The organism is Variovorax rhizosphaerae, assembly GCF_037889975.1.
Classification (GTDB): Bacteria; Pseudomonadota; Gammaproteobacteria; order Burkholderiales; family Burkholderiaceae_C; genus Variovorax; species Variovorax rhizosphaerae.
The window spans coordinates 223,801-339,143 of record NZ_JBBKZT010000007.1 but is presented as its reverse complement, the minus strand read 5'-3'; the positions used below and the strand labels follow the sequence as shown (position 1 = coordinate 339,143).

85 protein-coding genes and 1 pseudogene (2 of these 86 only partly in view) are annotated in these 115,343 nt (G+C 66.9%); 39 read left to right on the top strand and 47 right to left on the bottom strand.

The window, feature by feature from the left end; genetic code table 11:
* The 5 genes from def to smc form a co-directional block, all read right to left on the bottom strand.
* Positions 1-129, bottom strand: partial view of a peptide deformylase gene (gene def / locus WKW82_RS17125; RefSeq protein WP_340343512.1) — the 5' portion only. 411 nt of this gene lie to the left of the window's left edge; the window shows 129 of its 540 coding nt (coding positions 1-129); the start codon lies at positions 127-129; its stop codon lies beyond the left edge, outside the window.
* Between the two features lie 34 nt (positions 130-163).
* On the bottom strand, positions 164-658 hold the full coding sequence (locus WKW82_RS17120) for a hypothetical protein (RefSeq protein ID WP_340343511.1): 495 nt from the start codon (positions 656-658) through the stop codon (positions 164-166).
* A gap of 90 nt (positions 659-748) precedes the next feature.
* Entirely contained in the window at positions 749-2,833 is a 2,085-nt protein-coding gene (ligA, locus tag WKW82_RS17115) for an NAD-dependent DNA ligase LigA (protein WP_340343510.1), read from the bottom strand.
* Positions 2,834-2,930: 97 nt separating this feature from the next.
* On the bottom strand, positions 2,931-4,028 hold the full coding sequence (locus WKW82_RS17110) for a cell division protein ZipA C-terminal FtsZ-binding domain-containing protein (RefSeq protein WP_340343509.1): 1,098 nt from the start codon (positions 4,026-4,028) through the stop codon (positions 2,931-2,933).
* 82 nt (positions 4,029-4,110) lie between these two features.
* Entirely contained in the window at positions 4,111-7,626 is a 3,516-nt protein-coding gene (gene smc / locus WKW82_RS17105) for a chromosome segregation protein SMC (protein WP_340343508.1), read from the bottom strand.
* A 227-nt stretch (positions 7,627-7,853) separates the two neighbouring features.
* On the opposite strand from smc, the gene WKW82_RS17100 reads away from it, so the two are divergent.
* The 4 genes from WKW82_RS17100 (at position 7,854) to WKW82_RS17085 (ending at position 10,376) form a co-directional block, all read left to right on the top strand.
* A complete protein-coding gene (locus WKW82_RS17100) occupies positions 7,854-8,522 on the top strand; it encodes a hypothetical protein (protein WP_340343507.1) in 669 nt (222 codons plus the stop codon).
* Between the two features lie 299 nt (positions 8,523-8,821).
* Positions 8,822-9,514 (top strand): P-loop NTPase family protein, encoded by a 693-nt coding sequence (locus tag WKW82_RS17095; RefSeq protein WP_340343506.1) that lies wholly within the window; start codon positions 8,822-8,824, stop codon positions 9,512-9,514.
* 154 nt (positions 9,515-9,668) lie between these two features.
* The gene (locus WKW82_RS17090) at positions 9,669-9,941 is read left to right on the top strand and encodes an MFS transporter (protein ID WP_340343505.1); all 273 of its coding nucleotides are present in this window, start codon (positions 9,669-9,671) and stop codon (positions 9,939-9,941) included.
* Between the two features lie 24 nt (positions 9,942-9,965).
* Positions 9,966-10,376 (top strand): hypothetical protein, encoded by a 411-nt coding sequence (locus tag WKW82_RS17085; protein WP_340343504.1) that lies wholly within the window; start codon positions 9,966-9,968, stop codon positions 10,374-10,376.
* Here WKW82_RS17085 and WKW82_RS17080 read toward each other — a convergent pair.
* The 7 genes from WKW82_RS17080 to WKW82_RS17050 all read right to left on the bottom strand — a co-directional run bounded on the left by WKW82_RS17080 (position 10,361) and on the right by WKW82_RS17050 (position 16,595).
* Positions 10,361-10,885 carry a disulfide bond formation protein B gene (locus tag WKW82_RS17080; RefSeq protein WP_340343503.1) on the bottom strand — a complete coding sequence of 175 codons (525 nt, stop codon included), beginning with the start codon at positions 10,883-10,885 and terminating at the stop codon, positions 10,361-10,363. The genes WKW82_RS17085 and WKW82_RS17080 overlap by 16 nt on opposite strands.
* Positions 10,882-11,976, bottom strand: coding sequence for a sulfate/molybdate ABC transporter ATP-binding protein (locus WKW82_RS17075; protein ID WP_340343502.1), 1,095 nt, complete (start codon positions 11,974-11,976; stop codon positions 10,882-10,884). The genes WKW82_RS17080 and WKW82_RS17075 overlap by 4 nt, the downstream gene beginning before the upstream one ends.
* Positions 11,977-12,036: 60 nt before the next feature.
* Positions 12,037-12,930 (bottom strand): sulfate ABC transporter permease subunit CysW, encoded by an 894-nt coding sequence (gene cysW, locus WKW82_RS17070; protein ID WP_340343501.1) that lies wholly within the window; start codon positions 12,928-12,930, stop codon positions 12,037-12,039.
* A complete protein-coding gene (cysT, locus tag WKW82_RS17065) occupies positions 12,927-13,823 on the bottom strand; it encodes a sulfate ABC transporter permease subunit CysT (RefSeq protein ID WP_340343500.1) in 897 nt (298 codons plus the stop codon). Before cysT ends, cysW begins: the two co-directional genes overlap by 4 nt.
* An 88-nt stretch (positions 13,824-13,911) precedes the next feature.
* On the bottom strand, positions 13,912-14,925 hold the full coding sequence (locus WKW82_RS17060) for a sulfate ABC transporter substrate-binding protein (protein WP_340343499.1): 1,014 nt from the start codon (positions 14,923-14,925) through the stop codon (positions 13,912-13,914).
* Positions 14,922-15,497 (bottom strand): RBBP9/YdeN family alpha/beta hydrolase, encoded by a 576-nt coding sequence (locus WKW82_RS17055; RefSeq protein ID WP_340343498.1) that lies wholly within the window; start codon positions 15,495-15,497, stop codon positions 14,922-14,924. The genes WKW82_RS17060 and WKW82_RS17055 overlap by 4 nt, the downstream gene beginning before the upstream one ends.
* 177 nt (positions 15,498-15,674) lie before the next feature.
* Complete coding sequence (locus WKW82_RS17050) at positions 15,675-16,595, bottom strand: LysR family transcriptional regulator (RefSeq protein ID WP_340343497.1); 921 nt, start codon at positions 16,593-16,595, stop codon at positions 15,675-15,677.
* Positions 16,596-16,723: 128 nt separating this feature from the next.
* On the opposite strand from WKW82_RS17050, the gene WKW82_RS17045 reads away from it, so the two are divergent.
* From WKW82_RS17045 to WKW82_RS17010, 8 genes are all read left to right on the top strand, one after another.
* A complete protein-coding gene (locus WKW82_RS17045) occupies positions 16,724-17,371 on the top strand; it encodes an FMN-dependent NADH-azoreductase (protein ID WP_340343496.1) in 648 nt (215 codons plus the stop codon).
* A 166-nt stretch (positions 17,372-17,537) separates the two neighbouring features.
* Complete coding sequence (panE, locus tag WKW82_RS17040) at positions 17,538-18,479, top strand: 2-dehydropantoate 2-reductase (RefSeq protein ID WP_340343495.1); 942 nt, start codon at positions 17,538-17,540, stop codon at positions 18,477-18,479.
* 126 nt (positions 18,480-18,605) lie between these two features.
* The gene (locus WKW82_RS17035; RefSeq protein WP_340343494.1) at positions 18,606-18,920 is read left to right on the top strand and encodes a hypothetical protein; all 315 of its coding nucleotides are present in this window, start codon (positions 18,606-18,608) and stop codon (positions 18,918-18,920) included.
* 41 nt (positions 18,921-18,961) lie between these two features.
* A complete protein-coding gene (locus WKW82_RS17030) occupies positions 18,962-20,305 on the top strand; it encodes an MFS transporter (RefSeq protein ID WP_340343493.1) in 1,344 nt (447 codons plus the stop codon).
* Positions 20,306-20,561: 256 nt separating this feature from the next.
* On the top strand, positions 20,562-21,137 hold the full coding sequence (locus tag WKW82_RS17025; protein ID WP_340343492.1) for a VOC family protein: 576 nt from the start codon (positions 20,562-20,564) through the stop codon (positions 21,135-21,137).
* A complete protein-coding gene (locus WKW82_RS17020; protein ID WP_340343491.1) occupies positions 21,134-22,585 on the top strand; it encodes a flavin-containing monooxygenase in 1,452 nt (483 codons plus the stop codon). Before WKW82_RS17025 ends, WKW82_RS17020 begins: the two co-directional genes overlap by 4 nt.
* An 83-nt stretch (positions 22,586-22,668) precedes the next feature.
* On the top strand, positions 22,669-23,040 hold the full coding sequence (locus WKW82_RS17015) for a hypothetical protein (RefSeq protein ID WP_340343490.1): 372 nt from the start codon (positions 22,669-22,671) through the stop codon (positions 23,038-23,040).
* A 24-nt stretch (positions 23,041-23,064) separates the two neighbouring features.
* Positions 23,065-23,766 carry an SDR family oxidoreductase gene (locus WKW82_RS17010; RefSeq protein WP_340343489.1) on the top strand — a complete coding sequence of 234 codons (702 nt, stop codon included), beginning with the start codon at positions 23,065-23,067 and terminating at the stop codon, positions 23,764-23,766.
* A gap of 67 nt (positions 23,767-23,833) precedes the next feature.
* Here WKW82_RS17010 and WKW82_RS17005 read toward each other — a convergent pair whose 3' ends face one another.
* The 11 genes from WKW82_RS17005 to epsC all read right to left on the bottom strand — a co-directional run bounded on the left by WKW82_RS17005 (position 23,834) and on the right by epsC (position 34,711).
* Positions 23,834-24,646: a class I SAM-dependent methyltransferase gene (locus tag WKW82_RS17005; RefSeq protein ID WP_340343488.1), complete on the bottom strand. Its 813-nt coding sequence runs from the start codon at positions 24,644-24,646 to the stop codon at positions 23,834-23,836.
* A gap of 109 nt (positions 24,647-24,755) precedes the next feature.
* Entirely contained in the window at positions 24,756-25,745 is a 990-nt protein-coding gene (locus WKW82_RS17000; RefSeq protein ID WP_340343487.1) for a Bug family tripartite tricarboxylate transporter substrate binding protein, read from the bottom strand.
* A gap of 30 nt (positions 25,746-25,775) precedes the next feature.
* Complete coding sequence (locus WKW82_RS16995; protein ID WP_340343486.1) at positions 25,776-26,765, bottom strand: hydroxymethylglutaryl-CoA lyase; 990 nt, start codon at positions 26,763-26,765, stop codon at positions 25,776-25,778.
* On the bottom strand, positions 26,762-27,982 hold the full coding sequence (locus tag WKW82_RS16990; protein ID WP_340343485.1) for a CaiB/BaiF CoA transferase family protein: 1,221 nt from the start codon (positions 27,980-27,982) through the stop codon (positions 26,762-26,764). The genes WKW82_RS16995 and WKW82_RS16990 overlap by 4 nt, the downstream gene beginning before the upstream one ends.
* A gap of 106 nt (positions 27,983-28,088) precedes the next feature.
* Positions 28,089-29,291 (bottom strand): CaiB/BaiF CoA transferase family protein, encoded by a 1,203-nt coding sequence (locus tag WKW82_RS16985; RefSeq protein ID WP_340343484.1) that lies wholly within the window; start codon positions 29,289-29,291, stop codon positions 28,089-28,091.
* A gap of 27 nt (positions 29,292-29,318) precedes the next feature.
* Positions 29,319-30,689, bottom strand: a complete 1,371-nt coding sequence (locus tag WKW82_RS16980; RefSeq protein WP_340343483.1) for an MFS transporter — start codon at positions 30,687-30,689, stop codon at positions 29,319-29,321.
* A gap of 105 nt (positions 30,690-30,794) precedes the next feature.
* Positions 30,795-31,694, bottom strand: a complete 900-nt coding sequence (locus WKW82_RS16975) for a LysR family transcriptional regulator (RefSeq protein ID WP_340343482.1) — start codon at positions 31,692-31,694, stop codon at positions 30,795-30,797.
* Positions 31,695-31,845: 151 nt separating this feature from the next.
* Entirely contained in the window at positions 31,846-32,541 is a 696-nt protein-coding gene (locus WKW82_RS16970) for a nuclease-related domain-containing protein (RefSeq protein WP_340343481.1), read from the bottom strand.
* 37 nt (positions 32,542-32,578) lie between these two features.
* The gene (locus WKW82_RS16965) at positions 32,579-33,133 is read right to left on the bottom strand and encodes an NADPH-dependent FMN reductase (protein WP_340343480.1); all 555 of its coding nucleotides are present in this window, start codon (positions 33,131-33,133) and stop codon (positions 32,579-32,581) included.
* Positions 33,134-33,167: 34 nt separating this feature from the next.
* On the bottom strand, positions 33,168-33,719 hold the full coding sequence (locus WKW82_RS16960; protein WP_340343479.1) for a DsbA family protein: 552 nt from the start codon (positions 33,717-33,719) through the stop codon (positions 33,168-33,170).
* Positions 33,720-33,772: 53 nt separating this feature from the next.
* On the bottom strand, positions 33,773-34,711 hold the full coding sequence (gene epsC / locus WKW82_RS16955) for a serine O-acetyltransferase EpsC (RefSeq protein WP_340343478.1): 939 nt from the start codon (positions 34,709-34,711) through the stop codon (positions 33,773-33,775).
* A 263-nt stretch (positions 34,712-34,974) separates the two neighbouring features.
* Between epsC and WKW82_RS16950 the strand changes: the two genes are divergently transcribed.
* The 8 genes and pseudogenes from WKW82_RS16950 (at position 34,975) to WKW82_RS16915 (ending at position 57,943) form a co-directional block, all read left to right on the top strand.
* Positions 34,975-35,595, top strand: a complete 621-nt coding sequence (locus WKW82_RS16950) for a hypothetical protein (protein WP_340343477.1) — start codon at positions 34,975-34,977, stop codon at positions 35,593-35,595.
* A gap of 103 nt (positions 35,596-35,698) precedes the next feature.
* A complete protein-coding gene (locus WKW82_RS16945) occupies positions 35,699-45,544 on the top strand; it encodes a DUF6603 domain-containing protein (RefSeq protein ID WP_340343476.1) in 9,846 nt (3,281 codons plus the stop codon).
* On the top strand, positions 45,544-47,706 hold the full coding sequence (locus WKW82_RS16940) for a hypothetical protein (RefSeq protein ID WP_340343475.1): 2,163 nt from the start codon (positions 45,544-45,546) through the stop codon (positions 47,704-47,706). The genes WKW82_RS16945 and WKW82_RS16940 overlap by 1 nt, the downstream gene beginning before the upstream one ends.
* Positions 47,703-48,731 carry a hypothetical protein gene (locus WKW82_RS16935; RefSeq protein WP_340343474.1) on the top strand — a complete coding sequence of 343 codons (1,029 nt, stop codon included), beginning with the start codon at positions 47,703-47,705 and terminating at the stop codon, positions 48,729-48,731. The genes WKW82_RS16940 and WKW82_RS16935 overlap by 4 nt, the downstream gene beginning before the upstream one ends.
* On the top strand, positions 48,731-52,780 hold the full coding sequence (locus WKW82_RS16930; protein ID WP_340343473.1) for a hypothetical protein: 4,050 nt from the start codon (positions 48,731-48,733) through the stop codon (positions 52,778-52,780). Before WKW82_RS16935 ends, WKW82_RS16930 begins: the two co-directional genes overlap by 1 nt.
* Before the next feature lie 55 nt (positions 52,781-52,835).
* Positions 52,836-57,242, top strand: a complete 4,407-nt coding sequence (locus tag WKW82_RS16925; RefSeq protein WP_340343472.1) for a M12 family metallopeptidase — start codon at positions 52,836-52,838, stop codon at positions 57,240-57,242.
* A gap of 172 nt (positions 57,243-57,414) precedes the next feature.
* Positions 57,415-57,603, top strand: a pseudogene (locus WKW82_RS16920) (phage tail protein); the annotation flags it as partial.
* 124 nt (positions 57,604-57,727) lie between these two features.
* Positions 57,728-57,943 (top strand): hypothetical protein, encoded by a 216-nt coding sequence (locus WKW82_RS16915; protein ID WP_340343471.1) that lies wholly within the window; start codon positions 57,728-57,730, stop codon positions 57,941-57,943.
* Positions 57,944-58,102: 159 nt separating this feature from the next.
* Here the strand turns inward: WKW82_RS16915 and WKW82_RS16910 are convergent, their stop codons facing one another.
* From WKW82_RS16910 to WKW82_RS16900, 3 genes are all read right to left on the bottom strand, one after another.
* Positions 58,103-58,894, bottom strand: a complete 792-nt coding sequence (locus tag WKW82_RS16910) for a hydroxyacylglutathione hydrolase (RefSeq protein ID WP_340343470.1) — start codon at positions 58,892-58,894, stop codon at positions 58,103-58,105.
* Between the two features lie 62 nt (positions 58,895-58,956).
* Positions 58,957-59,448: a VOC family protein gene (locus tag WKW82_RS16905; protein WP_340343469.1), complete on the bottom strand. Its 492-nt coding sequence runs from the start codon at positions 59,446-59,448 to the stop codon at positions 58,957-58,959.
* Positions 59,449-59,476: 28 nt separating this feature from the next.
* On the bottom strand, positions 59,477-60,151 hold the full coding sequence (locus tag WKW82_RS16900) for a glutathione S-transferase family protein (protein ID WP_340343468.1): 675 nt from the start codon (positions 60,149-60,151) through the stop codon (positions 59,477-59,479).
* A 220-nt stretch (positions 60,152-60,371) separates the two neighbouring features.
* On the opposite strand from WKW82_RS16900, the gene WKW82_RS16895 reads away from it, so the two are divergent.
* Both WKW82_RS16895 and WKW82_RS16890 read left to right on the top strand, forming a co-directional pair.
* Positions 60,372-60,983 carry a LysE family translocator gene (locus WKW82_RS16895; protein ID WP_340343467.1) on the top strand — a complete coding sequence of 204 codons (612 nt, stop codon included), beginning with the start codon at positions 60,372-60,374 and terminating at the stop codon, positions 60,981-60,983.
* 110 nt (positions 60,984-61,093) lie between these two features.
* Positions 61,094-61,666: a YbhB/YbcL family Raf kinase inhibitor-like protein gene (locus WKW82_RS16890; protein WP_340343466.1), complete on the top strand. Its 573-nt coding sequence runs from the start codon at positions 61,094-61,096 to the stop codon at positions 61,664-61,666.
* Between the two features lie 76 nt (positions 61,667-61,742).
* Here the strand turns inward: WKW82_RS16890 and WKW82_RS16885 are convergent, their stop codons facing one another.
* On the bottom strand, positions 61,743-69,398 hold the full coding sequence (locus WKW82_RS16885; protein ID WP_340343465.1) for a hypothetical protein: 7,656 nt from the start codon (positions 69,396-69,398) through the stop codon (positions 61,743-61,745).
* A gap of 55 nt (positions 69,399-69,453) precedes the next feature.
* The gene (locus WKW82_RS16880) at positions 69,454-70,563 is read right to left on the bottom strand and encodes a hypothetical protein (RefSeq protein ID WP_340343464.1); all 1,110 of its coding nucleotides are present in this window, start codon (positions 70,561-70,563) and stop codon (positions 69,454-69,456) included.
* A gap of 325 nt (positions 70,564-70,888) precedes the next feature.
* Here WKW82_RS16880 and WKW82_RS16875 point away from each other — a divergent pair, with 325 nt between their 5' ends.
* Both WKW82_RS16875 and WKW82_RS16870 read left to right on the top strand, forming a co-directional pair.
* Positions 70,889-72,370 (top strand): DUF1254 domain-containing protein, encoded by a 1,482-nt coding sequence (locus WKW82_RS16875; protein WP_340343463.1) that lies wholly within the window; start codon positions 70,889-70,891, stop codon positions 72,368-72,370.
* 25 nt (positions 72,371-72,395) lie between these two features.
* Positions 72,396-73,649, top strand: a complete 1,254-nt coding sequence (locus WKW82_RS16870; RefSeq protein ID WP_340343462.1) for a DUF1214 domain-containing protein — start codon at positions 72,396-72,398, stop codon at positions 73,647-73,649.
* Between the two features lie 12 nt (positions 73,650-73,661).
* Here WKW82_RS16870 and WKW82_RS16865 read toward each other — a convergent pair whose 3' ends face one another.
* The 5 genes from WKW82_RS16865 to WKW82_RS16845 are packed head-to-tail and all read right to left on the bottom strand — an operon-like array spanning position 73,662 to position 79,909.
* Positions 73,662-74,522: an isocitrate lyase/PEP mutase family protein gene (locus WKW82_RS16865; RefSeq protein WP_340343461.1), complete on the bottom strand. Its 861-nt coding sequence runs from the start codon at positions 74,520-74,522 to the stop codon at positions 73,662-73,664.
* 12 nt (positions 74,523-74,534) lie between these two features.
* A complete protein-coding gene (gene prpF, locus WKW82_RS16860; RefSeq protein WP_340343460.1) occupies positions 74,535-75,731 on the bottom strand; it encodes a 2-methylaconitate cis-trans isomerase PrpF in 1,197 nt (398 codons plus the stop codon).
* Complete coding sequence (acnD, locus tag WKW82_RS16855) at positions 75,731-78,328, bottom strand: Fe/S-dependent 2-methylisocitrate dehydratase AcnD (RefSeq protein WP_340343459.1); 2,598 nt, start codon at positions 78,326-78,328, stop codon at positions 75,731-75,733. The genes prpF and acnD overlap by 1 nt, the downstream gene beginning before the upstream one ends.
* 25 nt (positions 78,329-78,353) lie before the next feature.
* Entirely contained in the window at positions 78,354-79,511 is a 1,158-nt protein-coding gene (prpC, locus tag WKW82_RS16850) for a bifunctional 2-methylcitrate synthase/citrate synthase (protein ID WP_340343458.1), read from the bottom strand.
* A complete protein-coding gene (locus WKW82_RS16845; protein WP_340343457.1) occupies positions 79,508-79,909 on the bottom strand; it encodes an acyl-CoA thioesterase in 402 nt (133 codons plus the stop codon). Before WKW82_RS16845 ends, prpC begins: the two co-directional genes overlap by 4 nt.
* Before the next feature lie 114 nt (positions 79,910-80,023).
* On the opposite strand from WKW82_RS16845, the gene WKW82_RS16840 reads away from it, so the two are divergent.
* Complete coding sequence (locus WKW82_RS16840; protein WP_340343456.1) at positions 80,024-81,487, top strand: short-chain fatty acyl-CoA regulator family protein; 1,464 nt, start codon at positions 80,024-80,026, stop codon at positions 81,485-81,487.
* Here the strand turns inward: WKW82_RS16840 and metE are convergent, their stop codons facing one another.
* Positions 81,488-83,803, bottom strand: coding sequence for a 5-methyltetrahydropteroyltriglutamate--homocysteine S-methyltransferase (gene metE, locus WKW82_RS16835; RefSeq protein WP_340343455.1), 2,316 nt, complete (start codon positions 83,801-83,803; stop codon positions 81,488-81,490).
* A gap of 73 nt (positions 83,804-83,876) precedes the next feature.
* Between metE and WKW82_RS16830 the strand changes: the two genes are divergently transcribed.
* The 3 genes from WKW82_RS16830 (at position 83,877) to WKW82_RS16820 (ending at position 86,052) form a co-directional block, all read left to right on the top strand.
* The gene (locus tag WKW82_RS16830) at positions 83,877-84,803 is read left to right on the top strand and encodes a LysR family transcriptional regulator (RefSeq protein ID WP_340343454.1); all 927 of its coding nucleotides are present in this window, start codon (positions 83,877-83,879) and stop codon (positions 84,801-84,803) included.
* Positions 84,804-84,943: 140 nt separating this feature from the next.
* On the top strand, positions 84,944-85,441 hold the full coding sequence (locus WKW82_RS16825; RefSeq protein ID WP_340343453.1) for an HXXEE domain-containing protein: 498 nt from the start codon (positions 84,944-84,946) through the stop codon (positions 85,439-85,441).
* Positions 85,438-86,052 carry a TetR/AcrR family transcriptional regulator gene (locus WKW82_RS16820; RefSeq protein ID WP_340343452.1) on the top strand — a complete coding sequence of 205 codons (615 nt, stop codon included), beginning with the start codon at positions 85,438-85,440 and terminating at the stop codon, positions 86,050-86,052. The genes WKW82_RS16825 and WKW82_RS16820 overlap by 4 nt, the downstream gene beginning before the upstream one ends.
* Before the next feature lie 42 nt (positions 86,053-86,094).
* Here WKW82_RS16820 and WKW82_RS16815 read toward each other — a convergent pair whose 3' ends face one another.
* From WKW82_RS16815 to WKW82_RS16795, 5 genes are all read right to left on the bottom strand, one after another.
* Positions 86,095-88,416, bottom strand: coding sequence for an arylsulfatase (locus tag WKW82_RS16815; RefSeq protein WP_340343451.1), 2,322 nt, complete (start codon positions 88,414-88,416; stop codon positions 86,095-86,097).
* A 14-nt stretch (positions 88,417-88,430) separates the two neighbouring features.
* Positions 88,431-89,480 carry an ABC transporter substrate-binding protein gene (locus WKW82_RS16810; RefSeq protein WP_340343450.1) on the bottom strand — a complete coding sequence of 350 codons (1,050 nt, stop codon included), beginning with the start codon at positions 89,478-89,480 and terminating at the stop codon, positions 88,431-88,433.
* Between the two features lie 30 nt (positions 89,481-89,510).
* A complete protein-coding gene (locus WKW82_RS16805; RefSeq protein WP_340343449.1) occupies positions 89,511-90,314 on the bottom strand; it encodes an ABC transporter permease in 804 nt (267 codons plus the stop codon).
* Positions 90,315-90,373: 59 nt separating this feature from the next.
* On the bottom strand, positions 90,374-91,072 hold the full coding sequence (locus WKW82_RS16800; RefSeq protein WP_340343448.1) for an ABC transporter ATP-binding protein: 699 nt from the start codon (positions 91,070-91,072) through the stop codon (positions 90,374-90,376).
* Between the two features lie 296 nt (positions 91,073-91,368).
* Positions 91,369-92,322 carry a dihydrodipicolinate synthase family protein gene (locus tag WKW82_RS16795; protein ID WP_340343447.1) on the bottom strand — a complete coding sequence of 318 codons (954 nt, stop codon included), beginning with the start codon at positions 92,320-92,322 and terminating at the stop codon, positions 91,369-91,371.
* A 144-nt stretch (positions 92,323-92,466) separates the two neighbouring features.
* Between WKW82_RS16795 and WKW82_RS16790 the strand changes: the two genes are divergently transcribed.
* On the top strand, positions 92,467-93,381 hold the full coding sequence (locus WKW82_RS16790; protein ID WP_340343446.1) for a LysR substrate-binding domain-containing protein: 915 nt from the start codon (positions 92,467-92,469) through the stop codon (positions 93,379-93,381).
* 130 nt (positions 93,382-93,511) lie between these two features.
* Here WKW82_RS16790 and WKW82_RS16785 read toward each other — a convergent pair whose 3' ends face one another.
* Genes WKW82_RS16785 through xapA form a run of 5 tightly spaced genes read right to left on the bottom strand, consistent with a single transcriptional unit; the run spans position 93,512 to position 100,054 of the window.
* Complete coding sequence (locus tag WKW82_RS16785) at positions 93,512-94,588, bottom strand: porin (protein WP_340343445.1); 1,077 nt, start codon at positions 94,586-94,588, stop codon at positions 93,512-93,514.
* A gap of 44 nt (positions 94,589-94,632) precedes the next feature.
* The gene (locus tag WKW82_RS16780; protein WP_340343444.1) at positions 94,633-97,002 is read right to left on the bottom strand and encodes an aldehyde dehydrogenase family protein; all 2,370 of its coding nucleotides are present in this window, start codon (positions 97,000-97,002) and stop codon (positions 94,633-94,635) included.
* A gap of 17 nt (positions 97,003-97,019) precedes the next feature.
* The gene (gene deoC / locus WKW82_RS16775; protein ID WP_340343443.1) at positions 97,020-97,976 is read right to left on the bottom strand and encodes a deoxyribose-phosphate aldolase; all 957 of its coding nucleotides are present in this window, start codon (positions 97,974-97,976) and stop codon (positions 97,020-97,022) included.
* Positions 97,973-99,175: a phosphopentomutase gene (locus WKW82_RS16770; RefSeq protein ID WP_340343442.1), complete on the bottom strand. Its 1,203-nt coding sequence runs from the start codon at positions 99,173-99,175 to the stop codon at positions 97,973-97,975. Before WKW82_RS16770 ends, deoC begins: the two co-directional genes overlap by 4 nt.
* A gap of 6 nt (positions 99,176-99,181) precedes the next feature.
* The gene (xapA, locus tag WKW82_RS16765; RefSeq protein WP_340343441.1) at positions 99,182-100,054 is read right to left on the bottom strand and encodes a xanthosine phosphorylase; all 873 of its coding nucleotides are present in this window, start codon (positions 100,052-100,054) and stop codon (positions 99,182-99,184) included.
* A 394-nt stretch (positions 100,055-100,448) separates the two neighbouring features.
* On the opposite strand from xapA, the gene WKW82_RS16760 reads away from it, so the two are divergent.
* The 8 genes from WKW82_RS16760 to WKW82_RS16725 are packed head-to-tail and all read left to right on the top strand — an operon-like array spanning position 100,449 to position 108,719.
* Complete coding sequence (locus WKW82_RS16760) at positions 100,449-101,339, top strand: nitrilase family protein (protein WP_422823503.1); 891 nt, start codon at positions 100,449-100,451, stop codon at positions 101,337-101,339.
* A 58-nt stretch (positions 101,340-101,397) separates the two neighbouring features.
* Positions 101,398-102,561, top strand: coding sequence for a substrate-binding protein (locus WKW82_RS16755; protein ID WP_340343439.1), 1,164 nt, complete (start codon positions 101,398-101,400; stop codon positions 102,559-102,561).
* Positions 102,562-102,596: 35 nt separating this feature from the next.
* Complete coding sequence (locus tag WKW82_RS16750) at positions 102,597-103,430, top strand: branched-chain amino acid ABC transporter permease (protein ID WP_340343438.1); 834 nt, start codon at positions 102,597-102,599, stop codon at positions 103,428-103,430.
* On the top strand, positions 103,423-105,234 hold the full coding sequence (locus WKW82_RS16745) for a branched-chain amino acid ABC transporter ATP-binding protein/permease (protein WP_340343437.1): 1,812 nt from the start codon (positions 103,423-103,425) through the stop codon (positions 105,232-105,234). The genes WKW82_RS16750 and WKW82_RS16745 overlap by 8 nt, the downstream gene beginning before the upstream one ends.
* Positions 105,231-105,938 carry a branched-chain amino acid ABC transporter ATP-binding protein gene (locus tag WKW82_RS16740; protein ID WP_340343436.1) on the top strand — a complete coding sequence of 236 codons (708 nt, stop codon included), beginning with the start codon at positions 105,231-105,233 and terminating at the stop codon, positions 105,936-105,938. The genes WKW82_RS16745 and WKW82_RS16740 overlap by 4 nt, the downstream gene beginning before the upstream one ends.
* A gap of 4 nt (positions 105,939-105,942) precedes the next feature.
* A complete protein-coding gene (locus WKW82_RS16735) occupies positions 105,943-106,941 on the top strand; it encodes an asparaginase (RefSeq protein WP_340343435.1) in 999 nt (332 codons plus the stop codon).
* Between the two features lie 11 nt (positions 106,942-106,952).
* Positions 106,953-108,095, top strand: coding sequence for a transporter substrate-binding domain-containing protein (locus WKW82_RS16730; RefSeq protein ID WP_340343434.1), 1,143 nt, complete (start codon positions 106,953-106,955; stop codon positions 108,093-108,095).
* A gap of 3 nt (positions 108,096-108,098) precedes the next feature.
* Positions 108,099-108,719: an ANTAR domain-containing response regulator gene (locus WKW82_RS16725; protein ID WP_340343433.1), complete on the top strand. Its 621-nt coding sequence runs from the start codon at positions 108,099-108,101 to the stop codon at positions 108,717-108,719.
* Between the two features lie 72 nt (positions 108,720-108,791).
* On the opposite strand, the gene WKW82_RS16720 is transcribed toward WKW82_RS16725, so the two are convergent.
* The 3 genes from WKW82_RS16720 to WKW82_RS16710 form a co-directional block, all read right to left on the bottom strand.
* Positions 108,792-109,742, bottom strand: coding sequence for a hypothetical protein (locus WKW82_RS16720; RefSeq protein WP_340343432.1), 951 nt, complete (start codon positions 109,740-109,742; stop codon positions 108,792-108,794).
* Between the two features lie 74 nt (positions 109,743-109,816).
* Positions 109,817-111,106: a tetratricopeptide repeat protein gene (locus WKW82_RS16715; RefSeq protein WP_340343431.1), complete on the bottom strand. Its 1,290-nt coding sequence runs from the start codon at positions 111,104-111,106 to the stop codon at positions 109,817-109,819.
* A gap of 58 nt (positions 111,107-111,164) precedes the next feature.
* A complete protein-coding gene (locus WKW82_RS16710; protein WP_340343430.1) occupies positions 111,165-112,613 on the bottom strand; it encodes an FAD-binding oxidoreductase in 1,449 nt (482 codons plus the stop codon).
* A gap of 207 nt (positions 112,614-112,820) precedes the next feature.
* Here WKW82_RS16710 and WKW82_RS16705 point away from each other — a divergent pair, with 207 nt between their 5' ends.
* Both WKW82_RS16705 and WKW82_RS16700 read left to right on the top strand, forming a co-directional pair.
* A complete protein-coding gene (locus WKW82_RS16705) occupies positions 112,821-113,831 on the top strand; it encodes an AraC family transcriptional regulator (protein WP_340343429.1) in 1,011 nt (336 codons plus the stop codon).
* A 146-nt stretch (positions 113,832-113,977) separates the two neighbouring features.
* On the top strand, positions 113,978-115,343 hold the 5' portion of the coding sequence (locus tag WKW82_RS16700) for a DUF294 nucleotidyltransferase-like domain-containing protein (protein ID WP_340343603.1). 452 nt of this gene lie beyond the right edge of the window; 1,366 of the gene's 1,818 nt are visible here — the first part of the coding sequence; it begins with the start codon at positions 113,978-113,980; the stop codon falls past the right edge of the window.

Here is a 115,343-nt window from a genome sequence, read left to right as displayed (position 1 = left end):
CACCGAATGCATGGTTTCGAACATGTCGCGCACGAGCATGTGCAATTCGTCCGTGTCGAATGCTGGAACGGGTTGGGCAACACGCAGCAAGCGCGGGTCGCCCATCTTCAGGATCTCGCGAATAGTCATCAGGCAATTATCGCGAGCGCCAGGTGCGCAGGCATCAGGGGCCGGTTGACCTTGTTTCACCCTCCGGGCCGTGAATGACCCGCTCGCCGCCTGTTTGCCAGCCCGGCTGCCGCGGGCCGCCTGGCCTGGGCCCACCCGGCCCGGCACCGGGAACAGGTCGCGCAAAACCGGGAACCATGCCCGGGTGCGGTCCGCCGCCCGGAGCGTAGCCGGGACGCGGCCCTCCGGGTCCGGGCCCATGCGGGCCGGGTCGGTCGTAGCCGGGCCGGTAGTAACCGCCAGGGGGGTAGTAGCCAGGAGCAGGTCGGCCGTAGTAGCCACCTCCGCCGCCCCAATAGCCACCCACCCCGACGCCGACCGTCACTGGCGGCGCCACGACCACCGGGCCGGGGTCGGCGTAGTAGGGTTGCGCGTAGCCCGGCTGTGCATAGCCCTGGTCGCCGTAGTAATAGCCCGGTGCAACGCAACCGGTCAACACGGCCATGGCGCCCATCGCAGCCCACAACCCAAGCAATCGAATTCTGTTCATGGCAAATGCCTCCTGGTCAACCTGTTCAACGGCCCGGCGCGATCAGTGTTGACTGCGCCGCGGTGGCGCGAGGTAAACCCGAGGTAAACCTCAGTCCGGCTTTGCCAACAATTCAAGCATCCGTGCCTCATCGATCACTTCGACCCCGAGTTCGCGGGCCTTGTCGAGCTTGCTGCCCGCCTCGGCACCTGCCACGACATAAGTTGTCTTCTTGCTGACCGAGCCGGAAACCTTGGCACCGGCTGATTCCAACTTGTCCTTGGCCTCATCACGGCCCAGCGTAGGAAGAGTGCCGGTGATCACGAAGGTCTTGCCCGCGAGCGGCTTGGGCGCGCGCGCCGCAGGCTCGCCCTCCTCCCAATGGAGGCCGCAAGCACGGAGTTGCTCGACCACTTCGCGGTTGTGGGCTTGGTCGAAGAAGGTGCGCAGGCTTTGCGCAACGACCGGGCCGACGTCGTTGACTTCGAGCAGTTGCTCTTCGCTGGCATCCATGATCGCGTCGAGCTTGCCGAAATGCTTGGCCAGGTCCTTGGCCGTGCTTTCGCCGACATGCCGGATGCCGAGGCCGAAGAGGAAGCGATTCAGTGTCGTCTTCTTCGATTTCTCCAGCGCCTGGACGATGTTCTTTGCCGACTTCTCGGCCATGCGGTCGAGCCCGACCAGCGTGGTGAAGCCGAGCTTGTAGAGGTCCGGCAGGGTGCGGATCAGGTGGGCGTCGACCAGTTGCTCGACCAGCTTGTCGCCGAGCCCCTCGACCTCCACCGCGCGGCGCGCCGCGAAATGCAGGATGGCCTCCTTGCGCTGCGCGCCGCAGAACAAGCCACCGGTGCAGCGGTAGTCGACCTCGCCCTCCTCGCGCACCGCGTCGGAGTCGCAGACCGGGCACTTGTGCGGCATCGTGAAGATGGCGCCGCGTTGGTCGGCCGGCTTGGCGAGGCTCTCGGGCACCACGCCGACCACCTCTGGAATCACGTCGCCAGCGCGCCGAACGATGACCGTGTCGCCCACGCGCACGTCCTTGCGGCGTGCCTCGTCCTCGTTGTGGAGTGTGGCATTGGTGACCGTGACGCCGCCGACGAACACCGGCGCGAGCTTGGCCACCGGGGTCAACTTGCCGGTGCGGCCAACCTGGATGTCGATGGCCAGCACCTCGGTGAGTTGCTCCTGCGCGGGGTACTTGTGCGCCACTGCCCAACGCGGCTCGCGCGAGACGAAGCCGAGTTGCCGCTGCAACGCCAGGCTGTCGACCTTGTAGACCACGCCGTCGATGTCATAGGGCAAGGCATCGCGCGCGCGGCCCATCGCCTCGTGGAACGAAACCAAGGCTGCGGCGCCGAGCGCGCGCTGCGTTTGAGTCGCTACCGGGAATCCCCATGCCGCGAACTGCTGCAGCCAGTCGAACTGCGTCGCGCAATCCGGGCCGCCTTGCTCGGGCAGCGTGACTTCGCCGAGGCCGTAGGCGAAGAAGCTCAAAGGGCGCGCTGCGGCAATCGCCGGATCGAGTTGGCGCACGGCACCGGCGGCCGCGTTGCGCGGATTGACGAACACCTTCTCGTTCTTCTGCCCGCCGGCGATCTTCTCGCGCTGGCGCTCGTTCAGCGCCTCGAACTGGTCGCGGCGCATGTAGACCTCACCACGCACCTCCACCACGGGCGGCGCATCGCCCTGCAGGCGCAGCGGGATCTGCTGGATGGTTCGGATGTTCTGCGTGACATCCTCGCCTACCTCTCCGTCGCCGCGCGTGGCGGCCTGCACCAGCACGCCGTTCTCGTAACGCAGGTTCATCGCCAGGCCGTCGAACTTGAGCTCGCAGATGTACTCGATCGGCGGCGCATCCTCGGGGAGACCGAGTTCACGGCGCACGCGAGCGTCGAAGGCGCTGGCGCCGTCGGCGGTGATGTCGGTCTCGGTGCGGATCGACAGCATCGGCACCTGATGGCGCACCTTGACGAAGCCGTCGAGTACCTTGCCACCCACGCGCAGCGTCGGCGAATCGGGCGTGCGCAACTCGGGATGCTCGGCTTCGATGGCTTGCAGGCGCTGGAACAGCTTGTCGTACTCCGCGTCTGGAAGCTCGGGCGCGTCGAGCACGTAGTAGAGATGCGCGTGGTGGCGCAGCTCGGAGCGCAGGCTCTCGGCCTCGTCGGTCACCGACTGCTTGATGGGTGGGGTCATGTCGGAATCGTCTGCAAGATTTCTCGGGGATCCAGGGCGTGGCCGCGGTGCTGCGGCATGACGACGTCGAAGCCGGCCGCCACCCGCTCGCGACGGCCTAACTGAAAAGCCGCCGCGCCAGTGCCGAACCGGCGGAGAGCTCGCGCGAATCGAGCATGTCGTAGAGCTGCTCGAGATCCGTGCCGATCACGTCCATGATCTCGTCACGCAGCAACTGGCCGTCACCGTCCGTCACCACGCCGTCCATCTCGCGCGCCAATGCCGCGGCCACTTCACGCATGCGTTCGAAGGGGCGCTCGTTGCGGTCGACCTGGGGCACGTCGAGGCTCAGCGTGAGCTCCCGGATGGCGGACTGCGCGGGGTCGTCGGCGAGCGCGGCCTGGGTGTCGAACGAGAGGCCGAGGATCGGCGGCAAGCCCGGTTCGCTCGTGGGCAGGACCATGCGGCCCGGAATCATGCCGGCGACAAAGCCGTGCCGCGCCGCGCTTTGCTGCACATATCCCGGGCTCCAGGCGGCATGCAAGGCGCGCAACACGAAGCCGAGCTGGGCATCGTGCGCACTGGCGAACTGGTCGAGTTCGCGGCCACGCGCGACCTCGTCGAGCATTTCGGGGAACTCGGGCGCGCCATTGACCATGTCGGCGAAGGCCTGGGCCTTGACGACGAATTCGGAGTACTCGATTTCGTTGAGCGCGCCGGTGCGGTTGGCCAACTGCACGCCGACCTGGAACGCGCCATAGCGCTGGCCGGGCACGGGTTGCTCCCAGTTCGCCGTGTATTCGTTGAGTCCTTCGACGGCCACCGGCTTGCTGCCTGCGCGACGTGTCGTCGGCATGGCTGCCAATGCCGCATCCCCCGAGGCCAGGCCGTCGAGCGACACCGGCGCAATCACGTCGATCAACGGATCGAGGCCGCCGCGCTTGTCGGCCGTGGAGGAAGTCAGGCCACTGGGCGGCGGTAGATCGGGATCGAACAGGGGTTCATGCCGATCACTGCCAGGGACGTGATGGGGGTCGAGATGCAGCACCGGTTCGGTGCCAAGGTTCGACTGCGGCGCGCCTTCCAACGGTGCCGGCTGTGTCGCCGCGTCGGGCTGCTTCGGTGCATTGCGGCGCGACATCCATGCGTTGTAGCCAATCACCGCGGCGAGCACCAAGCCGCCCAGGATGGCAAGAGCAACTGTGAGGTTGCTCATTGGTGCCCCCAATCTCGGCACTTCGTGTCCTCGCTGCCCCCCGAGGGGGTGCGAGCTTGCTTGGGGCGGCCCGGCGCCGCGCTCATGCCGCTTCAGCCATCGACTTCGCGGCCTCCATGTCCACCGCGACGATGCGCGATACGCCCTGCTCCTGCATCGTCACGCCGATGAGTTGTTCGGCCATTTCCATGGCGATCTTGTTGTGGCTGATGAAGAGGAATTGGGTTTCGCGACTCATGGCGGTAACTAGTTTGGCATAGCGCTCGGTGTTGGCGTCGTCCAAGGGCGCGTCAACTTCGTCGAGCAGACAGAAAGGTGCGGGGTTGAGCTGGAAGATTGCGAATACCAGCGCGATGGCGGTGAGCGCCTTCTCGCCGCCCGAGAGCAAGTGGATGGTCTGGTTCTTCTTGCCGGGCGGCTGGGCCATGACCTGCACGCCGGAGTCGAGGATCTCGTCCCCAGTCATCATGAGGCGTGCCGTCCCGCCGCCGAACAGTTCGGGGAACATGCGGCTGAAGTGCTCGTTGACGATCTTGAAGGTGCCGCCGAGCAGCTCGCGCGTCTCGCCGTCGATCTTGCGGATCGCGTCTTCCAGCGTGCCGATGGCCTCGTTCAGGTCGGCGGACTGTGCGTCGAGGAAGGTCTTGCGTTCGCTGGCGATGGCGAGTTCGTCGAGTGCCGCGAGGTTCACGGCGCCAAGTGCCGCGACTTCGCGATGCAGCCGGTCGATTTCGCCCTGCAGGCCGGTGAGGCGCACCTTCTCGGTCTCGATCGACAGCGCGACGGCTTCGATGTCGGCTTGGGCGTCGATGAGCAGTTGCGCGTACTGCTCGAAGCCGAGGCGCGCGGCCTGCTCCTTGAGCTGGAATTCGGTGATGCGGCTGCGCAGGGGCTCCAGTTCGCGCTCGAGCTTGAGGCGGCGTTCGTCGCTGGCGCGCAGCTTGATCGTGAGGTCGTCGTACTGGCTGCGCAGGGCGCCCAGTGCGGACTCGCGTTCGAGCTTGAGGGCCAGCGCGTCTTGCAGGCCGGCTTGCGCCGCCGCGTCGGAGAGGCGGGTCAGTTCGCCCTGGGCGCGCTCCTGCTCCTGTGCCAGCGCAACCGATTGCTGGGTGGCGGTCTCGATGGCGCGGCTCAACTCGCCGCGACGCGCTTCCAGCGTGCGCTGGGAGAACGTCGCTTCCTGGGCCTGACGCTCCAGGCTGCGGTGTTGCTCGCGGCTGGCGGTCAACCGGCGTGCGGCCTCGATCACGCGCTCGTCCAGCTGGGCGTGGCGCTCCTGGCTCTCCGCCAGTTGCAAGTCCAGTTCCTCGAATCGCGCTTCGGCAGCAATGCGGCGTTCCTGCAGTTCTTCGAGCTGCGCATCGACTTCGCCCAGGTCGCTGGCGAGTTGCTGGCTGCGGGCGCGGGCCTGCTCGGCCAGTTGGGTCAGGCGCAGGGTTTCGACCTGGAGTTCATGCGCGCGCGACCGGGTTTCGGCGGCTTCGCGGCGGGCCGTGACCAGGCGCGATGCGGCATCGCCGTACGCGGCCTCGGCACGCACCAGGGCGGTACGGGCTTCGTCGGCAATCAGGGTCTGGGCGCGGATCTGGCGCTCCAGGTTTTCCATCTCCTGCTGGCGCGCCAACAGGCCGGCCTGCTCGGAATCCTGCGCGTAGAAGCTGACGCCGTGTGCGGACACCGCATGGCCGCTCTTCACGTAGATGACCTCGCCGGACTTGAGGCGGCTGCGCTGCGCAAGAGCGTCGTCGAGGTTCCCGGCGGTGAAGCAGTCGTGCAGCCAGTCGACCAGCAAAGCCTGCAGGCCAGCGTCGTTCAGGCGCAGCAGGTCGGACAAGCGCGGCAATTCCGACGGAGCGACCGGGACGCCTGCGCTTGGCGGGCTATAGAAAGCCAGCTTGGCCGGCGGCGCATCGTTGCCGAAGGCGCGCACCATGTCGAGGCGACTGACTTCGAGCGCGCCCATGCGTTCACGCAGCGCCGATTCAAGCGCGTTCTCCCAGCCCTGCTCGATGTGGATGCGGCTCCACAGGCCCTGCAATCGGTCGAGACCGTGCTTCGCGAGCCACGGCGCGAGCTTGCCGTCTGTCTTCACTTTCTCCTGCAGCGCCTTGAGCGCTTCGAGGCGGGCGGAGAACTCGGTCAGGCGGCCGCCTTCGGTGTTGACGGCCTGCTGGCGCGTGCGGCGGTCGTCGTCGAGTTGTGGCACCTGCTCCTGCAGGTCGTGCAACCGCCCTTCGGCTTCGCTGGCGGCTTCCTGGCCGGCTTCGAACTGCTCCTGCAAGTCCGCGAGCCGGGCTTCATCGGGCGCGTTGAGCGACCGCTGGTCGTTGCGCAGGCGCTCGCTGCGTTGCTGCAACTGCCGGGACTGCTCTTCGATGTTACGTTGGTCGGCGGCCAGCACCTGGATCTGTTGCTGCACCTGCACCACACTGCTGCGCTGGGCGTTGGCCTCGTCCTGCGCGCGTTGCTGCGCTTCTTCCAGCTCCGGCAAGCGCGCGTCATGTTCCTCGAGTTGCGCGGCCAGCAGGATGGCCTGCTCTTCGGCATCGACGCCTTGGCCGGCCAGCGTCTCGATCTCGGCCGCGGCGTCTTCCCGGCGCGTGCCCCATTGCCCGATCTGCTCGCGCAACTGCACCAGGCGCTGCTCGACGCGGGCACGGCCTTCGACCACGAAGCGGATCTCGCCTTCGAGCCGACCCACTTCGGCACTGGCCTCGTAGAGCTTGCCCTGGGCCTGGTTGACGTGGTCGCCTGCGGCGTAGTGGGCCTGGCGCACGGTCTCCAGTTCAGCCTCGACATGGCGCAGGTCGGCGGTGCGGCTTTCGAGGTCGTTGATGGCCCGCTCGGCCTCGGCCTTGACCTTGGCCTGGTCGGCCTCGCTTTCGGTGCGCTTGAGCAGCCAGAGTTGGTGCTGCTTGCGCGTGGCGTCGCCATTCAGCGCGTTGTAGCGCGCAGCCACCTCGGCCTGCTTTTCGAGGCGCTCGAGGTTGGCGTTGAGTTCGCGCAGGATATCTTCGACGCGCGTGAGGTTTTCTCGCGTGTCGCCGAGCCGGTTCTCGGTCTCGCGACGGCGCTCCTTGTACTTCGAGACGCCGGCGGCTTCTTCGAGAAAGAGACGCAGTTCCTCGGGCTTCGATTCGATGATCCGGCTGATCGTGCCCTGGCCGATGATGGCGTAGGCGCGCGGGCCGAGGCCGGTGCCGAGGAACACGTCCTGCACGTCGCGCCGGCGCACCGGCTGGTTGTTGATGTAGTAGCTGGAGGTGCCGTCGCGCGTCAACACGCGCTTGACCGCGATTTCGGTGAACTGCGCCCATTGGCCGCCGGCGCGGTGGTCGGCGTTGTCGAACACCAATTCCACGCTGGAACGGCTGGCCTGTTTGCGGGTGGTCGTGCCGTTGAAGATGACGTCCTGCATCGACTCGCCGCGCAGCTCCGAGGCGCGGGATTCGCCGAGCACCCAACGCACGGCGTCCATGATGTTTGACTTGCCGCAGCCATTGGGGCCCACGACGCCGACCAGTTGGCCGGGCAGCATGAAGTTAGTGGGTTCGGCGAACGACTTGAAGCCTGAAAGTTTGATGGAATTGAGGCGCACGACGAGTCAGAAGGTGTGAATGGATCCGGCGTGCCGGAGCAGGCCGTCAAGACGCGTTCGATCAAGCGCAAAGCACAGCCATGGCGGCTGCCTCGCAAGGCGACGATGATAACGTGCGAGCGATGCGTGATATGCCTTGTTCGCCGGCCGGATCTGTCCCCTTCCCTCGCTGGGTCGCGCTGTGGGGCCTCGCGGCCGCGTCGTTGGGCCTGGCGGGCTGCCACAGCATGATCAATTCGACCGAGCGGGCCCAGCCGTACGCCAACAACGAGTTGATCCAATCGAGCGCCAATCGCATCGCCAACCTGGCGTTGCGCGACAACCTGCAGTCGATCCAGCGGGTGCAGTTGTCGCTCTACCGGCGCAATCCGCGCGAGTGGCGCAAGTGGGCCAAGGGTCCGGAGGATGCGATCAATCGCACCTGGGACACGATCATGCAGGGCACGACGTTGCCCGAGTTGCGCGGCGCCCTGGGCATCGACGCCATCCGCATGGCCTTCGAGACCGGCCCGCAGGGCTACCAGGGCGACCGCGTGGCCGCCTTGGCGGTCGGCTGGGCCAGCATGCTCAAGGAGGCGAACGGCAACACCTGGGACCAGACGATGATCGACGGCGTCAATGCCGAGAACAGCTATCGCGCGGCGCGCAATGTCGAGATCTCGCTGTGGCTGATCACGTCCAAGACCGGGCCGGACGGCCAGCCGCTGCTGCTGGCCACAGAGATCAGCGACCGGGGCCGCAACCTGCTGCCCGACCGCGAGTTGTCGAAGGTGGTCGCACGCTTGGACCTGATGGCCGCGCAAGCCGACGAGAAGTACCGCCGCGCGGCGCTGGATTTCGGGCAGAACTTCGTGCTCGGCAGCCTGACGCCGTTCCTCGCGATGGTCAAACCCTGAGAAGACGCGGATCTTCCTGCTGCGGCCGCCGATCTCGGGCCTGCGCTGTTGGCTCCGGCGTAACAAGCGCTTCGCGCAATTGTTGGCCTCTGCCGCAACTTCGTTGTCGCCGCACGCGAGCGCGGCTCCGCTGCGCGAACCGGCTTCCTGGCTGGCGCCCTCGCTACGCAATCTTCATATCTATTCGCAACGTTTCCCAGGCACCTCAGGCACGATGGATGCTTGCCCTTTGCACGCCCTAGAATGCCCCGCGACTTTCCTCCCCCTCCACACACACCAATCTTCCTGGGCACCACTACATGAGCTCCATCAATTTCATCGGCGGCGAAAAAGGCGGCGTCGGCAAGTCGGTCACGGCACGGGTGCTCGCGCAGTACTTCATCGATCGCAGCCGGCCTTTCGTCGGCTTCGACACCGACCGCTCGCACGGCTCCTTCACGCGTTTCTATGAAGGCTTTGCCTCGCCGGTGGTGGTCGACAGCTTCGAAGGCCTCGACACCATCGTGAATGGCTTCGAGGCCAATCCGCAGCAGAGTGTGATCGTCGACCTGGCTGCGCAGACGCTGGCGCCGCTGTCGAACTGGATCAAGGAATCCGACCTGTTCGACGTGTTCAAGGAACTCGGCGTGGCGGTCAACTTCTGGCACGTGCTGGACGACGGCCGCGATTCGACCGACCTGCTCGGCACGCTGATCGACACCTTCGGCACACAGCCCAACTACATCGTGGTGCAGAACTACGGCCGCGGCAGCGACTTCGGCATGCTGCTCGGCTCGCAATCACTGTCGAAGGCGACGGCAGCCGGCGCGCAGGTCATCGCGCTGCCGCGCCTGCACGAAACCAGCATGCGCAAGATCGACGCGCAGAACACCAGCTTCTGGAAGGCCGTGAACGACAAGACCGGGCCGGCCGCGCTGGGCTTGCTGGAACGCCAGCGCGTCAAGACCTGGCTGGCGACGGCCTACGCGGCTTTCGATACGTTGCCGTTGTAAGCGCTGCGACTGCGACCGGTCCTCATGTCGGACCGGTAGCCCACACTTCGCCCCGCATCGAAGTGTGAAGCGCGTGCCGTCACTGGCATGGCGGCTCCGCGGTTGATTCCGCGCGACGCCAGCCGACTTCATGCATTCGTCTCCGGGGACATCCGTGCCCGATTTCTTCGGCCCGACTGTCGTGCGCACGGCGTCCGTGGTGGCTGTGCTGGGCTGGGGCATCGGCTTCTACGGGCCACAGATCTTTCTGCACGCGGTCGTCTCGCGAACGGGGTGGTCGCTGTCGCTGGTGTCGGCGGCGGTCACATTGCGTTTCCTCTTTGGTGCCTGCGTTGTCGCGGGGCTGCCGCGCATTCATCGTCGGCTGGGTATCCCGGTGGCCACGTCCGCCGGCGCCATCGTGCTGGCAGTCGGCGTCATGGGCTGAGCCGCAGCGACGCAGCCGTGGGAGTTGTTCATCGCCGCACTGCTCACCGGGGCCGGCTGGGCGCCGCTCGGCGCGGCCGGGATCTACGCGACTCATGGCCGCGCCGCAGCAGCTGCTGTTGATCGTGATGGGCGCAGCGCTCTTTGGCTTGGGCATCGGCAATGCCACATCGCTTCCGCCGCTGATCGCGCAGGCGGAGTTTCCGACGTCCGAAGTGGCACGCGTCGTGGCCCGATGCGCGCTTTTTCACAGGCGATGCACGCCTTTGCGCCGGCTGCATTCGCCTTCTTGCTGGACCGCGGCGCGGAGGATGCGCACTCCCTCGGACCGGGCGCGCACGCCTATTTCTCGGCGGTGCTGCTGGTCCAGGGGCTGACCATCTCGTGCATGCTGGCTGGAAGAAGGCCAGCCAACTGCGCTCAGGCCGCGGCGTAGGTCGAGGAAGAGCGGCCCAGGCTGCGCGCGATCAGCACGATCAGCAGCAAGCCGAACACCACGAAGGAGATGAAGGACCAGTTGGCGATCGACAGCCCCAGGAAGGTCCAGTCGACCTTCGAGCAATCGCCGCTGCCCTTGAAGATCATGGGCAAGGCACGTTGCAGCGGGAAGCTCTCGATCATCCCGTAGATATCCCGACCGCAGCTCACGAACTCCGGCGGATGCCATTGCAGCCAGGTCTGGCGCGCGGCGGTGAAGGCACCGCCGATGGCCGACAGCAAGGCCAGCAACGCGAACGGCACCTGCACGCCCCTGCGATTGCTCAGCGCTGCAATCGCCGCAAACAAACCGACCCCCATCAACGCGTAGCGCTGCACCACGCACATCGGGCAAGGCTCGAGGCCCACCACGTGTTGCAGGTACATGCCGAAAGCCAGCATGCCGACGCAGGCGATGCAGACGAGTGCGTAAGCGCGGCGCGGTGCGCCAAAAAACCAATCGATCAAGGAGAAACCCAGTCTTCTACGAACACCCTGGCCTTGCGCGGCTGGGCGACCACGGTGTCGCCCTCCTTCAAGCCCAGGTCCCGGAACTGTTGCGCAGGGAGTTGCGCTTCGATGATGGTTCCGGTGCCCGGATTATCGGGATTCGATTCGGTGGGCTCAAGTTCCAGCCGCGCGATCGGGCCGACGACGATGGCGCGCGTCAGCGTCGCCATGATGCCGCTGGCGCCGGGGGTGTGGCGCGTGATCTCGAGGTCGTGCGGGCGCACATAGGCGAGCGCCTTGCTGTCCTGGACCGTGCTGTGCTCTGGCGCGTGCAGGCGGATGCCTTCGACCTGCACCTCGCCCTCGTGCGCGCGGCCGTGGAACAGGTTCACGTCGCCGAGGAAGCCGTAGACGAAGGGGCTGGCCGGATGGTCCCAGACCTCCTGCGGCGAGCCGACCTGCTCGATCTGCCCCTTGTTGATGACGACCACGCGGTCGGCGACTTCGAGCGCCTCTTCCTGGTCGTGCGTGACGAAGATCGAGGTGACGTGCAGTTCGTCGTGCAGGCGGCGCAGCCAGCGGCGCAGTTCCTTGCGCACCTTGGCATCGAGCGCGCCGAAGGGCTCGTCGAGCAACAGCACCTTGGGCTCCACCGCCAGCGCGCGCGCCAGGGCAATGCGCTGGCGCTGGCCGCCGGACAGCTGTGACGGATAGCGGTCTGCCAGCCAATCGAGTTGCACCAGCTTCAACAGGTCCATCACCTTCTTCTTGATGGCGGCCTCGCCGGGACGCTGGCTGCGCGGCTTGACACGCAGGCCGAAAGCCACATTCTCGAACACCGTCATGTGGCGGAACAGCGCGTAGTGCTGGAACACGAAGCCCACGTTGCGCTCGCGCACGTGCACGTCGGTCGTGTCCTCGCCGGAGAACAGGATGTTGCCCGCGTCGGCCGTTTCCAGCCCCGCGATGATGCGCAGCAGCGTGGTCTTGCCGCAGCCCGACGGGCCCAGCAGCGCGACCAGTTCGCCCGACTCGATGTCGAGGTTGACGTCGCGCAGCGCCTGGAAATCGCCGAAGCGCTTGCTGACGTTTCGAATTTCAATGCTCATGGTGTTTCTCTCTGTCTTCCTCCCGTTTCCTCGGAGAGAGGGTCGGGATGAGGGCTGCATTCAGGCAGCGGTCGGTCTCTCCGGCGGCAGTTCCGCAATCGCCTTCATCTCCCGCTCATGCCGCCACTCGATCACCGACTTGATGACCAGCGTGACCAGCGCCAGGATCGCCAGCAGCGATGCGCAGGCAAACGCCGCTACCGACTGGTATTCGTTGTAGAGCACCTCGACGTGCAGCGGAATCGTGTTGGTCTGCCCGCGGATGTGCCCCGACACCACCGACACCGCGCCGAATTCGCCCATCGCCCGCGCATTGCAGAGGATGACGCCGTACAGCAGGCCCCACTTGATGTTCGGCAGCGTCACGCGCCAGAAGGTCTGCCAGCCGGTTGCGCCGAGCACGATGGCGGCCTGTTCCTCGTCGCTGCCCTGTGCCTGCATCAGCGGGATCAGTTCGCGTGCGATGAAGGGGAAGGTCACGAACACGGTCGCGAGCACGATGCCCGGCACGGCGAAGATGATCTTGATGTTGTGCTCCGACAGCCAGGGCCCGAGCCAACCCTGCGCGCCGAACACCAGCACGTAGATCAGGCCCGCAACCACCGGCGACACGGCGAAAGGCAGGTCCACCAGCGTCGTCAGGAAGGCCTTGCCCTTGAACTCGTACTTGGCAATGGCCCAGGCCGCTGCAACGCCGAACACGAGGTTCATCGGCACCGCGATCGCTGCCGTGATCAACGTGAGTTCGATGGCGCTCCAGGCATCGGGCTCGCGCAGTGCTTCGAGGTACGCACCGACCCCCTTGCGCAGTGCTTCCGCAGCCACAGCCGCCAGCGGCAGCACGAGGAACAGCAGCATGAAGGCAAGCGCGATGGTGATCAGCGTCCAGCGCACCCATGCCGACTCTGTCGTCCCGGCGTTGGCCCGGCGAATCACTTTGGCCGGCGCGCTCATGCCATGGCCCCTGTCGAGCGCCGACGCTGCCAGGCCTGCAACCCATTGATCACCAGCAACAGCACGAACGAGAACAAGAGCATCATCAATGCGACTGCCGTAGCACCCGCGTAGTCGTACTGCTCCAGCTTGCCGATGATGATGAGCGGCGTGATCTCGGAGACCATCGGCATGTTGCCGGCGATGAAGATCACCGAGCCGTATTCACCGATCGCGCGGGCGAAGGCCATCGCGAAGCCGGTCAACAACGCCGGCGTGATGGACGGCAGGATCACCCGGGTAAACGTCTGGAAGCGCGTCGCGCCGAGCGAGGTCGCGGCTTCCTCAAGTTCCTTCTCCGTGTCTTCCAGCACCGGCTGCACCGTGCGCACCACGAACGGCAAACCGATGAAGATCAACGCGATCACGATGCCCGCCGGCGTGAACGCCAGCTTGATGCCGTGCGGCTCCAGGTACTGGCCGACCCAGCCATTGCCCGCCAGCAACGCCGTCAGCGAGATGCCGGCGACGGCGGTCGGCAAGGCAAAGGGCAAGTCGACCAGTGCATCGACGATCCGCTTGCCCGGAAACTTGTAGCGCACCAGCACCCAGGCCACGAGCAGCCCGAACACCAGGTTGACCAGCGCCGCGATCAGCGACGCGCCGAAGGTCAGCTTGTACGAGTGCACCACGCGCGGCGCGCTCACCGCTGCCCAGAACTGCTCCCAGGTCAGCGTGAAGGTCTTGAACACCAACGCCGACAGCGGCAGCAACACGATCAGGCTCAGGTACAGCACCGTGTAGCCCAGCGTGAGATTGAAGCCGGGCAGCACGCGGCGCGACGCCCGTGGAGCGCCGGCAAGCGAAAGCGGCGCTACCGCAGAAGGGAGCGCCGTGGAAGCAGCAGCGCTCACTACATGACCCCCACGCTCGGCGCTGCGCGTCCTCGCTGCCCCCCGAGGGGGCCGTTCGCTTGCTTGAAGCGGTTCGGCGCGGCGCTCATTACTTCGCGCCCGGCACGTAGAGCTTGTCGAACTGCCCGCCATCGTTGAAGTGCACCTTCTGCGCTTCACCCAGGCTGCCGAAGAGTTCCTGCACGGTGAACAACTGCACCGGCTTGAAGGTCGCTGCGTACTTCTTCAGGACGGCTTGGGAGCGCGGGCGCAGCGCATGCTTTGCCGCGATCTCCTGCGCCTCGTCGGAGTACAGGTAGTCCAGATAGGCCTTGGCCAGTTCGCCGGTGCCCTTCTTGGCGGTGGTGCGCTCGACCACGGCGACCGGGTTCTCGGCCAGCACGCTGATCGACGGATACACCGCATCGACCTTGCCGGCGCCGAATTCGCGGTCGATCGAGACGACTTCGGATTCGAACGTGATCAGCGCATCGCCGATGTTGCGTTGCAGGAAGGCGGTGGTGGCGTCACGGCCGCCGCGCGCGAGGATCGGCACGTTCTTGAACAGCTTGCCGACGAACTCGGCAGCCTGCGCGTCGGTGCCGCCCTTTTTCTTCACGTAGCCCCAGGCAGCGAGGTAGGCGTAGCGGCCATTGCCACCGGTCTTGGGGTTGACGATCACGACCTGCACGCCGGGCTTGACCAGGTCATCCCAGTCCTTGATGCCCTTGGGATTGCCGTTGCGCACCAGCATCAGCATGGTGGAGGTGGTCGGCGATGCGTTGTCGGGGAATTTCTTGGCCCAGTCCTTCGCGACGACGCCCTTTTCGGCGAGGAATTCGACGTCGGTCGAGGTGTTCATGGTCACGACGTCGGCATCGAGGCCGTCGGCCACGGCGCGCGCCTGGGCGCTGGAGCCACCGTGCGACTGGTCGATCTTCACGTCCTTGCCGGTGGTCTTCTTGTAGTGGGCGACGAAGGCGGTGTTGTAGTCCTTGTAGAACTCGCGGGCCACGTCATACGACGCGTTGAGCAGCGTATTGCTCTGGGCGTAGCTGGCGACGCTGGCGAACAGCGCGAGGCTGGCGAGCAGGAACTTGGAGGACTTGATCGGAGAGGTCATGGAGAGGTCGAGGTTGCAATGGAGTCCCGCAGCGCCGGACGTTGGCCCGGCGTGTCGGTCAGCGACTGGAGCAAGGCAAGGCCCAGGGGCCAGTCGCCATGTCCGGAGTCGATGTTGATGTGGCCCGCATTCTGCATGCGGACGAATTCGCTGCCCCAGGCACGGGCATAGGCGCCGGCCAGGCGGACCGGGCAGAAAGGATCGTTGCTGCTGGCGACGACGATGCTGCGGTAGGGCAGCGGCGCGTAAGGCACCGGGGCAAAGTCGTGGAGAACCGAGCGACGTTCGGGGTCTGCGGGCGCAACCAGCAAAGCACCGGCAATGCGCTCGGAGGCTTCGTGACCCAGGTGCGACACGGCGATGCAACCGAGGCTGTGCGCCGCGATCACCACCGGTTCCGGCCGGGAAAGGATGAGCTTCTCGAGGTTGCCGACCCATGCGGCGCGCGTGGGCGCCACCCAGTCGTCCTGCGTCACGCGCTCGGCGCCCTGCAATTGCTCCGCCCACAGGCTCTGCCAGTGGCCGGGGCCGGAATCGCGCCAGCCGGGGACGATGATGAGTCTCGTCGTCACGGGGCAGCAGTCGGGAAATCGGCGGAGATGGCGCCGGCGGATGGAGCAGTCATGGGTTCGGGTTGGAAGGCGAGCCGCGATTGTCCGAGGCCTTCTTCAGATAACAAACGAATATCTGCTTGTAAGAATATGGCCTCCAGCGCATAAGGGTCGCGCCTGACGAATGCCCGAACGACCTCAGATCACGATCTGGTGCGGCTCTGCGCCATCCAGGTTTTCGGCCAGGAAGTCGATTAGCTTGCGCACCGCCGGCACCAGCGCGCGGCGCGCTGGAAACATCGCGTGACAGATGCCTGGCGGCGGGCCCCAGCCCGGCAGCAGCGCGACCAGCTTGCCGCTGCGAATCTCGGGGGCGCACATGTAGTCGGGCAGCACCGATGCACCGATGCCGCCCACCACCGCGTAGACCAGGGTCGCCAAGTCGTCCGCCACGTAACGCGGGGAATGGTGATGCACGTAGGTCGCACCGTCCGGGCCTTCGAAGTGCCAGCTCTGCCGGCCATCTCCGCTGGCGGACATCGCGACGGTCTCCAGGCGCGCCAGGTCCCCGGGCTTCTCGATCGGCCCCTTCTGCCGCACCAGGTCCGCGCTGGCCACGAGCACGCCGCGGCTCACGCCGAAGTTCTTGGCCACCAGCGTCGCGCTGTTCTCGATCGCCGGCCGCACGCGCAGCGCGATGTCGACGCCCTCCTCCACCGGGTCGACCGGTCGGTTGATCACCATCATCTCCACGCGCACCTTCGGGTAGCGGCTCATGAAGACCGGCAGCAAGGGCCCGAGGCTGCTGTGCGCGAGCGTCACCGGGCAACTGATGCGGATGGTGCCGCGCGGCTCGGTCTGGACCTGGGCCACCGCCTCGCCGGCGGCTTGGGCCGCGTCGCGCATGGCGGCGCAGTGGCGCAGGTACAGCTCACCGGCCGGCGTCAATGAAAGGCTGCGGGTGCTGCGCTGCAGGAGTTGCACGCCAAGTTGCGCTTCCAGCTCCGCGACCCGCCGTGACAGCCGTGACTTGGGAATCCCCAGCGCCCGCCCCGCCGCAGCAAAGCCGCCGCGCTCCGCCACCTCGGCGAAATAGACCATGTCGTTGAGGTCTAGCATGTTCACTGTCCTGAATTTGGAACGAAGTAAGTCATTTTCAGCCACTTATCAATCAATCGCCACAAATTTAGACTTCTCCCCATGCCGACGCGTTTGCCGGCTCACTTACTGAAAGAGAGCGATAGATCATGAAACTGCTGCACGTTGATTCCAGTGTTCTGGGCGCGAATTCCGTTTCCCGCCTGCTGTCGGCCGAAATCGTTGCCGAGTGGCGCAAGGCCAACCCGCAAGCCACCGTCGACTACCTCGACCTGGCCGTGGACACCCCCAACCACTTCAGCGCCGACGCGATCGCCATCAAGACCGGGGTGCAAGCCGAACCGACCGAAGCCCAGCGCTTCGAGAACGCCGTGTCGGAACGCCTGGTGAGCCAGTTCCTCGCCTCGGACGTGATCGTCATCGGCGCCCCGTTCTACAACTTCAGCATCCCGACGCAACTGAAGGCCTGGATCGACCGCCTTGCGCAGATCGGCCGGACCTTCAAGTACACCGACAAGGGCCCGGTCGGCCTGGCTGGTGGGAAGACCGTGATCGTGGCGTCCAGCCGCGGCGGCATGTACTCGACCAGCGAAGGCGGGCAGTCGATGGAGCACCAGGAAAGCTACCTCAAGGTGATCTTCGGGTTCTTCGGGATTACGGATGTGCGCTTTGTGCGGGCTGAGGGGCTGGGCATGGGTGATGCGGCCAAGAATGCGGCGCTGGCTTCGGCGCGGTCGGATATCCAGATCGCCGTGGGTGCCGCGGCCAATCAGGATCGGGCGGCTATCGCTGCCTGATCGCCAAGCGCTCGAACAGGAAGCCTGCACGGAAACGTGCAGGCTTTTTTTCCTTGCGAATCGCAGCCTGCATCCTTCACTGGTCATTGCCCTCACACGTCTGCGCCGTTTCCGCCAATCGACTAAAACCGCCTTCAGGCAACCGAATGCCTGAGGAGCAAAGCAAATGAGATTCCTGGTGGTGGGCGCCGGCGCGCTCGGCGGGTACTTTGGCGGGCGGCTGTTGCAGGCCGGGCAGGACGTGACCTTCCTGCTGCGCCCACGGCGCGCGGCGCAACTGGCGGCTGACGGGCTGTGCATCAAGAGCCCCGCGGGCAATGCCCACATCCCCTCCCCGCCGCATGTGCTGTCGGACGACATCGCCGAGCCCTTCGACGTGGTCATCGTTGCCTGCAAGGCCTACGACCTGGCGCACACCATCGACTCGTTCGCTGCAGCCGTCGGGCCCGACTCGGCGGTGCTGCCGCTGCTCAACGGCATGCAGCACCTGGACGTGCTGTCGGAACACTTCGGCCGCGAGCGCGTGCTGGGCGGGCTGTGCCTGATCTCGGCGGCACTGGACGAAGCCGGCAACGTGCTGCACCTGAACGACATGCACGGCCTGACCTTCGGCGAACTCGGCGGCGGGCGCTCGGCGCGCATCGATGCGATCGCGGCGGCCTTTGCGCCGGCCAATTTCACCAGCACCGCCAGCGACAACATCATGCAGGCGATGTGGGAGAAGTGGGTCTTCATCTCGTCGATGGCCGGCATCACGACGCTGATGCGTTCGAGCATCGGCGACATCGTGACTGCGGGCGCGGCGGACCTGGGGCAGGCCTTGTTCGAGGAATGCCGCGCCATTGCCGCGCACAACGGCTTCGCGCCGAGCGCGGCGGCGGTGGAACGCGGTCGCGCCATGGTCAGCGCCGCGGGCTCGCCGATCACCGCGTCGATGCTCAAGGACATCGAGCGCGGCGCGCCGACCGAAGCCGACCACATCCTCGGCGACCTGCTCAGCCGCGGCACGCAGGCCGAGACCGAACGCTCGATGCTGCGCATTGCGTACGCCCACCTGAAGACCTACGAGGCCCGTCGTACGCGCGAGGAAGCTGCGCGGGCCGCATGATGCCCGGCGATGGGTGAGCGGGCGCTTCACGCCGCTGCACCTGCTGGCGAACATCGGCGCAGCCGGACTACAAGGCCGCAGCGCCTGAGTCGAAAGAATGGTGTCTTCTGCATCCGGGAGACCACCATGAACACACAAGCACTGAAGACGAACACGCAGCGCCATCCCCTCGCGCTGCTGCTTCTGTCGACCGCGTTGCTCGGCCTGGCCGCATGCGATCGCAAGCCGTCGACGCCGCCTGCGCCGTCCGCCACGCTGGCACCTTCGGCCGCGGCGCCGACACCCGCCGAATTGCGCCCGCAATCGAGCGTGGCGCCTCCTGTGGCTGCGCCCGCGGACAACGCACCCAAGGACGTCGACAAGACCCAGGAACAAGGCACGTCCAGCAGCAGCCCGAAGGTCGTCGGTCCGACCGACGGCCAGGGCGAGCCTCCGAAGTAGCACTCATCCACGCAAGCGCCGGCGCCGCCACAATGCAGCCGATGCCCGCCAACCACAACGACTACTACCAGCCCGCCCGGGCCTGGTTCATCACGGTGCTGCTCGCACTGTTCATGCTGATCAACTTCATCGACAAGGTCGTGATCGGGCTGGTCGCGGTGCCGATGATGGCCGAGCTGAACTTGTCGCCCACCGAATTCGGCTGGATCGCAGGCAGCTTCTTCTGGCTCTTCTCCGCCTCGGGCGTGATCGGCGGCTTCATCGCCAACCGGGTCAGCGCGAAGTGGATGCTGTTGGTGATGGGCGCGACCTGGAGCGTCGCGCAGTTGCCGATCATCCTGTCGTCATCGATCGCGATGCTGGTGCTGTCACGGGTGCTGCTGGGCATCGGTGAAGGGCCGGCTGCGCCTGTGGCCTATCACGCCTGCTACAAGTGGTTCCCGGACAGCAAGCGGGCGCTGCCGGTGTCAGTGGTCAACCAGGGTGCGGCGGTCGGCGTGCTGATGGCGGGCGTGCTGATTCCGCTGATCACGGTGCATTGGGGCTGGCGTGCCAGCTTCCTCGTGATGGCTATTGCGGGCGGCGTGTGGGTGATGGTGTGGCTGGTCTTTGGCGCCGAAGGCCGCGTGGTGGACGATGCCTCGACCGCTGGCGGCGCGACCACCACGGCCGGAGCGGCCCGCCGACTGCCCTATCGCATGCTGCTGGGCGACCCCACCGTCATCGGCGTGCTGGCCATGAACTTCATGGCTTATTGGGGGCTGGCGCTGACGCTGACCTGGTTCCCGGCCTACCTGCAGAAGGGCCTGGGTTTTGACGGCCTCACGGCCGGGCGGTTGTTCGCGATGCTGACGCTGGTCAACATGGTGTGCAGCCTGGGCCTCTCGTGGTGGTCGCAGCGCCTGATGGCGCGTGGCGTGACGGCGCGCAAGGGCCGCGCGGTGCTGTCGGGCGTGGCGCTGATCGTGGGCGGCTTGATGATCGTGGCCGTCGTGCTGGTGCCGATGCCGGTGATGGTCAAGGTCATCCTGCTCTCGGCCGGCGGCGGCATCACCGGCGTGATGTTCTCGCTGGCGCCGGCGATGGTCGGTTCGGTGACGCCCGATGCCCAGCGCGGTGCGATGCTGGCGATCCTGAACTCGATCGCGTCCATCGCGGGTGTGCTGTCACCGGTGGTGACCGGCAGCCTGATCCAGAGCACCAGTGGCGACATCGCCTCGGGCTATGAGCACGGCTTTGCGCTGAGTGGTGTGCTGCTGGCGGTCGGTGGCTTGATCGGATTGCTGTGGGTGCACCCGCAGAAGTCCATGGTTCGGCTGGCCCGGGGGCTGCCCCTCACCCCAGCCCTCTCCCAGGAGGGGCGAGGGAGCAAGGCCGGCGGCTGACGCTTGATGACAAGGAGGCTCTGCTCAAGTCCTCCGCGAGGGCGCGCGCCTCGGCTTGGGATGGGATGCAAGGCGCAAACCACAGCCATAGCCAGCTATGGCGAGGATTTGCAACGCCGCAGACCGCCCAAGCAGAGGATGCGCGATCCGCGGGGGACTTGAGCAGAGCCTCCCAAACCGCGCGATATCCCTCTCGCCTTCGCGGCGCGCGTGTGAAAGGATCATCGCTCCCCAGCCCCACGTCACAGGAGAAAACATGCCGCGTATCCGCCCGCAGAAGTTCGTCCACGTCGTCTATCGCACGCGCCGGTTCGAAGCCATGCTCGACTGGTATGCCAAGGTGTTCGATGCCCATGTCCAGCACAAGAACCCGGCGATCGCCTTCCTGACCTATGACGATGAGCATCACCGCTTCGCGTTCATCAACCTCGCGGTGCTGCAGCCCGAGGGCACGGAAACCAACCGCGCGGGCATCATCGGCGTGGACCACGTCGCCTACACCTACCAGTCCATCGACGACCTGTTCGAGAACTACGTTCAACTGAAGGCGCAGGGCATCCTGCCCTACTGGTGCATCCACCACGGCGTGACGGTGTCCATGTACTACGGCGACCCGGACGGCAACCAGATGGAGTTCCAGGTCGACTGCTATGACAACAACGACGATGCCAATGCCTTCATGGAAGGCCCGCACTTCGCGGCCAACCCGATCGGCGTCGAGTTCGATCCGGAAGAGTGGCTGGCCCGTCAACGCGAGGGCACGCCCCTGACCGCTTTCCTGCCGCGTACACAACACATGCCGGTGTCGCCAGTGCGGGGTTCGGCCGCATGACCGAGGAATTCGTCGACGTGCTGGTGGTGGGCGCGGGGCTGTCCGGCATCGGCGCGGGCTACCACCTGCAGACGCTCTGCCCGGATCGCAGCTACGCCATCGTCGAGGCGCGCAACGACCTCGGCGGTACCTGGGACCTGTTCCGCTATCCCGGCGTGCGCTCCGACTCCGACATGCACACGCTGGGTTACTCCTTCCGCCCGTGGACCGACCCGAAGGCCATCGCCGCGGGGCCGACCATCCTCCACTACCTGCGCGAGACGGCGCGCGACAACGGCATCGACCGCAAGATCCGCTTCGGCCACAAGGTGGTGCGCGCCGACTGGTCGGCGCAGGACGCGCAATGGACGGTGCAGATGCTGCGAGAGAGCGATGGCAGCACGGTCAGCATGCGCTGCGGCTTCCTGTTCATGTGCAGCGGCTACTACGACTACGCCAGCGGCTACCAGCCCGAATACCCCGGCCTCGATCGCTTCGGCGGCCGCATGGTCCATCCGCAGAAGTGGCCCGAGGACCTGGACTACGCCGGCAAGAAGATCGTCGTGATCGGCAGCGGTGCGACCGCCGTGACGCTGGTGCCGGCCCTCGCCGAGACGGCCGGGCACGTGACCATGCTGCAGCGCTCGCCGACATGGATGGCGGCTCGGCCTTCGGTCGACCCGATCAACACCACCTTGCGCCGCGGCCTGCCCCTGAAGATGGCGCTCAAGCTGACGCGATGGAAGAACGTGCTCCTGAGCATGTACTTCTTCCGGCTTTGCAGGCGCAGCCCGCAACGCGTAAGCCAACTGTTGCTCGCCGGGGTGCGACAGGCACTCGGCCCCAAGGCCGACATCGCCACGCACTTCACGCCGCGCTACAACCCGTGGGAGCAGCGCCTGTGCCTGGTGCCCGATGGCGACTTCTTCCAGGCGCTGAACACGGGCAGTGCTTCCGTTGTCACCGACCAGATCGAGTCGTTCACGGAGACGGGTTTGAAGTTGAAATCCGGCGCGACGCTGGACGCCGACATCATCGTCAGCGCCACCGGGCTGAACCTTTCGATGCTGGGCAAGGCCGCTGTCTACGTCGACGGGCAGCGCGTGGAGCCGGCGCGCACGGTCAACTACAAGGGCTTGATGTACACCGGCGTGCCGAACCTGGCCAACACCTTCGGCTACACCAATGCCTCGTGGACGCTGAAGGCCGACCTGACGGCGCAGTACGTCTGCCGGTTGCTCAACCACATGCGCAAGACCGGCGCGCGGCAGTGCCTGGTGCCGGAGCTCGGGCCCGATACGCCGTTGCAACCCTGGGTCGACTTCTCGTCCGGCTACTTCCAGCGTGCCGCCGACCAGTTGCCCAAGCAGGGCACGACCAAGCCCTGGAAGCTGAACCAGAACTACCTGAGCGACCTGGTGGCGATGCGCTTCGGCAAGGTGGCGGACGGGGTGTTGCGTTTCAGCTGAGCTTCGCCGACCGCACACGCAAACGAGATGCCGGTGGCACGGCACAATCGGCGCTCCTTTGATTCGGACGGAGCCATGACGCCATGATCGATGCCACGCAATTGCGTGAACTGAGCGCACGGCGCGTCGAGGCCACGGCCCTCGGTTGCCACTGCACGGCCCTGCAGCAACCGTCCTGGGAAAGCATCACGGACGATCGCTGGCCCGCAGGGATCGAGAAGGTCGGAGCGCTGCGGCCACCGGATGTCGACGAGCCCACGTTCGAGGAGTTTCATCCGGACGGGACACGGTACGGATCGGCCGACGCACCCATTGCCGTCGCCTGGTTTCCAGCAAATCGCAGCGACGTGTATGTGTGCGGCCGGTGCCGCAGCGTGTTCCTTCGGTACACGGAGTACGGTGGTTACTACGTGGACCATCGCGTCCGCTTGGTCGACCCTGCGCTGGTCGTTTGAGTTTGTTTTTTTGGGAAGAAATCGATGTCGGAAAAAGTTGCTGTGGTGGTGGGAGGCGGAAGCGGCATGGGTGCGGCAGCCGCGCGCAAGCTGGCGGAAAAGGGATTCGCGGTGGCCGTGATGTCGTCATCCGGCAAGGGTGAAGCGCTCGGCAAGGAACTGGGCGGGATCGGCGTCACCGGGTCGAACCAGTCGAACGACGACTTGCGCCGACTGGTCGACCTGGCGCTGGCGCGCTGGGGGCGCATCGACGTGCTCGTGAACGGCGCCGGCCATGGGCCGAAAGGGCCGGTACTGGTGCTGACCGACGAGCAGTGGCACACGGGCATGGACTTCTACCTGCTCAACGTGATCCGTGCGACGCGCCTGGTCACGCCCGTGATGGAGAAGCAGAAGAGCGGCGCCATCATCAACATTTCGTCGGCATGGGTGCTGGAGCCGAGCGCGATGTTTCCGACATCGGCCGTCTTCAGGGCGGGGCTGGCTGCTTTCACCAAGCTCTTCGCGGACCAGTACGCGGCCAGTAATGTACGCATGAACAACGTGCTGCCGGGCTGGATCGACAGCCTGCCGCAGAAGGACGACCGGCGCGAGAGCGTGCCGATGCAGCGCTATGGCACCAGCGAGGAGGTCGCTGCAACCATTGCCTTCCTTGCCTCGGAGGAAGCCGCGTACATCACGGGACAGAGCATTCGGGTCGATGGTGGCTTGATGCGGTCGCTGTAGGTGCGCGGAGCCGGCAGTTCGAGAACAGTGCGCCCGAACTGGCAACGTTCGTTGCGCTGATACCGCCCTACCCCGCCGCCACGATCACATGCGCCTGGATCCTGCCTTCCACCGAGCCCTCCCCATGGCGGCTGGCAATCATCTGCGCTGAGCGGTCCGTGGCGAGTTGAAGAAAGCCCGCGTCCCGCGACTCGATCTCGTTGCGTAGCGGCGTTCCCTGGCAATATGCGGTGGCGACATCTCGTGCTGAGGGTGCGCGACTCACCTCTGCGCGTGTCTCGATCTTGATGTCGCTGAACCCCGCTTGGCTCAAGTCCCTGCGGATCACCGCGGTGTCGTGATAGCCGTGTGGCGTCCGGGCGAGGAATCTCGGCGGGTCTTGCGGGAACACCACGGCGACGGCTTGGGTGACCTCGTCGGCAAAGGCGTTCTCCTCGATGCGGTCCCACACGTTGAAGACGAAGCGTCCGCCCGGCTTCAACACGCGGCGCGCCTCGGCATAGCCGGCCACGCGGTCCGGGAAGAACATCGCGCCGAACTGGCAGCAAACGACGTCGAAGGAGGCATTCTCGAACGGCAGGTGCAGCGCGTCCGCCTGTTGCCACTGGATGCGGCTGTCGGCGCCCTGCCGGCCGGCCGCGTAGTCGAGCATGGGCTGGTTGAGATCGGTGACCACGTAGCGCGCGTCGGCCCCGAGCCGTGGCGCCAGCGCCCGCGTGACCACGCCGCTGCCGGCTGCCGTTTCAAGCACCGACTTGGGCGAGAAGGCGGCGACGCGCGCCGCCATGTCGTCGGCATAGGCTTGGAAGATCAGCGGGACCATCAATGTGTCGTAGAACTTCGGAATCGAGCCCGCGAACACCTTGTCGCTCTCAGCCATGGGACCCTCCAGAGGTTGAAGGCCGCCTCCCTTCGGCAGGGTAGCGCAAGCCTTCGAAGTGCGCCATACCCGGGTCCCTCGCGCGCTCTCGGGGCTTGTCAGGAAGCCCTCAATCCGCCTCGATCCTGGACGCCTTGACGACCTGCCCCCAGCGCACCAGTTCCGCCTTGCTGAAGTCCGCGAGCTTCTTCGGGTCCATGTAGTCGGCTGTCGCGCCCTGCTCCGCGGCCTTCTGCTGGAACGCCGGTGTGGCCGTGATCTTCGCGATCTCGCCGCTCAGGCGGTCGACGATGGCTTGCGGCGTCTTGACCGGTGCGAACACCGCGAACCAGGACGTGGCATCGAGCTTGGGCATGCCGGCTTCCGCGGCCGTCGGCACGTTGGGCAGCGAAGGCAGCCGCGTCTTGCCGGTGACGGCCAGCGCGCGCAGCTTGCCGCCCTGGATGTGCTGCATGAAGGGTGGCGGCGTGCCGAAGGTCATGTCGACCTGGCCGCCCAGCAGGTCGGTCAGCGCCGGGCCGGTGCCCTTGTAAGGCACATGGGTGAGCTGGATGCCCGCCTGTTGCTCCAGCATGGCGCCGGTCACATGCTGCAGCGAGCCGTTGCCGGAGGACGCATAGGTCAGCTTGCCCGGGTTGGCCTTGGCATAGGCGATCAGCTCGGCCAGGTTCTTCGCCGGCACGCCCTCGCGCACCACGATGACCTGTGGCGCGCTCAGGACGTTGGCGACCGGGCGGAAGTCCTCGGCGGTCCATTGCGGCTTCTGCTGGCTCACATGCGGCGTGATGACGTGGTAGCCCGAGTACTGCATCAGCAAGGTGTAGCCATTCGGATCGGCGCGCTTCACGGCGAGCGCTGCGATCGCACCGTTGCCGCCGCCCTTGTTGTCGACGATGACGGATTGGCCCAGCGCCTTGCCCAGCGGGTCGGCGAGCATGCGCGCGGAGATGTCGGTGGTGCCGCCGGGTGCTGTCGGCACGACGAGCGTGATCGGGCGGCTCGGGTATGGCGCGTCCTCGGCGAGGGCCAGGGTGGTGGCGGAGAGGCTGCAGGAAGCGATGAGCAGCGCGACGGCGCGGCGGACGTTGGTGGATGTCATGGTTGTCTCTCTCGATGAATATTGGAAATCTCAGGCGGCCCGTGCAAGGGCGCGCTCTCGAATGGCGGGAAAGTCGGCAGGCACCGGATGCAGGTCGAGCCGGCGGCCGGCCTTGACGATCTGGCTGGGGATGTCATGGCCGATGAGCGCGGGCAGGCGCTTCGATGCGGCGATCAGGCGCCCCAGGTCGACGCCGGTGTCATAGCCCATCAGTGCGAGCGCGTGCACGATCTCCTCGCTGCAGACATTGCCCGTGGCGCCGGGCGCATAAGGGCAGCCGCCGATGCCGCCGAGCGAGGCGTCGAAGCGGTCCGCGCCGGCACTGATCGCCGCCAGCACGTTGGCCAGGCCCATGCCGCGCGTGTTGTGGAAGTGGAGCGTGACTTCGGTACTCGGCCAACGAGCGCGGAACGCCGCAGTGAGCGCCGCGACCTGCCCCGGATACGCCATGCCGGTGGTGTCGCACAAGGTCACGCCGCGTGCACCGAGGTCGTCGACGAAGCGGGCGCACCAGTCGAGCACGGTGGCCACCGGCACATCGCCTTCCATCGGGCAACCGAAGACGCAGGACAGCGAGACATTGACCGCCCGCCCCGCCTGCCGCGCCAGCGCATTCACTTCCGACAACGCCGCGAAGGACTGTTCGCGCGTCATGCGCAGGTTGGCCAAATTGTGGCTTTCGCTGGCCGACATCACCAGGTTCAGTTCGTCGGCGCGGGCGTCGATGGCGCGTTCGGCACCGCGCACATTCGGCACCAGCGCGCTGTAGACCACGCCGGGCTTGCGATCGATCTCGCGCAGCACTACCTCGGCATCGCGCAGGGCCGGGATCGCCTTGGGCGAGACGAAGGCCGTGACCTCGATCTTGGCCATGCCGGCTTGCGAGAGCGCATTGACCAGCGCGATCTTCTCTTCCGTCGGAACGAAAGCCTCCTCGACCTGCAGGCCGTCGCGTGTGCCGACTTCCTGCATGTGGATGCGCCGGCCGGCGCCATTCCAGGGCGTGTCATTCGTGTTCATGCGACCACCTTCCTGTCGCGCAGCGCGACGATGTCCTGTGTTGAAAAACCGAGTTCACCGAGCACCGCATCGGTGTCGTCGCCGAGGCTTGGCGCTGAACTTCTCACCGTGCCCGGCGTGCCGAGCAGCTTGGGCACCACGCCGGGCACGTCGACGACATGGCCGTCACGCGTGGTCTGCTGCAGGATCATGTCGCGCGCCCGGTAGTGCGGGTCTTCGTGGATGTCCTTCGCGGTGTAGACCTTGCCGGCGGGCACCTTGGCCTGGCCGAGAATGTCGAGCACCTCGGCCATGGCGCGGCCCTGCGTCCAGGCCTCGATGGCGACGTCCAGTTCCGCGACGCGGGCCACGCGGCCCGCATTGCTCGCCAGGCCCTCGTCCTCACCCAGGTCATTGCGCCCGATGGTCTGCATCAGCCGCTTGAAGATGCTGTCGCCATTGCCGGCGATGAGCACATAGCCGTCGGTGCAGCGATACGCATTGGAGGGTGCGATGCCCGGCAGCGCACTGCCGGCCGCCTCGCGCACCGCACCGAAGGCGCTGTATTCGGGCACCAGACTTTCCATCACGTTGAACACCGCCTCGTGCAGCGCCACGTCGATCACCTGGCCCTGGCCGCCGTTGACCTTGCGGTGGTACAGCGCCGTGAGGATGCCGATGGTGCCGTGCAGTGCGGCCAGCGTGTCGCCGATCGAGATGCCGCAGCGCACCGGCACGCGGCCGGGCTCGCCGGTCAGGTGCCGCAGGCCGCCCATCGCCTCGCCGATCGCGCCGAAGCCGGGCAGGTCGCGGTACGGGCCGGTCTGGCCGTAGCCCGAGATGCGCAGCATCACCAGGCCGGGGTTGAGCTTGGACAGCACCTCGTAGCCCATGCCCCAGCCTTCCAGCGTGCCGGGGCGGAAGTTCTCGATCAGCACGTCGGCCTCGGCGATCAGTTGGCGCGCGATCTCCTGGCCTTCGGTGCTGCGCAGGTCCAGCGCGATCGAGCGCTTGTTGCGCGATTGCACCTGCCACCAGACCGACGTGCCCTCCTGGATCAGGCGCCAGTTGCGCAGCGGATCGCCTGCGCCCGGAGCCTCGATCTTGATCACGTCAGCGCCGAATTCGCCGAGCGTCTTGCCGGCGAAGGGGCCGGCGATCAGTTGGCCCATTTCGATGACGCGCACGCCTTGCAGGGCGCCGCGTGGCGGGGTGGTTGTCTCAGTCGTTGTGTTCATGATCTGGATTGTTCAGAAACGGGGCTTTGCGGGGAATGACGCAGTGGCGAGCTGAGCTTTCTCGATTCGCGAAAGCGCGTGCTGGAAAACCCTTGCCGCGGATGGATCAGATGACGCCTTCGCTGCGCAAGGCTTGCAGGCGATCGGAGGGCAGGCCCAGCAGGCCGCCGAAGACGCTGTCGTTGTGCTCTCCCAGTCGCGGGGCGGCAGACCGCAGGCGCGCAGGCGTCGCGCTCAGCTTGATGTGGGCGCCGGTCAGCTTCGTCTTGCCGGCGGTCGGATGCTCGACGTCGACGAACATCTCCCGTGCGCCGGCGATGTGCGGACAGTCGACGAGACGGTCGACGGTGTTGATCGGCGACGCGGGAACGCCCACTGCCAGCATCGCCTCGACGATGTCGTCGATGCCGCGTTTGCGTGTCCACGCCTCGATCAGCGGCTTGATCTCCGCATGCCGCTCCACGCGCTTGGCGTTGGTGTCGAAGCGCGCATCGTCGGCCAGTGCGGGCTGGCCGATGGCGCCGCACACCAGGCGCCAGAGCTTGTCGTTCGCCGCCGCGATGACCACGCTGCCGTCGCGCGCCGCAAACGAGTCGTAGGGGTAGCAGGACTCGTAGCGGTTGCCGATGCGCTCGGGCACGCGGCCGTCGGCCAGGTAGATCTGCGTGATGATTTCCAAGCTCGCCACCACCGAGTCGACCAGCGCGACGTCCACCTTCTGGCCCTCCCCCGTTTGGTCGCGATGGCGCAGCGCCGCGAGCAGGCCGATGGTCACCGACAGGCCCGCCAGCACGTCGCCCATGGCCGTGCCGGAGCGCGTCGGTTCGCCGCCCGGCCATCCCGTGGTGCTCATCAGGCCGCCCATCGCCTGGGCAATGATGTCGTAGCCCGGACGCAGCCGGTACGGGCCGGTGTCGCCGAAGCCGGAAACCGCCGCGTAGACAAGGCCCGGGTTGATTTCCTTCAACGTCTCGTAGCCGAGGCCGAGCTTGTCCATGGTGCCGGGGCGATAGTTCTCGACCACCACGTCCGCCGTCTTCACGAGGTCCAGGAACATGTCGCGGCCCTGGCCCTTGAGGTCGAGCGTCACGCCCTTCTTGCCGCGGTTGAGATTCATGTAGTAGGCGCTCTCGCCGTTCTGGAACGGTGCGAAGTGGCGCGTGTCGTCGCCCTTGCCGGGCTGCTCGATCTTGATGACCTCGGCGCCCATGTCGGCCAGCATCATGGTGCAGAAGGGGCCCGCCAGGACGCGGGTGAGGTCGAGGATGCGCAGTCCGTGGAGCGCGCCGTTGGTGTTGGTATCGGTCATGGTGAGGTTCCTTGAATCTGTAGGTGATCAGCGCGCGGCTTCTGTTGCGAAGCCATTCAATATCGGCGCACGCTCTTCCTTGCGGCGCAGCGTGGCGGGCAGTCCGTACATCAGGATCGCCGCGCAGACCAGGCCCAGTGCGCCGATGACATACAGGGCCGGCGTGGTGCTGCCGGTGATGTCCTTGATGCGGCCGACCATCACCGGGCTGACGATGCCGCCCAGTTGGCCCAGCGTGTTGATCAGCGCGATGCCGCCGGCCGCGCCCGCACCGGTCACCAGCCGTGGCGGCAAGGCCCAGAAGGCCGGGATCGAGGCGATGACGCCCGCACCCATCACACCCAGCGCCACCACCAGCAAGGCCGTGCTCTTGTCGAAGAAGCCCGCTGCGAAGAAGCCGATGGCCGACAGCGTGATCAAGCCGGCGACGAACTTGCGCCGCTCGCCAGTGACATCCGACAACTTGCCGACAACGATCATCGCGATGGCGCCGCAGAAGTAGGGGACGGAGGTCAACAGCCCGATGACCGTTGGGTTGGTGATGCCCGAAGTGCGGATCAGGTGCGGCGCCCAGAAGTTCAGGCCGTAGGACGCCACCTGGATGAGGAAATAGACCAGCCCCAGCGTCAGGAAGCCAGGCGTCTTCAGCGCGCCGACCAGCGAATGGCTGCCGATGTGCTTGTTCTGGTCGGCGATGCGGCTGGACAGCAGCGTTTGCTCGGCCCGCGTCAGCCAGCCTGCATCCTGGATGCGGTCCTTCAGCACGTTGAACACGAGGAAGCCGAGCACGATGCAGGGCAAGCCGCCGACCAGGAACAACCAGTGCCAGCCGGCCATGCCGAGTGCACCGTCCAGATGCGACAGCACCAGCCCTGCAGCAGGTGCGCCGACCAGGCCGGCGAAGGCAGACGCCAGGAACAGCGTCGACGTGATGCGGCCCCGGTAGGCCACCGGGAACCACAACGTCAGGTAGAACAGCACGCCGGGCGCGAAGCCGGCTTCCATCGCGCCGATGAGGAAACGCAGCACATAGAACTGCCACTCGCTCTGCACGAACACCATCAGCGCCGTGGCGATGCCCCACGACACCATGATGCGTGCGATCCAGCGCCGTGCGCCGACCTTGTAGAGCATCAGGTTGCTCGGCACTTCGAACAGCACGTAGCCCACGACGAAAAGGCCGGCGCCGAAGCCGTAGGCCGTGTCGCTCAGGTGCAGGTCGCTTTGCAGCGCGAACTTCGCAAAGCTGATGTTGATGCGGTCGAAGAAGGCGAAGAGATAGCACACCATGATCAGCGGCATGATTCGCCATGCGACCTTGCGCACGATGGCGGCTTCGCTGGGTGGTGCTTCAGCGCCGCTGCCGGCGCTGGTGAGGGATTGGATGATGGAACTCATGCTTGTCTCCTTGTGGGGGTGCATGAATTCTCAAATTGCAGGCTCGCCGAGGGAACGACAAAGCCGCCACGCCAGCTTTCGCGGAACGCGAAAGCCAGGCCGGGTTTACCCCTGAGCGCTGCAGAGGTGATCGATCAGCAGGCGTACGTGCCGCGGCACCGCATTGGCGTCGCGCACGCCGATCAGCAGGCGACGCGAAGCCCATGCATCCTGCAGCGCGATCTGCCGCAGGTTCATCGAACGCAGGTGCGGCTGGATCGCCTCGCGCGGCAGCACCGCGACGCCCAAGCCCACCGCCACCATCTGGCACATCGCATCGAAGCTGCGCACTTGCAGGCGCATCTTCAGGCTGCGGCCCAGCGCCTTGGTTTCGGCCTGCAGCCGCTTGGCCAGCGAGGTGCTCTTGGGCAGGCTGACGAAGTCGTAGTCGATGACTTCTTCGAAGCGCACCGTGCGCCGGCGCGCCAGCGGATGGCCCTGCGGCACGACGAGCACCAAACGGTCTTCGCGATAGCTCAGCTGATGCAACCCGAAGGCCGGCGTGCGGTCCGCGAAGATGCCGACATCTGCGCGGCCGTCGAGCACGGCCAGCACGATTTCGCCGCTGTCTTCCTCCTCCATCTCGATGCGGATGCCCGCGTTGGCGCGCACGAAGGAGGAGATGTCCGCCGGCAGGAACTGCGTGACCGCGGAGGTGTTGGCCCACAGCCGCACCACGCCGACGAGGCCGGTCGCGTAGTCGGAAAGATCCGCGGCCAGTTGATCGACGTCGCTGAGGATGCGTTGCGCATGCACCTGCAGCGCCTGCCCGGCCACCGTCAGGGTGATGCCGCGCGAATGGCGCTCAAGAAGCGTTGAGCCGACAGCCGCTTCCAGGTCGGTGATGCGCTTGCTGGCGGCACCGACGGCCAGATGTGCCAACTCGGCGCCCTTGCTGATGCTCCCGCTGCGCGCGACAAGGCTGAACAGCGAGAGCGAGAACAGGTCCAGGCGATGGAGATTCACGGCGCGGCGATGCTGGAATGGGTTGCGCTGATTCTGCACCGCGCGCGCCCAAGCCCCGGCTCAATCTGGTTGCTCGGAAACGACGGGGCAGGCTATCGGCTCGAAGCTGGCACCTCCAGCGGTCCTACCACGACGCTCCGATGGCAATCGATCAAAGCCAAGGCTCGCGCCTTGCTTTGCCGGGGCGAGTTCTGTCGACGGAAGCGTCGAGAGCAGGCCCATGCTTTCGCATCAGATTCTCGATGTGCTCGACATCTGTCTCCTTGGTCATGGCGAGGCGAGCTGTCTCCAGGCGTCCGACGCAGAACTGCATCCGATTGAGCGATATCAGTTCGGTGGTTTGCTTCCGGATGTGATCGACAAACTCCGAAACACCGAACACTCCCGGAGGAACTCCAGTCTTGAACTCAGCCTTTCCTGTGAAAACCACAACCGACTTGACGCAATCGGCAGGGAGAAAGTCGAGCAATTCTTGAACGGCTCGAACGTGGCGAAGGTTCTGGAAGATCGGGTTTTGAAACTGAAACTTCACCCTGAACAGGACTTGAGTCCACTTCACCTGCTTTGCATTGGCGAATATCCAGCCGTTGTAGTCCTTGGTTTCTATGACGAAGATGCCGAACCTTGAAACAAGGATGTGGTCAACCTGCGTCGTGCAATCCTGCATCCGCAAGGTGATGTGATTCATCAGGTGGTAGTGGGGAGCGACGAAATGCGCTTGTATCTCGCCAGAGAGTCGTACCTCTCCACGATTCTGAAATGACAGGACCGGCGCTCGGCTACGCCCAAGCGCAAAGCCCATGGCCAGACCAGCAAGACCAGCGACAACGCAGATGAAGATTTCCATCGTCGGCCCCGCCCTGCCGCGCCCCTTCGGGCAACGCTCAAGCGTTGTGCGTCTTGATCCAGGCCACGTACTTGTCCATCCAGCCCTGCAGGAACTTCTTCGTGCTCTCGATGCCGATGTGGCCTTTGTCGTCGAACAGGCCTTCCTTGTTTTGCACGAAGGCCTCGGGCTGGCCCATTGTGGGCACGTCGAGGTAGGCCAGCACGTTGCGCAGATGCTGCTGCGCCATCGCAGTGCCGATGGCACCGACCGAGATGCCGACGACGCCCGCGGGCTTGCCGGCCCAGGCGCTTTGCCCGTAGGGGCGCGAGGCGTTGTCGATCGCGTTCTTCAGCACGCCGGGAATCGAGCGGTTGTATTCGGGCGTGACGAACAGCAGGCCCTGGCAGGACGCGATCTCGGTCTTGAAGCGCTTGACCGACTCGGCCTGGTTGCCGTCATGGTCCTGGTTGTAGAGCGGCAGGTCGTCAAGGCGCAGATGCTCGAACACGAAGCCCTCGGGCGCGAGGGCGGCCAACGCGAGCGCGAGCTTGCGGTTGAACGAATCCTTGCGCAGGCTGCCGATGACAACGCCGATCTTGTAAGTGCTCATGGAAACTCCGATGGGTGTGGATGGAAGAAGCGATTCAAGCGGACTCGGCCAGTGCCTTGTCGATCACCTTGTGCAGATGATCGAGCCCGAAAGACACATCGCAGAACGAGCCATTGACATAGAAGGTCGGCGTCGAGCGCACGCCGAGGCGGCGACCGCTCTCGATCTGCTCCCGCACGCGCTGTAAATACACGTGGTCGCTCATCTCGTTGGCGAAGCGCGGCATGTCGAGTCCGGCCTGCTTCGCGTACTGCCGCACGTGCTTCTCATCGAGTTGAAGTTGGTGCGCGAACAGCAGGTCGTGGAACTGCCAGAACTTGTGTTGCGCGCTGGCGGCCTCGGCAGCCTCGGCCGCGAGTTCCGCGTGTGGATGCACCTCGCGCAACGGGAAGTGACGGAACACGAAGCGCAGGTCGTTGCCGAAATGGGCCAGCACGATCTTCAGCGCGGATTGGGCCTGGCGGCAGGACGGGCATTCGAAGTCGCCGTACTCGACCACCGTGACGCGGGCCGAAGCAGGGCCGCGCGAATGGTCGGTGGCCGAATCGACGGCCAGCAGGCTGGCCGGGTTGAACGCTGTGGTCATGGAACTTCTCCGAACAGGAAAGCCATCGGCCGCACAGTATGTGCGAGTTCGTGCTACTTCGCTGGCGCCACGCCCGGCACGGCGGTAGGGTCGCGTGCCAGTTCACGCGCGAGCGCCTGCGTGACGCTGCAGCCCGGCGGCACGTCCTGCGTGACCCAGACGTTGCCGCCCACGGTGGCGCCCTTGCCGATGGTCACGCGGCCGAGGATGGTGGCGCCGGCGTAGATCACCACGTCGTCCTCCAGCACCGGGTGGCGTGGCAGGCCTTTCTTGAGGTGGCCGTCGCTGTCGGTCGGAAAACGCTTGGCGCCGAGTGTCACGTTCTGGTAGAGCCGCACGCGCTCGCCGAGGATGGCCGTCTCGCCGATCACCACGCCGGTGCCGTGGTCGATGAAGAAGCCCGCGCCGATCTGCGCGCCGGGGTGGATGTCGATGCCGGTCTGCGCATGCGCCCGCTCGGCCACGATGCGCGCCAGCAGCGTCAGGTCGAGCCGGTAGAGCTGGTGGGCCAAACGGTGATGGATCATCGCCAGCACGCCGGGGTAGCAGAGCAGCACCTCGTCGACGCTGCGTGCGGCCGGGTCGCCGTGGAAGGCGGCCATCACGTCGGTGTCGAGCATCTTGCGGATGCCCGGCAAGGCGGCGGCGAATTCGCGCACGCGCTGCTGGGCATCGGCGCCCAGCCCGGCGAGTTCGGCGGGCGTGTGGCGGCGCGCGTGGCGCAGTTCCAGTGTGGCTTGCGTGTGCAACTGGTGCAGCGCGTTGTCGAGCGCATGCGCAACGTAGAAGTCCTCGCTCTCCTGGCGCAGGTCGGTCGGGCCGAGCCGCATCGGGAACAGCACGCCGGTGAGCGCCTCCACCACCTCCTCCACCACCTGGCGCGACGGCAGCTCGCGCTCCCCGCCTGTCTGGTTGCGCTGCTGCGACTCGCGCCACTCGCGTCGTGCGCCTTGCAGCGCCGCGACGACTTCGTCGACCTGGAAACCTGACATGACCATTTCTCCGCGCATGGAGCGCATTCACCAATTTGCAAAAAACGTGCGCATCCTCGCACCGTTTAGCGAGGCCTGCTTTGCGCGCGACATAGGCCGTCAGTGTCACATCTTCAAGCCGGCCAAAAGTGGTACGGCCATCGCGGCGATTGTTGTGCAGCGAGCGCACACGTACGCTCTGCCCGCAACCGGGGCGGCAAGCGCCTCGACGGCCGCGAGCGATCGTTCTCGCGCAAGAAGACCTGGCTGGAGGAGGAGTCCACATGACGGATGCTGTCGCGCCCGAATACGCCCGCTTCATCGCCGACGAACGTCGCGCCAAGCGGGTCGATGCCGTGGCCAAACCCATGGCCGAGGGCGAGGTCTTCAAGCCGGTCACCCTCGAGGGCAAGCAGGCCACAACCTTCCTCCAGGTCGCGGCGCGGCGTGCGAGCGGGTTGTTCCGTCCCAGCAAGCATGACGAAGTGGTCTGGGTCCAGGGCGACAGCGAACTGGCCGTGAGCCTCACCAAGATGGACGTGCAGCTCGCCGACGGGCTGATCCGCGTGACCCTGCCGGTGCGCTGCGACCAGACCGGCGATGCGGTCATCGAGGTGGTGTTCGCGGTGGGCTCGGCCAAGGAGCCTTCGGGGCTGTATGCCTCCACCTACCGGCGCCCGAACGGGCCGGCCGTGATCGTCGACACCTGGGGCGAGGCGCTGGTGGCCTTCGCCTGGCAGTGCGTGCTGGGCATGGTGAGCGGCATTGCCGGCGCGGTGGGCAAGGACACGCGCGGCAATGTGCTGGTGCCGGCCGAACTCATCGCGGCCAATGGGGCGATGCGGATCGTGCCGATGGCGCGTCATCGTTTCGCTGGCTCCACCGGGCTGAAGGTGAAAGCGTGACCGCCGCCCGGCCGCCCGAAGGCACTCGTACCGCAGCGCACAGCGAGGAGGTTTCTCCAATGACCACGCGCCTCCCACCCCTCTCCTGCGCGGAGGCACTGTCATGACCATGGGCGCAGGCGATCTCGGCGTGCTGGGCAACCTGGCCAAGGCCCTCGGCATCTTCGACAAGGACGGCGACCCGAACCCCGACTGGTTCGGCGACCCGGGCGATTCCCTCAAGACCATGCTCGCCGACCCCGACCAGCGCAATGCGCTGATCGCCTTCGTCGACGATGCCATGGGCGGCGCGGACCGCACGACCGACCCGAGCGGCGTCGTCTGGCTGCCGATCGTCCACATCGACGACCCGGACCTGACCGTCTCGATCACCGTCGCGGAGAAGCCGGACGGCATCCACATCGGCATCGCCTTGCTGGTGCGCACCACCGGGCCGACCTCGACGAGTTCGCTGTCGGTGCCGCTGTTCCGCACGAAGAAGAACGGCGGGCCGTCGGTGTCGAATCCGCTGCTGCTGGGTTCGGCGGGTGGGCGCATACGGCTGTCCACGGCGATCACCATCGATGGCAATGCGCCGGTGCCGGGCGAGGCGCGCATCGGCGCGATCGGCATCGATGTCGACCTGCCGACCGCGCTGAGCGGCGATCCGGTCGATCCGGTGTTCGGGCTCAGCCTGACCGGCTTCCAGTTGCCGGGCGCGACCAGTCCGCGCGACATCCGCGTGGCGGCCGACGGGCTCGATGAACTCGACGACGCGCTGCTCGACCTGGTGCTGTCGCTGGTCAAGTCGGCCGCGGACACGGCCGCGCCCAACTCGGTCATTGCCGCGGTAGGTGGGCTGCTGGGCCTGAAGAGCGGCGATGCGATCCCGGACTTTCCGATCACGACGCTGCCTACGCAGGGCGTGCAGGCGATCGCGAACTGGCTGCACGGCCTCATTACCAACACCGACAGCCGCAACGCCTGGCTGGGCTATGTGGCCCGCCTGTTCGGCGTTGCGCCGCCGGCACCGGGCGCACCGGTGAGCTTCAGCCTGGGCGGCGGCGCGGCTCTGGAAGTCAACCTGCGCGTGGACACCGGCCCCTCCGGCAATCCGCGCCTCACGCCGACCCTCGGGCTCAAGCTGGGCAATGCGACGGCGCGCGTGGAGGCGCGTGCGGACCTGTTCGACGTGGACCTGGTCACGGGGGCTGCACGAGCGCTGCCGCAGTTCGGCGTGTGGGCCGCTGCGGGTACGGCCGCGTCGCGCGTGCTCGACGTCGCCGGGCCGCCGATCGCGCGGGCCGATACCCTGCGCATCGGCTTCGCGCTGGATGCGCAGCGCCGCCTGACCTTCGTGCTCGCTGCGGACAACGTGGTGCTGGGCGCGCACACCTATCCGACGCTGGACCTGACATCGCCCGATGCGGTGATGGATGCCGTCGGCAACACGGTGAGCGACGTGGCGGCGCAACTGCTGGGCAACCTGGGCGGCGTGCTGCCGACGGTGCGCCTGCTGATCGGGCTCGACGCGCCGCCGGGCATCACGGCGATCACGTTGCCCGCGCTGATGACCAACCCGGTCGATGCGATCAGCGGCTACTGGCATGCGTTGTTCAGCGCGGCTGGGACTGCGGTCACCACCGTGCTGTCCGAGCTGCGCAATGCGCTGGCCGACGCCGGCTCAGCGGCCTCGGCGATCCTGGGCACGGGCAATCCTGTGGACCCGTGGCGCGTGCCGCTGCTGGGCGTGCTGGGGCTGGAGTTCTCCTCCGACGGCACGGAGCTGACCATCGGTCTCGCGGTCGGCACCAGCATCGACACGCTGGGCCAGCGTTGCACCGTGATCGACACGCGCATCGCGGCCACGCTCGCCGTTATCAACCTGGAGACGAAGTCGGCGAGCCTGCTGCCGGGTGTGGAGGGCGTGCTGTCGGCGCGCGAACGTGGCGTGAATCCGCCGCGCGTCACCTTGCAACTGGGCAGCGGCACGTCGCTCACGGCTTCGGGCGTGGGACTGCGGCTGGGCTGGACGCCAGCCGGCGGGTTGTCGGCGGGTGTCAGCGCGCCGAACCTTCAGTTGGTCACGGGCGATCTCAGCGTGCCGATCGCCATGCCGGAGATCGCCGCCGACGGCACGGTGACGCTGCCGCCGGCCGCGTGGGACGGCGTCGAGGCGCTGGTCAGCTACCTGGGCGAACTGGTCGGCGGGTTCGTGGGCAACATCACCTCGGTGCTGGGCTGGTCGAATGATGTCTTGCCGACCGGCCATGCGCGCTTGCGGCTGAGTGACCTGGTGAACGATCCAGAGATGGCGCTGCGCGACTGGCTGCCGCGCCTGGCGATGAGCGAACTGGGGCCCGAGGCATTGACGATGCTGGCGGACCTGTTCGGTGGCAGCGGCCCGAACCGAGGCTACATCGAAGGCACCGGGCATCCTGACGATCCGTACCGGCTGGCGCTGGCGCCCGAACTGCCGAACCTGGCCGTGTGGTTCCCGCCGGCGGGGCTGGAAGCGCGCCAGGTGGCTGCGCCCGAGGCACTGCGGCGCTGGCGACCGGGGGATGCGGGGCTTTCAGCGTCGGCATTGGCCGCGGGTCTTGCTGCGGAGGCGACCGTGGCCGCCGATGTGCGCGACTTGATCGCGGACCGCGACGTGGCCGGCGGCCTCGCCGCGATGGTGCAACGCTGGGTGGGCGGCGATGGGCGCATCGTGCCGCCACCCTCAACGCCCACGGGCGTGACCGTCAGCCGCGTCGGCTTCGCGGCCGGGCAGTTGCATGGGCAACTCAACCTGCCCCAACTCATCGGCCGCACGCCGACCACCACCGTGCGCGTCGCGATCGGCGCATCGGCCTGGCCGGATGCACCGGCCAATCGGCGCGTAGACCTGAGCACGCCGCACCTGGACGCGTCGATGTTCGCCGCGCCTGCGGCTGCCACCGGCGAATGGTTCGTGGCGCTGGGCAGCCGCGCCGATTGCCTCGTCACCGGCAGCATCACCGACGGCACGCCCGAGCAGGCCGCGCGCCTGGCGCGCGTGCTCGATGCGCTCGGCAATGTCAGCAACGACATCGCGCTGGTCGCAGTGGCGGGCGCGGGCCATGCGGCGCGGCTGGCCGCACAGGCCCAGACCAAGGTCACCGACCTCGTCACGCTCGGCACGCCCTTGTCGCCCATCGCACTGACGGCCCTTTTCACGCAGCCTACAGCTGATGCCTTGCGGCTGCTGCATCGGCTGCTGCCGACCACGGGTAGCGGCGAAGACCCGGACCTCTCGCTCGGCCGTGCGCTGGTCGGTTCGATGATGGAACTGGTCGCCCTCCCCGACGCGTCCGCCGACCTTCGACCGCCCGCGGTCGTGCCGGTACCACCGCGCGCGGGCCTCGCGGTCAAGGCCGTGTTCGGTGCCGTGACAGAAGCCCAGGTCGCGCGGGCAATGACTGCCATCGTCGCGGCGGGTCTTTCGGAGCGTGCCCGCGTTCGCGCCAACACGCCGCTGCCGGATGCAACTGGCGTGAAAGCGGGCCTGCGCCTCGTGCTCGCGCCGACCAACAGCGGCAGCCTGCGTATCCAGGGCAGCGCGTTGCTCACGCTGTTCTCCTTCGACGAATCGGCCGGCATCGACACCGCTCGCCACCTGCGCGTGCAACTGCGCGTGGGCGACCGCACAGGCTGGCTCAGTGCCACACCGGATCTCGAACTGCGAAGTGTTTCCGCCGATATTTCGCTGCCACTGGACGGCACGTCGTCCGGCAACGCCACGGTGACGCTGCACGACGCCCGCGTGTTCGGCCAGTCGTGGGAGCGGCTGGTGCTGGGCACCGGCCCAGGTGCCGTGCCGCTCATGCCGGAAGCGCGCGTGCTGCTCGCCGCGGCCCTGCAACGCATCAGCGCCGACATAGGCATCGCGTCGCTTGCGCTGGACGAACTGCTCACGGCGCTCGGCATCGTTGACCCCGCCGGCGGACTGGCCGGCGATGCGCTCGACCAGTTGCTGCATGACGCGGGTGGCCTGCTGCGTCAACGCATGGCCGCGGCCGGCAGCGACGTGTCGGAGGCGATCGCCGTACTGCTCGGCCCACTGGGCACGAGCGTGGACCTCGCGACGCGCTCGGTCCATGTCGTGGGTGGCGGCAATGCGAGCGGGCGCTTCGGCTGGCATGCGGACATCACCGCGTCGCCGACCGGTATCGCCGGGGAACTGCGCCTGGGCGCGGACCACGCACTGCCCGGTGGCAACCTCAGCCTGCTGCTGGCGCTGAACCCGCTCAACGTGTCCTTCCAATGGCATCAAGCCGGCGGCAGCATCGACACGGTGGCGATCTGGCCCATCCCCGACCCGGCCGCCATCGGCCGAGCCATCGCGCGCAGCGCACCGAGCATCGGCGGCCATGCCGCGCTGGAACTCATGCGCCGCGCCGACGACACGGTGCGCCCACTGATCGATGCGGCCCTCGATGCACTGGGCCTGCTCAACGGCACCATCGGCGATGCGCAGCGCACCATCCGCCCGATCGCCGGGCTGCTCGCCGACCCGGCCGGGTATCTGCGCAGTTCCATTTCGCTGGGCGCGAACCCGGCCAAGATCCAATCGCTGTTCGATGCCTTACGACCGTTGCTCGGCGCACCGGGCGCCGCCGGCACGCCGCTCGCGCTCGGCAGCGGCGTCAGCTTCAGCGTGACCGCCGCAGGCCCGGGCGCGCGCTTGGCGCTCGACGTGGATGCCACGGCCTGGACCGCACCCAACGGCGTCGCCGGAAGACTGGCAGCAGGCGCAGGCGCAAGCCTCACGCTCGGCCCGACCGGCGCACCCAGTCTCGGCCTCGAACTGCACGTCGGCATCAGCGGCGCCGCCACACCGGGCCGTCAAGCCATCTACGCACGCATCGGCGCGTCAGGCCTCGAACTGTTCGTACGCCCCGCCGTCGGCAACGACATCTCGCTGGTCCCCTTCGCCGGCCTCGGCTCACTCGCCGCCGCCGCAGAAGCGGCCCTGCCCTTCCTGCTCGACAAGCTGGCCGAAATCAACGGCACCGTCGGCCAGCTGGTCGGCACCGTCGGCGATGCCTTCGGCCTGCGCAGCGGCGTGCCGCGCAAGTTCCAGGCCACTGCGCTGCACGACTGGGCCATCAACCCCGTGGGCAAGCTGGAGCAGTCGGTCCCCACCATCGTCGCGACCGGCCTCACCACCCTCGCCCCGCTGCTCGACGCCTTCCTGCCCGCGACCGTCAACGCCACGGCCAATGCCAACACGCTCACTGTCAGCGTCGGCGCCTTCGGCCTGGCCTGGAGCCCGGCCACCGGCGTGGTCTCGCTCACCGGCAACAACGTCGCCGTCCCGGGCATCGAGCATGTGAGCTTCACGCTGTCGCTGGCCGCAACCGGCATCGAGGAACTGAGCATCACCGCCGGCCCCGCGTCCATCAACGCCGGCGGCGTGGAGCTGCGGCCTTTCGTCACGGTGGCGGTCGGCAAGGCGCTCGAACTGGCCCACACGCGTCGCGTGGCCATTGGCATGACGGTCGATGCCACGCATCGCTTCGCCGTGCGCTGGCTGCTGGACACGCACCAGTTCGCCATCGTCGCCACCGACGGGCCGATGATCGGCGGCGTCGACACCCTGGACCCGGGCGCGGTCGCGCTGCGCGTGGTCGAGGTGGTGGCGGACCTGGTGGCCGGCGTCGCGATGGCCCAGCCCGCCGTTGCGCAACTGCTCGACACGCAAGTGACGCCCAGCACCACCGTGCGCAAGCTCATGCGCGGCGTGGTGCTGCAGGACGTGGCCAATCCGACGCAGCTCATCACCGGCATGTTCGACCCGGACTCGCTGCTGCCGCGCGTGCACAAGCTGTTCGGCAACATCGCCGATGCGCAGTTCGCGATCACGATGGGCGACTTCAAGCTCTCCTTCACGCGCGACGAGGACCTCACCATCGGCCTGCAACTGGGCCTGAAGGACCGCTTCGAACTCATCTCCGGCGACGTGATGCTGTGGCTGGAGAACGATGCCACCTGGATCACCAACAACGGCAACCCGAACGGCAACAAGGGTGGCCTGTTCGTCGGCTTCCTGCCTTCCACGCTGCCGCTGCGCTTCACGCCGACGCTGGCGGTCAACGGCGTGGGCCTGCGCATCGGCAAGAGCTCCGGGCCGCTGCTGGACTTCGGCATCACGCTCGAATCGATCGCGCTGCATGCCTACGCGAAGATCACCTCCTCCGGTCCGCCGAGCGGTGGTGTGCAGTTGCAGTTCTCCAACCTCGCCGTGTCGGCCGGCGGCGCCAAGGGCGACAACGGCATCGCGCAAGGCGTGATGAAGGACACCGGCCCGACGCCACCCAAGCCCGCCTTCTCGCCCGCCATCGCGATCCAGAAGCACGGCAGCGGCGACGTGCAGGTCTCGCTGCGCGCGGGCGACGGCGACGGCCCGTGGTGGATCGCGATCCAGAAGGGCTTCGGCCCGCTGTATCTGGAGCAGATCGGCTTCGGCGCGACCATGCCCAACGGCAAGCTCGAACGCGTGTCGCTGCTGATGGACGGCTCGGTGTCGATGTTCGGCCTGACCTGCACTGTGGACGACCTGCAGATCACCTACATCACCGCCAACGGGGACTTCTTCAACCCCAACAACTGGGCCATCGACCTCGCGGGCCTCGCGGTGTCGGCCAACATGGCAGGCGTGTCGATCGCGGGCGGCCTGCTCAAGCAGCAGACGCCCGCCGGCATCGAGTACCTGGGCATGCTGCTGGGCCGCTTCGGCGTCTACGGCATCACCATCTACGGCGGCTATGGCGAGGGCAAGGTGCCGGGCACGGAGGAGAAGTTCACGGCCTTCTTCGCGGTCGGTGCGGTCAACGGCCCGATCGGCGGGCCGCCGGCCTTCTTCCTCACCGGCATCGGCGGCGGCTTCGGCATCAACCGCAAGCTGATCGTGCCGACGGATCTTTCGCGCTTCGGCGACTACCCGCTGATCCAGGCGCTCGACATCGCCGCGCAGCCGCAGGATCCGATGACGCAACTGCGCAAGCTGGGCGAGTACTTCCCGATGCAGAAGGGCACCTTCTGGTTCGCGGCGGGCATCTCGTTCAACAGCTTCGCGCTGGTGGATGGCATCGCGGTGCTGGCGGTGGAGATCGGCGACGGGTTGGACATCAACCTGCTGGGCCTGGCGCGCATGGCGCTGCCGCGTCCGCAGGCGGCACTGGTGTCGATCGAGCTGGCGCTGCTGGTGCATTTCTCGAGCAGCGAAGGCGTGCTGTGGGTGCAGGGCCAGCTCACCGACAACTCCTGGCTGCTCTACCCCGACATCAAGCTCACCGGCGGCTTCGCCTACGTGATGTGGTGGAAGGGCGAGCACAAGGGCGAGTTCGTCATCACGCTGGGCGGCTACCACCCAGACTTCCATCGCGACGGCTATCCGGTGGTGCCGCGCCTGGGCCTGCGCTGGACCATCGGCGACTACATCGTCATCAAGGCGGAAAGCTACTTCGCGCTGACCTCCGAGGCGTTGATGGCGGGCGGCGCCTTCGAGGCCTCGGCGACCTTCGGACCGGCCTGGGCGGAGGTGAAGTTCGGCGCCAACGGCATCGTCTACTTCGACCCCTTCCACTACGACGTGGATGCCTATGCGCGCATCGCGGCCGGCATCACGATCGACACCTGGATCTTCGGCGAGATCACCATCTCGATCAGCCTCGGTGCGCGCATCGAGGTGACGGGGCCGGACTTCCATGGCAAGGCCACTTTCGAGGTCGGGCCGGTGGAATTGACCGTCGAGTTCGGCGGCAGCGACCATGCGCAGAAGCAGCCGCTGCCGGCGCCGGACTTCATCGCCAAGTACCTGGAGGCGGGGGGCAGCGGCGGGGCCAAGGCCCACGCGCTCATCACGGCGTTTGGCGCGCTGCCGGCCAAGGGCGAGGACTCGACACCGGATGGTTCGGAAGCACGGCCCTTCGTGGTGGTGGTCGAGTTCGGCATGACCTTCACCAGCACCGTGCCGGCCGGCAAGGTGCAGCGCACGCAGGGTTCGCTGACCACGCACACGCCGAGCCGCACGCTGGGTGTGGCCGCGATGTTCGAGTCGAACATCAATGCCAACACCATCGTCCTGACCTGGACGCGCAATGGCGCGACGCAGCCCTTCCCCTTCGTGGCGACGGCGCGGCCTTTCGGCGCCTTCCCGGTCGGCATCTGGGGGCCGGCGCAGGACGCCAACAACCGCAAGGTGCCCAAGGCCGAGATGGTCGAGGCATTGAACGAGCTGGACCTGGTCTGCGTGGCCACCGAATCGCCGGGCGGGCCGGAGATTCCGTACTACCAGGTGGAGATCGGCAAGCGCAAGCCGCTGCCCTTCTCTCGTCGCGCGGCGGATGTGAGCACGCTCAAGTCGCAGGCGCAGGCGGTGGCCGGGTTGATCACGGCGCCGATCACTGTGGCGGCGGCGTTCCAGGATGCTAAGAAGTTCCTGACCGCATCGCCGACGGCTGCGGCCTCGCTGCGTGGCGAGCGGCAGTCGCCGCCCTTGCTTGGCACGTTGACGGAGGGCTTGATGATCGACCCGTCTACCGTTGTGCCGGGCGTGGGCACGGGGCCGGTGCAGAAGGTCTACGACCACTTCATCGATGCGCCGATTGCGGTGGGCTTCATGTCCGGCGCGACGGTGGACTTGCGCGTGGCCTCGCCGACGCGCACGACGGTCAAGGGCTCGGCCAAGGCCTGGCGCGTGGCGCCGCCGACGATGGCCAAGGTCGAGGCCAGCCGCAGCAAGTCCATTGCCGCGCGGCTGGTGATGGCCGAGCCGCAAGCCGTGCGCACGGATCAGACGGGCAACACCGTGATTGGTGCAGTCAGCGTGCCGTTGACGGCGGTTGCGCATGCCGCGCCGGTGGTGGTGGCGCGCAGCGGTGCGGCCAGCGGGATGCTCGGCAGCTTCACGGCCGCGCTGGCGGCGGGCAAGCGCATTGCGACGCCTTCGGGTGTCGCGCGTGCTGCGGCACCGGCCGCAGTCGGCGCGGTCGCCGACGCAGTATTGATGCCGGGCCAGACCGTGGTGCTGAAGATGCCCAACGCGCATGCCGATGCGGACATTGATGCCCCGCGTCCGCGGATCACCATCAGCGGCGCGCCTGTGCGCATGGTGCTGTTGGGCCATGGCGGTACGCTGATGGCCGATCAACTGGTCGGCCCGGATGTCACCGGCAAGCCCGGCAGCATCGGGATCCCGGCCGGCACCGAGCGCATCGTCGCCATCGGCCAGAGCGACCAGGCGAACGCGGCCATCGATGCGGGCTTGGCCGGCTGGCATGCGGGACTGCGCATGCCCTACTGCGGCTGGTCGAGCGCGGTGGCGCCCGGTTGCGTGGTACGCGCCAATGGCGAGACCATCAAGCTGCACCGCGAACGGCTCGACGCCGGCTGGATCAACGGCGCCGAACTGGCGCGCGGCGTGAGCACCGTCGCCACCACCTTCAGCGAAGCGCTGCGCACCGTGGTCATCGTGCTGGACGACCCGGCCGCCTTTGGCGACACGATCGATGCACGCCAGTTGCTCATGGGCCTGGACGGCGCCGCCCGCGTCCAGGACGCGCTCGGCAACGACGTGCCGCCCGTGCTGCTCTCGATGGAGAACCGCAGCGTGCTCGCCTACGACATCGTGCCCGATGGCCGCAAGCCGGTGATGGTGACCATTGCCACGCAAACGGGATGGTCGCTGGTCGGCGTGATGGGCTCGGCCAAGCTCGATGCAACCGGCGCCGTGTCGACGATCTCCTCGCGCGGGCTCGACGCCGCCATCCGCCCCTTTGCCGCGGCGCCGGCCAACCCGCAGGCTTCACGGCTCGCCTGGAACGGCCCGGTACGCAACGACGCACAACGCCACGTCGCCCGCGCCATGGCCCGGGGCCGGCCGCTCGTGGCCGCCACAGGTTCAGACAAACCCATCCGACGCAAGAAGGGAGGGCACCGCTGATGCCCAAGACCGGATATTTCGTGCTGCATTCGAACGTGATGCCGAAGGTGACGGCCGGCAAGTACGACCTCGTCACCGACCAGACCGGCCTGCCCTTCGATGTGGAGGCTGAGCACACGCACGTCACCATCGCCGCGCCGCGCTTCACCATGCCGACGGACCAGATCCTGTCGAGCTTTCCGCCGGCCAACGGCGAAGGCGCGTTTGGCGACCGCCTGCCGCAGATCGTGCTCAAGCGCCGCACGCTGCCATGGGAGCGCAACCCGGCCGGACAGGTCGCGGTGTCGACCACACCCTGGCTCGCGCTGGTGGTCGTGGCAGAGGGCGAGGCCACGCTCTCCACCGCCACGCCGGTGGCGCAATGCGTGACACAAGGCACCACGCTGCTCGACCCGCAGGACAAGGACGTCGAGCAAGGCCTCTACCTCGGCGTGACCGAGACGGTGGTCAAGAAGATCTTCCCCTGCAAGGAAGACCTGGAACTGCTGGTGCACGTGCGCGAGGTCGACGTGAACGACACCGAGCTGGCCAACGGCGATGACGACGGCTGGCTGGCGGTCGTGCTGGCCAACCGGCTGCCGGTGTTCGACAAGGTGAAGAACGCATCGGTGCGCTACATGGCCTGCCTGGTGAACCTGGAAGGCCAGCTCGATGCGCTGCCGCCGCCGGAGCCGGTCAACGACAACCACTTCCATTTCGAACTGGCGCAGGACTGGTCGGTGCTGGCCACCGTGAATCCGTTGGGCGGGCCTGATCCCCTGGTGATGGGAGGCACGGGGCTGGGCAATGTGGTCTTGCCTGCAGTCGGCGTGAACATCGCGCACGGGACGGCGCCGCGCAAGGGTTCGAAGGCAGCGCAAGTGGCCCACGCGCCGGCCGCGGCGGCATTGGCTGCCAAGCAATCGGCGCAAACGCAGCAGTCCGCCAAGGTCGGCAACGCGCTCGACGGCAGCCAGACGATGAAGCACGCCGCAAAGGGCGCGCAGTGGCTCTCCGCCTCCGATGCGACCAAGGCCGCCGCGCTCGACCCCGACGCCAAGAAGATGGTGCGCGACACCATGGGCATCGGCTTCCGCTATCCCATCGAAGCCTATGCAATCGAGAAGGTGCTGCGTTTCCCGGTGCTCGCTCACTGGTCCTTCACGACCAGCGAAGGCGCAACCTTCGAAAGCCTGATGCAGGACCTGGATGTCGGCCTGCTCGGCACGATGCCGGTCGCGCCGCCGGCCAGTGCACCGCCCAAGCCTGGGCCCGGACCGGAGGTGGTCGAGACGGGCCACATCGGCCTCGGCAATCGCACCCGGCGCGGCGATCCCGTGCGGGCCTGGTACCGCGGGCCTTGCGTGCCTTTCCCCACCGCGCGCGATGCGGCAGCGGGCTCTGGTCTGCCACCGCTCGCGCACTCCGCCGACCAGATCCGCCGCGTGGTGCCCGACGGGCGCGAAGACCTGTCGCTGGCGGCCGGCTTCGAGATCGGGCGGTTGCTGGGCTTGTCGCAACTGTCGGTGGTGTCGGCGCTGATGCGCTTCAGGAGCGAGCAGTTCGGCATCGGCCGCGTGCGCGAGATCCTGGCGCAGAGCCTGCCCTACCAGATGCCGAAGCTCACCAACGGCTACGTGGACCTGGGCCGCTATGTCGCGCTGCAAGCCATGGGCGAGATGGCGAAAAACCCCGAGAAGATCATCGGCCCGCGCCGGCCCGTGGCGGACCCGGGGCGGCCGATTGCCGTGAAGGGTGCGCTCGACGAGGTGATCGCGGCGGGCATGGGCTTCGATCTCGCGGCGATCAAGAAGAACAGCGACCGGGTCGGGCTGCTCGCGGCCGTGGCGCAGGCCAGCGTGCCGGTGGCCAGCAAGGACGGCGGCATGCGCTTCGACGAGAAGGCGGTCGCCGGGCTGCGAAGTGCGCTGCAAGGCGAGTTGTCGCATGCGCTGGGCGTGGCGATGCCCAAGGGCGGAATCACGCCGGTCACGCCCGTCACACCGGTTACGCCTGTCACGCCCGTCCAACCGACGCGACCCGTCACGCCCGTCGGCCCGGTCATCACAGTGCGACCGGTCGGAGCCGCCGCACAAGCCGCCGCCCCGCACCGCGATGCCCTCGACGCCCTCATCGAAGGCGCCGAAGCCCAGGTCGACAACGAAGAGGAGGACACCCCATGAAGAACTACATGACCGCCGCCGTGGCACTCGACGCGGCACTGTCGGCCTCGGTGAACTACGCCGCCTTCGTCACCGACCACGATCCTGACGACGGTGACCACGTCGTACCCGGCGAGTTGCGCCGCTTCATGGCCCGCCTGCGCCTGTTGCACGGCGTGCCCTTCAACTACCTGGTGCCCGATGCAGAGCTGTTGCCGATCGAGTCGATTCGCTTCTTCTACATCGACCGCCAATGGACCGACGCGATGGTGCAAGGCGCACTCAGCATCGGCACCATCACCAGCGCCGACCGCGCGCAACTGGAGGCGGTGTATCCGCACATCCGCGACGAGGTCGACGAGGCCGAGCGCGCCATCCGCCGGCCCAAGGGCGAGAAGCAACTGAAGGGCGCGGGCGGCACCATCACCGGCTTCCTGCTGCGCTCGCGCGCCGTGTCGGGCTGGCCCAACCTGCATGTGCGCGCCTATTCGCGCGACCTGCTGCCCGACGATGCCTTGACCACCGCCGCCGAGTCCGACCCGAGCCGCCTCAAGATCCTGCGCATGGAGCGCCTCGCACCGGCCGTGCTGCTGGTGCTGATCGATGGCGAACCGGCCGTGGTCCACATCGAGGAGCCGCGCCAGGGCATCCAGTTCGGCGTGCGCGTGGACACCGACGCACCGCCGGCGCAACGCACCGCCAAGGTCCATGTGCGCGACAACGCGAATGGCAATTCGGTGCCGCCGGTGGACGACATCACGCCGGCCAATTCGGTCGACGTACCGTTCCGCCGCAACTCTTCGGGCGTCATCAACATCGGCGAACTGCGCAAGCGCCTGGCCGCGAAGTCGCCCAATTCCGGCGGCTCGCTGGAGCCCAACGAATACGCGCTGCAGATGCTGCGCTTCCCGTACCGCCAGGTGTTCGGCGATCCCAAGAACACGGAGGGCAAGAAGTTCTACGCGCTCGACCAGTTCAAGGCGAGCGTGTCGCTGGTGGACTGGAAGACGACCGTGGCAGTCAACGTCAACAAGGCGGTGAAGTGATGGCCACCAAAGCAAGGCTCAGCGCCGCCGACACGCGCACGCTGACGTACGGCAAGCGCTTCCTCGCCGCCGACCGGGCGCAGCTCGACATCGGCGAGATCGCCACCTGGGACAAGTACCTGCTGCGCGAGCGCCGCCTGCTCGTGCCCATCGACGTGCAGGCGCTCTACGTCGAGCCCGGCAATGCCGAGAAGATGGTGCGCCTGCCGATGCTCGTGGCCGGCGCCAACGGCGTGGGCGTGAGCAACCCCGAAGACGGCATGCCCGACCCCTTCACCGAAGGCACGCCACGCGAAGCCGGTGTGCACCTGCACTGGGCCATGCCCGACGCCCTGCTGCGCGGCACCTTCGCCCAGCGCGACAGCGGCTCGGCCAACCGCCTGCAACTGCCCCTGCTGCCCGACCGCTGGGTGGTGCTGCGCATCCTGCTGCCAGCGGGTGGCACCGACGCAGTCATGACCGGTTGGGTGCTGGAGGCCGACCGCGCCATCGCCGTGCCGCTCGGCTCCTGGACCGAAGGGCCGAACAAGAGCGCGGTGCCGGCCGGCGTCGCCATCGACAAGGGCCAGCTCACCGGCACCGTCGGCGGCGCGATCAGCTGGTCCGGCGTGTACGACGCGGTGCTCAACCGCTTCGCCTTCCACGATCCGCTCGCCGACGTGGCCACGCTCGCGCCCAAGGGTGTCGACGAGAACTGCGCCGCCTATGTCGTCGCTGGCTGGTGGAGCGATGCGGCCAGCGACCCACTCGACAAGGCACGCAGCAACGACAGCCTGCATGAACTGCTCGACCGCCTGCGCTGGCGCCTGCTGGCCGAATGGGGCGACGAGCAATGGGCGCTGCAACAGCAGGCCGCCGAGTTCGAACTGCGCAAGGCGCTCGGCCTGACCACCGAGGACCGGTGGATGAGCAAGCGGCCCTTGAATGTGCCGACCGTCGCGCGCAGCCCCGTGGCCAGAGCCGCCGCAGCAGCCGCCGCGCCCGTGACCTACATGCCGGTCGACAAGACCTTCATGGACGCGCAGACCTTGACCGCCACCTCGGCCTTTGCCACCGATGCCGCCAAGCGCTTCGTCGCGCCGGCCTGGCAGTTGCGTTCGTCCCTCCTGCACGGCGCGATCTACGGCGTGCCCGTGGCCGGCAAGCCGCCGGTGGATCGCCGCCCGAGTGCCAACGCACTGTCCGTCGCCATCGGCCAGCATGAGGACGAGATGCTCGCGGCACTATCCGCCGCGCCGCAAGCCTCGCCTGAACAACGCCGCGCCTCCGAGCGCCTGCTGACCGCGTTCACCGCGCAGAAGATCGACCGCCTGGGCTCGGCCGACGGCCTGGTCGAACTGGAGGAGCACGAGCATGCCTCCGCCTTCTCCTCGGTGCCCGGCGGCACCGCAGGAACCGACCGCTTCCTGCAACGCGTGCAAACCGGCGGCGTGGGCGGCCTCAACATCGGCAAGCAGCGTGGCAAGCATGCGACCACGGTCGACTTACAGAAGCCCGGCTTCGAAGCGCACCCGAATGCGGCCCAACCGGCCAACGCCGCCCGCGCAGGCGCACCCAAGCAGCAGTCCCTCAACAGCACGACAGTGTTCGCCAGCAGCGCCAAGCCCAACCTGGTCAAGGCCACCGAGATGATGATCAACGACATCGCCCGCTCGCGCGTCGGTGATGTGCTGGCGCCCACCGAGGCGCGCGTGGTCAACCGCCCGGCCGCACGCTTCACCTTCCCCGACGAGCCGATGGTCGCCATCCGCGGCGCCGCGCGCAGCCTGCGCCACGGCGGCGACGGTCGCGGCTCGGCCGACGGCAAGCTCACCTGCCGCTGGCCCACGCACGTGATCCAGGAGATCACAGGTGTCATCGCGAAGGACCGCTTCATCCGCTCGCTCGGCAGCGGCTCGGTGCCCGGAGAGGTGCTGACGCTGGCACGCGAGGCCGTGCTGCACGACCCCTATCACGACGACTGGATTGCCACCGCCGTGTCGCCGACCAAGGCCGACCGCACCGGCATCTTCAACCGCCTGAAGGCCGAGTCGGTGTTGCGCTTCGGCGCGGACGGTACCTACGACGGCGCCACGGTCGCCTTCACCGGCGCGGTGGCCACGTCGAACACACGCCGCGCCAAGGCTGCCGCGGCCAACAACCCGATCACGCCCGGCAAGCAGCAACAGCAGACGATGGTCGCCGACGAGGTGCGCAAGTTCTCGCTGTACCAGGGCGTGGACCCTGACTTGGTCGGCGTCACGACCTGGGCGCAGCCGTGGGTGCCGATGTGGCTGGAGTGGGAGGTGAAGGTCCAGGGGCTCGACCCGCCCACGCTCGAAGCCTGGCAACTGGCCGAGGTCGACCTGGAATCGGCAAGCACTACCTTCGACGGCGACAGCGTCACGCTGAGCGGCCGCGCGCAACTCACCACCGGCGCGGCCGGCACGCTGCACGATGCCATCACCGACTGGCTCAAGCGCGAGGATGCGCTCGACACCGTGGGCGCCGGCCTGGTCGACGAGGACACCGAGGACGCCTTCCGCACGCTTGACGAAGCGATCAAGAACCTCGATGTCGTCACCGCCGCATTGGACGGCGTGCGCACCCAATTGCTCGGCTTTCCGGTGAGCGATGGCCTGCGCCGTCCCGGCAGTGGCGGCACCGTCAACAACCCCGCGCCCACCGCCGCGCCGCGCATGCTGCTGGCGGGGGCCGTCACGCTCAGCCGGGCGCGCCTGCTCGACGTGTTCGGCCGCACGCTCGACGTGCCGGTGAACAAGGTGGCCACGCCGATGCATGGCACCCTGCCCTCTGCCCCCGGCTCGCTCGCCGTCGCGCCGCGGTTGCTGCGGCCTTCGCGCTGGCAGTTCCGCCTGGTCGATGCAAAGACCGCCGTCGGCACCGAGGGCACGGAGGCGCGCGTCGACCAGATCGAGGCCTCGCTGCAGGTGAACCCGGTGGCCGGCTTCGTCATGCCCGACCATCTCGATGAAAGCCTCGAGTTGTTCAGCGTGGACGGCTCGCCCGTTGGCGAGTTGCTGCACGAGGCCGTGAGCGGCGGCGTGATGTGGGAGATCGCCGCCGGCCGCGAAGGCCCGGCCGATTCCGGCCCGCTGTATGGCCTCGCACCCGAACAACTGGCGCTCGGCCGCTTTGCCGCCGGCCTGGTCGCCGCCGATGCAGCCGGCCGTGCCGGTGCGCCGCTGATCCCTGATGAGAGCCCCGAGTCCGCGCTGTCGGCCCTGCTGCGCGCCATCGACACCACGCTGTGGACCGTCGACACCTTCGCATCGATGGGCAGCGAACACGTCGCCGGTCTCGTGGGCCGCCCGGTCGCGGTGGTGCGCGCCCAATTGCGGCTGGAGCTGAAACCGCCGGACGATGTCGACCTGAGCAATGCGGATCGCGCCAAGGAATGGGCCGATGCCGAACGCGAAGCCGCGCGCTTTGCCTTCCCGGTGCGCATCGGCGAACTCACGCGCAGCGACGATGGCGTGCTCGGCTTCTTCGTCGACGACGACTACGCGCACTTCCGCCTCGTGGACAAGGCCATCGCCGGCACCGCCACCGATGCCGGCCGCAGCCGCGGCCAACTGGGCCTCTATTCGACCGTCACCGGCATGCCGCCGAAGACCACGATCAAGCACCCCTACATCGCCGCCACCGACGATGCCGACACGCTCAACCTGCACATCGGCCAGACCGTCACGCTGACGATCTTCATGCACCCTGCCGGCAAGGCTTCGCTGACCTCGGGCCTGCTGCCGCGCAAGGCGGTGGCGCTCGCGCGCGACTGGGTCGGGCCAGGGCTGGCGGCCATCGCGCCGTCGCTGCGCACCGGCCCGGTGATGGTGGAGACCGACCTCGACCCGCAGGGCCAGGTGCGGCTGCCCAAGGTGTCGGTGTTCGGCAAGGACCAGAACTTCCTGTGGCGCGACACGCCGGCCACCTGGCGCACCGATGCGATCCTGGCCGCGACGCAGACCGCCTTGCTGCCAGACACGCCGGCCGAGTTGCGCGAGGGCTGGATTCGCGTGGCGCCGACCACGCCGGGGACTACGACATGACGCGCGGTGCCGCTCCCAAACCGAATACCGCAGTGCTTTGCGCGGAGGTTTCCAAATGAGCCGCTACGAATGGCCGCCAGCCGGCACCGATGCACGCGCCCTCGAAAAAGCATTGGAACGCGACCGCTTCATCGCACGCCGTCGCTCATCGCCGGATCGCGTTGAACCCACAGCCCCCGCGACCGGCGCAAAAGCCAGGACACCCATCGCACCCCGCGCCCCCGCCAGCGGCCTCGCCAACCTATGGCAACCCCTCGGCCCCGCCACCATGCTGGGTGGCCACGCCACCGGCAAGCCCCGCGTCACAGGCCGCATCAATGCCCTCTGCGTGCACCCGGACGGCGACCGCATCTACGCCGCATCGGCCAACGGCGGCGTTTGGTACTCGGCCAACGGCGGTGCAACTTGGGAATCGCTCGGAGGCACCGATGCCACGCCCATCGCAGGCATCAACGGCGCCTTCACGCGCAATGCCTGCAGCGCCATCGCCGTCGCCTTCGGCACCGGCGCCGACCCCGACGTGGTCTACGTCGGCACCGGCGAGGTCACGCACCCCTATGGCGTACAAGCCCGCGAATGGATGTCAGGGCAGACGGGCCGGCCCTTCGGCGGCATCGGCATCCTGCGCGGCACGCATGCGGCGGCAGCCGGCTCACCCGTGACCTGGACGCGCGAGGCCAGCAACCTGGTCGGCAACGGCGTCTACCGCATCGCACTCGAACCCGGCGGCACCGGCGCCATCGCCGCCACGCTCACGGGTCTCTGGCAGCGCCCTGCCGCAGGCGGCGAATGGGTACGCACCAGCGGCACGCCCTTCGACACGCTGGAGGTCGAATGCACCGACGTGATGTGGACCGCGGCGGCTGGCCCGCGCCCCGCCCGCCTTTGGGCCTGGGTGCAGAGCGGCGCCAATGCCGGCCTGTGGGTGCGCGCCATCGGCCAGGCCAACTTCTCGCGTGTCGAGACCCCCGGCTCGCGTGGCCGCCGCGCCGTGCTCTCGGCCTCGACGCCACCCGACCAGGTCTGGGTCTTCGCCGACCAGCCCGATGACACGACCATCGGCCCCACCGCCGCCGTCGGCGCGACTGCCGCCGCACGCGCAGCCTTCTCCGTCGCCCTTGGGCACGCGACGCCCCAAGAAGACACATGCAGCGAAGAGCCGCCCGGTGAACTGCGCCAGGGCTACATCCGATTGCGCGGCGGCCGCGTGATCAAGCCGGTGACCTACGAAGCCGTCAACGGCAAGGCCTACTTCCAGGGCTGCATCCATCTCGGTACGGTCAAGCAGGTGGAAGCCTTCAGCGCGAAGGTGCGCAAGAGCCTGGCCGCCGCCAGCATCCGCCCGGATGAAGCGCACACCGCACCGCCCGGCGTGCTGCGCGGCGTCGTGCGCTCGGGCGACGAGTACCGGTGGCCCGGCGGCATCGTGCCGTGGGACTCGCAAGCCGACACCCGCGCGCGTGTCGTCGGCGCCATCGCGCATTGGGAGCAGCACTCGCGCGTCACCTTCGTCGAGCGCACCGCGACCAACCAGGCGCTGTACCCGAACTACATCTCCGCCCAGGTCGGCACCCGTTGCGCGTCGGACGCGGGGATGCAGAACAGCGGCCAGCAGGTGCTGGAACTGGCGGCCGGTTGCACCGTGATGTCGACGGTGCACGAACTCGGGCACGCATTGGGCCTGTGGCACGAGCAGAGCCGCGAGGACCGCGACACCTACGTGCGCGTGCAGATGGAGAACGTGATCGACGGCAAGGGGCACAACTTCGATCAGGAGATCGACGACGGCGATGACGTCGGCCCCTACAACTACGGCTCGATCATGCATTACGGCCGCAAGGACTTCAGCAAGAACGGCCAGGACACCATCGTCCCGCTCGGCGGCCAGGCCATCGGGCAGCGCACCAGCCTGTCGGCGGGCGACGTCGCGACCATCAATTCCATCTACCCGAACATGAAGCGGCCGCTGCTCTTCCGCGTGTCGGCCGCGGGCGCGGCCACGCCGGTCGCGCAAAGGGTGATCGGCCTGCCGGACGTGCTGAAGCAACAGGGCTTCGACGCCATCGCGATGACGGTCGACCCGCACACGCCGGACCGCGTCGTCCTCGGCGGCGCCGACATGGACACCCTCACCGACAGCACGGTGCCCCTCAGCGGCAATGCGGCCATCGTGTGGGCGGATGTGACGGCCATACCCGGCGCGCTGCAGTTCGGCACCGCACCCAACGCCTTCAACATGAACGGCATCGGCGTGCCGCCGACCGTGCACGACCTGAAGTTCAGCAACAACGGCGACCGCCTGTGGGCCGCCTGCGACGGTGGCGTGTTCCGCTCGGACCTGCCCTCGGTGGCGGAGGGCTTCTACGCACGCAACGACGGGATTGGCGCGGCGGAGGTGCTGCAGCTCGGCTGCCATCCGAAATGCGAGGGCCGGCTCGTCGCCAGCCTGCGCGGCGATGTGGTGGCGGAGCGCCAGTCGAACGGTGTGTGGACGCAACTCGAAGGCGCCGGTGCCGGCGGCATCGCCTTCGACCCGTTGTTCCCGCGTGACTACATCGTGCAACGCGGCCCTGGTCGCTGGGCCACGTCGGACGGCCAGCTCACCGGCGACGAACTGGTGACGCGTGGCGCTGCGTCAGCGCGCACCGAGCAAACTTCGAGTGCGCCCTGGTCCGTACCCGCCACCATCGCAAAAAGCCGCGGCGAACCCGCCCCCGCCACACCCAACGTCGGCCAGTTGATCGTCGGCACCAAGCGCCTGTGGTACTCCGAAAACTTCGGCCTGAGCTGGGTCACCCTGCCCACGGGCACCGACCCGCTGCCTTCCAACCTCACGCAGGACGACTTCGAAGAAGCCATCACTGTCTGCACCTGGCAGGGCTCCGAGGTGGCCTGGGTGCTCGGCGAAAGGCGAGTCGTGCGCTATGCACGCACGGCAGGCACGGACGCCACCAGCGGCCCCGGCACCTGGACCTCCGAACTCATCCTTCTTCGCAACATCAAGCCCAAGAAAGACGCCACCTCCGCGGAAGGCCCGATCCGCAAGGCCGGGATCTGGACCGACATCGCCGTCAACCTCGACGCACCGCCCGCCGCCGGCCAGCCGCCCGCCATGCACGGCACACGCGGCGCGGTCTACCTCGGCACCAACGGCCACCCGACCGATACGGAGGTCGACACGCTGTGGTGGTTCAACGGCACCGACAAGTGGTTCCCCACCGGCCTGCGCGCGACCGTGGCGGGCGCACCGGTCACCGCGATCGTGTGCGACCCGGCCTTCCCCCTGGAGGTCTTCGTCGGCACAACGATCGGCGTGTGGAAAGGTACACGCGCCCAAGCCGGCGACGCCGACCCCACATGGACCTGGCAGTCGCGCCTCAATGGCCTGCCCGAGGCCCCCGTCGAGACGCTGAGCATCTTCAGCGACGGCGGCCTGCGCCTCCTGCGCGCTGGCATCGCGGGCCGCGGCGTGTGGGAAGTGCGCCTCGATATCGCCGACTTGCAGCCGCTCACCTACCTCCGCGCCCACGACGACGACCTGCGCCACCGCGCCAGCGCCCTGGCCCTGCAACGCGACGGCCTCACGGCGCGCTCATGGCATGGCAGCCCCGACGTGCGGCCGCGCGTGGCACCCGCAGCCATCCCGGTGCCGACCTCGCTGCCGTGGACCCGCATCAGCTTCATCCTCGACACCGAGGAGTTGCGCCGCTTCCAGGCCGCCTTCCGCGCCTCCACCGGCGACGCGCGCGTCCGCGCCACGGGCGAATGGACCCCGTACTTCGAGGAGGTGCTGAGCTACCACGGCGCACCGGAGCAAGCGCCCGGCATGGTCGGCATCGACGCCGACTTCTGGACCACCCACGTGACCGGCACGAATGCACTGGCCGAGCCGTGGAGCACCGGCGTGCCGAGCGAGGCGGACCTGCATGAACTGACGCCCTCGCTCAGCGAAGGCGAGGCGACGAGCACCTCATGCACGTTGCCGCCAGCGCCCGTGAAGGTGGATGTCGTGGTGCACCACCGCGGCCTCACGCCCCGGCCTGGCGCGGACGTGCGCGTGACGCTGCTGCGACGCGTCGACCCGGATCCCAACAGCCCGGCCAACTGGGCCGATGCGTCGACGTGGGGAACTGCGACAGTGCCTTGGGCGGCGGCAGTGAACGAGGTCCTGAACTCGGCCGCCGGAACCACGGCGCTGGCTTTCGGCGACGGCTGGAGCTTTGTCGGGACGACGAATGCGACGCGGCGCATCAACCTTGCGGGGCAGACGGTGGATGCGCTGCGTGCCGGTATTGCGACCTTCGACCTGGACCTGACCGGCGTGACCGCGAATTCGGTGGTGCTGCTGGTGGCGGTGATCCGGGCGGGTGCGGATGTCGCGCTGGCCGCAGGGCCGTTGCAAACGCTGGCGATGAACAACGCGAGCGTGGCGGTGCGGTCGATGCGGGTGCACGATTCCTGACGCCCAAGCGCCAACGGGTCCTTGGGCAATTTCCGAAGCTGCGGTTCGGAAATCTTCCCAGACGGGTCGGGCTGTCGCTACCCGCTGGCCACACGATGTAGGCCACCGCAAAGTCCACAGCAAATCACCCCCCCGGCGGTAGCATCCCCCGCCACCCAAAAAAGGATTCACCATGGACCCCCTCCTCGGATCGATTCAGTTGTTCGCCTTCAACTACGCCCCGAAAGGCTTTATGTTGTGCGACGGATCCCTGCTCCAGATCCAGCAGAACACGGCGCTCTTTTCGCTCTTCGGCACCATGTATGGCGGCGATGGCGTGACCACCTTTGCCTTGCCCAACCTGAAAGGGAAGGAGCCGGTTCCGGGTTCCGTCTACTGCATCTGCGTGGCCGGCGTCTACCCGTCGCGGCCGTAGTCGCCAGCACGCCGGCGGGTCCGGTACGATGCAGGCAGCCCTCCCTCTCCGCCTGACCATCACCGGCCCCATGACCTGCCTCACCAAGTACCCCGCCGCCCTGCTGTTCGGATTCGCCCTCGCCGGCTGCGGCGTGGTGCCGAATGACGTGGTCCATCTGCGCAACGGCAACCTGCGCGCGTCCAGCTACAACGAAGCCGGGACCTACTGCGAGAACAAGCAGTTGACCGCCCGCTACCTGGCCAAGGCGCCCGCCGAGTCCGGCGTCGATTTCCGCTGTGAGTGAATAGCCCGGCCTGGTCTCGTATCAGCGCAGATGGTGAGAAGATTTTCGTAGCGAGGGCGCCAGCCGGGAGGCCGGGTTCGCGGAACGGAACCGCACTCTCGTGCGGTGAGGACCGCAGGCCCGAGATCGGCGGCCGCAGTAGAAAAGCTTCTCACCTTCTCACCACTTGTTGCGCAACTCGCGTAGCTTGACGAACACCGTCCTCGCATCCGGATGCTCCGGCAAATCCGGAAACTCCGCCCGCAGCACCGCGATCACGCTCGGGCTGGCCAGGCGCAGGAAGGTGTTGATCCGTTTCTCCTCCTCCATCGTCGTCACGCGCGCCTTCGCCGGGTCCTGGTCCGACACCTCGGGCAACAGCGCCTGCGCAGCCGCGTTGTCCGGCTCGCGCGCCAGCGTGAAGCGCAGGTTGTTCTCGATGTAGTCGTGGCCCGGGTACACGCGCGTGTTGGCGGGCAGCTTGGCGAGCTGGTCGACGAAGGTGGTGTACAGACTGTCCGCGCTGCCGCCGTTATGAACGTTGCCGGCGCCGGCGTTGAACAGCGTATCGCCGGAGAACAGGGCCGGCTGCTCGGTATGCGCGAGCAGGCAGATGTGGCACATGGTGTGGCCGGGCGTGTCCATGCATTCCAGCTCGACGGTCTTGCCGACCTTGATGATGTCGCCGGCCTTCACACCGCGGTCCACGCCCGCGATGCGCGAGCCCGACTGGTGGTGCGCGATCACCTTGGCGCCGGTCGCCGCGACCACGGCCTCGTTACCGCCGGTGTGGTCGTGGTGCTCATGGGTGTTGAGGATCTGCGTGATGTCCCAGCCCTTGTCCTTGGCCGCGGCCAGGCACTTCTGGTGGTCCAGCGGGTCGATGGCCAACGCCTCGCCGGTCTCGGGGCAGGCGATCAGGTAGTTGTAGTTGCGGTAGGCGTTGCCGGTCCAGATGCGCTCGACGATCATGGGGTTGTGCTCCAAATTTGACGGCGATCATGCCATCGGGCGGAGCGCGTTGGAACCGACCGTCAGGCCGGCGTGCCCGCCTTCGCAGCCGTCCAGTGCTGCAGCTTCTCACGCGCGCCGTTCTTCGCCGGGTCCATCATCTCGTCGTGGTTGGCCCGCTTGGCGCACAGCTCGATCACATAGCCATTGGGATCCCGGAAGTAGATCGAGTCGATGACGCCGTGGTCCGAAGGGCCACGGCATTCCATCCCTTTCTCGCGCGCCTTCGCCATCATCGGCTGCAACACTTCGGCACCAACCTCCAGCGCGATGTGCAGGTCGAAGTCGTGCTGCTGCTTGAACTCGAAGGGCATGTCGTCGACCTCGAAGAAGGCCAGGTGCGAACCGTCGTCCAGCCGGTAGAAGGTGTGCAGCGCATGCGTCTCGCGACCGGTCTTGGTCTGGCCCAGTTCCAGGGTGGTGACCAGTGGCAGGCCCAGGAAGTCCTCGTAGAAGGCGCGCGTCTCTTCCGAGTCGCGGCAGCGGTAGGCGTTGTGGTGCAGCTTGCGGATCATGGGGTGCTCCTTGGTTCGTAACGCGCGTTCAGACGCCAACCATCTGCTTGCTCTTCAGCGACGCGGCATAGCCGTCGATCACTTCGTAGACCTTCGCCCAGCTCTTGAGCGCCTTCATGCGCCCTAGCCAGGCCTTCACGTTCGGAAACGCCGCCAGGTCGCTGCCGATCACCTCGGCCAGCGCCACATAGGACACGGCGTGGTAGTCGGCAATGGTGATGTCGTCGCCGCACAGGTACTTGTTGCCCTTGCCCAATACGTTCTCGTCCAGCACCTTCAGCCAGCCCTGCGCGCGCTCGCGGCCCCGCTCCAGCGTCGCGGCCTGGGCCTCGTCGCTGCGTCGCTTGTGAGTGTCGAAGATCTGCGGATAGACCAGGCCGTAGACCAGGTCGATGCACAGTTGCGTGTTGACCCAGTCCATGCGCTCGTTGACGCGGGCGCGCTTCTGCAGGTCCTTCGGGTAGGCCGGCGAATCGATCTTGTCGGCCAAGTACTTGAGGATCGCCGAGTTCTCGGTCAGCACGAAATCGCCATCCTCCAGCGTGGGGATCAGCTTGTTCGGGTTGAGGCCGGTGTAGGGCGGCTTCATGTGCTCGCCGGTGAAGATGTCGACCACCTGCATGTCGAGCGGAATGCCGCTCTCCGCGGCGAACAGCATGACCGGACGGCTGGTGGTGGAGATCGGGTGGTAGTGGAGCTTCATCGTGCTTGCCTCGCAATGGTTGCCTGTCGTTGACGCCCGGCCAGAACAATAGGCGCTGGCGCCCCGGCTGTCCATGTGCGCCGCCGCAAATTGCGGACGCTGCGCAGTTGTACCGAGGCACGCCGGCACACCGGCTTCATTCACAGCTTCCGCGACCTTTTCGCACCCTTTCCGGCACCGCCCATCGCGCGGACGGGGACCGATTGCCGACAATCCCGCCATGACACTCCACACCTGGTTGCTCTACCTCGTCGCCGCCACCGGCCTGTCGCTCACCCCGGGGCCCAACAGCCTGCTCGTGCTCACCCACGGCGCGTTGCACGGGCACCGCAAGACGCTGTTCACCGTCGCCGGCGGCGCCATTGGTTTCGTGGCGCTGATCGCGCTGTCCATGCTGGGCATCGGCGCGCTGCTGCAGGCGTCGGCGCATGCGTTGATCGTGCTCAAGTTCGTCGGCGGCGCCTACCTGATCTGGCTCGGCATCCAGCTCTGGCGCGCCCCGCCCATTCAATTGCGGGCCGATGCCGCGACGCAGGACACGCGCGGCGCCACGATGTTTCGCCAAGGCCTCTTGACGGCTGTCTCCAACCCCAAGGCCTTGCTCTTCTACGGCGCCTTCCTGCCGCAGTTCATCGACCCGGCGCGCGACCTGGCCCCGCAACTCGTCATCATGGCGGTGGTGTTCGTGACCATCGAGGTCATCGTGGAATACCTGCTCGCCTTGCTGGCGCACCGCATCCGGCCGCTGCTGGAGCGCGCGGGACGCAACTTCAACCGTGTTTGCGGAGGGATGTTCGCGGCGATGGGGGTGGCGTTACCGATGACGCGGTAGGTTGTCCGTCGAGCGTGTCTGATCCGGGCACCGCGCCGGTGACAGGACGCGCAGTCCCGCGCATGATGGCGCCCTGGCCGAATCCAGTGACCTCATCCAGGAAGGACACCATGACACTGCGCTCCACCTTGCGTTCGATCGCACTCGCCGCAGCACTCACAGCCGGCGCAGCGTTCGCCCACAGCGCCGGCTTCACGCTCGCCAGCCCGACCATCAAGCCCGGAGGTACGTTGACCGATGCACAGGTCTTCAACGGCTTCGGCTGCACCGGCAAGAACATCTCGCCCGCGCTGACATGGATCGGCGCGCCCAACGGCACCAAAAGCTTTGCCGTGACGGTGTTCGACCCCGACGCGCCGACCGGATCAGGTTGGTGGCACTGGGTGGTCTACAACATCCCCGCCAACGCCGCCGGGATTCCCGAAGGCGCCGGCAGCGCGGACGGCAAGGGCCTGCCGGCCGGCAGCGTGCAGGGCCGCACCGACTTCGGCGCGCCGGGCTTCGGCGGTGCCTGTCCGCCACCCGGCGACAAGCCGCACCGCTACATCTTCACCGTCTACGCGCTGAAGGTCGACAAGCTGGACATCCCGGCCGAAGCCACCGCGGCGGGGGTCGGCTACAACATCATGGCGAACAAGCTCGGCTCCGCGACCTTCACGGCGAAGTACGGGCGCAAGAAATAGTTGCTCGCCAGCTTGTCCGGATGCATTGAAGAACCGGACACGCACGGAACGCAAACTCCGTCCGCCGCGGCTCGCGCTAATTCATTGGCTCACTCGCCGCCTTGCACGCCCACGCACCGAGCGAGCCGAGAAAGCCGGTCCCGAGCTCATCCATCTCCGCCTGGCTGCCAGCGTACGTCCACCCGAAGAACGCAAGGATTGCTTCCCCCGGCAGCGCGTCGAAGGAGAACGGTGTGTCGGCGCTTCCTGCATTGACATGGCCGACCTGTGCGAAAGGCTGCCCGGATTGAGCGGTAAAGAAGGCCATCCCGCAGACACGCATGTCCCACATGGCCCGGCCGCGCTTGGCGGCGCATCCAGAGATCCGCGTGATGCCGCCGGGCGGCACCTGGATCCGCTCCGAGGTCGACCTGTACGTGGTCGCGCCACGCAGCAGGACCTTCCGCTGCTCGCCATGCCCGTAGCACGCCTCCAGCGCGCAGACGTAGAAGTCCATCATGTACACGACGATCTCGGTGAGCGGCAGCTTGAGCTCCTGCACGAGCTCGATGTCGTCGAACGCAGACTCAGGCTGCGTGAACCGCGTACCGTCCTGGCCCCGGCTCGGACCGAGCCTGCGGCTCACCGGCTCGGCGGCAAGCACCTTCACGGGCGCGCTCCAGGGGCCGGAGCCGATCAGGTACGTCTCGAACGGCGCGTAGACCCCGAGTTGTTGCGCCGAAACCGTCCAGGTGCTTGCCGCCGGGAGGCCTGCCAGCATGTCGACCTCGAGTTTGATGCACACGCCGGACCGGCTCATCGAGGGCTGGAGGTCCAGCGTCTTGGCCGTGCCGTTGCCAGAGTCGATCCTCAGTCTGTACGGTCGGACCATGCCGCTCGGCGGGAAGGCGGGCTGGGCGCTCATGTCGGCCAGCCAGACCGCGAGCTCCCCGTGTTCGTAGTGCAGCCGCGTGATGACGGGCCGCTCCAGCGCACGCAGGGTGGACGCGAGCTCGACCGGCCGGCCGTCGATCGTGCGATCGATCTCGCCGACCGTGACAACGCGCGCCGCATGCGGGAGGGAAGGAAGCTGCTCCGACGAAAAGGCAAGGGTCGCGCGCCAGGGGTCGTCTGCGTTGGCGCCGGCGCGGACCATGGGGACGACACTGCCCGGACGGCCGGTGTAGAAGCCAAGCGCGAAGGCCGAGGGGGGCGAGAACGGATGCCGGCGCAAGTGGACCTCCACCTCCAGTTGCAACGTCAGCGTTCCATCGACATAACTTGACTGGAGCAACCGGGAAGCCGGGAGGAGCCGCGCCAGCGTCGCGGTCGACGTCGTCCACACCCCGGGCGCTTGCGATGCGTTGGTGGGCAGCGTGCGGTACCGGACGCGCACCTCGCCGGGCTCCAGCAAGTCGCCAAAGCGCAGGGACGCCCGGACCGGCGTCCCCGCCGGAGCGTCGGCGACCGCCACCCCACCCACCGGCTTCGTGCCCTCGCTCAGCACCTGCGCAGCCAGCCGCATCGCGCTGCCGGCGGCGGCCCATTCGACCTCGATCACGTCCTGGCCGGGCGTGTAGTGGAGCGTCGGCTGCGCGACATTCACGCCGCCTCGGGCCAGTGCGGCGGACGTGACCCAGTCGCCGCGCACGGTGCGCGGGGCCGGGCCGGTCGAACGCACCCGGACCGCGATCGCGCAGGCCGACGGGATGTGGTCGAACGCGATGTGCCTCGCGCCGGGCGCGCAGGGCATGATGTCGCCCCACGGCTGGCCGTCGACCAGGGCCTGCGCCTCGTAGGTACCCGAGCCGGCCGCCGCCTTGAAATCCATCGAAAACTTGTCGGCCGCTTCGTCCCAGGCCAGGGACACGCCGGTGGGCGGCGCGAACTTGGTCAGCGTCCAGGCCGACTCAGCGGCCAGCCAATCCCCGTTGATGACCTCCGGTGCCGTCGATGCCAGGCGCGTCTGCACCAGGCGCGACCCGTGGTTGCCGGCGCCGAAGGGTTCGGGGCACTCGATCTCCGGACCGGATGCCGACCCGATCGCGCCGTCGGCAGGATCGCCGAACGTCGCCTCGCGAATGACCGTCCGATCCAGCCCGGGGTTGCCGAAGGCGATCCGCACCCGCCCGCTCGCCAGGTGGAAGGCCAGGTTGGCGACGACGGCCTTGTCCAGCTTGTGCAAGGTCTGCGGAATGACGCGCCAGGCGCTGGCGAACCGCAGCGCGGGCGCCGCGTCGCATGCGCGCACCCGGACCTGCAACGGGCCCGGCGGCAGCACGCTGACGGCGATGTCGCCAATGGCCGGCTGGCCGCCCGGCGGGATCATCCGCGCGGACCCTGGACGCACCGGCTCCACGCCCGCGAAGACCTGCAGTTCAAGCTCGCACGGCGTCGGGTCGGCCATCGGATCGGGCGACCAGGCCTGAACCTCGAGCCGCGCGCCGGCCCGGTCGTAGCGGCAAAAGGCCTCGGACGGCGGCGCGAGGCGCACGATGTCCCGCTTGACCCAGTCGCTCGCGATGGCCGTGCCGTCGCGCCGGGCCGAGCGCACGCCGACCTGCGCCGGCCCGTGGTAGTCGTCGTCCAGCAGCAAGGTCGCGACCGCTCCGGCCGCGGCCTCGACCCGGCTGGCCGCGCCGCCGGTGCGGAACAGGCGGGCGTGGAAGGCGTCCGCGCCCGCGCCCACGACGCCGATCGAGACGTCGACCGACGCCTCGTGCGCGCCAGCGCGCACGTCTAGGCTCTGCGGCACGGCCAACTTGGCGATGGCGCAGTCTGACGGCGCCGACCAGTCGCTGGCCGCGGTGAAGGCGAACCCGGGCGACGCCGGCTCGGCATGGGCCCGGGCGATGACGCGATAGGTCTGCACCGCCAGGTTCGCGGGGTCGAATTCGGCGCCGGTCGCGGCGGCCCGGTTCGGCACGTCCGGCACGGCGACGCCGTCCACGACGAGCCGCGCCTCGAACGCGACGCCTGCCACGTCGCCTGGCCACTGCCAGGTCGCGCGCAGGTTGTCCTTGCCGCCGTCGGCAGCGTTGTCAAAGCGCAGCGCCTGCACCACCGGCGGGGCGAGCTTGACGACGACGCTGCTGGGTGCCGACCATCCGCTGGCGAGGTGGTTCGGGGCTGCTCCGCGTACCGCGAGTCGCACCGTGTAGCGACCCGCCGCGAGACCGTCAACCGGCCACTGCTTCATGGTCACTTCGCCTGGAATGGCCCGCAGGGTGTCGACCGGCGTTCCGTCGCGCAGTAGTTCCAGGTCCAGCGTCCAGGGTCCACCGGGGAGCTGCGCCCAGGCCGCTTCGAGCTGGCGCGCGTCCGCGAGGCCCGCGAGCGCGAGGCGCAGAGGCGGCGCGATGAGTTGCTCGAGCCTGCACGTCAACGTGGCGCTCCAAGGGCCTTGGGCCTCGCCGCGCCGGGCGCGCACGCGGCACCTGTACGGGGCGGCGACGAGCGCGCCGCCGGCCGTCGCCGTCGTGGCGGCAGTGACCCCGGTAACGCGCGTCACGACCGGCACCGGCCCCATCACCTCGACCTCGTACGAGCCGGCGAACGCAACGGCCTTCCACTCGGCCTGCAAGGCGCTGCCGTCGTAGTCGAAGCGCACGAGCGCCGGGGTGGCCAGTTCGTCGGGCTTGGCGGGCGGCGGGGGGCTGTCTCCCGATTCCTGCGCCTTCTTTATCAGCGCGGCGAGGATCCCCAGCACCGCTGCGGCGGTGAGGACGGCCGCCCCGCCGGCGGCGACGATGCTGCCCCACGCCGACCCGACCAGCGTGGGCACCGCAGGCGCGATGATGGGCTGCACGCCGCCGCCCGGCATGCGCAGACGACGGCAGAGCAGGTCGACCGCGTAGGCGGCTGCCTTCGGGCCGAAAGTCAGCGCGAGGAACATTGCGACCTTGTCCGGCTGCTTCAGGAGCGCCTGCACGATCACGCTCGCCGCACCGCTGATGCCGCGTCGCACGCAGTCCGCCAGCTCGTCGAAAGTAGTGTCCTTCGGCAGCGGGATCGGCACCGTGACCGGGTCCCATTCCATGAGCACGGGGCCGTCGACACCGCCGAGATGCATCGCGCATGTCAGCCTGACGGAGAAGACGGGCGCGCCCGTGTCGCCGCTGATCGTGGGCGTGACGCCGAAGGTCGTGGACATCGTCTGCTCGAGCAGGTACGCGGCGAGGTCGCCGCAGCCGACACCCTCACTGGCGTCGGCCAGCTGCTTGATCGTCGCGACGATGTCGATCAGCTGCTCAGGGAGCTTGAACATCGACCAGTCCTCGATCGCGAGCGTCTGGCGCCGACCGTCGGCGCTGCGCAGGTAGCGGAAGCCGAACGACAGCTTGCCGAACACGCCCAGCGATTCGGCGCTGCGGACGCGGCCGTCCAGCAGCGTGGCGCCGGTCGGCGTGCGCGAGAGTCGGAAGTCCGCGCTGACGATCGCCCGGCCGAAGAAGTTCAGGCCGGCAACCAGGCCGAACTGCGGCTGCTTCGCATCGGTCATGTCGATCCGCACTGCCGGGCCGGCGACGTAGGCGTGCCCGACGTGCTGGTCGCTCGCCAGTGAGAGGCAACCCAGCTCGACCGGCGCGTCCAGCCCGCCAGTGGCCAGGAAGCCGACCGGTCGGCCACTGCTGTCGAGCTTCGACCGGAACGTGAAGCGGAACGGGATCATCGCGCTGCCGAGCGCGAGCTCTGCACGCGCCTCGACGTTGAAGCCGGGCTCGTACGGGTGCGCGGGTTCGTCTTGCCAGAGGGCCGCGCCCGGAAGATCGGCGAGGTAGTAGATGCGGCTGCCGGCCTTGAAGGCGAGGTCGACGAAGCCGGACGGCCACTTCGCGCCATCGCCGGTGAAACACTGCGCGAGGAACGCGCCCACGTCGAGGTCGCTGTCGAGCGCGATGGCCATGAGCGCCGGCTTGCCCTGCGCCAGCCCCAGCTTCGCGACGAAGAGGGCGCGCTTGTCCGCCGCGCCCGCGACCGGCAGGCGCCCGATGCGCACGCGCCCCAGCAACGTCAGCGTCGGCGCGGGCCGCGGCTCGTCCAGGGACTGGGTCGCCTGGAGCTGGAGTTCTTCGATCTCGAGGCCCGGCAAGGAGAACGGGTTGGAAATCCGCTGGGCAGCGGAGCCGGATGCCGGCGATGCCCAGGCGGCCAGCTGCCCTCTCATCAACTGCGACGTGACCAGCAGCGAACCGCGGAAGTTGTAGTCCTTGCCGAACACATTCGGAACGCCCAGCGTTGCCGTCAGCAGCAGCCCGCGGTCGTCGACCAGTTCACCTGCGGTCGCGTCGGTCAGTGGCCATCCGACCCCCGACTGCTTCACCAGCGTGCTGGCCAGGGTCCGCATCGTCGTGAAGCCCGTTGCGTGGTCCGCACCGTCGACCGAATAGATGCACAGCATCGCATCCTGCACGGTCAGCAGTTCGTCGATGGCGGCCAGCGAAGGCATCAGGCGCTGGAACCTGAATCCTGCGCCCAGCCCCGCGGCGAACAGGTACGTGCCCCTGGCCGGCGCGGCACCGACACCGTCGATACCGTGGTAGAGAAACCAGGCCCAGCCGAAGCCCTCGAGCGAGCCTTCGACGAGATAGACCTGCTTCGTCAGGTTCATGGACGCGGAGAAGCCCGAGATCCGGGGCAGCCGCTGCACCATCTCCGCCGGGACGATCTTTGCGAACCGGGCGCCCTCGCCAACGCCATCGAAGGCCGAGCGGACGGAGAAGGCGTGCGGCGAAGCCAGCGTCTTCACCTGGACGGTGACGATCTCGTCGACGCCCGATCCGAGCCGCATCGTCCCCGTGCCCTCCATGCCCGCGAACCTGATCGCGCCAGAGACCGAGCCCCACTTGCCGCCCGGCCCATCCTCGAGATGGACGCTGCCCTTGAGCGACTTCAGCGTGAACGAGGCCGACCCGATGGCGAACGGCCAGTCGATGTCGGCCGCGCCGGTGAAGTCGAAGACCCCATCGGGCAATTCGAGCGACGCCTCGGCGGTCTTCAGGGTCAGGGTGCGCGGGAAGCCCTGGACCGACGGCAAGTCCAGGCCCGGGTCGACCCGTTCCTTGACCAGGGCCTGGAAATCGATTGTCCGTTCGCTCGCGAGCGCACCGATGAAACGCCAGGTGTCGCCCGACTTGCGGGTCTCCAGGTGGAGGTCAGTGCCCGCGAGGGTCAGCAGCGCCGAGATCGCTCCGTAGGGCGGCTCACTCGTCGCCGTCAGTTGCACCACGACCTCGGAGAGCGCCAGGCCGGCCGCGATCTCCAGCTTCGGCTCGGCGCGCACGCGCGCGGCGAAGGCGAAGGTGTTGGCGCCAGTCCGCGAGTGCCGCGCGTCGAAGGCCAGGTAGTCGATGACGACGTCCTGGCGCAGCGCGGGCAGGCTGCCGGGCCAGGTGGCGAGCACATCCGACAGCGAGAGCGTCTCGTCTTGCGCGAGCCTCGCGTGCAACGTGAACGGGTCGCGCGTCGTGCCGGTGAACACGAAGGCCTTGCGGAAGATCCTGGCCCGGCCATGGACGGTCACGTCGAGGCGCTCGCCGCGGAAGCGACTCATCGAATCCGTCGGCGAGGCGCCGAACGGCCTCGGCACGTCGACCTGCGCCGCGATGGACTCGATCTCCAGGATGTCGTCGAAGACTTGCCAGTGCAGGTCCGGGAAACCGAGCGTCACGGAAGCGTTCGTGAGGTCGACGCCGCCCTTTTCCTTCATGTCGACCGCGAGCGTCGCGGACATGAGCTCGAGCTTGCCGATCGCCTCGCCGAGCACGCCCATCGCGCCGTGGACGTCCTTCGAGCCGAAGAGATCGTCGAGGCGCGTCAGGTTGGCGACGGACGCATTGGCGAAGCGGCCCGTGAACAGCAGTTCGTTGGCACCGAGCTGTTGCCGGGCGGTGATCGCGAGACCCGCGGGCAGACCTGCGTTCGGGAGCTCCAGCGCGCCCGTGTAGGCCAGCAAGGGGGCGTAGCTCGGGTTGTCCTCCAGCCAGGCGATCGACAGGGGCGAATAGAGACGGAAGCAGACATCGCCGAACTTCAACCCGCCGGCTTGCGCGCCCAATGCGAGCGAGCGCCCGAGGCGCGCCTGCAGCAGGATGCCCGGCGGCACCGGCCGGCCTGGCGCACCGTCCCAGAGTGCATCGGGCGATGCCAGCGCTTCGGCCTGCTCGCGCGGAAATCGGATCGTGCCGAAGAGCGTCAGTTCAGCGCCAACGACCCCGAATGTCGTATGGATGGCGCCCGTGACCCCGCCGGCGGGTGTCTGTCCGGCCAGCGCCACCTGGCCCACGAAGTTGATGCCCGGTCGCAGCGCGACCTCGCCAACCAATTGCGCCAGATTGGTGACGTGGAGGGCGGCGCTGGCGAATTGCAGGTCGTCCAGCGGGATCGTGCGCGGCTTCTCGCCCGTCTTGCGCCAGTCGTGCACGTCCGGCAAGTCCGGGAACGGAAAAATGTCCGAGAACTTCCACCCGGCAACGACCGGCAACGTGTGGCGCAAGGTCGCCTGCACGGCGCCGGACACCAGGCTGAACGTCGCGGTGACCGGCGTCGCGGGCTGCCCGAGGAACGACATCCTGCCGTCGCGGATGACGGGACCGTCCGCGCCGTCGCTGGGGGACAGCACCTCGTCGATCACGATGGATTGCCCGCCGTAGCATTCGTCGATGAGGTTGGCAAGGCCGGGAAATCCGGACTTCGCGATCGTCACCCGTCCGTCGACAGGCTGGAGTGCTTGCTTGAGTGTCGTCAGGTCCACGTTTGTCCTTGTTGGAATCGGGGACCCGCGGCAGGCGTGCCGCGGGCGGGCTACGTCAACGCGGCAGTTTCTGGACCGGAAAAAATTTCAATCCCTGGTCGAATGACGAGTACTGGGTCCCGTCGATCGGGATCTGCTGGTCGTCCGGAAAACCAAGAAAGCCGACCTGAGGAATGACCTTGAGGTTGGCAACGCCGCGCAGGTCCGAGGCTGGGACGACGCTGCTGAATTCGACGCTACGGCGGTACAAGCCGATCGATCTCAATTCCGTCTGCGGGTCACCCGAATATCCGTCGTTGCGCAGGATAAAACCGCTGGGCATTGCGGCGACGGATTGCGGGGCGATCTTCATGCCGCCGGCGGTCAGCACATGCAACTTCACGTCCGGCGCCGGCACTACAGGCCAATCGCGCAGTACGTTCTTCAGTACCCGATGGTTTCCTCCGATCGGGTCATGGTTCGAGTACGCATGATCCAGGCAGATCTCCAATCCACAAGTCACGCCTCCGACGTCGAAAACATGGCTCTTGCGGAACAACCAGTCCGTGAATACCTGCTGGGTGGAAGGGTCGTACCCGGCGCCGTCATTCACATACGGATTCGGCACCCCATCAAGCCGCGAAGGGACCTCTTTTTCTATGATGCGAAGACTGTCCGGCGCCTGATTCCCCCTGACGTAGACCGCGCTGTTGCGGTAGTGGGCTTTCCCCTCGACCCATTGCTGTGTCTCTTCGTCCCAATGCCTTTTTTCGTCCATATGCCACATGACAGTCCCCAGGACGAAGAGCCAATCCTTGAATTCCGGGTCGACGAACATGACGTCCATCTGCTCGAACAGCCTCGTCGCGTCATCGTACGAATAGGTGCAATGCCGTGTGCCCGAAGGCCTGAAATAGAACTCCGGGACCACGAAGACCTTGAGCACATTCGGAGCGTCCTTCACGCCCTTCTTGAGATTGTTCGAGGCGGACTTGACGGCGGCAGCGAGCCGCTTCAGCCTGATCCGCGCATCGTCCGGCAGCGAGTCCTCCACGCGAATGGGAGCGAACCTCTCAGCGGCGATTTCCGTGCCCGGCTCGAATGCGGGGACCATGGCACGGGTGACCCGACCGTGCGCCGCCGTGGGGACCTGATAGGCGATGAACTGGAAGTGTGTGTACGGCACGGCCCCATCCTCCCCATGCGCATGCGGTGCGCAGGCAAGTCGTCGTTGTGGATCGCCCGGGGATCAAAGTTGCATGCGGCAACATCAAGAGGGCTCAGGCAATGTAGCCGGGTTCGCGCAACAGGTGGCACGAAATTCGAAGCGGCGCAGGAAGGACGACGACCGCCGCTGCTCGCCGCCTCGCGAGTGCATCCCGCTTCCCTTGCACCAAAGGGCCGTTGCGCAGGAAATCAGCGACTCCTAGCATGTCCCCTGCCCCGGGCCCACGGCAATGGACATGGGCTGCGCACTGTGCACCGGCATGAATGTCCTGATGGAGTCGATCATGAATGCGTCCGAAGCCGCAAGGGCCCTGAATCCTGCGCACGCCGATCTCGCCAACGCGGCCGGCGTCCCTGCCCGTCTGGCCAACGAGAAGTACGTCGAATCGCTGGCCCGCATCGTCTACTACTGGGCCTATCCCGCGGTGGATGCCTTCGGCCGCACCAGCAGTTGGGAGGTGATGAAGGCCGCCGGCCCCGGGGCGACCATGGGCCTGTTCCCCGGTGCGCCGAAGAACATGATGGGCTACCTCGACGACCACATGTCGCCCGCCCAGCGCAAGGTCGTCACGCCCAACAGCGACACCATCTACGGCGTCAGCTTTGTCGACCTCACGCACGAGGCTGTCGTCGTGCAGACGCCCACCGACGCGCCACCCGGGCATTACTGGACCATCCAGATCTGCGACCTCTTCACCACCGTGATCCACCAGCTGGGCTCGGCGAGCAAGACGCCCGGCGGCAAGTTCCTGCTGGTGGGTCCGGACTGGTCGGGTGAGAAGCCCGCCGGATTCATCGATGTGCTGCGGAGCCCCACCAACATCGCCGGCCTGTTCGGACGCAGCTTCGCCGCGAACACCAGCGCATCGAAGGCGCAGGCCCGCGCCGTGCTCAACCAGATCGGCGTCGTCGCGCAAAGCCTCGACAAGCCCGGCCCACTGCGCTTCGATTGCGAGGCCAGCGCCCGCAACAAGGTGTTCCCGCCTGGCGTCACGGTCGAGATGGTGGCGGCCGACCCTGACATGCTGCGTGCGAGGCCGGTGGACCCCACCCGCTTCTGGGACCAGCTCGGCAAGGCACTGGAACTCAACCCGCAGGTCAGCGCCGACGACACGCCGATGGCGGCACAAGCCCGCACGCTGCTGGCGCTGCGCGCCTCCGACCCCGCATGGCGTGCGCTGCTCGACCGCACGGCGCTCGCCGCCGATGCCGAACTGCACGACAGCGCCAGGTACGAACAGGTCGGCGTCGACGCAGGCAATGGTTGGCAAAGCCAGCAAAACGGCGGCGCCTGGGGCACCGACTGGTTCGGCCGCGCGCAGGCCGCCGTCGTCTACATCTACGTCAACGACTTCCACGAGGCGATCTACTTCATCCGCGGCACCGACGACAAGGGCGCGCTGCTGCAAGGCCGCTACCGCTACACGGTGACCTTTGCGAAGGACGCGCTGCCGCCGGTGGACCGCGAGCGCGGCGGCTTCTGGTCCCTGACGATGTACGACCGCGACTACTTCATGCTCGCGAAGAGCCCCAACGGACGCAACAACATCGGCACGGTCAACCTCGACGCCAACGAACTGAAGTTCGCAAACGATGGCTCGCTGACCTTTCACCTCTCCCGCGACCCACCCCCGGACAAGGATGCGCAGGCCAACTGGCTGCCAGCACCCGATGGGCAATTCGCGCTGCTCGTGCGTGCCTACGTACCGACGCAAGCGCTGCTCGATGGCAGCTACAAGCTGCCGGATGTGGCGCGTTCCAGGTGACGAACGCTTCGACTGGAGAATTTCGATGGCCACCACCCCCGCCCTGACGGACCAGCAGATTAGCGACGCCTGGATCTATCTGCTGGGCCGCCTCCTCGTGTTGAGGCAGCAACAGCTGGACTTCAAGGAAGGCTTCCAGTGGAACCGGCTGGTCCACCGCAAGCCGGGGGAAGTCGACTGGCCCAATCCGAATCTCGACGTGGCCTATTCGGAGGCCTGGGTCGCCGTGGACGAGACGAGTTGCGCACTGGTGACAGTGCCGAAGATCACCAGCCGCTACTACACGGTCCAGTTCCTCAACGGCTGGGGTGAGACTGTCGCCAACCTCAACGAGCGCGTGTTCCCGCGGCATCCCAACGGAAAGTTCGCGGTGTGCCTGGAGGGTAGCCGCGTCGAAGTGCCAGCGGATACGGAGCGCGTCGACGTGCCGGTCAAGGCCATGCGCGTGCTGTCGCGCGTCGAGCTTGGCGCGAACTGGGACGAGGCGGTCGCATTGCAGCAGCAGTTCGACATCCGCGCGTCGGGTCGCCCCGCGCTGCCCGCGGTGCCGGAGACGGTGATGTTCGGGATGGATGCACTGCCCGGCGTCGAGGCCTTCGACTCGCCCGAACTGGCGCTCGACAGCGAGCCCGACATCAACCCCGGCATGGACAAGCTGCAGGCCGATACGCGCGCGATCGCCCAGGCCATCCGGCAACCGGACGAGCGCCAGCGCATCGACGAGGTGATCCGGACCCAGGCCTTCGCCGACCTCGGCAAGGCCTTGCCCATCATCGGGCACGGCAGCGTTCGCAATCACTGGACGCTGCCGTCGACCTCGGGGGTCTACGGCGATGACTGGCTGGTGCGCACGCTCATCAACTACGGCGGCATCTGGGCCAACACGCCGGAGGAAGTCATCTACTACAAGGCTTTCACGGACGCAGCAGGAAAGCCGCTGTCGGGCGACCATGCGTATACGCTCCACTTCGCCAAGGAGCAGTTGCCTGCGCAGTACGCCACCCACTTCTGGTCTGTGATCGCCGTCGATTCAGTGCAGCGGCGCGTGCTGCCGAATCCGCTGAAGCGCTACCTGCTCAACAAGGAATCGCAGTTGCAATACGGCGCGGATGGATCGCTGACGCTCTACTTCGCCGATGCGCAACCGGAGGGGGCGCCGAATGGCAACTGGCTGCCGACGCCGAAGGGGCTGGGTTACAGCCTGACCTTCCGCTTCTATCGGCCCAGGGGCGAAGTGGCGGGGCGCACGTACTTTCCGCCGGCGCCGGCCGCCCAGTGAACCAGCGTCCTGTCAGGCGTAGCGCTTCTCCAGCGCATCCCACTCTGGCTTGCCCACAAGGCGCTGGCGCTCGGCAAAGGGCGTGACCAGCGCAGGGTCCTCGTCGATGCGCCGCGTCTCGCGCAGCACCGTCAGCGCCTTCTGCATGCCGGCCACCGCGCCCTGCAACGCGGCGTTGGCGTACAGCACGATGCCGTAGCCCAGTGCGCCCAGTTCCTCCGCGCCGAAGATCGGGGTGCGGCCGCCGATCACCATGTTCATCAACTGCGGCTTGCCCAACCGCGTCGGCAAGGCGCGGATTTCCTCGGCCGTGGTGACGGCCTCGACGAACAGGATGTCGGCACCGGCCTCTGCAAACTTCGCGGCGCGCTCGATGGCTGCCTCGAAGCCTTGCGTGGCGCAGGCATCGGTGCGGGCCATGATGAGGAAGTCGGGGTCCTGCCGGGCGTCCACGGCCGCCTTGATCTTGCTGACGGCCTCCTCGGTGGAGATGACTTCCTTGCCGGAGAAATGACCGCAGCGCTTGGGTGCGACCTGGTCTTCGAGCTGGATGCAATCGGCGCCTGCGCGCTCCAGCACGCGCACGGTGTGGCGCACGTTCAGCGCGTTGCCGAAGCCGGTGTCGGCGTCGACGATCAACGGGACGCTCACGGCATCGCGGATGCGCGCCGTGTGCTCGGCGATCTCATGCAGGCCCATGAAGCCCTGGTCCGGCATGCCGAACCACATGTTGGTGACGCCGGCGCCGGTGACGTAGATGGCTTCGTAGCCGAGGTCCTCGATGACCTTGGCCGACAGGGCGTTGAAGGCGCCGGGCACGATCACGCCGCGGCGCGCTTCGACCAGGCTCTTGAGTTGTTTGCGGGTGGACATGCGGGATTCCTGTCATTCAAAAATGTCGCCGGGCACGCGAACCTGGCCTTCCATCAGCACGCGGGCGCTGCGGCTCATCAAGGCCTTGGTGACGCGCCACTGCCCGTCGACCTGCGCAGCCTCGGCGCCCACGCGCAGCGTGCCGGAGGGATGGCCGAAGCAGACGGCATTGCGTTCGCTGCCACCCGCGGCGAGATTCACCAGCGTGCCGGGTATGGCGGCCGCGGTGCCGATGGCCACGGCGGCCGTGCCCATCATCGCGTGATGCAGCTTGCCCATCGACAGCGCACGCACCAGCAGGTCGACGTCACCGGGCGCGATCGGCTTGCCGCTGGACGCGGTGTAGCCGGCAGGCCTCGCGACAAAGGCGACCTTGGGCGTGTGCTGTCTTCTGGCGGCCTCGTCGATGTGCTGGATCAGCCCCATGCGCAGCGCGCCGTGTGCGCGGATGGCTTCGAACATGGCCAGCGCCCTTGCGTCGCCATTGATCGCGTCCTGCAACTCGGTGCCCGTGTAGCCGATGGCCTCGGCGTTGACGAAGATGGTCGGGATGCCGGCGTTGATCAGCGTGGCCTTCAGCGTGCCGATGCCGGGCACCTCCAGGTCATCGACCACCTGGCCGGTGGGAAACATGGCGCCGCCGCCTTCGCCCTCGCCTTCGTCGGCCGGGTCGATGAACTCCAGCTGGACCTCGGCCGACGGAAAGGTCACGCCGTCCAGTTCGAAGTCACCCGTCTCCTGTACCGCGCCGCCAGTGATCGGGAGGTGCGCGACGATGGTCTTGCCGATGTTGGCTTGCCAGATGCGCACCGTGGCCATGCCGTCGCGCGGCACGCGGCCGGCATCGACCAGGCCGTTGCTGATCGCAAACGGCCCGACGGCCGCCGACAGGTTGCCGCAGTTGCCGCTCCAGTCCACGAAGGGCTGGTCGATGGAGACCTGGCCGAACAGGTAGTCGACGTCATGACCGGGCCGTTTGCTCTTCGACACGATGACCGCCTTGCTGGTGCTCGACGTGGCCGCACCCATGCCGTCGATCTGCTTGCCATACGGGTCGGGACTGCCGATCACGCGCAGCAGCAGTGCGTCGCGCGCCCTGCCCGGCACCTGCGCGACTTCGGGCAGGTCTTGCAGGCGAAAGAACACGCCCTTGCTGGTTCCGCCGCGCATGTAGGTGGCGGGGACCTTGATCTGTGGAAGGTGTGGCATCAGGCAGGAACTCCCGTGGATGCAAGGAAGTCTTGCGCAAAGCGCTGGAGCACACCGCCGGCTTCATAGATCGAGACTTCCTCCGCCGTATCGAGCCGGCAGGACATGGGGACTTCGACGCGTTCGCCGTTCCTGCGATGAATGACGAGCGTGAGGTCGGCGCGCGGACGGCGTTCGCCCACCACGTCGAAAGTCTCGGTGCCGTCCAGCCCCAGCGTCAGCCGGTTCACGCCGGGGTTGAACTCCAGCGGCAGCACGCCCATGCCGATCAGGTTGGTGCGGTGGATGCGCTCGAAGCCTTCGGCCGCGATGGCCTCCACGCCCGCGAGGCGCACGCCTTTTGCGGCCCAGTCGCGCGAGCTGCCCTGGCCGTAGTCGGCGCCGGCGATGATGATGAGCGGCTGCTTGCGCTGCATGTAGGTCTCGATGCCTTCCCACATGCGCACGACCTGGCCCTCCGGTTCGATGCGGGTGAGCGAACCCTTCTTCAGCTGACCGTCGACCACCGCCATCTCGTTGACCAGCTGCGGGTTGGCAAAGGTGGCGCGCTGCGCGGTCAAGTGATCGCCGCGGTGCGTGGCATACGAGTTGAAGTCCTCTTCGGGCAGGCCCATCCTGTGCAGGTACTCGCCGGCCGCGCTGTCGCGCAGGATGGCGTTGGACGGCGACAGGTGGTCGGTCGTGATGTTGTCCGGCAGCACGGCCAAGGGGCGCAGCCCTCGCAACGTGCGCTCGCCGGCCAGCGCGCCTTCCCAGTACGGCGGGCGGCGAATGTAGGTGCTTTGCGCTCGCCAGTCGTACAGCGGGCTGACCTTCTCATCGGTTGCCACGCTCACCTTGAACATCGGCTCGTACACGCGGCGGAAGTGCTCGGGCTTCACGCTGGCGGCCACGATGGCATCGATCTCCTCGTCGCTCGGCCAGATGTCCTTCAGCGTGACGGCCTGGCCGTCCTGATCGACGCCCAGCACGTCCTTCTCGATGTCGAAGCGCACGGTGCCGGCGATCGCATAGGCCACCACCAGCGGCGGCGATGCCAGGAAGGCCTGCTTCGCATACGGATGGATGCGGCCGTCGAAGTTGCGGTTGCCCGACAGCACTGCCGTGGCATAGAGGTCCCGCTCGATGATCTCCTGCTGGATCCGTGGATCGAGCGCGCCCGACATGCCGTTGCAGGTGGTGCACGCAAAGGCCACGATGCCGAAGCCGAGCTTCTCCAGTTCGGGCAGCAAGCCGGCGTCTTCCAGGTAAAGCTGAACAGCCTTCGAGCCCGGCGCCAGCGACGACTTCACCCATGCCTTGCGAACAAGGCCGCGCGCGTTGGCATTGCGCGCCAAGAGGCCGGCCGCGATGACGTTGCGCGGGTTGCTGGTGTTCGTGCAGCTGGTGATCGCCGCGATGATCACGGCGCCGTCGGGCATCTGGCCCGGCACCTCTTCCCATGCTGCCGCGATGCCGCGCGCAGCCAGTTCGGAGGTTGGCAATCGCTTGTGCGGGTTGGACGGCCCGGCCATGTTGCGCACCACGCTGGACAGGTCGAAGCGGATGACGCGCTCGTACTCCGCGGTCGCCAGCGCGTCGGCCCACAAGCCGGCTTCCTTCGCATAGCACTCCACCAGCTTCACCTGCTCGTCTTCCCGGCCGGTCAAGCGCAGGTAGTCGATCGTCTGCCGGTCGATGTAGAACATCGCCGCCGTGGCGCCGAACTCCGGCGTCATGTTGGAAATGGTTGCGCGGTCGCCCAGCGTCAGCGCCGAAGCACCTTCGCCGAAGAATTCGAGGTACGCGCCAACCACTTTCTCCTTGCGCAGGAACTCGGTCAGCGCCAGCACGATGTCGGTGGCAGTGATGCCCGGTCGGGGCTTGCCGCTGAGCGCCACGCCGACGATATCGGGCAGGCGCATCCACGAGGCACGACCCAGCATCACGCTCTCCGCCTCCAGCCCACCCACGCCGATCGCGATGACGCCCAGCGCATCGACGTGCGGCGTGTGGCTGTCGGTGCCGACCAGCGTGTCGGGGAAGGCCACGCCGCCCTGCGCATGGATCACGGGCGACATTCGTTCCAGGTTGATCTGATGCATGATCCCGTTCCCCGGCGGGATCACCTCGACATTCCTGAACGCCTTCTTCGTCCATTCGATGAAGTGGAAGCGGTCCTCGTTGCGGCGGTCTTCCACCGCGCGGTTCTTCGCGAAGGCATCGGGGTCGAAGCCGGCGAATTCCACTGCCAGCGAATGGTCCACGATCAGCTGCGTCGGGACCACCGGATTCACCTGTGCCGGATCGCCGCCCATGTCGGCGATGGCGTCGCGCAAGCCGGCCAGGTCGACCAACGCGGTCTGGCCGAGGATGTCATGGCAGACCACGCGCGTCGGGAACCACGGGAAGTCGAGGTCGCGCCGTCGCTCGATCAATTGCGTGAGCGAGGCCGTGAGGATGGCCGGGTCGCAGCGGCGCACCAGGTTCTCGGCATGCACGCGCGAGGTGTAGGGCAGCCGGGCCCAGGCGCCGGGCTGGATCGCATCGACCGCTTCGCGTGCGTCGAAGTAGTCCAGCGTCGTGTGGGGGAGTCGTTTTCTGTGGGCGGTGTTCATCGTGGGCACGGCTGGCAGAGAGAGGTTACTTGCGGTCGCCGATCGCCACGAAGGCGAGGTCTTCCGGGCCGGTGTAGTTTGCGCTCGGGCGAATGATCTTGTTGTCGATGCGTTGCTCGATGATGTGCGCGGCCCAGCCCGAGGTGCGCGCGATCACGAACAGGGGCGTGAACATCGCCGTGGGCACGCCCATCATGTGATAGCTCACCGCGCTGAACCAGTCGAGGTTGGGGAACATCTTCTTCGCCTCCCACATCACGTTCTCCAGTCGCTCGGCGATGTCGAACATCCTGGTCGAGCCTGCCTCCTGCGACAAGGCCCGGGCCACGCCCTTGATAACCACATTGCGTGGGTCGCTCACCGTATAGACCGGGTGGCCGAAGCCGATCACGACTTCCTTGGCCTCGACGCGGCGGCGCACGTCGGCCTCGGCTTCGTCGGGTGAGTCGTAGCGCTTCTGGATCTCGAACGCGACCTCGTTCGCGCCGCCGTGCTTGGGGCCGCGCAGCGCGCCGATGGCGCCGGTGATGGCCGAGTAGACATCGGAGCCGGTGCCGGCCACCACGCGGGCCGCGAAGGTGCTGGCGTTGAACTCGTGCTCGGCATAGAGGTTGAGCGAGGTGTGCATCGCGCGCTCCCAATTCGCCGAGGACTTGCGGCCGTGCAGCAGCTGGAGGAAGTGCGCGCCGATGGAGTCGTCATCCGTCTCCACCTCGATGCGCCTGCCCTGCGTGGACCAGTGGTACCAGTACAGCAGCATCGAGCCGAGCGAGGCCATCAGGCGATCGGCAATGTCGCGCGCGCCGGGCAGGTTGTGGTCGTCCTTCTCCGGCAGCACGCAGCCGAGCGTGGAAACGCCGGTGCGCATCACGTCCATCGGGTGGGCGCCGGCCGGCAGTTGCTCCAGCGCCTGCTTCACGCTGGCGGGCAGGCCGCGCATGGCCTTCAGCCTGTTCTTGTAGGCGCGCAGTTCGGCAGCAGTCGGCAGCTTGCCGTGCACCAGCAGGTGCGCGATCTCCTCGAACTCGCAGACCTCGGCGATGTCCAGGATGTCGTAGCCGCGGTAGTGCAAATCATTGCCGGTACGCCCGACAGTGCACAGCGCGGTGTTGCCGGCGGTCACGCCCGAGAGGGCGACGGACTTCTTCGGCTTGAAGCCGGTGGGCGAAGTGAGGGCGTTCATGCAGTCTCCAGTTCTTGGTGCAGGTAGGTGTGGGGAATCCGGGTGGGCTTGCCTTGCGCATCGACGGCCACCATCTCGAAGACGCTGTTGAGTGCGACCTCGGGTTCTTCGCCGAGACGCTCGGCGATGCCTGTGACGCAGACGGTGATCGAGCTGCGACCAACACGGCTCACGAATGCGCGCAGGCGCAGCACGCTGCCGACCGGCACGCGCGCTACGAACTGCGCGTCGGCGCAACGCGCCATGACGACATCCGCTTTCGCGTACTGGCGCGCCGCCAGGAAAGCGGCCTTGGACATCAGCAGCAGCGCATTGCCGCCGAACAGCGTCCCGTAGTGGTTCGCGTGCTCGGGGAACACGATCTCGGTGATATCGATGGCTCTGGTGTTTTGCGTCATGCTTCGCAATTTACGCAAATGCGACGCCATAATGAAGGACTGAAATGGCGAATGATTGCGAATGAACCACCTCGGTTTTGCGAAGTTTGCGAATGACACGCGAAGGAGCGACTGATGCGCAAGACCTTCATGGGCGTGCGCCTGCGCAAGCTGCGCAGCGAGCGCGGCATGAGCCAGGTGGCGCTGGCGAATGCGCTTGGCCTGTCGCCCAGCTACCTCAACCAGATCGAGCAGAACCAGAGACCGCTGACCGTCGCGGTATTGCTCAAGATCAGTCGCGCCCTCGGCGTCGACGTGCAGCAGTTCTCCGACGACGAGGAGGCGCGCCTGATCGCCGGCATGCGCGATGCGGTCGCCGACAACCCGGGCGGTGAAGTCATCGCCATGCCCGAACTGACGGAGATCGCCTCGCAGATGCCTGCGGTAGGCCGCGCGCTCATCGCGCTGCATCGCCGCCACCAGGAAGCACTGGAGCGTCTGGAAGCCATGGCTAGCGAACTAGGCGATGGGCGGGGCGACCTGGCGCGCGGGCGGCCGATGCCCTTCGAGGTGGTGCGCGACTTCTTCTTTGCGCACCAGAACTACTTCGACGCATTGGACGTGTCCGCGGAAGCGCTGGCCGACGAGGCGCGTGCACACGGCGGACCGCTGGGCGAATGGCTGATGCAGCGCCTCATGCAGCAGCACGGCGTGCGCGTCGTGCCGACGGAGGACGGCGCCGAGCCGAGCCAGCGCCGCTATGACCCGGCCAGCCGCGTGCTCCGCCTGTCGTCCGGCCTGGAGCCCGGACAGCAGGCCTTCCAGCTCGCCACGCAACTGGCTTTGCTGGAGCAATCGACACTCATCGAGTCACTCGTCCAGGAAGCGGGCTTCGGCGATGCCGCAGCGCACGGCCTGGCGCGCATCGGCCTGGCCAACTATTTCGCTGGGGCATTGCTGCTGCCCTATGGTGACTTCCTCAGCGCGGCCGAGAACCTGCGATATGACATCGACCAGCTCGCACGGCGTTTCGGCGTCGGCTTCGAGACGGTCTGCCATCGCCTGAGTACGCTGCAACGGCCCGATGCGCCGGGCGTGCCCTTCTTCTTCATCCGCGTGGACCGGGCGGGCAACATCTCCAAGCGCCAGTCGGCCACGCACTTCCACTTCTCCAAGACCGGCGGCACCTGCCCCTTGTGGAACGTCTACGAAGCCTTCGCGCAGCCGGGACGCATCCTGCCGCAGCTCGCGCGCATGCCCGATGGCCGGGCCTACTTGTGGATCGCGCGCACCGTGTCGCACGGGCAGCGCGGCTTCGGCTCGCCCAGCAAGACTTTCTCGATCGGGCTGGGCTGCGATGTCCGTTATGCACCGCGGCTGGTCTATGCCAAGGGGCTGGACCTGAAGGACCCGGAGGTGCCAACGCCGATCGGCATGGGCTGCAAGGTGTGCGAGCGCACGGCCTGTCCGCAGCGGGCCTTTCCCTTCGTTGGCCGGCCGCTGGACGTGAACGAGAACGAGAGCCGGTTCACGCCCTATGCCGTTGCCGACACCGCTCCGACCGCCTCGCGCAAGGGCAAGGGCAAGGGCGGCGGCTGATCAAGCTGCGGCGAGTTCGCTGCGCAGCTGCCGCGCGGCGGCCACCATGTTGGCCAGCGCCGCCTCCGTCTCCGGCCAGCCGCGGGTCTTGAGCCCGCAGTCGGGGTTGATCCAGAGATTGGCGGGTGGAACGACGGTCGCAGCCTTGCGCATGAGCCGCACCATCTCGTCGGTCGTCGGCACGCGCGGCGAATGGATGTCATAGACACCGGGGCCGATCTCGTTCGGATACTTGAAGTCGCCGAAGCCGCGCAGGAGTTCCATGTCGGAGCGGCTGGTCTCGATGGTGATCACGTCGGCGTCCATCGCGGCGATCTCCGGCAGGATGTCGTTGAACTCCGAATAGCACATGTGCGTGTGGATCTGCGTGCGGTCCGATACGCCGCTGGCGGTAATGCGGAACGAACGTGTGGCACCTTCCAGGTAACTTTTCCAGACCGCGCGGCGCAGCGGCAAGCCCTCGCGGATCGCAGGCTCGTCAATCTGGATGATGCCGATGCCGGCCTTCTCCAGATCGACCACTTCGTCGCGAATGGCCCAGGCGATCTGCTCGGTCGTGACGCTGCGCGGCTGGTCGTCGCGCACGAAGGACCACTGCAGAATCGTGACCGGGCCGGTGAGCATGCCCTTCATCGGCAGCTTCGTCAGGCTCTGGGCGTAGGTCGTCCATTCGACCGTCATCGGGGCGGGGCGGGCCACGTCGCCGTAGATGATCGGCGGCTTGACGCAGCGCGAACCGTAGGACTGCACCCAGCCATTGGCGGTGAAGGCGAAGCCGTCGAGCTGCTCGCCGAAGTACTCGACCATGTCGTTGCGTTCTGCCTCGCCATGCACCAGCACGTCGATGCCGAGTTCCTCCTGCTTGCGCACGGCCAGCGTGATCTCGGCCTGCATCTTCTCGCGGTAGGTGGCCGCATCGAGTTCGCCGCGCTTGAAGGCGACACGCGCGGCGCGGATCGTGCTGGTCTGCGGGAACGAGCCGATGGTGGTAGTGGGCAGCGGTGGCAGCGCGAAACGGACACGCTGCAAGGCCTGGCGTTCTGCAAAGCTCGAGGCGCGGCGATCATCGCCGGCCACGGTGCGCGCGAGGCGCAGGGCCACATCGGCGCGATGAACACGCGGACTGCTGCGGCGCGCAGCCACCGCGGCGCGGGCGACAAGCAACTCCGCCTCGACTGCGCTTTCCTCGCCATCGAGCGCGGCCCGCAGCACGCGCAGTTCGTCGAGTTTCTCGATCGCGAAGGCGAGCCAGGACTTCACCTCGGCATCGAGCCGGCCCTCGCCTTCCAGGCTGAATGGCACATGCAGCAGCGAGCAGGAAGGCGCGATCCACAGTTCGCCCTTGTGCTTGTCAGCCACGGGCCTCAGGCGCGCGTACGCGGCATCCACATCGGTGCGCCAGATGTTGCGGCCGTCCACGATACCGACCGACAGCACCTTGTGCGCCGGCAGCCAGTCGGCCACGCCCGTGAGTTCGCCCGGTGCGCGCACCGCATCCACATGCAGGCCGGCAACCGGAAGCTGGCAAGCCAGCCGCAGGTTCTCCGACAACGGCGAGAAGTACGTGGCCAGCAGCAGCTTGGGCCCGCTGCGCGCAAGCTGCCAGTAGCTGCGCTCGAAGGCGTTGCGCCATTTTTCAGGCAGGTCGAGCCCGAGGATCGGCTCATCGATCTGCACCCATTCGACGCCCTGCCACTTCAGCCTGACCAGAATCTGCTCGTAGACGGCCAGCAGCGATTCCAGCAGCCCGAAGCGATCGAAACCGGCCTGCTTCTCCTTGCCGAGCCACAGGAAGCTCAGCGGCCCCAGCAGCACCACCTTGACCGCGTGGCCGAGCTTCTGCGCCTGCGCGACCTCGTTGAACAGGCGCACCGAGGCCAGGCTGAAGCGTGTGTTGGCGTCGAACTCCGGCACGAGGTAGTGGTAGTTGGTGTCGAACCACTTGGTCATCTCCAGCGCGAAGGTGTCGTGACTGCCATGCGTGCAGCCTTCGTGGCCGGCTTCATGCGCCACGCCGCGCGCCATCGTGAAGTAGCGCGACAGCTCGGGCTCGTCGCCGGGAAAGTCGAAGCGCGACGGCTCGCAGCCCAGCATCTGGATGTGGTTGGCGACGTGGTCGTAGAAGGCGAAGTCGCCGACGGTCGCGAAGTCGAGGCCGGCATTGCGTTGCGCCTGCCAGTGACGCTCGCGTAGTTCGGCGCCGATGGCTTCGAGTTCAGCGGCGTCGATTTCGCCGCGCCAGTGCTTTTCAAGGGCGAACTTGAGTTCGCGCTGGGCGCCCATGCGAGGGAAGCCGAGGGTGTGAGTACGTGTCATCCACCGATCATCCTGTGGCCCGGCGTATGATTCAAACGAAACTTATTGCGTCACAACATGAAATCATTTCAAGATGACTTCTTCGATTCTCGAGATCCGCCACCTTCGCACGTTGGTCGCCCTGCGTGACACCGGCAGCCTGGTGCGCGCAGCGCAGATGCTCAACCTGACCCAGTCTGCCCTGTCGCACCAGGTCAAGCTGCTGGAAGAGCACTTCGGCATCGCCCTCTTCGAACGCAAGTCGGTGCCGCCGCAGTTCAGCGGCGCGGGCCAGCGCATCCTGCAACTCGCCGATGCCGCACTGGCGCTGGTGGACGAGGCCGAGCGTGACGTCGCCCGACTGGTGCAGGGCGCGGACGGGCAACTGCGCATCGTGGTCGAGTGCCACACCTGCTTCGATTGGCTGATGCCCGCCATGGATGAGTTTCGCAACCGCTGGCCGGAGATCGAGTTGGACATCGTCTCGGGCTTTCATCCGGACCCGATCGCACTGGTCTTGCAGGACCGGGCGGAGGTCGCGATCGTGTCGGAGCAGGACGCGGACGAGGCGGTCGACTACCACGCGCTGTTCCGCTTCGAGATCATGGCCCTGCTGGCCAACGACCATCCGCTCACGGCGAAGGAGCACCTCACCGCGCGCCACTTCGCCGACCAGACGCTGATCACCTACCCCGTGCCCGATGACATGCTCGACATCGTGCGGCAGGTGCTGGCGCCTGCAGGCATCGAGCCTGCGCATCGCCGCACGACCGAACTCACGGTCGCGATGCTGCAACTGGTGGCCAGCGGGCGTGGCATCGCCACCCTGCCCTTGTGGGCGGTGCAGGGCTACCTGGAGCGCGGCTACGTCACTGCAAGACCGGTGGGCAGGAAAGGGCTGACGGGGGAACTGCACATGGCATGCAGTGCTGCGACATCGAGCCGGCCGTGGCTGGACGACTTCGTGCGGATCACGCGCGAGACCTGCTTCAAGACGCTGCCCGGCATCGAGTTGTTGTGAGGTGACTGCCCCTTTCGGGATTTGCCCCTGAGTGCGCTGGGGTTGTCGTTTGCGGGGGTTCAGAATTTGGTTAGTATACCAACCCATACACACTGACAAATTTCCCACCCTCTTCCAACCCTCCCTGAACGGTGACACCCATGACCCTCTCGACACTCGCCTGGCTCGGCATGGCAGCCTACGCCGCACACATCCTCGAGGAATACACCTTCGACTGGCGCGGCTGGTCGCAAGCCACGCTCAAGCTGCCCGTGGAATGGAACGACTTCTACGTGACCAATGCGATCGTCATCTCGCTGGGCATCGCACAAGCCATGCTGGCGCCGACGCTGCCACTGGCAGTCCTGTCCTTCTCCGGCCTGATGTTCATCAACGGCGTCTTCATGCACATCGTTCCGTTCGCGCGAACGGGGCGCTTCTCGCCCGGCGTGATCACTTCCGTGCTGCTCTTCCTGCCGCAAAGCATCGCGACCTTTCACACCGCGCTGGCCACCGGTGCTGCCAGTTACGCGACCATTCTTCTGGGCCTGGCGATCGGCGGGCTGACTCTGGCCTTCCCCATCAGCATGCTGCTGTTGAAGTCCAAGCCCTTCTTCCGCCAAGGCCCGGTCACGGCAACGATGGAGCGCCTGTCTTGAGCGAAGCCCAAGCCCCCGTCGACCGGCGCCAGCAGATCATCGACGAGGGCCTCGCCATCCTTCGCGAAGAAGGACTGCGAGGCTTCACCCAGCCACGGATCGCCGCACGGGCCGGCCTGCGGCAGAGCAACCTCACCTACTATTTCCCCACGCGCACCGACCTGCTGACCGCTGTCGCGACGGCCGCCGTGCAAGGCCAGTTGGCGGCCGCATCGGGCGTGGTGGCGCGCGTCTCGACGAGCGAGCAGGCCGCCGAAGGCATTGCCGGCATCACGACACGGCACGAGGCGACACGGGTGCTGGTCTCCCTCGCCCAGGCCGCCGACCAGGAACCCACAGTGCGCGCGCTCTTCGAAACGCTGGTGGACGGACTGACCGCCGAGATCCGCACCCTTTTCGGCAGGCTCGGCATTGCGCCAGAGCAGTCGAATGTCGATCTTGTTCATGCGCTCGCGGTGGGCTTGTCGGTCATCAACCTGGCCACCAACCGTCGCGACGCAAAGGTCCGCGCCAAGGAGGCCGTGCATTCGCTGTTGCCGCTTCTCGCCACCGAGCCGACACGCCCGGCGGGTCGCCGGGCAAGCAGCAGGAAGAGCCCGAAGGCCGTTTGAGTCGCGAACTCGGCGCCGCCGGCGCTTCGGGGGGCTTTCAGTTCAATCGATGTCGCCGTCCGGCGGCACGATGTCCCGGTCGCCGCCCAGCTCGTAGGTGATCTTCTCCAGGCGCCCGCTGAACGGAAACGCATCCGTCACCTCGTCCGCCACCGCCGGCAACCCGCTGCGGCCGATGTGCATCGGCAGGATCGACAGGCGCCGCATCGTTGTCTCGAAGCGGGCTTCTGCGATCTGCTCGCCATTGGCAAGCAATGCGCCCACGCCCTTCAGGAGGCCCGTCTTGCGGAACTCGAAGGCCAGCGTCACACGGCCCAACGGCAATGCGCCCCGTGATGCCAGCCGGGTCATCTCGCCGCAACGGTTGTAGACGTAGAAGAGCTGCCCGCCTTTCACGAACATCGAATAGCCGCCGTTGCAATTGCCGAAGGCCACCAGCGTGCCTTCGTCGCCCTCGCGCAAGTCGACCTCGGCCGCGATGCGATGCGACACGTCCTGCGTCAGCGGCGCCGACTCCGCCGGAATGGGCGCGATGCCCGGATAGAAGGTGAAGCGTGTCTGCGCACGGATGGAGCCCGGCTTGGGACGCGGGCGGAACAGCAGGTCGCGCCGGTCGTCCATCGGCATCACGTCGTACTTGCCGGCCTCGGCCCACCAGCGCTCGATGAGTTCGCGCAGCTTGGCCGGTTGCTCCTTGGCGAGGTTGCGGGTCTCCGCAAAGTCCTCGTCGAGGTGATAGAGCTCCCAGTCCTCCAGCTCGAAGGATTCGCCCGGCGCATGGCAGGTCACGGCCTTCCAGCCCTTGTGCCAGATGCCGCGGTGGCCGTACATCTCGAAGTACTGCACCTCCTTGCGCGACGAGCCTTCACCTTGCCCGAACAGGTAGGCAAAACTGGTGCCGTGGATCGGCAGTTGCGGTGTGCCGCGGTAGACCTCGGGCGCCTTCACGCCGCAGAGTTCGAGCACCGTGGGCACCACGTCGGTGACGTGATGGAACTGGTGACGGATCGCGCCTTCGTCCGCGATGTGGCCGGGCCACGAGACGATGAGCGGATCGCGCACCCCGCCGCCGTGCGTGTAGCCCTTGTAGAGACGCGTCGGCGTGTTGCTGACCTGCGCCCAGCCCCAGGGGTAGTTGCTGGCGCTTCGCGGGCCACCGATGTCGTCGATGTCGGCGAGATTGCGCTCGGTGCTGTCCGGGATCTGGTTGAACCAGCGCAGGATGTTGGTGGTGCCTTCGGGGCCGCAATCGGTCGATGCGCCGTTGTCGGACAGCAGCACGATCATCGTGTTGTCGCGCAGCCCGGTCTTGTCGAGGAAGGCGACCAGGCGGCCGAGCTGCTCGTCGGCATGCTCGAGGAAGCCCGCGTAGGCCTGTTGCAGGCGCACGCTGACGCGGCGCTGGTCGTCATTGAGTTCCGCCCAAGGCTGAACGCCCGGGTTGGAGGGGGGCAGTTCGGTCGCCTCCGGCACCAGGCCCATGACTTTCTGCTTCGCGAGTCGCTGCTCGCGGATGCGGTCCCAGCCGGCTTCGTAGACGCCGTCGTAGCGCGCCAGGTATTCCGCTGGCGCCTGGTGCGGCCAATGGCCTGCGCCCAGCGCGAGGTTCAGGAAGAAGGGCTTGGCTGGCAGCAGGGAGACCTGGTTCGACAGCATGCGGATCGCCTGGTCGACCAGGTCGGCGCTCAGGTGATAGCCGTTTTCAGGGCTGTCGGGCGCCCTGACCGGATGGTTGTCCTCGATCAGCTCCGGATGGTAGTGATCGGTGCTGCCGTTCATGAAGCCGTAGAAGCGGTCGAAGCCGCGGCCCAGTGGCCATTGGCCGAAGGGGCCGGCAGCGCTTGCCTCGTCGGTCGGCGCGATGTGCCACTTGCCGACCGCGAAGGTGCCATAGCCCACGTCGCGCAGCATCTCCGCGATGGTCGCGGCCTTGTGCGAGATGGCGCCGCGCCCGCTGGGCCAGCCCATGTCGAAGTTCGACAGGTAGCGCATGCCCACCGAATGATGGTTGCGACCGGTCAGCAGGCAGGCCCGCGTCGGCGAGCACAGCGTCGTGGTGTGGAAGTTGGAGAAGCGAAGGCCCTTCTGCGCCAGCGCGTCCATGTGTGGCGTGCGGATCTCGGAGCCGAAGCAGCCCAGGTCCGAATAGCCCACGTCGTCGAGCACCACATAGATCACGTTCGGCGCGCCTGCGGGTGGCCTGGGCTTCGGGTCGAACCACGGGCTCGATTCATGGTGGCTGCGGCCGATGTGACCGCTGGTGGGGAAATCTTCCCGCGGCCTGGCGGCGGCGGGCGCAGCCACGTTCGTTGCCGTGGTCGGAGCGGGATTCGCAGGCGTCGGTGCGGACTTCTTTGTCGTCATGAAACGTGCCCCTTTCACTTCGCCAGCTTGATGCCGGCGTTGAAGGCATTGGTCATCACTTCCGATGCAGGGACCACGCGATTGATTTCACCGGCTTCCTTGTAGAAGTCCATCATTTCGGTCCACACCTTGGGGTCGGTCCACAACAGGCCGTTGGCTTGCGTGCCGCTGTTGACTTCCAGCGGGTGCTGGATCTTCGCGCGCCATGCGAGCTTGTCGGCGCGTTCCAGCTGGGCCGGATAGGCATCGACCAGCTTGATGGCCTCCGCGGTGTTCTCATGGTCGAACTTCATGCCCATCGCCAGCGCACGCATGAACTTGCGGACGGTCTCGGGCCGCTCCTTCAGGGTCTTGTTGGTGGCGAAGACAACATTGGTCGGCATGGCCAGGCCGTACTTGTAGAAGGGGATCGCCTTCCAGGTCTTGCCCTTCACGGCCGGCGGCGCGTTCGGCTTGAGGGCCTCCTGTTCGATCTGGTAGGTCTGGTTGGTGAGGAAGCCGGCGAAGTAGTCCACCTTGCCGACCATCAGGGGTTCAGGCGTGCCCAGCACGATCGAGGTCTTGACCTTCGACGGGTCAATGTTGTTGCGCTTGAGCATCGACTCGAGGAAGAACTTGCCCGGCGCCTGGATGCCGACGGTCTTGCCTTCCAGGTCCTTGGGCGTCGGATCGGGATCGCCAGGATTGCCCAGCTTGATGTAGGCCAGCGGCATGACCTGTTCCATCGACCCGATCGCAACCACGTCCACCGGCGCCGGCGCCAGCCTGGCGCGGACCACCTCGGAGCCCGGCGCCACGCCGAAGTCGGCCTGGCCGGCACCGACGACGGGCACCGGATTGCGGCCCGGTCCGCCATCGACCAGTGTGACTTTCAGTCCCTGCTCCGCAAAGTAGCCCTTGGCATCGGCCACCATCAGCGAAGAGACCTCGCCGTTGCGCAGCCAGAACAGCGCCACCTTCACCTCCTCGAGCTTGGGCTGCGCCTGCGCCGCCGCATGCAGGCCGAGGGCCGTGACCGTGCCGATGGCGAGGGCCAGCACGGATTTCTTGAGCATCTTGAACATGGTCTTCTTTCCGGAAACGGATTTCTGGGTTTACTTGGTGGGACGGGTCTTGCCGAGCCAGTCCAGCTTGCGGCTCGCGTACTGGATGAGCAGGTAGACGACGTAGGAAATGAGTGCGGCGAGCAGCGCGACCGCATAGACCTCGTCGCCGCGGTACTGCGACATGGCGCGGTTGATCACGTAGCCGAGGCCGCTCGACGAGAGCATCCATTCGGCCGCGATCGCGATCGAGATGCTGGCACTGCCGACGATTTCCTGCGCGGCCATGATGAAGGGCAGCGAGTACGGCAGGCGCACCTGCCAGAACACGCGCCAGGGGCTGACGTCGAGGATGCGCATGCGGTCCAGCACCACCGAGTCGACCGACTGGATGCCGCGCACCGTGTTGACCATGACCGGGAAGAAGCCAGCGATCGTCAGGATCAGCACCTTCGACAGCATCGTGTCGCCGATGGCCAGCGCCAGCACCGTGGCCAGGGCCACATAAGGCACGTTGCGCAGCGTGATCGCCGCCGGCATCAGCAACTGGTTGAGGAAAGGCACCGAGGTCACGATCACCGCCAGCGCGATGCCCACCACGTTGGCCAGCAAATAACCCAATGCCGCGGCTTGCAGCGTGGGCCAGAGGTTTTCGAGGATGAAGTGGTTCTCGTTGATCAGCACGCTGAGCACGGCGCCCGGGCGCGGGATCACGAAGTCGGGCAGACCCAGGAAGGCCACCGCGAGATACCAGAAGCCGAAGATCGACAGCGGCGGGAACAGCACGCGGCCGGCGATCGCCAGCGCGCGCATGCCCGGCCTGCGTGCCTCGTTGTTGTGGGTTGCCTGGCTCATGGGGGTGACCTCCGTGCTGCGCGCTGCGGTGTGAATGCCTTGGGACGTTTGGGCGGCGTTCATGCATGGGCCTCCTGCTTGCCGAAGAGCAGGCCGCGCACCTGGTTCGTCAATTCGACGAACTCGGGATGGGTGCGGAAGGCGGCCGTGCGCGGGCGCGGCGTGGTGACGGGAATGTCGGCAACGATGCGGCCGGGCGAGGCCGAGAACACGAGCACGCGGTCGGCGAGCAGCACGGCCTCGTCCACATGGTGCGTCACGAACAGCACCGTCTTCGGGCGCTCCGCCAGCACCTTGCCGAGCCACAGGCCCAGTTCCTCGCGCTTCATCTCGTCGAGCGCGGAGAATGGCTCGTCCATCAGCAGCACGTCGGGGTCATGCGCGATGGCGCTCGCGAAATTGACCCGCTGCAACATGCCGCCGGACAGGTGATGCGGCAACTTCTTCTCGTGCTGCGCAAGGCCGAAATCCCGCAGCAGGTCTTCTGCAGAAAGACCGGACTTCCCTGTGCAGACTTGCGTGAAGCGAACATCGTCGATCGCACGCTTCCAGGGCAATACCGCGGGCCGTTGCGACACCAGGCCGAGGCGGCGTTGCTTGCGCGCGGCGGACGGCGGCATGTCGCCGATCGCGACCTGGCCGGTGCTCGGCTGGTCGAGATCTGCGGTGAGCCGAAGCAGCGTCGTCTTGCCGCAGCCCGAAGGGCCGACGAGCGCGACAAATTGCCCGGCACCGATGCTCAGATCGGTCTCACTCAATGCGATGACATCGCCGTATCGGCGTGACACCCTCTTGTATGTAATGGCGGAAGACATGGTGAATCAGATGGCCTCAAGTTGGGAATGCGGAACGCTTCGTAGGTAGCTCGATGCATGCTTGGCCACCGTTGCTTCGATGATGCGTGGCGCCGGGGCATATAACAAATACCGAGTTCATTGATCTGACATATGTGCTGCGTATGCTGGAAATCCCGGGGGTGAGGCGGACATCGCCGCCCCGATTGCGCCATGCTCCCGGCATCGGGGGCTGGCGGACTCGCGCAGCTGCCGGCCGTTCACCTGCCCCAACGGAGCACCAGCGGATCGAGCCTGCTTGCGGTTTCGATGAGCCCTTTTCGACTTTCCGGATCGATCGAAGGTGTTGGGTGGCGCGGTGCTTCGCAAGCAATGACGCCACCCTCTTTCATCAGGGCCTTGGTTCCCAGCAGGCCGGTCTGGCGATTCTCGTAACTCAGCAGCGGCAACCACAGGCGGTACAAGGCCACGGCCCTTTCCCGGTCACCCGTCCGCCAGGCATCGACGATGGCGCGAATGCCATCCGGGTAGGCCGCGCCCGTCATGGATCCGGTTGCGCCCGCATCGAAATCCGACAGCAGGGTCACCGCTTCCTCGCCAACCCAAGGTCCCTGGATGGCCTCGCCGCCAAGGCGCATGAGTTCGCGCAACTTCAACGCAGCGCCGGCCGTCTCGATCTTGACGTAGGCGACCCTTTCGATTTCCGTCACAAGCGCCATCAGGAACGAAGCCGAAAGCACCTCGCCGCTGGCCGTTGCGTCCTGGACCATGATTGGGATGTCCAGTGCGTCCGAAAGGCGCGCATAGAAGCTCAGGATATCGGGTTCGCTCGCGCGGAACGTCGCCCGGTGGTAGGGCGGCGCCACCAGCACCATCGCGGCGCCCATCGCCTGGGCGCGCCTGCTTCTCTCCATGCAGACCCAGGTGCTGAAGTGGCTGGTCGCGACGATCACGGGCACGCGACCCGCGACGTGTTCGAGCACCGTGCGGGTGAGCAGTTCGCGCTCGTCGTCGGAGAGCAGGAACTGCTCCGAGAAGTTGGCCAGGATGCAGATGCCGTCGGAGCCGGCGTCGATCATGAAGTCGATGCAGCGCTTCTGGCTGGCGATGTCCAGCGCACACGACTCGGTGAACGGCGTCGGCGCGACAGGGAACACGCCTTGATATGCTGGCTGGAGGGTCAAGGCCCTGATGGATGTATTGTTTGCAGACATGTTGAATCAATGGGCCTCGATGCGGCGGAATGCCGGATTCCGTGGGGGTGGCGCGATGCTTGCTCGACCGCTTCGGCTCGATGATGTGACGCAGTCGCACCTATATCAAATATCAATTTCGTACCATCGCCATAGGAACTGCATATGCCATCAGAGGCCACCCGACTGTCGAACCGGATCGACCTCCGCCATCTGCGCTACTTCGTGGCGGTGGCCGAGGCTGGCAGCATCACGGCCGCCGCCGAGCGGCTGCATCTTTCGCAACCACCGCTCAGCGTGACGATCAAGGAACTGGAGCAGACGCTCGACGTGCAGTTGTTCGAGCGCCACCGCAACGGCATCTTCCTGACCGAAGCGGGCAAGGCGATGCTGGAGGAAGCGCGCTCGGTGCTTGCGCGCGCGGCGCGTGGCATCGAGCATGTGATGCAGATCGGGCGTGGCGAGATGGGCGAGGTGCGCGTGGGGATCGTCAGCTCGATCATGTGGGGCGACTTCCCGCAGATGCTCAAGGAGTTCCACCTGCGCTATCCGCAAGTCCAGTGGTCGCTGCGCGAGTCCAACCCCGCCGACCAGGTGCTTGCGCTGCACGACCACCGCATCGACGTGGGCGTCTGGCGCGGCGAGAGTCAGCCCGCTCCCGGCCTCGAGCGCATCCTGATCAGCAAGGACAAGCTGATGGTGGTGCTGCCGGCCTACCACCCGCTGGCGCGCCGGCGCAAGGTCAGCCTGGCGGCGCTGAAGTCCATGCCCTACCTGTCGCTGAACACGACCATCTCGAGCATCGCGGCAGACTCCATGACTGCGATGCGCGGCCTGGGCCTCACCCCTGAAGTGGCCCACGTGGCGCGCGAACCGCAAACCCTTCTGGCGCTGGCGGCCAACGGATTGGGCTTTGCGTTGCTGGCTGGAGAGCTTGCCAGGATCTCCTGGCCTGGGGTCGTGTTCAAGCCGGTCGCGGAGGAACTGCCCACGGCGGACCTCTACCTGCACGTCCGTGAACAGGCGCCCTCGCCCGCCGTCGCTCGCTTCATCGAGGTCATGCGGGAGATTGCGAAGTGATCCCACCCCCGAATGCGCCTGCGGCGCTCCCCCTCAAGGGGGCGCACCCAGCGGCCCGGCAAAGCCGGTTCCGCGGGTGCCCACGAACAGACATCGCTCGCTCCTGCAGGCGCTCTCTCAAACTTGCTGGCTAGAACGCGAGACGAAGGCCTGCGTCGAAGCCGGTCGAGGAGCCGCCGAGCGTCGACGCCGTGTTCTGCGGCGTCGGCAACCGGAACGCAGCCTTCCCCGAATTGTTGACGCGGGCAAAGTTGCCGTAGATCCCCACGCGCTTCGACAGGAAGTGAATCACCTGCACGCCCGCGGCATTCGCCGATGCACCGCCCAGCGCGCCACCGGAATACCGGCCCCTGGAATAGCTCAGCTTGATCTGGTTGACGCCGATGGGGAATGTCACGCCCGCAAGATAGACGTTCTGCGACGCGTCGCCGTACTTGGAATTGACGTAGAAGCCGATGAGCTTGAGGATTCCGAAATCGTAGGAGCCGCCCACGTTGGTCATCACGTAATCGGGATTGCCCGGCGTGGTTTCGGTGGTTCCTCGTGCGACACCGATGTCCATCGGCCCTTTGGCGTAGCCGAAGTTCCAGCCAAAGTATTTCTGGTTGGGTTGCCCTTCGGGAAACGTGGCTTGCACATGGCCGTAGAAGCCCCCGCCAGCGCCCGGCGGAAGAAAGTAGTTGATCGAGTTGATGTTCTGGTAGAGCGAGTTCACCCGGGTGCCCAGTGGACTGATGAGCTTCATGCTCCCGTTGTAGCCGTTGTTGAACATCGGATCGTGGAACACGATGTTCGAGTACGTGGGTGTACGGACCTGGCCCAGCGCCAGTTCACCCCAGTTGTTGCCGAGGTAGACAGCCGAAGTCCGGTTGAAGTACGGACCCGTTGGGAGGCTGCCAATGCCACCGGTGTCGGTCTGGATGGACGTCTCCAGAAGGAAGCCGGTGTACATCCCGCCGCCCAGGTTTTCGCGCCCGACCCAATCCAGCACGGAGCCGCCACTGCCGGCCTGGTGCAATTCGCTCACGGTCGCCTTGACCCCTGCAGCCGACTTGTTGATGACTCGGCCGACGCCGAGATCCAGCAAGCCTGAAAACCGGAGGTAATCGCCACTCGGACCGAAGGCCGCGAGTGACTGGGCCGATGAAAGATTGGCCATGGATGCGAGCGCCATGGCGCCCATGGCAATGTGAATACGGATTCGCACTTTTCTCCCTCTGTTGGTGAATCGTTTTTTCTGGTGATGACGGGTCACACGCCGTAAGGCACCCAGATGTTCTTGACCTGGCTCGCGTGACGCAGGAATTCCGGACCCCGGCCTTGCGCCGGATCGGTCCACACGCGCCCCTTCGCGCCACCGACCCACGTCCGCTTGAGATTGGCAATGGACAGGCGCTCGACCTCGGCGCAACCGGCCGCATCGCCGTCGTGGCGCCAGAGGGCATCCACATCCGCATGCGATGCCAGCGTGGGAGCAAGCGCCGCGACGGGCCCGGTGACGATGTTGAGCACACCGCCCGGCAGGTCCGAGGTGTCCAGCACCTGGTAGAGGTCGGTGGCAATGGTTGGCAGCGTCGTGGACGGCAGCAGCACCACGCGATTGCCCAGTGCCATGGCGGGTGCGGCCAGCGCGACAAGGCCCAGCAGCGGCGCCTCGTCGGGGCACACGATCCCGATCACGCCCAGCGCCTCGTTCAGCGCGGCGACGATGCCGTGCATCGGCGGTTGGTGCACCGCGCCGTCGAACTTGTCCGCCCACGCGGCGTAGTGGAACAAGGTGTCGAGGCTGGCGTCGAACTCGCGCTCCGCGTCCGCAAGGGACTGCACTTGCGCCAGCGCGGCGACGAAGCGCGCGCGCTGCGCCTCGAGGTTCTCCGCGATGAAGTACAGGACCTGCGCCCGTGCATGGCCGCTGCTGCGCTCCCAGCCTACCGCCTTGCGTGCCGCTTCGACCGCATTGCGGATGTCCTTGCGGTTGCCTTCCGGCACCTGGCCCAGCACCTGGTCGCCCAGGCGGACTTCCACGCTGTAGCCGCTGTCCGGCCGCACCTGCGCGCCACCGATGTACAGCTTGGGCGTGCGGTCGATGGCGCTTCCCGCATCGACGGTCGTGCCCTGCGTTACCGCCAGCTTCCGCGGTGCGGCAGGCCGTGCGTCCTCGCTGCACGCGACAAGGTACTCCAGCAGCCCTTCGCGACCACCTTCGCGGCCGTAGCCCGATTCGCGATAGCCGCCGAAGCCGCAGGCCGCGTCGAACTGGTTCGCGGTGTTGATCCACACGACGCCGGCTTTCAGGCGCGGTGCCACGTCGAGCGCTAGGCTGATCGACTCGGACCACACGCAGGCCGCCAAGCCATACACCGTGTTGTTCGCCAGTTCGACCGCCTCGGCCGGCGTGCGGAAGCTCATCGCCACCAGCACCGGGCCGAAGATTTCCTCCTGCACCACGGTCGCGCTGGTGCTCACGTCCGTGATCAGCGTCGGCGGGTAGAAGCATCCCGCGCCAGGCAGTTCGCCGGCAGGCTGCCACACGGTCGCGCCCTCTTCCCGCGCCTGCGCCACGTAGCGCGCGATGCGCTGCTGCTGGCTCGCATCGATGAGCGCGCCCATGTCGGTGGACTTGTCCATCGGGCTGCCGACCCGGATGTTGGCCATGCGAAGGCGCAGCTTGTCCAGGAAGCGCTGCTCCACGGCTTCGTGCACCAGGAGGCGCGAGCCGGCGCAGCACACCTGCCCCTGGTTGAACCAGATGCTGTCGACCAGGCCTTCCACCGCGGCGTCGAGGTCCGCATCCGCGAACACGATGAACGGCGATTTGCCACCCAGCTCCAGGCTCAGCTTCTTGCCGCCGCCGGCAGTCGCCTCGCGGATCAGCCGGCCGACTTCGGTGGAACCGGTGAACGCGATCTTGGCGATGCCCGGATGCGACACGATGGCTTGGCCGGTGCTGCCATCGCCCGTGACGATGTTGACCACGCCCGGCGGCAAGCCGACCTCGGTGCAGATCTCGGCGAACAGCAGCGCCGACAGCGGCGTGAACTCGGCCGGCTTGAACACCACCGTGTTGCCGCAGGCCAGCGCCGGTGCGATCTTCCACGCCAGCATGAGCAGCGGGAAGTTCCACGGCACGATCTGGCCGACCACGCCCAGCGCGCGATGCTGCGGCAGTTCGGTGTCCAACAGTTGCGCCCAACCTGCGTGGTGATAGAAGTGGCGCACGGCGAGCGGCACGTCGGCATCGCGCGTCTCGCGGATGGGCTTGCCGTTGTCCAGGCATTCGAGCACCGCGAACAGGCGGCTGTGTTTTTGCAGGGCGCGCGCCAGGGCATAGAGGTAGCGCGCACGGCGGTGGCCGCCCATTTGCTGCCACGGGCCGAGCGCCGCGGTGGCGGCGGCAACGGCGGCGTCCACGTCGGCATCGCTGGCCTGCGCCACTTGCGCGAGCGTGTCGCCGGTGGCCGGATTGCGCGTCTCGAACTGCGTGGCCGCGGGCGTCCAGCACCCGTTGATGTAGAGACCGAAGCTGCGCTGATGGCGGTCCAGCCATTGCTGCGCGGCGGTGGCCGATTCGGGCGAAGGGCCGTAGTCCATGGTCTGGAGGATTTCGCTGATGTGGGACATGGTGGTGGGGCCTTGGCTCATGGCATGGCGTGGCGGTGCGCAGCGGAATAGCTGCCGGTGACGTGGTGCTCGAGCTGCCGTTCGATGTCGGTCAGCAGGCTGGAAGCACCGAAGCGGAACAGGTCAGGCTGCAGCCAGTCGTTGCCCAGCTCTTCCTTCATCAGCGTGAGGTACTGCAGCGCCATCTTTGCGGTGGCGATGCCGCCCGCGGGCTTGTAGCCGACCTTGTCGCCGGTGAGCGCCAGGTAGTCGCGGATGGCGCGCACCATCACGAGCGACACGTCGAGCGTGGCGTTGATGCCTTCCTTGCCGGTCGAGGTCTTGATGAAGTCGGCGCCGGCCATCATGCAGACCCAGCTCGCCTTCGCGACGTTGTCGAGCGTCTGCAGGTCGCCGGTGGCGAGGATGGCCTTGACGTGGGCCTCGCCGCAAGCGGCGCGGTACGCCTTCATCTCGTCGTAGAGCGCGGCCCAATCCTGCGTGAGCACATGGCGGCGGCTGATGACGATGTCGATCTCGCGCGCGCCGTCCTGCACCGAGAGTTCGATCTCGCGCAGCTTGGTCTCCATGCTGGACAGGCCCGCCGGGAACGCCGTGGACACCGCGGCGACCGGGATGCCGCTGCCCTGCAAGCCGCGCACGGCGGGCGCGATCATCTCGTGATAGACGCACACGGCGCCGGTCTGCAACGCGTCGAGTCCGAGTGCCGCCATCAGGTCGCGGCGCAGCGGCTGGCGCGCCTTGGCACACAGGCGCGCGACACGGCCGGGCGTGTCGTCGCCGGACAGCGTGGTCAGGTCCATGCACTGGATGGCTTTCACCAGCCATGCGGCCTGCCAGTCCTTCTTCTGCGATCGGCGGGCGTTCAGTGAATCGATGCGGCGCCGCACGGCGGGCTGGTTGACGCGCACCGATTCGATGAGCGACAGGTCGAGCGGAATGCCGCCGGGACGAGAGTGGGAAGTCATGGTCATGCGCTCAGGGAAAGCGGGGTGCCGTGCATCAGTGCCGGCAGGCCGAGGTGGCGGGCGACCGTCTGGCCGAGGTCGCAGAAGGATTCGCGCAGGCCCAGCGACTGCGCCTTCACGCCAGGGCCGGCGAAAAGCTGCGGCACGTATTCGCGTGTGTGGTCGCTGCCGGGAAAGGTCGGGTCGCACCCGTGGTCTGCCGTGAAGGCACAGAGGTCGCCGGGACGCAACTTCGCCATGAAGGCGGGCAGTCGCGCATCGAATGCCTCCAGCGCCTGCGCGTAACCTGCGAGGTCGCGGCGGTGGCCGTAGTTCTGGTCGAAGTCGACGAAGTTGGCGAACACCAGCGCGCCTTCGGGTGCGCTGTCGACCTGCGTCATCAGGTGGTCGAACATGCCCATGTTGTCCGGCGCCTTGTGCAGTTGGGTCACGCCACGCATCGCGAAGATGTCGCCGATCTTGCCCAGCGCGATCACCTCGCGCCCTTCGCGCGAGGCCACGTCAAGCAAGGTCTCGCCCGGCGGCGGCACGGCGATGTCCTTGCGGTTGGCCGTGCGCTTGTAGTCGCCGTTGGCGCCGGTGAACGGGCGCGCGATCACGCGGGCGATGCGGTACGGCTGCAGCAGTTCGAACGCGACCTTGCAGATCTTGTAGAGCCGCTCCAGGCCGAAGTGCTCTTCGTGCACGGCGACCTGGAACACCGAGTCGCCCGAGGTGTAGACGATGGGCCGGCCGGTGGCGACATGCGCGTCACCCAGGCGCGCGATGATCTCCGTGCCGGACGCATGGCAGTCGCCGAGGATGCCGTCCAGGCCGCAAGCCTCGGTCCAGGCACGGATCAGTTCCGGCGGGAAGCACGGGTCCGGTTCCGCGAACACGCCCCAGTCGAAATCGACCGGCACGCCACTCATCTCCCAATGACCGCTGGGTGTGTCCTTGCCGCGCGAGCGCTCGGCGGCCGCGGCCCACGCGCCGGTGAAGCCATCACGCTGCGCGCACGCGGCCGGCCAAGTGCCGCTGGCAGCGTGCGATGCGGCCGCAAGGCCCAGGCTTTCGAGGTGCGGAATGCGCAAGGGCTGGCCTTGCGCCTCGCGCCATTCGGCGATGTGGCCGAGCGTGTTCGAACCGCTGTCGCCGAAGGCCGCTGCATCGGGTGCGGCACCGACGCCCAGCGAATCCAGCACGAGGATGAAGCTGCGTGTCATGGCGGATCAGGCGGCCAGGCGTTCAACGCGTTCAACACGCTCGACACGTGCAATGCGCGCCAGATACGCCTGGATCAGGCGCGTCAGGTCCCTGGCGCCGATGGCCGCGTACTTGAGCGTCTGCTCGTGCGACAGCGGGAAGTCCGACAGGCCCTCGGCCAGGTTGGTGATGGTCGCGACCGCCGTGACCTTCAGGCCGCAGTGGCGCGCCGTGATGACCTCGGGCACCGTCGACATGCCGACCACGTCACCACCGATGACCTGCATCATGCGGATCTCGGCCGGCGTCTCGAAACTGGGGCCGCTGTACGCGACGTATACGCCTTCGTGCCACGGCACCGACAGTTCGGTCGCGGCATCCTTCAGGATGGCGCGCAGGTCGGCGTCGTAGGCGTTGGCCATGCTCATGAAGCGCGGACCGAAGCGCTCGTCGTTCAGGCCGATCAGCGGATTGCCCGGCATGGCGTTGATGTGATCGGTCAGCGCCACCAGTTGCCCCGGCCCCACTTCGCGGCGCAGCGAGCCGGCAGAGCAGGTCAGGAAGATCGATTCGCAGCCGAGCAGCTTGAAGGTGCGCACCGCCGAGGTCATCACCGCCGTGCCCTTGCCTTCGTAGAAATGGCTGCGGCCCTTCATGCACACCACCGGCACGCCGCCGAGATGGCCCGCCACGAGTTCACCGGCATGGCCGTGCACCGTGGAAACCGGGAAGCCCGGCAGATCCGCATAGGGGAAGGTCACCGCGTCGCTGATCTGCTCCGCGAGCGCACCGAGGCCGGAGCCCAGCACCATCGCCACGCGCGGCACGAAGCCCGGCATGCGCTTCTGGAAGGCATCACGGGCCTCGAAGGAAAGGTTGGAACAGTCGCTCGTCGTCATGGAATGCCTCTCGTGTCTGGTTGCGCCGCGCCGGACCCGGCTCGATTGCCGGTGGCATGGACGCTGGGAGCCGTGATGGTCCGCGAGCGGCAGCTATATGACAAATATCATTTATGTCTGCGCGGCCAATGTTTTCTGTATGGCTTCGGAGATCGGGCCATCGGCCCCCTGAGTCCGTCGCGTGCGCAGCGAAGGCCAGGCGACTCAGGGTTTACATGGACAAATGAAGCGTTGACATGAAGTCTTCATCTCCATAATCTCCAACCCCACGACAGCAATCGGTTTGATTTGCCGTCGCGCAGCAACAGCGCTGCTACACATACCGGCTATGAAAGCCCTCGATTTACGCGAAAGCGTGATCGAGGGCTTTTTCGTTTTTGGAGCACAGATGACAATGGTTCGAAGCGCCGACGAGGCGAACGTCTTCCCCGACGTGAAGGTGGCGAGCATCCAGATGGCGCCACGGATTGGCGACAAGGCCGCCAACCTGCAGCAGTCCATCGACTTGATCGAGGAAGCCGCAAGGCAGGGCGCGGTGGTCGCGGTCCTGCCGGAACTGGCCAACACGGGCTACGTGTTCGCCTCAAGGCAAGAGGCGTTCGCTCTCGCCGAATCGGTGCCGGACGGCGAGAGTTCCAGGGCATGGCTCGACGTTGCGCGCCGCTGCAACATCCACGTCGTCGCGGGTATCGCGGAGCGAGTCGGCGACCGCCTCTTCAACGCCGCGTTGATCGCGGGTCCAAAGGGCTACATCGGCACCTACCGCAAGTTGCATCTGTGGGGCGACGAGCACTTGTTCTTCGAATCCGGAGACCTCGGCCTGCCGGTATTTCACACCGAGCTTGGCCGCCTTGGCGTCGTCATCTGCTACGACGGCTGGTTCCCGGAGGTGTATCGCCTGCTGGCCATGCAAGGCGCGGACATCGTATGCATGCCGACCAACTGGGTGCCGATGCCCGGCCAGGCCAGCGGCCAGATGGCCATGGCCAACACGCTCGCCATGGCGAACGCGCATGCCAATGGCCTGAACATCATTTGCGCCGATCGCGTCGGCATCGAGCGCGGCCAGCCTTTCATCGGACAGAGCCTGATCGTCAACGAGCAGGGCTGGCCCATCGCAGGCCCCGCCAGCAAGGACGGCGAAGAGATCCTCTACGCGGCGATCAACCTCAGGAAGTCGCGCAGCGCGCGTCATCTCAACGCCTTCAACTGCGTCCTGCGCGACCGCAGGGACGATGTCTACGACCCCATGCTCGGCACCGGCTGGCCACTGCCGCGGTACTGATTCCAACCCACGCTCCACCATTTTTTTTCCACCCACACATCACTCACGAGGTCTTGCCATGTCCACACTCCAGAACTTCTTCCGCCTGAGCGCCATTGCCGCGACGGCCGCCATTGCAGTCAGCGCCTACGCAGCCAATCCTGTCAGGATCGGCGTGGCCGTCGGTCTCTCGGGCGCGAACAGCGTGGTGGCGCCTGCTGTCGTGCAGTCGTCGCAACTCGCCGTCGATGAAATCAATGCCGCCGGCGGCATCCTCGGGCGCAAGGTCGAACTTGAAATCGTCGATGACGCATCGGGCGCCGTCGGGGCGCAGAAGGCCTTCGACACGCTCGTGTTCCAGAAGAAGGTCAACGCGATCATCGCCATGGAGACCAGCGCCGCACGCAACGCTGCGCTGCCTGTGGTGAGCAAAGGCAAGGTGCCTTACATCTATACCTCCTTCTACGAAGGCCGCTCATGCAACAACTCGATGTACGTCAACGGGTGGGTACCGGAGCAGCAAGTGGCGCCGGTGGTCGACTATTTCTCCAAGGCAAAGAACGCCAGGACCTTCTTCCTGGTCGGCAATGACTATGCGTTCGGACGCGGCATGCTGAACTTCACCAAAAAGTACATCGAAGAAAAGGGTGGCAAGGTGATCGGCGAGGAATTCCTGCCCATCGACGGCAGCGACTGGACTTCCGTCATCTCGAAGATCCGCTCGGTCAAGCCCGACGCCCTGATCAGCGCGACCGCCGGCGGCGCGCCCAATGTGTCGCTCGCCAAGCAACTCAAGGGCGCCGGCATGACGCTGCCCTACGGCAACCTGGCCATCGACGAAGGGACGGCCAGGACCATGGGTGAGGTCGCCAGCGGCATGTACATGTCGGCCTCGTACCTGACCAGCATCGACTCGCCCGAGAACAGGAAGTTCGTGAGCGCGATGACGAAGAAGTTCGGTGCCGACCTCGAGACACCCAATGAACTGTCGGAGCCACAGTACGAAGCCTTTTACCTCTACAAGGCCGCCGTCGAAAAGGTCGGCTCAACCGATTCTGCAAAGGTAATTCCGGCGCTTGCGGAAGTTTCGTTCGACGGGCCGCGTGGCAAGGTGCAGATGAACAAGAGCCGCCACACGCCGCTGTCGATGCGCCTCGGCCAGGTCCAGCCGGACGGCTCCATCAAGATCCTCGAGACCTTCGCCAATGTGGACCCGGGCGCGCAATGCCCGAACGTCAACTGAGACGGCACGCATCCATCACAGACAAGGAGTAATTCATGGTGCTGCTACTGGACCTGATGACGACGGCTTCTATGCTGTTCGTCGTCACGGCGGGGTTGATGATGATCTTCGGGGTGATGAAGATCGTCAACTTCGCTCACGGCGCGCTGCTCACGCTGGGCGGCTACGCGAGCTACGTGGTGACGCAGCTCAAACTCGACCCCTGGCTCGGCTGGCCTTTGGCGCTGGCGGCCGGAGTGGTGGTCGGCATGGCCGTCGAGTGGCTGATCGTCAAGCCGCTGTACAAGCGGCCGCTCGACGCCATCCTGGCGACCTGGGGGCTGGGCATTGTGATTGGCCAACTGATCGTGATGGCGTTCGGCCGCGAGGTGCAATTCGTGGACGCGCCGCTGTCAGGCACATGGTCGGTGTTCGGCGTCGACTATTCGGCGTACCGGTTGCTGCTGGTCCCGGTCGCCATCGTGCTGTGCCTGTTGCTGACCGGCCTGCTCAACGGCACGCGCTTCGGCATCCGCACCCGCGCCGTCATCATGAATGAGGATCTGGCCAGCGGCCTGGGCATTCACTCCGGCTGGGTGCGCTTCGTGACCTTCAGCCTGGGCGCCGGGCTGGGGACCCTCGCCGGCACCATGATCACGCCGCTCTCCAGCGTCGACCCGAACATGGGCATGCCGTGGCTGGTCAGCGCCTTCATGCTCGTGATGGTGTCGGGCCACTCGATGCTGAGCCTGATGTTCACCTGTCTCGTGTTCGGAACTTGCCAGGTGCTGGTGAGCACCTATGCCAGTCCGGTCCTCGGTGGCCTGACCATCGCCGTTCTTGCAGCCGTCACGCTGCGCATTCGTCCCAAGGGGTTTGCACATGGCTGAAGCCAACATGGCCGCACTTCCGGTGGCCGCTCAAGGAGGCCGGCCGATTCGCTCAGCACGCGGCCCGCTCCTGCTCGGCGCGGCAGGCGTCCTGCTCATCGTCATCGGGCCGTGGGTGTTCGACACCTACCTGCTCAATATCCTGATCAAGTCCTTCTTCTTCGCCATCGCGGCGATCACGGTCGACATGCTCTGGGGCTACACCGGATACCTGACCTTCGGGCAATCCGCGTTCTTCGGCATCGGCGCCTATGCGGCGGGCCTGGGATTCACGCACTGGGGTTTCTCGACAAGCACCGTCCTTCTTGCACTTGGCGCGGCTGTGCTGGTCGTGGCCGTGGTGGCCGCGCTGGTGGGCTGGCTGTCGTTCTACCGGGGCGCATCGCCATTCTTCGCGACCGTCATCTCGCTGGTGCTGCCGATCGTGCTGACGCAACTGTTGTTGTCGGGTGGTGAATGGACCGGATCGAGTTCGGGACTCACGGGCTTTGAAACCTTCGACCTGTCGATCGAAGCCTGGTACTGGGTATCCGGTGCGGCGGTGGTCATCGCCGGTCTGCTCGCCTGGATGGTGGTGCGCAGCGATGCGGGCCGCATCCTCGCGGCCATACGCGACAACGAATCCCGTTGCGCGTATCTCGGCATCAATGCCCCGGTCGTGAAAATCTGCCTGCTGGTTGCCACAGCCGTGGTCACGGGACTTGCCGGCTTCGGCTACGGCTCGTTCAGCGGTGTCGTCGCACCGGAGCTCACGGGCTTCGTCTTCGGTACGGAACTGATCATCTGGGTGGCGCTGGGTGGCCGCGGAACCTTGTGGGGGCCGTTGATCGGCGCAGTCCTGATCAATGTCGCGACCGCCTACCTCAGCAGCAGCATGCCCTTCGCCTGGCAGTTGATCCTGGGCGTGGCCTTCGTGCTGGTCATCGTGCTGCTGCCGCAAGGCCTTGTGCCCCTGTTGCTGAAGCCGCTGGGCCTGGGCCGCCAGTCGGCCAAGGCGTTGACGCTGACCGAACGCGCCGTGCGGTCGTCAGCGGCAGCATCGGACAAACCCGCGTTGGCGATGCACGGCGTGACCAGGAGCTTTGGCAGCCTCAAGGTGTTGCAAGGCATCGACCTGGAGGCGCACGCGGGACAACTGGTGGGTCTGATCGGACCCAACGGCGCGGGCAAGACGACGCTGATGCGCTGCATGAGCGATGGCGCCGATCGCACCTCCGGCACGGTCGAACTGTGTGGCAACGACATCGGTCGACTGCCTCCCGATGCCTGCGTGCATTTCGGGCTGGGCCGCAAGTTCCAGAATGCCAATGTGTTCGAGTCGCTGACTGTCGCCGAATGCCTGCGCATCGCGGGGACGATCCTGGAGAGGCCTTCCCTGGTGCGCAACGACAGCACTTTGCGGCTGCCGCCCTACGCGCTGGACGTGGTCCGGACCACGGAACTCGACCGCAAGCTGGATGTGGTCGCGCGAGATCTGTCACACGGGGAACAGCAGGCGCTGGAACTGGCGATGGTGCTGGCACTGGAGCCGAAGATCGTGCTGCTCGACGAGCCCACGGCGGGCCTCACCAAGGCCGAGCGCACGCAGATCGGCAAGGTGCTCTCATCGCTGGCGCTTCGCTATCAACTCTGTTGCCTGCTGGTGGAGCACGACCTCGACTTTGTCGAGGAAATCGCGACGCGCATCGTTGTGTTGCACCAGGGGACGATCGTCATGCAGGGCAGCTTTCAGGAGGTCGTGAATTCCGACCTGGTCAAGACCATCTACGCCGGCAGCGCGCACGCCGCCAGGGAGGCCGCATGAACCAGTCCGCGCTGCAACTGAATGCCGTCACCAGCGGCTACAAGAGCTCGGTGGTGCTGCGGGATGTGTCGCTTTCGATCCGGACGGGGGAAGCGGTGGCCCTGCTGGGCAAGAACGGCATGGGCAAGAGCACGCTGTTGAAGACCGTCATGGGCTACCTGCCGAAGAAGGCCGGTGCCATTCATCTCGCGGGCGGCGACATCACGCGGCTGCCGCCGCACCGGGTCGCCCGCATGGGCATTGCCTATGCGGCGCAGGAGCACGCGCTCTTCGCCGACCTCAGCATCCGTGACAACCTGCGCCTGGGCCTGGCGAAGGAATCGGTCTTCGACGAGCGCTTCGCGGAAATCGAACCCGTGTTCCCGGTATTCAAGACCCGGCTCAGGCAATACGCCGGAACGCTTTCGGGCGGAGAGCAGAAGATGCTGCTGCTGGCGCGCGCGCTCATGATGCGGCCGTCGGTGATCCTGCTCGACGAGATCACCGAAGGGCTTCAACCCTCGGTGATCGATCGTCTGGCCGCCGCACTGCTGTGGGAGCGGGAAAAGCACGGCACCACCATGCTCATCGTCGAGCAGAACGTTCCATTCGCGCTGAAGGTCGTCGATCGCTTCGTCATCCTGAAGCAAGGCGAGATCGTCGACGAAGGCAATGCCAGGGACGATGATGCCGCCGAACAAGTCTTCAAACACCTTCGGGTCTGATCGCATGAACACAAACCTCCGCAGGGCGCCACGCGTCTGCCAGTTCATCTCCACGGGCGGAACGATCGCGATGAAGGTCGATCCTGCCACCGGGGCGCCGGTACCGACGCTCTCCGGGGACGACCTGCTGGCCAGCGCTCCCGGCTTGCAACGCATTGCAAGCCTGCGGGTGAACAACCTGTTCAACCTGCCATCGGACTACATGGGGCCGGTGCAATGGGTGGGGCTCCATCTGGCCGTGGAAGATGCGCTGGCGCAGGACGATGTGGCGGGCGTCATCATCTCGCACGGCACGGACACCCTGGAAGAGACCGCCTGGTTCCTGGACCTGACCGTGACGAGCACCAAGCCCGTGGTGCTCTTCGGTGCTCAACGCAACGCATCCGAGCCGGACTACGACGGGCCGCGCAATCTGCTGAATGCGGCGCGTGTCTGCACCGCGCCCGATGCCGCCGGAATGGGCGCGATGGTGGTGCTCAACAACCAGATCAACGCCGCGCGCGAAGTCACCAAGTCCCACACCTCGGATGTCGAGGCCTTCAAGTCCGGTGACTTCGGCTTCCTCGGTGTCGTCGACGACGACCGGGTGGTGTTCGCGCGCGCGCCGCTGCGGCGGCAGCACCTTCCACTGACCCGTCGCCTGCCGGAGGTGGCGATCGTGCCCATGTACGGCGGCGCCGATGGATCGATGATCCGCTGCGCAGCGAGCAACGGCGCCAGGGGCGTGGTCGTGCAGGCCCTCGGCTGGGGCAATGTCAGCCTGCCGATGTACGAGGCCATCCGGGAGGTCATCGATGCCGGTGTGGCGGTCGTGATCTCCACGCGCGTTCCCAACGGGAGGGTGCGGCCGATCTACGGCTTTACAGGGGGTGGCAAAACGCTCCAGGATGCTGGCGCGGTGTTCGCGGATGACCTCAGCCCGCAGAAGGCCAGGATCCTGCTGATGCTGGCACTCCAGGTTCCTGTATCCCCCGTGGCTCTGCAAGGCCTGTTCGATCGCTAGGATCCATGTCCATGGCAATCATTGAACCTTCCACTGCCGACTGGCGCATTGGCGTCCTGTTCTCCCGATCGGGCGCCACCGGCGTGACCGAGTCCGAGCACTTCTTCGGAACGGTCCTGGCGATCGAGGAGATCAATGCCAGGGGCGGCGTGCTCGCCCGCAAGCTGGCGCCCATCGCCTACGACCCCAAGGGCGAATCCTCGGAATACCGGCGACTGGCAACGCATCTGCTGATCGACGACGATGTCAACGTGATTTTTGGCTGCTCACGGTCGTCCAGCCGAAAAGCAGTGCTGCCGGTCATCGAGCGCAACAATGGCTTGCTCTGGTACTGCTCGTTCTACGAAGGCTTCGAATACTCGCCCAACGTGATCTACACCGGCGCAGTGCTCAACCAGAACAGCATGCAACTCGCAGCCTATCTGTTGCGCAACAAGGGGGCGAAGTTTTTCCTGGTGGGTGCGGACTACATCTATCCGCGCGAATCGAACCGGGTGATGCGCGACATGGTCGAGCAACACGACGGCGAGGTGATGGACGAGGTCTATCTGCCGATCGAAGCCACCGAAGCACAACTGGATGAAGTGCTTCGCGACATCGCCGAACTCCGGCCCAATGTCGTGTTCTCGACCCTGGTTGGTGAATCGGCCCGCATGTTCTACAAGCGCTATCGACAGCATGGCCTCGATCCCAGGGACATTCCGATTGCCAGCCTGTCCATGGCGGAAGAAGAAATCCGGTTGATCGGGGCGGAGTTGTGCGAAGGTCACATCACTGCGGCGACGTACTTCAATTCACTCGACAACCCGAGCAACAAGCACTTCGTTTCGCTCTGGCACCAGCGCTTCGGCAACAAGCCCACCAGCACCTGGTCGGAAATGGCGTACAACCAGGTGCACCTGTTCGCGCTCGCTCTGGAGCGCACCGGTAGCCTGGATACGGCAAAGCTGGTCCAGAGCGCGCACGCGGTGACTTTCGATTCACCGGAAGGGCTGCTGGCCATCGATGCGGAGAACAACCATTGCGCGCTGACGCCACGAATCGGCGTGTGCCGGCGCGACGGCCAGTTCGACGTGGTCTGGGAAGGCAGGGAGCCGATCAAGCCCGACCCCTACCTGTCGACTTTCGGCTTTTCAGAGTTCTGGCTGAGTTGAACCGTGAGCAGTATCCGCCGCCTCCATGAAGACTTGCGCAGCATCAGCGTGGCCGTCGTCTATCCACCGGGCGAGGAACGCGAGGTCCTGATCGACCAGTTGAAGCGCATCGGTTGCCGGCTTCGCATCGTCTGGCCCTTTCCTGGTGACCCGCCCGCGGAAGCCGACGTCATCTTCTTCCAGGTGGCGCAGGAGTTGCAGGGCAGTTCGACGTGGACCGCCAGTTCGATCGACGCCACACTGATCGCGCTGTCGGACTACGAAAGCCCGACGACGCTGAAGTTGCTGCTCGACACCAGCGCGCATGGCGTGATCACCCGACCCTTCCGGTCATCAGGCATCTTGAGCACTCTGGTGCTGGCGCGTTCCGCTCAGAGCTTTCAGGCGCGGCTTCAAAGCAAGGTCCAGAAGCTGGAAGACACCATCAAGTCGCGCCGGCAGATCGAAAGGGCCATCCGCATGCTGTCAGAGAGCCAGCAGCTTTCCGAAACGCAGGCGTATGAACACATGCGATCCCGGGCCACCAAGCTGCGCATCACGGTGGCCGAAGTCTCCGCGATGATCATCGATGCGCACGAAGCGATGGAAAAGCTCGGGCTGGGGCGTGCAGGCGGACCGCGCTGAGCAGTGGCTGGCATTGCCCCCTGGAACGGTACCCGGCGATCAGGCCGGCGACCGCGAGCAAGGCACCTGGCATCACCCCAAACCCAACGCCCGAGCCTCCTCCTCATACGCCGGGTACGAGGCCTTCATCACCGCCCCGTTGAGGATCATCTCCGCCACCGCCTCACGCGAGCCCGCTTCGAAGACACGTGTGCAAATCCACACCGATTCCGTGCGCGCACTCTCGCTCAGGGCGATGATCTCGCGCTCGAGTTCGTAGTCCTGGTCGACAAACAACGGCCCTTTCAGCAAGCGGATCTCCTGGCCGGCAAACAGCCCGACAGCCGGCTTGCGGCCGCTCAGTTGGGCCTCGGCAGAGGTCGAACCCAGCAGCACGCTGATCATCTCCATCGGGATGATCGGCCGGCCCCAGGGCGACTGGGTGCCGGTCTCGCGTGAATACCAGGCGCAGGGCTCCGTGATGACCTTCAGCTTGTCGGCCAGCGTGAACGGGTAGTGGTCGCCCATGTGGTCGTCGAAGCCCATGCGGATCTTCTCGACGACCGCGCCGCGCTGACCCACCTTCAGGTCGCGGTTGATGACCAGGCCCGTGGCCGGCCGCAGCTTGGCGATGCGATTCTGGATCTCGTGCGGCAGGCCGTTCGCGTCGCCGATGGAAGCCGAGCCCGCCAGAACCGGCGTGCCGTCGCGCTTCTCGGCCCAGATGCGCACGAAGCGCGGATGCTGCGAGGGTGCGGATTCGACGAAAGCCCGCACCTCCTCGCCCTCGACCACCATGTTCTGGTAGTGCGCGCTGATGCAGCCCGTCTCGAACCAGGCCTGGCCGAAGACCTTGTAGAGCAGCGGATCGAACTGGCTGAAATGCGTCGGCCCTTCGATCGGCCCCGCGCGCAGGCCCAGGCCTTCGGCCATGGCGTCGTCGTGGATGGACTTGTGGCCGTCGTAGCGCTGGTCGGCCAGCATCTGGCGAGGCTTGCGCAAGGGGCCACAGAGGAACGAGGATTCGGCGAAGGGTGAGGTCATGGATCGGCTGGGTGAGATCGGCCAGGAAAGCCGGCCGCTCAAAAAATTCTATGGTGCCGGTCGCGCAAGCGAAGTCACGCAAGTGCCTCACGCCCGTTCCAGGCCATTCCCGCTCCCGCACGAAAACCGTTCCTCGCCGGCCGCCGCATGCGCTCGATGGACTTCAGCAACGTCAGATGCAGCACGTCGCGCTGCGCATGGCTGCCGCCGAGCCGGTGCGCCATCGCGGGCAGGCTGGCCAGCAGCGTGGTCGTGAGCGCATCGTTGCCGGTGCCGAAGGCCATCAAGGCGCGGCACGCGGCCAGGCCGAGTTGCCGCGTGGTCTCGCCGTGCCGCGTGGGCAACTGCTGGGCGCGCGCCAGCGACTGTTCCAGGCGTTTCGCACTGTCCCAGTCGCGCGCACCGACGAACGAGAGCATCGCATGCAGGTCGTTGAAGCTGCAGAAGCCATCGTCGATGCGCGGCACCCATGCCTGCGCGAGCCTGGCCCAGCGCGCACCGGGATCGCCACCCGCCAGCTCGACGCGCCACAGCAGCGCGGCGCCGTCGATCAGGTCGGAAAGGTCGCTGGACGGCCCTGCCCCGATGTGCTGGTCATGGAGCGCCAATGCCGCCTCGCCATCGCCGCGCGCCAGGTGGAACAGCGCCAGGTGCCACCGGCAATGCGTCGCGACCACGGTGTCCCGGCCCCATGCATCGGCATGCCGGTCCAGCCAATGCACCCCCTCGTCGGCGCGGTCGGTCATTTCGAAGACATGCGCCAGGGCATGGTGCGCACGGGCGTTCAGGGCGTTGGCATTCAGCGCGGCGTGCGCCGCTTGCTCGGCACGCTCGTACTCGCCGCACTCCCCCAGCGAAAAGGCATGCATGGCCAGCACCGCGTGATAGCCGGGCATGGAATAGGACCAGTGCGGCAGCACGGCGGCCACGCGCTCGCGCAAGCCGGCCAGGTCGCCGGTGACGTGGTCCAGCGCGTGCGCCACCTGCAGCGCCAGCACGTCGCGCGGGTGCAGCTTCAGCAAGGCGCCGAGCGCCGCCTTCGCGCCCTCGAAGTCGTCGCCCAGCACGGCGGCGATGGCGGTGAGGTGACGTTGCTCGCGCAGGCTGGAGGAGAGGCCGTCTGCCTTCACGAACACCGGCCGCGCCAGCCGCATCCGCCGCGGATCGCGGCTGCAGAGGAACTGCCATGCGCGCAGCACGTGGGCCATCACGAAGCCCGGCGCCTTGTGCAAGGCATCCTCCACCGCCGCATCGGCGCCGGCACGCCAGTTCTGGAATGAGACCAGCGCACGTTCGAAGGCGTGGAGGCCCGCGGGTGTGGCGCCGGTGATGCGGCAGCCACGTGCATCCATTGCGGCGATCATTGGGTCACCTTCGCGCCGCGCGCTGCGGGGCGAGCGCCTTCGGGCGGCCGGACGACGCTCATATCGCCACCCGCCGAAACGGAGGCGCCGCCGGCGCGATGTTGAGGTTCATCCGGAACAGGTTGTCCGGGTCGAAGCGCTGCTTGATCTCCTGCAGCCGCGCGTAGTTGACGCCGTAGCTCATGCTCACGCGTTCGACCTCGTCCTCCGTCAGGAAGTTGACGTACCCACTGCCGGTGGCATGCGGCGCGGCATCCTCGAAGGTGCGGCGGGCCCAGGCACGCACCTTGTCGTCATCCTTGCTATCGGACCAGCGGCCGTGCACGTTCATGATGTAGCGCGCATCGCGGCCGGCAAACGCGGTTGCGGTGGGCTTCACTCGCCCCATCGCCCCGCCGAGCTGGGCAATGAAGATCTCGCACTCCGGCCCGGGCAGGAATGCGACCGATGAGATCACGCCATCCAGCGCCGCATCGCTCAGGCTCGCGAAATTGTTCGACTTCCAATAGTTGCGACCACCCGCCGCCAGCAATGGGTCGAACGCAGTCTGAAAGCCGGCATAGGGCGTGGGGCCGACTTGGACACCCACCGGGTCGCCGAACTTCAGCACAGGCGCCGTCATGTGCTCGCCATCCTCCACCTTGCCGCAGTAAACCAGCGGCAGCACCACCACCTCCTTGCCATGCACCGATTCGGGCAGGAAGGGCAGCGGCGGCGCCTTGCGCAGCACGGCCCACACGCTCATTTCATCGGGCGCATCCGTAGTGAAGTCGCGCCATGCGCGCAGCACCTGGCGGGCTTGCGAGAACGGGTAGACCACGAGGCCGCCGTAGACCTCCGGCCCGACCGGATGAAGTCGGAACTCGAACGAAGTCACCACGCCGAAGTTGCCGCCACCGCCACGCAGCGCCCAGAACAGGTCGGGCTGCGACGTGGCCGAGGCCAAACGCACCGCGCCGTCGGCAGTGACCACCGTCGCGCTCAGCAGGTTGTCGATGCTCATGCCATGGCGACGCGTCAGCCAGCCGAAGCCGCCGCCCAGCGTGAGCCCCGCCACCCCGGTGGTGGAGTTGATGCCGAGCGGTGTGGCCAATCCGTGGGCCTGTGCGGCGCGGTCGAAGTCGCCGAGCAAGGCGCCGGGGCCGACGCGCGCCGTTCGCTTCACTGGATCGATCTCGATTGCGCGCATGCCCGACATGTCCAGCATCAGCCCGCCCTCCGCCACCGCGTTGCCCGCGATGTGATGGCCGCCGCCGCGCACGCTCATCAGCATGCGGTGCGCAGCCGCGAAGCGCACGCCGGCCTGGACATCGCTGTCGTTCATGCAGCGCGCGATCAACGCGGGGCGGCGATCGACGGTCGCGTTCCAGACCTTGCGTGCCTCGTCCCAGGCCCCATCTGCTGCTGTCAGCACGCCGCCGCTGACCTGCGCGGCGAAGGCTTCGACATCGTGCTGGCGTACTTGCCGGACATCCTTGTCCAGCGTAAGGTAAGTGAGAGTTTGCATGAGGTGCTCCTGTGACCAATGAGTTGAAGAACAAGCCACCGTGTTGGGTTCTCGACGGGTGCAGTCATTCTTTTGCGGCGCCCGCCTGCGCGCTTCACCGCGCGTCCACCGCACTTGATCGCGCATCCTTTGTTGTGCGTGCCCGGCGCGCCGGCTTGATCGGGCGTCCGCGCGACTTGATCGAAACGCCGCCGCGGTAAAGAACGCATGAGCCAGGACACGCTGTCCGACGTGCTGCGCGGCGTGCGCTTGCGCGGCGCGGTGTTCTTCAACGTCAGCGCGCAAAGCGACTGGGCCACCGAGGCGCCTTCGGCAAAGGAGCTCGCACCGATGCTGATGCACGGCGTCGACCACGTCATCGAGTACCACGCGGTCGCGCACGGCACTTGCTGGGCCAGCATTCCCGGCGGGCCTTCGGTGCAACTGTCCGCGGGCGACGTGGTGATGTTTCCCCACGGCGACGCGCATGTGATGTCGAGCGCGCCGGGCCTGCGCGGCAACGGCGACATGAGCTGGTTCCCCGGCCTGGAGGCTGCGGGCAACCTTCCGCTGCGCGTGGCCTACAACGGCAACGACGCCCTGCTGCCGCCTGCGGGTACGCCCAACGCGGATGCCGACGTGAACATCATCTGCGGTTTCCTCGGCCTGGACCTGCAACCCTTCAACCCGCTCATCGATTCGCTGCCGCGGATGCTGCACCTGCGCGCCAGCGAGGATGGCGCCTGGATCGCGAAGTTCACGCAGCAGGCCGTGGCCGAGTCGCATGCGCAGCGGCCCGGCGGCGAGGCGATGCTGGCACGCATGAGCGAGATGATGTTCGTCGATGCGGTGCGCCGCTATGCGGACCAACTGCCCACGCAGAGCGCCGGATGGCTGGCCGGGCTGCGCGATCGCTTCGTCGGCCGCGCGCTGGCGTTGATGCACGAGCATCCCGCGAAGGAATGGACCGTCGATGAGCTCGGCCGGCTCGCCGGCCTGTCCCGCTCTGCCCTGCATGACCGCTTCGTACAGCTTGTGGGCGTGGCGCCGATGCAATACCTCGCGCAATGGCGAATGCAGGCGGCTGCACGCCTGTTGCTGGAGACACGCGCCACCGTCGCAGCCATCGCGCTGGACGTGGGCTACGACTCCGAGGCCGCGTTCGCGCGTGCGTTCAAGCGCCTGGTCGGCAAACCGCCCGGCCTGTGGCGGCGCGAGCGGGATGCCACTGCGGAATAGTGGCACCTGCACGCCATCGCCGAAATGGAGCACGGCGCCTGGCACGCCAGCAGGTCGATCGGCGGCAGACATCGGCGCCAAGGTCGCGTCGGGGCACTGACACCGGCCGCAGACAAGCTGGCCGAATGGCTCCATCATTGGCAGCCATGCCCAATGCGTTCGACTTCACGGCCTCGCCATTCGACTGCCTGGATGTCACCGAGCAGCGGATGGTGCGCGACAGCGTCGACATCGCCTACTTCCGAGAAGGCGAGACGCTGCTGGCGCCGGGCATCGAGCCGCTGCACCTGTTCGTCGTCATCAAGGGCCACGTTTCTCAGCTGGACGGCCATGAAGCCATCGCCAGCTACGGACCCAAGGACTGCTTCGACGGCCGCGCACTGGTCGCGGGGCGGGCGAGCAGCCGATTCGTCGCCGCCGAGGAGGTGCTGGCCTACCAGCTCGCGAAGGCGACCGTCAGCGACCTGATCGCGCGCAATGCGGGCTTTGGCGCCCTGCTGTTCTCCGACCTGTCGAGCAAGCTCGGCGCGCTGTCGCAGCGCCACGGCCAGCGCGAGATGCAGGCGCTCGCGATGTCGCGCGTCGAGGACGCATTCCTGCGCCCTGCCCATGTCGTCGAGGGTGCCACCAGCCTCGTCGAGACGGCCCGGGTGATGCAGGCGAACCATTCCAGCAGCCTGCTGGTTCGCGATGGCGAGCGACTCGGCATCTTCACCAACACCGGCCTGCAGCGCGCCGTGGCCGAGGGCCGGCCGCTGGCCGACTGGCCGGTGCGCGAGCTGGCCACCTTTTCGCTGGTGAAGATCGCGCCGGGCGCCCCGCTGTTCGACGCGCTGGCCCTGATGATCCAGCACCAGGTGCACCGGCTGGTGGTGTCGGATGAGGGCCGCATCGTCGGCTTGCTGGAACAGCTCGACCTGTTGAGCTTCCTGTCGAATCATTCCTACCTGATCACCGTGCAGATCGTGCGGGCGCAGGACCTCGAAGCGCTGCGCAAAGAGGCGGAAAAGATCACGCGCTTCATCGCCCTGCTCCATCGCGGCGGCACGCGCGTCGGCCAGATCGGCAGGCTGGTGCAGGCGCTCAACGCCAAGCTGTTCGAGCGCACGTGGCAACTGGTCGCCCCGCCCGGCCTGCTGGCCGACAGTTGCCTGTTCGTCATGGGCAGCGAAGGTCGCGGCGAACAACTGCTCAAGACCGACCAGGACAACGGACTGGTCCTGCGCGATGGCACCACCGTCAGTGCCGACGTGGTGGAGGATGCCTGCGCCCGCTTCTCCGCCGCGTTGCGGGAGTTCGGCTATCCGGACTGCCCGGGCGGCATCATGGTCAGCAATCCGGCCTGGCGCCGCGGCGCGAGCGACTTCGCGGCCGTGGTGCGCCACTGGTTGCGTCAGCCCGATGCCCAGGGCCTGATGTCGCTCGCCATCTTCATCGACGCGCATGCCGTGGCCGGCGACGCGGCGCTGCTGGCCGGCGTGCGCAGCCAGGTCGATGACCTCGTCGCGTCCG

Excerpts from the sequence above, each read along its gene's own strand:
- WKW82_RS17120 (WP_340343511.1), bottom strand. The coding sequence starts at position 658 with ATGAACAGAATTCGATTGCTTGGGTTGTGGGCTGCGATGGGCGCCATG.
- ligA (WP_340343510.1), bottom strand. The coding sequence starts at position 2,833 with ATGACCCCACCCATCAAGCAGTCGGTGACCGACGAGGCCGAGAGCCTG.
- WKW82_RS17110 (WP_340343509.1), bottom strand. The coding sequence starts at position 4,028 with ATGAGCAACCTCACAGTTGCTCTTGCCATCCTGGGCGGCTTGGTGCTC.
- WKW82_RS17100 (WP_340343507.1), top strand. The coding sequence starts at position 7,854 with ATGATCAATTCGACCGAGCGGGCCCAGCCGTACGCCAACAACGAGTTG.
- WKW82_RS17095 (WP_340343506.1), top strand. The coding sequence starts at position 8,822 with ATGAGCTCCATCAATTTCATCGGCGGCGAAAAAGGCGGCGTCGGCAAG.
- WKW82_RS17075 (WP_340343502.1), bottom strand. The coding sequence starts at position 11,976 with ATGAGCATTGAAATTCGAAACGTCAGCAAGCGCTTCGGCGATTTCCAG.
- cysW (WP_340343501.1), bottom strand. The coding sequence starts at position 12,930 with ATGAGCGCGCCGGCCAAAGTGATTCGCCGGGCCAACGCCGGGACGACA.
- WKW82_RS17060 (WP_340343499.1), bottom strand. The coding sequence starts at position 14,925 with ATGACCTCTCCGATCAAGTCCTCCAAGTTCCTGCTCGCCAGCCTCGCG.
- WKW82_RS17050 (WP_340343497.1), bottom strand. The coding sequence starts at position 16,595 with ATGCTAGACCTCAACGACATGGTCTATTTCGCCGAGGTGGCGGAGCGC.
- WKW82_RS17045 (WP_340343496.1), top strand. The coding sequence starts at position 16,724 with ATGAAACTGCTGCACGTTGATTCCAGTGTTCTGGGCGCGAATTCCGTT.
- panE (WP_340343495.1), top strand. The coding sequence starts at position 17,538 with ATGAGATTCCTGGTGGTGGGCGCCGGCGCGCTCGGCGGGTACTTTGGC.
- WKW82_RS17035 (WP_340343494.1), top strand. The coding sequence starts at position 18,606 with ATGAACACACAAGCACTGAAGACGAACACGCAGCGCCATCCCCTCGCG.
- WKW82_RS17030 (WP_340343493.1), top strand. The coding sequence starts at position 18,962 with ATGCCCGCCAACCACAACGACTACTACCAGCCCGCCCGGGCCTGGTTC.
- WKW82_RS17025 (WP_340343492.1), top strand. The coding sequence starts at position 20,562 with ATGCCGCGTATCCGCCCGCAGAAGTTCGTCCACGTCGTCTATCGCACG.
- WKW82_RS17020 (WP_340343491.1), top strand. The coding sequence starts at position 21,134 with ATGACCGAGGAATTCGTCGACGTGCTGGTGGTGGGCGCGGGGCTGTCC.
- WKW82_RS17015 (WP_340343490.1), top strand. The coding sequence starts at position 22,669 with ATGATCGATGCCACGCAATTGCGTGAACTGAGCGCACGGCGCGTCGAG.
- WKW82_RS17010 (WP_340343489.1), top strand. The coding sequence starts at position 23,065 with ATGTCGGAAAAAGTTGCTGTGGTGGTGGGAGGCGGAAGCGGCATGGGT.
- WKW82_RS17005 (WP_340343488.1), bottom strand. The coding sequence starts at position 24,646 with ATGGCTGAGAGCGACAAGGTGTTCGCGGGCTCGATTCCGAAGTTCTAC.
- WKW82_RS17000 (WP_340343487.1), bottom strand. The coding sequence starts at position 25,745 with ATGACATCCACCAACGTCCGCCGCGCCGTCGCGCTGCTCATCGCTTCC.
- WKW82_RS16995 (WP_340343486.1), bottom strand. The coding sequence starts at position 26,765 with ATGAACACGAATGACACGCCCTGGAATGGCGCCGGCCGGCGCATCCAC.
- WKW82_RS16990 (WP_340343485.1), bottom strand. The coding sequence starts at position 27,982 with ATGAACACAACGACTGAGACAACCACCCCGCCACGCGGCGCCCTGCAA.
- WKW82_RS16985 (WP_340343484.1), bottom strand. The coding sequence starts at position 29,291 with ATGACCGATACCAACACCAACGGCGCGCTCCACGGACTGCGCATCCTC.
- WKW82_RS16980 (WP_340343483.1), bottom strand. The coding sequence starts at position 30,689 with ATGAGTTCCATCATCCAATCCCTCACCAGCGCCGGCAGCGGCGCTGAA.
- WKW82_RS16970 (WP_340343481.1), bottom strand. The coding sequence starts at position 32,541 with ATGGAAATCTTCATCTGCGTTGTCGCTGGTCTTGCTGGTCTGGCCATG.
- WKW82_RS16965 (WP_340343480.1), bottom strand. The coding sequence starts at position 33,133 with ATGAGCACTTACAAGATCGGCGTTGTCATCGGCAGCCTGCGCAAGGAT.
- WKW82_RS16960 (WP_340343479.1), bottom strand. The coding sequence starts at position 33,719 with ATGACCACAGCGTTCAACCCGGCCAGCCTGCTGGCCGTCGATTCGGCC.
- epsC (WP_340343478.1), bottom strand. The coding sequence starts at position 34,711 with ATGTCAGGTTTCCAGGTCGACGAAGTCGTCGCGGCGCTGCAAGGCGCA.
- WKW82_RS16950 (WP_340343477.1), top strand. The coding sequence starts at position 34,975 with ATGACGGATGCTGTCGCGCCCGAATACGCCCGCTTCATCGCCGACGAA.
- WKW82_RS16945 (WP_340343476.1), top strand. The coding sequence starts at position 35,699 with ATGACCATGGGCGCAGGCGATCTCGGCGTGCTGGGCAACCTGGCCAAG.
- WKW82_RS16940 (WP_340343475.1), top strand. The coding sequence starts at position 45,544 with ATGCCCAAGACCGGATATTTCGTGCTGCATTCGAACGTGATGCCGAAG.
- WKW82_RS16935 (WP_340343474.1), top strand. The coding sequence starts at position 47,703 with ATGAAGAACTACATGACCGCCGCCGTGGCACTCGACGCGGCACTGTCG.
- WKW82_RS16930 (WP_340343473.1), top strand. The coding sequence starts at position 48,731 with ATGGCCACCAAAGCAAGGCTCAGCGCCGCCGACACGCGCACGCTGACG.
- WKW82_RS16925 (WP_340343472.1), top strand. The coding sequence starts at position 52,836 with ATGAGCCGCTACGAATGGCCGCCAGCCGGCACCGATGCACGCGCCCTC.
- WKW82_RS16915 (WP_340343471.1), top strand. The coding sequence starts at position 57,728 with ATGACCTGCCTCACCAAGTACCCCGCCGCCCTGCTGTTCGGATTCGCC.
- WKW82_RS16910 (WP_340343470.1), bottom strand. The coding sequence starts at position 58,894 with ATGATCGTCGAGCGCATCTGGACCGGCAACGCCTACCGCAACTACAAC.
- WKW82_RS16905 (WP_340343469.1), bottom strand. The coding sequence starts at position 59,448 with ATGATCCGCAAGCTGCACCACAACGCCTACCGCTGCCGCGACTCGGAA.
- WKW82_RS16900 (WP_340343468.1), bottom strand. The coding sequence starts at position 60,151 with ATGAAGCTCCACTACCACCCGATCTCCACCACCAGCCGTCCGGTCATG.
- WKW82_RS16895 (WP_340343467.1), top strand. The coding sequence starts at position 60,372 with ATGACACTCCACACCTGGTTGCTCTACCTCGTCGCCGCCACCGGCCTG.
- WKW82_RS16890 (WP_340343466.1), top strand. The coding sequence starts at position 61,094 with ATGACACTGCGCTCCACCTTGCGTTCGATCGCACTCGCCGCAGCACTC.
- WKW82_RS16875 (WP_340343463.1), top strand. The coding sequence starts at position 70,889 with ATGAATGCGTCCGAAGCCGCAAGGGCCCTGAATCCTGCGCACGCCGAT.
- WKW82_RS16870 (WP_340343462.1), top strand. The coding sequence starts at position 72,396 with ATGGCCACCACCCCCGCCCTGACGGACCAGCAGATTAGCGACGCCTGG.
- WKW82_RS16865 (WP_340343461.1), bottom strand. The coding sequence starts at position 74,522 with ATGTCCACCCGCAAACAACTCAAGAGCCTGGTCGAAGCGCGCCGCGGC.
- prpF (WP_340343460.1), bottom strand. The coding sequence starts at position 75,731 with ATGCCACACCTTCCACAGATCAAGGTCCCCGCCACCTACATGCGCGGC.
- acnD (WP_340343459.1), bottom strand. The coding sequence starts at position 78,328 with ATGAACACCGCCCACAGAAAACGACTCCCCCACACGACGCTGGACTAC.
- prpC (WP_340343458.1), bottom strand. The coding sequence starts at position 79,511 with ATGAACGCCCTCACTTCGCCCACCGGCTTCAAGCCGAAGAAGTCCGTC.
- WKW82_RS16845 (WP_340343457.1), bottom strand. The coding sequence starts at position 79,909 with ATGACGCAAAACACCAGAGCCATCGATATCACCGAGATCGTGTTCCCC.
- WKW82_RS16840 (WP_340343456.1), top strand. The coding sequence starts at position 80,024 with ATGCGCAAGACCTTCATGGGCGTGCGCCTGCGCAAGCTGCGCAGCGAG.
- metE (WP_340343455.1), bottom strand. The coding sequence starts at position 83,803 with ATGACACGTACTCACACCCTCGGCTTCCCTCGCATGGGCGCCCAGCGC.
- WKW82_RS16830 (WP_340343454.1), top strand. The coding sequence starts at position 83,877 with ATGACTTCTTCGATTCTCGAGATCCGCCACCTTCGCACGTTGGTCGCC.
- WKW82_RS16825 (WP_340343453.1), top strand. The coding sequence starts at position 84,944 with ATGACCCTCTCGACACTCGCCTGGCTCGGCATGGCAGCCTACGCCGCA.
- WKW82_RS16815 (WP_340343451.1), bottom strand. The coding sequence starts at position 88,416 with ATGACGACAAAGAAGTCCGCACCGACGCCTGCGAATCCCGCTCCGACC.
- WKW82_RS16810 (WP_340343450.1), bottom strand. The coding sequence starts at position 89,480 with ATGTTCAAGATGCTCAAGAAATCCGTGCTGGCCCTCGCCATCGGCACG.
- WKW82_RS16805 (WP_340343449.1), bottom strand. The coding sequence starts at position 90,314 with ATGAGCCAGGCAACCCACAACAACGAGGCACGCAGGCCGGGCATGCGC.
- WKW82_RS16795 (WP_340343447.1), bottom strand. The coding sequence starts at position 92,322 with ATGTCTGCAAACAATACATCCATCAGGGCCTTGACCCTCCAGCCAGCA.
- WKW82_RS16790 (WP_340343446.1), top strand. The coding sequence starts at position 92,467 with ATGCCATCAGAGGCCACCCGACTGTCGAACCGGATCGACCTCCGCCAT.
- WKW82_RS16780 (WP_340343444.1), bottom strand. The coding sequence starts at position 97,002 with ATGTCCCACATCAGCGAAATCCTCCAGACCATGGACTACGGCCCTTCG.
- deoC (WP_340343443.1), bottom strand. The coding sequence starts at position 97,976 with ATGACCATGACTTCCCACTCTCGTCCCGGCGGCATTCCGCTCGACCTG.
- WKW82_RS16770 (WP_340343442.1), bottom strand. The coding sequence starts at position 99,175 with ATGACACGCAGCTTCATCCTCGTGCTGGATTCGCTGGGCGTCGGTGCC.
- xapA (WP_340343441.1), bottom strand. The coding sequence starts at position 100,054 with ATGACGACGAGCGACTGTTCCAACCTTTCCTTCGAGGCCCGTGATGCC.
- WKW82_RS16760 (WP_422823503.1), top strand. The coding sequence starts at position 100,449 with ATGGTTCGAAGCGCCGACGAGGCGAACGTCTTCCCCGACGTGAAGGTG.
- WKW82_RS16755 (WP_340343439.1), top strand. The coding sequence starts at position 101,398 with ATGTCCACACTCCAGAACTTCTTCCGCCTGAGCGCCATTGCCGCGACG.
- WKW82_RS16750 (WP_340343438.1), top strand. The coding sequence starts at position 102,597 with ATGGTGCTGCTACTGGACCTGATGACGACGGCTTCTATGCTGTTCGTC.
- WKW82_RS16745 (WP_340343437.1), top strand. The coding sequence starts at position 103,423 with ATGGCTGAAGCCAACATGGCCGCACTTCCGGTGGCCGCTCAAGGAGGC.
- WKW82_RS16740 (WP_340343436.1), top strand. The coding sequence starts at position 105,231 with ATGAACCAGTCCGCGCTGCAACTGAATGCCGTCACCAGCGGCTACAAG.
- WKW82_RS16735 (WP_340343435.1), top strand. The coding sequence starts at position 105,943 with ATGAACACAAACCTCCGCAGGGCGCCACGCGTCTGCCAGTTCATCTCC.
- WKW82_RS16730 (WP_340343434.1), top strand. The coding sequence starts at position 106,953 with ATGGCAATCATTGAACCTTCCACTGCCGACTGGCGCATTGGCGTCCTG.
- WKW82_RS16720 (WP_340343432.1), bottom strand. The coding sequence starts at position 109,742 with ATGACCTCACCCTTCGCCGAATCCTCGTTCCTCTGTGGCCCCTTGCGC.
- WKW82_RS16715 (WP_340343431.1), bottom strand. The coding sequence starts at position 111,106 with ATGATCGCCGCAATGGATGCACGTGGCTGCCGCATCACCGGCGCCACA.
- WKW82_RS16710 (WP_340343430.1), bottom strand. The coding sequence starts at position 112,613 with ATGCAAACTCTCACTTACCTTACGCTGGACAAGGATGTCCGGCAAGTA.
- WKW82_RS16705 (WP_340343429.1), top strand. The coding sequence starts at position 112,821 with ATGAGCCAGGACACGCTGTCCGACGTGCTGCGCGGCGTGCGCTTGCGC.